Source organism: Mesorhizobium zhangyense, from assembly GCF_011045115.1.
Lineage (GTDB): Bacteria > Pseudomonadota > Alphaproteobacteria > Rhizobiales > Rhizobiaceae > Mesorhizobium_M > Mesorhizobium_M zhangyense.
On the sequence record NZ_JAAKZG010000004.1, the window covers coordinates 1 to 115,343 of the forward strand.

105 protein-coding genes (1 of these 105 running past the window's edge) are annotated in these 115,343 nt (G+C 61.4%); 18 read left to right on the forward strand and 87 right to left on the reverse strand.

The genetic code is table 11. The features are described 5' to 3' along the window. The first annotated feature begins 284 nt into the window (after positions 1-284). Together G6N74_RS30710 and G6N74_RS09980 are read left to right on the forward strand one after the other, a co-directional pair. A complete protein-coding gene (locus tag G6N74_RS30710) occupies positions 285-581 on the forward strand; it encodes a hypothetical protein (RefSeq protein ID WP_165116865.1) in 297 nt (98 codons plus the stop codon). Next, positions 508-750, forward strand: a complete 243-nt coding sequence (locus G6N74_RS09980; protein WP_246245708.1) for a PIN domain-containing protein — start codon at positions 508-510, stop codon at positions 748-750. The genes G6N74_RS30710 and G6N74_RS09980 overlap by 74 nt, the downstream gene beginning before the upstream one ends. Positions 751-812: 62 nt before the next feature. Here G6N74_RS09980 and G6N74_RS09985 read toward each other — a convergent pair whose 3' ends face one another. Together G6N74_RS09985 and G6N74_RS09990 are read right to left on the reverse strand one after the other, a co-directional pair. Continuing rightward, positions 813-2,099, reverse strand: a complete 1,287-nt coding sequence (locus G6N74_RS09985; RefSeq protein ID WP_165116869.1) for an ATP-binding protein — start codon at positions 2,097-2,099, stop codon at positions 813-815. Continuing rightward, on the reverse strand, positions 2,096-2,821 hold the full coding sequence (locus G6N74_RS09990) for a response regulator (RefSeq protein WP_165116871.1): 726 nt from the start codon (positions 2,819-2,821) through the stop codon (positions 2,096-2,098). Before G6N74_RS09990 ends, G6N74_RS09985 begins: the two co-directional genes overlap by 4 nt. A gap of 217 nt (positions 2,822-3,038) precedes the next feature. Here G6N74_RS09990 and G6N74_RS09995 point away from each other — a divergent pair, with 217 nt between their 5' ends. The 4 genes from G6N74_RS09995 (at position 3,039) to G6N74_RS10010 (ending at position 8,273) form a co-directional block, all read left to right on the forward strand. Beyond that, positions 3,039-3,710 (forward strand): hypothetical protein, encoded by a 672-nt coding sequence (locus G6N74_RS09995; protein WP_165116873.1) that lies wholly within the window; start codon positions 3,039-3,041, stop codon positions 3,708-3,710. 105 nt (positions 3,711-3,815) lie between these two features. Continuing rightward, complete coding sequence (locus G6N74_RS10000) at positions 3,816-4,031, forward strand: hypothetical protein (RefSeq protein WP_165116875.1); 216 nt, start codon at positions 3,816-3,818, stop codon at positions 4,029-4,031. After that, positions 4,009-5,166 (forward strand): efflux RND transporter periplasmic adaptor subunit, encoded by a 1,158-nt coding sequence (locus G6N74_RS10005; protein ID WP_165116877.1) that lies wholly within the window; start codon positions 4,009-4,011, stop codon positions 5,164-5,166. Before G6N74_RS10000 ends, G6N74_RS10005 begins: the two co-directional genes overlap by 23 nt. Next, a complete protein-coding gene (locus G6N74_RS10010) occupies positions 5,163-8,273 on the forward strand; it encodes an efflux RND transporter permease subunit (RefSeq protein WP_165116879.1) in 3,111 nt (1,036 codons plus the stop codon). The genes G6N74_RS10005 and G6N74_RS10010 overlap by 4 nt, the downstream gene beginning before the upstream one ends. A 43-nt stretch (positions 8,274-8,316) precedes the next feature. On the opposite strand, the gene G6N74_RS10015 is transcribed toward G6N74_RS10010, so the two are convergent. From G6N74_RS10015 to G6N74_RS10050, 8 genes are all read right to left on the reverse strand, one after another. Continuing rightward, on the reverse strand, positions 8,317-9,159 hold the full coding sequence (locus G6N74_RS10015; protein WP_376767700.1) for a sulfite exporter TauE/SafE family protein: 843 nt from the start codon (positions 9,157-9,159) through the stop codon (positions 8,317-8,319). A gap of 189 nt (positions 9,160-9,348) precedes the next feature. Continuing rightward, on the reverse strand, positions 9,349-10,092 hold the full coding sequence (pldH, locus tag G6N74_RS10020) for a pyridoxal 4-dehydrogenase, SDR-type (RefSeq protein WP_165116883.1): 744 nt from the start codon (positions 10,090-10,092) through the stop codon (positions 9,349-9,351). A gap of 39 nt (positions 10,093-10,131) precedes the next feature. Beyond that, positions 10,132-11,310 carry a pyridoxamine--pyruvate transaminase gene (gene ppaT, locus G6N74_RS10025; RefSeq protein ID WP_165116884.1) on the reverse strand — a complete coding sequence of 393 codons (1,179 nt, stop codon included), beginning with the start codon at positions 11,308-11,310 and terminating at the stop codon, positions 10,132-10,134. Positions 11,311-11,334: 24 nt separating this feature from the next. Further along, positions 11,335-12,141 (reverse strand): 4-pyridoxolactonase, encoded by an 807-nt coding sequence (gene pldA, locus G6N74_RS10030; protein WP_165116886.1) that lies wholly within the window; start codon positions 12,139-12,141, stop codon positions 11,335-11,337. Between the two features lie 55 nt (positions 12,142-12,196). Continuing rightward, positions 12,197-13,132: a putative B6 ABC transporter permease subunit 1 gene (locus tag G6N74_RS10035; RefSeq protein ID WP_165116888.1), complete on the reverse strand. Its 936-nt coding sequence runs from the start codon at positions 13,130-13,132 to the stop codon at positions 12,197-12,199. Between the two features lie 4 nt (positions 13,133-13,136). Then, entirely contained in the window at positions 13,137-14,210 is a 1,074-nt protein-coding gene (locus G6N74_RS10040) for a putative B6 ABC transporter permease subunit 2 (RefSeq protein WP_246245709.1), read from the reverse strand. Between the two features lie 17 nt (positions 14,211-14,227). Further along, positions 14,228-15,796 (reverse strand): putative B6 ABC transporter ATP-binding protein, encoded by a 1,569-nt coding sequence (locus G6N74_RS10045; RefSeq protein ID WP_165116892.1) that lies wholly within the window; start codon positions 15,794-15,796, stop codon positions 14,228-14,230. A 77-nt stretch (positions 15,797-15,873) separates the two neighbouring features. Next, on the reverse strand, positions 15,874-16,824 hold the full coding sequence (locus G6N74_RS10050; RefSeq protein ID WP_442920783.1) for a putative B6 ABC transporter substrate-binding protein: 951 nt from the start codon (positions 16,822-16,824) through the stop codon (positions 15,874-15,876). Positions 16,825-17,016: 192 nt separating this feature from the next. Between G6N74_RS10050 and G6N74_RS10055 the strand changes: the two genes are divergently transcribed. Continuing rightward, on the forward strand, positions 17,017-17,436 hold the full coding sequence (locus G6N74_RS10055) for a hypothetical protein (protein ID WP_165116896.1): 420 nt from the start codon (positions 17,017-17,019) through the stop codon (positions 17,434-17,436). A 13-nt stretch (positions 17,437-17,449) separates the two neighbouring features. On the opposite strand, the gene G6N74_RS10060 is transcribed toward G6N74_RS10055, so the two are convergent. From G6N74_RS10060 to G6N74_RS10100, 9 genes are all read right to left on the reverse strand, one after another. Then, positions 17,450-18,469, reverse strand: coding sequence for a TRAP transporter substrate-binding protein (locus G6N74_RS10060; RefSeq protein WP_165116899.1), 1,020 nt, complete (start codon positions 18,467-18,469; stop codon positions 17,450-17,452). A gap of 21 nt (positions 18,470-18,490) precedes the next feature. Next, complete coding sequence (locus G6N74_RS10065; protein WP_165116901.1) at positions 18,491-19,762, reverse strand: TRAP transporter large permease; 1,272 nt, start codon at positions 19,760-19,762, stop codon at positions 18,491-18,493. Further along, complete coding sequence (locus G6N74_RS10070; protein ID WP_165116903.1) at positions 19,759-20,313, reverse strand: TRAP transporter small permease; 555 nt, start codon at positions 20,311-20,313, stop codon at positions 19,759-19,761. Before G6N74_RS10070 ends, G6N74_RS10065 begins: the two co-directional genes overlap by 4 nt. Positions 20,314-20,316: 3 nt before the next feature. Continuing rightward, positions 20,317-21,246 carry a 5-formyl-3-hydroxy-2-methylpyridine 4-carboxylate 5-dehydrogenase gene (gene fhmpcd1 / locus G6N74_RS10075; RefSeq protein WP_165117800.1) on the reverse strand — a complete coding sequence of 310 codons (930 nt, stop codon included), beginning with the start codon at positions 21,244-21,246 and terminating at the stop codon, positions 20,317-20,319. Then, positions 21,246-21,869, reverse strand: coding sequence for a glutathione S-transferase family protein (locus tag G6N74_RS10080; RefSeq protein ID WP_165116905.1), 624 nt, complete (start codon positions 21,867-21,869; stop codon positions 21,246-21,248). The genes fhmpcd1 and G6N74_RS10080 overlap by 1 nt, the downstream gene beginning before the upstream one ends. A gap of 30 nt (positions 21,870-21,899) precedes the next feature. Next, complete coding sequence (locus tag G6N74_RS10085) at positions 21,900-22,310, reverse strand: RidA family protein (RefSeq protein WP_165116907.1); 411 nt, start codon at positions 22,308-22,310, stop codon at positions 21,900-21,902. A gap of 9 nt (positions 22,311-22,319) precedes the next feature. After that, entirely contained in the window at positions 22,320-23,447 is a 1,128-nt protein-coding gene (locus G6N74_RS10090) for an LVIVD repeat-containing protein (RefSeq protein ID WP_165116909.1), read from the reverse strand. A gap of 79 nt (positions 23,448-23,526) precedes the next feature. Next, positions 23,527-24,678 carry a cupin domain-containing protein gene (locus G6N74_RS10095; protein WP_165116911.1) on the reverse strand — a complete coding sequence of 384 codons (1,152 nt, stop codon included), beginning with the start codon at positions 24,676-24,678 and terminating at the stop codon, positions 23,527-23,529. Between the two features lie 304 nt (positions 24,679-24,982). Then, the gene (locus G6N74_RS10100; protein WP_165116913.1) at positions 24,983-26,611 is read right to left on the reverse strand and encodes a GMC family oxidoreductase; all 1,629 of its coding nucleotides are present in this window, start codon (positions 26,609-26,611) and stop codon (positions 24,983-24,985) included. Positions 26,612-26,835: 224 nt separating this feature from the next. On the opposite strand from G6N74_RS10100, the gene G6N74_RS10105 reads away from it, so the two are divergent. Both G6N74_RS10105 and G6N74_RS10110 read left to right on the forward strand, forming a co-directional pair. After that, positions 26,836-27,513 (forward strand): FadR/GntR family transcriptional regulator, encoded by a 678-nt coding sequence (locus tag G6N74_RS10105; RefSeq protein ID WP_165116915.1) that lies wholly within the window; start codon positions 26,836-26,838, stop codon positions 27,511-27,513. Positions 27,514-27,564: 51 nt separating this feature from the next. Further along, positions 27,565-29,097, forward strand: a complete 1,533-nt coding sequence (locus G6N74_RS10110; RefSeq protein ID WP_165116917.1) for a GMC family oxidoreductase N-terminal domain-containing protein — start codon at positions 27,565-27,567, stop codon at positions 29,095-29,097. A 95-nt stretch (positions 29,098-29,192) separates the two neighbouring features. On the opposite strand, the gene G6N74_RS10115 is transcribed toward G6N74_RS10110, so the two are convergent. The 9 genes from G6N74_RS10115 to G6N74_RS10155 form a co-directional block, all read right to left on the reverse strand. Further along, a complete protein-coding gene (locus tag G6N74_RS10115) occupies positions 29,193-30,794 on the reverse strand; it encodes a 5-guanidino-2-oxopentanoate decarboxylase (protein WP_165116919.1) in 1,602 nt (533 codons plus the stop codon). A gap of 23 nt (positions 30,795-30,817) precedes the next feature. Continuing rightward, on the reverse strand, positions 30,818-31,537 hold the full coding sequence (locus tag G6N74_RS10120) for an HpcH/HpaI aldolase family protein (protein WP_165116921.1): 720 nt from the start codon (positions 31,535-31,537) through the stop codon (positions 30,818-30,820). Then, positions 31,530-32,225, reverse strand: a complete 696-nt coding sequence (locus G6N74_RS10125; RefSeq protein WP_165116923.1) for an RraA family protein — start codon at positions 32,223-32,225, stop codon at positions 31,530-31,532. Before G6N74_RS10125 ends, G6N74_RS10120 begins: the two co-directional genes overlap by 8 nt. After that, positions 32,222-33,355 (reverse strand): ABC transporter ATP-binding protein, encoded by a 1,134-nt coding sequence (locus G6N74_RS10130; RefSeq protein ID WP_165116925.1) that lies wholly within the window; start codon positions 33,353-33,355, stop codon positions 32,222-32,224. Before G6N74_RS10130 ends, G6N74_RS10125 begins: the two co-directional genes overlap by 4 nt. A gap of 86 nt (positions 33,356-33,441) precedes the next feature. Continuing rightward, a complete protein-coding gene (locus G6N74_RS10135; protein WP_165116927.1) occupies positions 33,442-34,476 on the reverse strand; it encodes an ABC transporter substrate-binding protein in 1,035 nt (344 codons plus the stop codon). A gap of 30 nt (positions 34,477-34,506) precedes the next feature. Next, positions 34,507-35,304, reverse strand: a complete 798-nt coding sequence (locus tag G6N74_RS10140; protein ID WP_165116929.1) for an ABC transporter permease — start codon at positions 35,302-35,304, stop codon at positions 34,507-34,509. Next, positions 35,301-36,137 (reverse strand): ABC transporter permease, encoded by an 837-nt coding sequence (locus G6N74_RS10145; RefSeq protein WP_312857856.1) that lies wholly within the window; start codon positions 36,135-36,137, stop codon positions 35,301-35,303. The genes G6N74_RS10140 and G6N74_RS10145 overlap by 4 nt, the downstream gene beginning before the upstream one ends. Before the next feature lie 22 nt (positions 36,138-36,159). Then, a complete protein-coding gene (locus G6N74_RS10150; protein WP_165116933.1) occupies positions 36,160-36,843 on the reverse strand; it encodes a GntR family transcriptional regulator in 684 nt (227 codons plus the stop codon). Between the two features lie 354 nt (positions 36,844-37,197). Next, the gene (locus G6N74_RS10155; RefSeq protein WP_165116935.1) at positions 37,198-38,016 is read right to left on the reverse strand and encodes an alpha/beta fold hydrolase; all 819 of its coding nucleotides are present in this window, start codon (positions 38,014-38,016) and stop codon (positions 37,198-37,200) included. A 192-nt stretch (positions 38,017-38,208) separates the two neighbouring features. Between G6N74_RS10155 and G6N74_RS10160 the strand changes: the two genes are divergently transcribed. From G6N74_RS10160 to G6N74_RS10180, 5 genes are read left to right on the forward strand one after another with little or no spacing between them, the layout of a single operon-like run. Continuing rightward, positions 38,209-39,462, forward strand: a complete 1,254-nt coding sequence (locus tag G6N74_RS10160) for an ABC transporter substrate-binding protein (protein WP_165116936.1) — start codon at positions 38,209-38,211, stop codon at positions 39,460-39,462. Positions 39,463-39,465: 3 nt separating this feature from the next. Then, the gene (locus G6N74_RS10165; protein WP_165116937.1) at positions 39,466-40,203 is read left to right on the forward strand and encodes an ABC transporter ATP-binding protein; all 738 of its coding nucleotides are present in this window, start codon (positions 39,466-39,468) and stop codon (positions 40,201-40,203) included. Continuing rightward, the gene (locus G6N74_RS10170; RefSeq protein WP_165116938.1) at positions 40,200-40,913 is read left to right on the forward strand and encodes an ABC transporter ATP-binding protein; all 714 of its coding nucleotides are present in this window, start codon (positions 40,200-40,202) and stop codon (positions 40,911-40,913) included. Before G6N74_RS10165 ends, G6N74_RS10170 begins: the two co-directional genes overlap by 4 nt. Positions 40,914-40,924: 11 nt before the next feature. Next, on the forward strand, positions 40,925-41,800 hold the full coding sequence (locus tag G6N74_RS10175) for a branched-chain amino acid ABC transporter permease (protein ID WP_165116939.1): 876 nt from the start codon (positions 40,925-40,927) through the stop codon (positions 41,798-41,800). Then, the gene (locus G6N74_RS10180; RefSeq protein WP_165116940.1) at positions 41,797-42,843 is read left to right on the forward strand and encodes a branched-chain amino acid ABC transporter permease; all 1,047 of its coding nucleotides are present in this window, start codon (positions 41,797-41,799) and stop codon (positions 42,841-42,843) included. Before G6N74_RS10175 ends, G6N74_RS10180 begins: the two co-directional genes overlap by 4 nt. Before the next feature lie 47 nt (positions 42,844-42,890). On the opposite strand, the gene G6N74_RS10185 is transcribed toward G6N74_RS10180, so the two are convergent. The 27 genes from G6N74_RS10185 to G6N74_RS10315 form a co-directional block, all read right to left on the reverse strand. Then, positions 42,891-44,207 carry a M20 family metallopeptidase gene (locus G6N74_RS10185; protein ID WP_165116941.1) on the reverse strand — a complete coding sequence of 439 codons (1,317 nt, stop codon included), beginning with the start codon at positions 44,205-44,207 and terminating at the stop codon, positions 42,891-42,893. Positions 44,208-44,291: 84 nt separating this feature from the next. After that, positions 44,292-45,176, reverse strand: coding sequence for a MurR/RpiR family transcriptional regulator (locus G6N74_RS10190; protein WP_165116942.1), 885 nt, complete (start codon positions 45,174-45,176; stop codon positions 44,292-44,294). Positions 45,177-45,330: 154 nt separating this feature from the next. Then, positions 45,331-46,476: an alpha-hydroxy acid oxidase gene (locus tag G6N74_RS10195; RefSeq protein WP_205826650.1), complete on the reverse strand. Its 1,146-nt coding sequence runs from the start codon at positions 46,474-46,476 to the stop codon at positions 45,331-45,333. A gap of 155 nt (positions 46,477-46,631) precedes the next feature. Then, complete coding sequence (locus tag G6N74_RS10200) at positions 46,632-47,699, reverse strand: ABC transporter ATP-binding protein (RefSeq protein WP_165116944.1); 1,068 nt, start codon at positions 47,697-47,699, stop codon at positions 46,632-46,634. Beyond that, positions 47,699-48,487 carry an ABC transporter permease gene (locus G6N74_RS10205; protein WP_165117802.1) on the reverse strand — a complete coding sequence of 263 codons (789 nt, stop codon included), beginning with the start codon at positions 48,485-48,487 and terminating at the stop codon, positions 47,699-47,701. The genes G6N74_RS10200 and G6N74_RS10205 overlap by 1 nt, the downstream gene beginning before the upstream one ends. Then, a complete protein-coding gene (locus G6N74_RS10210; RefSeq protein WP_165116945.1) occupies positions 48,487-49,356 on the reverse strand; it encodes an ABC transporter permease in 870 nt (289 codons plus the stop codon). Before G6N74_RS10210 ends, G6N74_RS10205 begins: the two co-directional genes overlap by 1 nt. 23 nt (positions 49,357-49,379) lie before the next feature. Continuing rightward, positions 49,380-50,441: an ABC transporter substrate-binding protein gene (locus G6N74_RS10215; RefSeq protein WP_165117804.1), complete on the reverse strand. Its 1,062-nt coding sequence runs from the start codon at positions 50,439-50,441 to the stop codon at positions 49,380-49,382. A gap of 20 nt (positions 50,442-50,461) precedes the next feature. Then, positions 50,462-51,430 carry a PfkB family carbohydrate kinase gene (locus G6N74_RS10220; RefSeq protein ID WP_165116946.1) on the reverse strand — a complete coding sequence of 323 codons (969 nt, stop codon included), beginning with the start codon at positions 51,428-51,430 and terminating at the stop codon, positions 50,462-50,464. Further along, the gene (locus G6N74_RS10225; RefSeq protein ID WP_165116947.1) at positions 51,427-52,452 is read right to left on the reverse strand and encodes an ADP-ribosylglycohydrolase family protein; all 1,026 of its coding nucleotides are present in this window, start codon (positions 52,450-52,452) and stop codon (positions 51,427-51,429) included. The genes G6N74_RS10220 and G6N74_RS10225 overlap by 4 nt, the downstream gene beginning before the upstream one ends. A gap of 18 nt (positions 52,453-52,470) precedes the next feature. Continuing rightward, the gene (locus G6N74_RS10230) at positions 52,471-53,196 is read right to left on the reverse strand and encodes a GntR family transcriptional regulator (protein WP_165116948.1); all 726 of its coding nucleotides are present in this window, start codon (positions 53,194-53,196) and stop codon (positions 52,471-52,473) included. Between the two features lie 147 nt (positions 53,197-53,343). After that, positions 53,344-54,948: an FGGY-family carbohydrate kinase gene (locus G6N74_RS10235; RefSeq protein WP_165116949.1), complete on the reverse strand. Its 1,605-nt coding sequence runs from the start codon at positions 54,946-54,948 to the stop codon at positions 53,344-53,346. A gap of 79 nt (positions 54,949-55,027) precedes the next feature. Next, positions 55,028-55,756, reverse strand: coding sequence for an SDR family oxidoreductase (locus G6N74_RS10240; RefSeq protein WP_165116950.1), 729 nt, complete (start codon positions 55,754-55,756; stop codon positions 55,028-55,030). Between the two features lie 24 nt (positions 55,757-55,780). Continuing rightward, a complete protein-coding gene (locus G6N74_RS10245) occupies positions 55,781-57,040 on the reverse strand; it encodes a sugar ABC transporter permease (protein ID WP_165116952.1) in 1,260 nt (419 codons plus the stop codon). Next, positions 57,037-57,855: an ATP-binding cassette domain-containing protein gene (locus G6N74_RS10250; protein ID WP_165116954.1), complete on the reverse strand. Its 819-nt coding sequence runs from the start codon at positions 57,853-57,855 to the stop codon at positions 57,037-57,039. Before G6N74_RS10250 ends, G6N74_RS10245 begins: the two co-directional genes overlap by 4 nt. 72 nt (positions 57,856-57,927) lie before the next feature. After that, a complete protein-coding gene (locus tag G6N74_RS10255; RefSeq protein WP_165116956.1) occupies positions 57,928-58,998 on the reverse strand; it encodes an ABC transporter substrate-binding protein in 1,071 nt (356 codons plus the stop codon). Positions 58,999-59,192: 194 nt separating this feature from the next. Next, entirely contained in the window at positions 59,193-60,077 is an 885-nt protein-coding gene (locus G6N74_RS10260; RefSeq protein WP_165116958.1) for an AraC family transcriptional regulator, read from the reverse strand. A gap of 228 nt (positions 60,078-60,305) precedes the next feature. After that, positions 60,306-61,013, reverse strand: coding sequence for a ribonuclease activity regulator RraA (locus G6N74_RS10265; RefSeq protein ID WP_165116960.1), 708 nt, complete (start codon positions 61,011-61,013; stop codon positions 60,306-60,308). Then, positions 61,006-61,947 carry an aldose epimerase family protein gene (locus G6N74_RS10270; RefSeq protein ID WP_165116962.1) on the reverse strand — a complete coding sequence of 314 codons (942 nt, stop codon included), beginning with the start codon at positions 61,945-61,947 and terminating at the stop codon, positions 61,006-61,008. Before G6N74_RS10270 ends, G6N74_RS10265 begins: the two co-directional genes overlap by 8 nt. Next, the gene (locus G6N74_RS10275) at positions 61,944-62,750 is read right to left on the reverse strand and encodes an NAD-dependent epimerase/dehydratase family protein (RefSeq protein WP_165116964.1); all 807 of its coding nucleotides are present in this window, start codon (positions 62,748-62,750) and stop codon (positions 61,944-61,946) included. The genes G6N74_RS10270 and G6N74_RS10275 overlap by 4 nt, the downstream gene beginning before the upstream one ends. A gap of 1 nt (position 62,751) precedes the next feature. Continuing rightward, complete coding sequence (locus G6N74_RS10280) at positions 62,752-63,624, reverse strand: SMP-30/gluconolactonase/LRE family protein (RefSeq protein ID WP_165116965.1); 873 nt, start codon at positions 63,622-63,624, stop codon at positions 62,752-62,754. Continuing rightward, on the reverse strand, positions 63,624-64,826 hold the full coding sequence (locus tag G6N74_RS10285; protein WP_165116966.1) for a mandelate racemase/muconate lactonizing enzyme family protein: 1,203 nt from the start codon (positions 64,824-64,826) through the stop codon (positions 63,624-63,626). Before G6N74_RS10285 ends, G6N74_RS10280 begins: the two co-directional genes overlap by 1 nt. 49 nt (positions 64,827-64,875) lie before the next feature. Then, complete coding sequence (locus G6N74_RS10290; protein WP_119921244.1) at positions 64,876-65,715, reverse strand: ABC transporter permease; 840 nt, start codon at positions 65,713-65,715, stop codon at positions 64,876-64,878. Between the two features lie 5 nt (positions 65,716-65,720). Beyond that, positions 65,721-66,617, reverse strand: coding sequence for an ABC transporter permease (locus G6N74_RS10295; RefSeq protein ID WP_165116967.1), 897 nt, complete (start codon positions 66,615-66,617; stop codon positions 65,721-65,723). Between the two features lie 7 nt (positions 66,618-66,624). Then, positions 66,625-67,692, reverse strand: coding sequence for an ABC transporter ATP-binding protein (locus tag G6N74_RS10300; RefSeq protein WP_165116968.1), 1,068 nt, complete (start codon positions 67,690-67,692; stop codon positions 66,625-66,627). Between the two features lie 78 nt (positions 67,693-67,770). Beyond that, the gene (locus G6N74_RS10305; RefSeq protein WP_165116969.1) at positions 67,771-68,952 is read right to left on the reverse strand and encodes an ABC transporter substrate-binding protein; all 1,182 of its coding nucleotides are present in this window, start codon (positions 68,950-68,952) and stop codon (positions 67,771-67,773) included. 78 nt (positions 68,953-69,030) lie between these two features. Next, a complete protein-coding gene (locus G6N74_RS10310; RefSeq protein WP_165116970.1) occupies positions 69,031-69,942 on the reverse strand; it encodes a dihydrodipicolinate synthase family protein in 912 nt (303 codons plus the stop codon). Further along, a complete protein-coding gene (locus G6N74_RS10315; protein ID WP_312857857.1) occupies positions 69,939-70,628 on the reverse strand; it encodes a GntR family transcriptional regulator in 690 nt (229 codons plus the stop codon). Before G6N74_RS10315 ends, G6N74_RS10310 begins: the two co-directional genes overlap by 4 nt. Positions 70,629-70,726: 98 nt before the next feature. Here G6N74_RS10315 and araD point away from each other — a divergent pair, with 98 nt between their 5' ends. After that, positions 70,727-72,463: an L-arabinonate dehydratase gene (araD, locus tag G6N74_RS10320; RefSeq protein ID WP_165116971.1), complete on the forward strand. Its 1,737-nt coding sequence runs from the start codon at positions 70,727-70,729 to the stop codon at positions 72,461-72,463. A 179-nt stretch (positions 72,464-72,642) separates the two neighbouring features. Here the strand turns inward: araD and G6N74_RS10325 are convergent, their stop codons facing one another. Together G6N74_RS10325 and G6N74_RS10330 are read right to left on the reverse strand one after the other, a co-directional pair. Further along, positions 72,643-74,220, reverse strand: coding sequence for an ABC transporter substrate-binding protein (locus tag G6N74_RS10325; RefSeq protein WP_165116973.1), 1,578 nt, complete (start codon positions 74,218-74,220; stop codon positions 72,643-72,645). Positions 74,221-74,342: 122 nt separating this feature from the next. Further along, the gene (locus G6N74_RS10330) at positions 74,343-75,488 is read right to left on the reverse strand and encodes a serine hydrolase domain-containing protein (RefSeq protein WP_165116975.1); all 1,146 of its coding nucleotides are present in this window, start codon (positions 75,486-75,488) and stop codon (positions 74,343-74,345) included. A 225-nt stretch (positions 75,489-75,713) separates the two neighbouring features. Here G6N74_RS10330 and G6N74_RS10335 point away from each other — a divergent pair, with 225 nt between their 5' ends. Continuing rightward, positions 75,714-76,907: a serine hydrolase domain-containing protein gene (locus tag G6N74_RS10335; RefSeq protein ID WP_165116977.1), complete on the forward strand. Its 1,194-nt coding sequence runs from the start codon at positions 75,714-75,716 to the stop codon at positions 76,905-76,907. Between the two features lie 53 nt (positions 76,908-76,960). Here the strand turns inward: G6N74_RS10335 and G6N74_RS10340 are convergent, their stop codons facing one another. From G6N74_RS10340 to G6N74_RS10360, 5 genes are all read right to left on the reverse strand, one after another. Then, on the reverse strand, positions 76,961-78,340 hold the full coding sequence (locus G6N74_RS10340; protein WP_165116979.1) for an aminotransferase: 1,380 nt from the start codon (positions 78,338-78,340) through the stop codon (positions 76,961-76,963). Between the two features lie 164 nt (positions 78,341-78,504). Then, a complete protein-coding gene (locus G6N74_RS10345; RefSeq protein WP_165116981.1) occupies positions 78,505-79,404 on the reverse strand; it encodes a siderophore-interacting protein in 900 nt (299 codons plus the stop codon). Then, positions 79,401-80,192: a beta-keto acid cleavage family enzyme gene (locus G6N74_RS10350; protein ID WP_205826621.1), complete on the reverse strand. Its 792-nt coding sequence runs from the start codon at positions 80,190-80,192 to the stop codon at positions 79,401-79,403. Before G6N74_RS10350 ends, G6N74_RS10345 begins: the two co-directional genes overlap by 4 nt. 3 nt (positions 80,193-80,195) lie before the next feature. Then, entirely contained in the window at positions 80,196-81,164 is a 969-nt protein-coding gene (locus G6N74_RS10355; protein WP_165116982.1) for a 3-hydroxyacyl-CoA dehydrogenase NAD-binding domain-containing protein, read from the reverse strand. A 4-nt stretch (positions 81,165-81,168) separates the two neighbouring features. Next, the gene (locus tag G6N74_RS10360; RefSeq protein ID WP_165116984.1) at positions 81,169-82,584 is read right to left on the reverse strand and encodes an aminotransferase family protein; all 1,416 of its coding nucleotides are present in this window, start codon (positions 82,582-82,584) and stop codon (positions 81,169-81,171) included. A 244-nt stretch (positions 82,585-82,828) separates the two neighbouring features. Between G6N74_RS10360 and G6N74_RS10365 the strand changes: the two genes are divergently transcribed. After that, positions 82,829-84,190 carry a glutamine synthetase family protein gene (locus G6N74_RS10365; protein WP_246245711.1) on the forward strand — a complete coding sequence of 454 codons (1,362 nt, stop codon included), beginning with the start codon at positions 82,829-82,831 and terminating at the stop codon, positions 84,188-84,190. Positions 84,191-84,318: 128 nt separating this feature from the next. Here G6N74_RS10365 and G6N74_RS10370 read toward each other — a convergent pair whose 3' ends face one another. From G6N74_RS10370 to G6N74_RS10395, 6 genes are all read right to left on the reverse strand, one after another. After that, positions 84,319-85,023 (reverse strand): GntR family transcriptional regulator, encoded by a 705-nt coding sequence (locus tag G6N74_RS10370; protein ID WP_165116986.1) that lies wholly within the window; start codon positions 85,021-85,023, stop codon positions 84,319-84,321. Positions 85,024-85,034: 11 nt separating this feature from the next. Continuing rightward, a complete protein-coding gene (locus tag G6N74_RS10375) occupies positions 85,035-86,687 on the reverse strand; it encodes an ABC transporter ATP-binding protein (protein WP_165116988.1) in 1,653 nt (550 codons plus the stop codon). Positions 86,688-86,691: 4 nt separating this feature from the next. After that, positions 86,692-87,504, reverse strand: a complete 813-nt coding sequence (locus G6N74_RS10380; protein ID WP_376767701.1) for an ABC transporter permease — start codon at positions 87,502-87,504, stop codon at positions 86,692-86,694. Between the two features lie 17 nt (positions 87,505-87,521). Then, positions 87,522-88,463 (reverse strand): ABC transporter permease, encoded by a 942-nt coding sequence (locus G6N74_RS10385; RefSeq protein WP_165116992.1) that lies wholly within the window; start codon positions 88,461-88,463, stop codon positions 87,522-87,524. A gap of 343 nt (positions 88,464-88,806) precedes the next feature. Beyond that, entirely contained in the window at positions 88,807-89,982 is a 1,176-nt protein-coding gene (locus G6N74_RS10390; RefSeq protein WP_165116994.1) for an iron-containing alcohol dehydrogenase, read from the reverse strand. Between the two features lie 35 nt (positions 89,983-90,017). Continuing rightward, entirely contained in the window at positions 90,018-91,361 is a 1,344-nt protein-coding gene (locus G6N74_RS10395) for a glutamine synthetase family protein (RefSeq protein ID WP_165116996.1), read from the reverse strand. Positions 91,362-91,478: 117 nt separating this feature from the next. Between G6N74_RS10395 and G6N74_RS10400 the strand changes: the two genes are divergently transcribed. Continuing rightward, a complete protein-coding gene (locus tag G6N74_RS10400) occupies positions 91,479-92,270 on the forward strand; it encodes a helix-turn-helix transcriptional regulator (RefSeq protein WP_165116998.1) in 792 nt (263 codons plus the stop codon). A gap of 63 nt (positions 92,271-92,333) precedes the next feature. Here the strand turns inward: G6N74_RS10400 and G6N74_RS10405 are convergent, their stop codons facing one another. The 19 genes from G6N74_RS10405 to G6N74_RS10495 form a co-directional block, all read right to left on the reverse strand. Then, positions 92,334-93,167 (reverse strand): alpha/beta fold hydrolase, encoded by an 834-nt coding sequence (locus tag G6N74_RS10405; RefSeq protein ID WP_165117000.1) that lies wholly within the window; start codon positions 93,165-93,167, stop codon positions 92,334-92,336. Between the two features lie 73 nt (positions 93,168-93,240). Beyond that, the gene (locus G6N74_RS10410; protein ID WP_165117812.1) at positions 93,241-94,095 is read right to left on the reverse strand and encodes a PCC domain-containing protein; all 855 of its coding nucleotides are present in this window, start codon (positions 94,093-94,095) and stop codon (positions 93,241-93,243) included. Further along, the gene (locus G6N74_RS10415; protein WP_337035858.1) at positions 94,095-94,853 is read right to left on the reverse strand and encodes an SDR family NAD(P)-dependent oxidoreductase; all 759 of its coding nucleotides are present in this window, start codon (positions 94,851-94,853) and stop codon (positions 94,095-94,097) included. Before G6N74_RS10415 ends, G6N74_RS10410 begins: the two co-directional genes overlap by 1 nt. An 11-nt stretch (positions 94,854-94,864) precedes the next feature. Then, positions 94,865-96,499, reverse strand: coding sequence for an acyl-CoA synthetase (locus tag G6N74_RS10420; RefSeq protein WP_165117004.1), 1,635 nt, complete (start codon positions 96,497-96,499; stop codon positions 94,865-94,867). Continuing rightward, a complete protein-coding gene (locus G6N74_RS10425; RefSeq protein WP_165117006.1) occupies positions 96,496-97,665 on the reverse strand; it encodes an acetyl-CoA acetyltransferase in 1,170 nt (389 codons plus the stop codon). The genes G6N74_RS10420 and G6N74_RS10425 overlap by 4 nt, the downstream gene beginning before the upstream one ends. Continuing rightward, complete coding sequence (locus G6N74_RS10430; protein WP_376767702.1) at positions 97,662-98,513, reverse strand: IclR family transcriptional regulator; 852 nt, start codon at positions 98,511-98,513, stop codon at positions 97,662-97,664. Before G6N74_RS10430 ends, G6N74_RS10425 begins: the two co-directional genes overlap by 4 nt. Positions 98,514-98,521: 8 nt before the next feature. Then, positions 98,522-99,325 carry an SDR family NAD(P)-dependent oxidoreductase gene (locus tag G6N74_RS10435; RefSeq protein WP_165117010.1) on the reverse strand — a complete coding sequence of 268 codons (804 nt, stop codon included), beginning with the start codon at positions 99,323-99,325 and terminating at the stop codon, positions 98,522-98,524. A gap of 80 nt (positions 99,326-99,405) precedes the next feature. Further along, positions 99,406-100,416 carry a TRAP transporter substrate-binding protein gene (locus G6N74_RS10440; RefSeq protein ID WP_165117012.1) on the reverse strand — a complete coding sequence of 337 codons (1,011 nt, stop codon included), beginning with the start codon at positions 100,414-100,416 and terminating at the stop codon, positions 99,406-99,408. Between the two features lie 48 nt (positions 100,417-100,464). Then, on the reverse strand, positions 100,465-102,333 hold the full coding sequence (locus tag G6N74_RS10445; RefSeq protein WP_165117014.1) for a TRAP transporter large permease: 1,869 nt from the start codon (positions 102,331-102,333) through the stop codon (positions 100,465-100,467). Positions 102,334-102,885: 552 nt separating this feature from the next. Further along, positions 102,886-104,262: a M20/M25/M40 family metallo-hydrolase gene (locus G6N74_RS10450; protein WP_165117016.1), complete on the reverse strand. Its 1,377-nt coding sequence runs from the start codon at positions 104,260-104,262 to the stop codon at positions 102,886-102,888. Then, positions 104,259-106,301: a hydantoinase/oxoprolinase family protein gene (locus G6N74_RS10455; RefSeq protein ID WP_205826623.1), complete on the reverse strand. Its 2,043-nt coding sequence runs from the start codon at positions 106,299-106,301 to the stop codon at positions 104,259-104,261. Before G6N74_RS10455 ends, G6N74_RS10450 begins: the two co-directional genes overlap by 4 nt. After that, positions 106,288-108,117 (reverse strand): hydantoinase B/oxoprolinase family protein, encoded by a 1,830-nt coding sequence (locus G6N74_RS10460; RefSeq protein ID WP_165117020.1) that lies wholly within the window; start codon positions 108,115-108,117, stop codon positions 106,288-106,290. The genes G6N74_RS10455 and G6N74_RS10460 overlap by 14 nt, the downstream gene beginning before the upstream one ends. A 37-nt stretch (positions 108,118-108,154) precedes the next feature. Continuing rightward, the gene (locus tag G6N74_RS10465; RefSeq protein WP_165117022.1) at positions 108,155-109,150 is read right to left on the reverse strand and encodes an NADPH:quinone reductase; all 996 of its coding nucleotides are present in this window, start codon (positions 109,148-109,150) and stop codon (positions 108,155-108,157) included. A 35-nt stretch (positions 109,151-109,185) separates the two neighbouring features. Next, on the reverse strand, positions 109,186-110,178 hold the full coding sequence (locus G6N74_RS10470) for an ABC transporter ATP-binding protein (protein WP_165117814.1): 993 nt from the start codon (positions 110,176-110,178) through the stop codon (positions 109,186-109,188). After that, entirely contained in the window at positions 110,175-111,194 is a 1,020-nt protein-coding gene (locus G6N74_RS10475) for an ABC transporter ATP-binding protein (protein WP_165117024.1), read from the reverse strand. The genes G6N74_RS10470 and G6N74_RS10475 overlap by 4 nt, the downstream gene beginning before the upstream one ends. Next, positions 111,191-112,087 carry an ABC transporter permease gene (locus G6N74_RS10480; protein WP_119921206.1) on the reverse strand — a complete coding sequence of 299 codons (897 nt, stop codon included), beginning with the start codon at positions 112,085-112,087 and terminating at the stop codon, positions 111,191-111,193. Before G6N74_RS10480 ends, G6N74_RS10475 begins: the two co-directional genes overlap by 4 nt. Next, complete coding sequence (locus G6N74_RS10485) at positions 112,080-113,057, reverse strand: ABC transporter permease (protein ID WP_091910599.1); 978 nt, start codon at positions 113,055-113,057, stop codon at positions 112,080-112,082. Before G6N74_RS10485 ends, G6N74_RS10480 begins: the two co-directional genes overlap by 8 nt. Positions 113,058-113,171: 114 nt before the next feature. Beyond that, positions 113,172-114,827, reverse strand: a complete 1,656-nt coding sequence (locus G6N74_RS10490; protein WP_119921205.1) for an ABC transporter substrate-binding protein — start codon at positions 114,825-114,827, stop codon at positions 113,172-113,174. 48 nt (positions 114,828-114,875) lie between these two features. Beyond that, positions 114,876-115,343, reverse strand: the 3' portion of a protein-coding gene (locus G6N74_RS10495; RefSeq protein ID WP_165117026.1) for an aspartate/glutamate racemase family protein. Its footprint extends 288 nt past the window's final position; only the last 468 of its 756 coding nucleotides appear in the window; its start codon lies beyond the right edge, outside the window; its stop codon occupies positions 114,876-114,878.

A 115,343-nucleotide genomic window follows, 5' to 3' on the forward strand; every position in this document is an offset into this window, starting at 1 on the left:
GGCGAGGCTTATAGACGCACACTTCTGACGCCGGCTTTCCAGGTCAGCTTTGCGTGGCCTGGGCATCGCGACCGCAGGCGACCATTTTGCCGTTGGCGCGTGCTTTCGCTGGACGTGGATGCTGGCCCGGAAGCTAACGTCAATAATGGAACAGGCAATGCCCTCGACAACGTGTTGGAGGGGAATTCCGGGAACAACATCCTTGATGGCAAGGCCGGCAACGACACATATGTTGTGTCGACGGTGATCGAACAATCGAACTTTCCGGTGAAGGCACCGACACGGTGCGTTCCGAAGTCTACTGGATTATTGCAGCCAATGTCGAGCGGCTGGAGCTTCTTGGCCCGGCCGATCTCACCGGCAACGGCAACACGCTCAACAACACGCTTGTCGGCAATGACGGCAAGAACATCCTGCGTGGCGGGGCCTGCAACGACACGCTGAACGGCGGCAATACTCGCCTTACGCACATCATGGGAAGACCGGCTGTTGCCGGTCATGGAGGTGATGATTGGCGTCGACGCGCACGTCGAGGACGGAACGCGATCTTTCCTCGACGGTTTCGATCTGGTCCCCATTGATCGCATAGTTGCAGAGGGAGCGGTAGCAATCCGGAGGAAGCATCGCATCAAACTGCCTGATGCGATTATTTGGGCATCCGCTGAGACGAATTCGATGGTGCTGGTCACCCGAAACTCGAAGGACTTCCCGGAAGCCTCTCCGAGTGTGCGTATCCCTTACAAGTTGTAGCCCGGTGGGTTCAAGGATGAAGTGCGATTTGCGATGGATGCACAAAAGCGTGGGTGGCAAATTCAGGCGTAAGCAGATTCGCCAGACGCTACGGAGTGTTGAGATACGGCGTCGAAAACGATTCTCTGACACAATCCTCCTCCATCCCGGTTTTGCAGGGTCACGGCGCCGCCGTAGCGCTCGATGATTTCCTTGGCGATGGCAAGGCCGAGGCCGGCGCCCGGCACGGACTGCCTGCGTCCGGGATCAACCCGAAAGAATGGCTCGAATGCCTTGTCCAGCAATTCCGGCGGAATGCCTGGCCCCCGGTCGGTCAGGCCTAGCATTGCTTTCCCGTTCGAGGCGGTAAGCGCAACGCTGCAGCCGGCTCCATGGGTGGCAGCGTTGATCATAAGGTTGCGGATAGCGCGCCGCAGGCCAAGAGCGCCGGCCCGCACCGAAACCGCCTCAAGGCGTTCGACCGTGACGTGATGTCCGAGCGTTTCCATTTCAGCAACAATGTCACGGACCAGTTTCTCAAGCTGGACGGTTTCGACATCGTCCTGATCGACTTCCTCGCGCACCAGCCGGATAGCGCTGTCGGCAATACGGTCGAGTTCATCGAGATCGTTGAGCCATTTTTCGCGTTCATCTTCGTCGAGGAATTCAACGCGCAGGCGCATCCGCGTCATGGGCGTGCGCAGGTCGTGACCGGCGGCAGCGACCAGCCGCATACGGCTTTCCATAGCTGTCTTCAGTCTGGCAGAGAGCTGATTGAGTGCGCGTGCCGTTGCTCTGACCTCGCCTGAGCCATCCTCCGGCAGTGGGGCGAGAACGCCATCCGGTCCGATCTTGGCGACAGCCGCCTCCAGCATCTCCAATGGCCGGGTCAGCACGGCGGTGAAATAGAGGGATACGGCGGTCGCCCCCAATACGATCAAGGTGATCCAGCCCGCGAGCACGATCCAGCCACGTTGAGGGGGCGAGAAATCGGGAATGTTGACGAGCATCCAGCGGTCGTCGGGCAGCCTGACGGAAGCCACCATGCGACGCTTGCCGACGACACGCGTCACGACAGCCGGAAGCTCCAGGCCGTCATTATGCAGGATCTCGTTGAGCACACGGGTATGCTTTGGATCTTCAATGCCGCCGGCGGGATGATCCGAGAGATCGATCTGGACCCGCTTGAGGCCCGGCAACTCGCCAGGAACAAGTTGCACCAGAAGCCGTATCTGGCGGGCGACAGGTTCCATGATCACTTCAGGACGTGGCCCGCCCATGACACTGATGGCAGCAGCCGTCGCCAGGCCGACAACACCGACGATGGATGCGACGAGAAGCAGGATGAGCCGCCGGCGCAGCGAGGTCATAGCGGCTGCTCCGACGTTTCCACGCGGGCGGTGATTTGGTATCCACCATTGCGCACGGTCTTGAACAAGGGCGCATCTGCGGTTTCGCCAAGCTTGCGGCGCAACCTGCTCATCAGCACATCGACGGAACGATCGAGCGGATCGCGCTCGCGACCCTGGGTCAGGTCGAGCAACTGGTCCCGCGACAGCAGACGGCCCGGCCGCTCCAGAAACACCAGCAGCAGATCGAATTCTGCACCGGTAAGGTCCACGGTCGCGCCTTGCGCGTCACTCACCTTGCGGGTGTCCGGCTCCAGTGTGTGGTTGGCAAACCGGTAGATGAGCGCACTCGGCGCAACGGCTTCGTCCGATCCCGAGCGACGCAGTACCGCCCGGATGCGGGCGGTCAGTTCGCGCGGGTTGAAGGGCTTGCCGAGATAGTCATCGGCGCCGAGCTCCAACCCGATGATGCGATCCACATCCTCCTTGAGCGCGGTCAGCAGAATGACGGGGATATGTGGCTTGCGGTCACGCAGGCCACGGCAGATATCGAGCCCCGAACCGTCGGGCAGCATGACGTCGAGAACGATCAGGTCGAACTGGCCGGCGCCGAGCTTCTGTTCGCATTCGCGCCGGTCTGCCGCCGTCGAGACGCGAAAACCCTGACCATCGAGATAGCGCCCGAGAAGCGTCCGGATCTCGCGATCATCATCAACGACAAGGATGTGAGGTAGTGACTGCATGATATGCCCAGCGCCGTTTGGTGTTTCAGTGCTGATTATAGGAGAGCAGACGGCGAGAGGGACGAAAATTTGCAACTAAGTGTTTCCGGCCGGGATGCGGAAACCTTCGGAAACAAATCTCCCCTTTGCAGAAATCTTCGGCAACACGCCGACGCATAATGGAAAAAACTACTTCCTATCCTCCTGTCATCCGAAGCACGCAGGAAAGGATTACATCATGCGAAACACGCTTTTTGCACTCGGTCTCTTCTCGGTCGCGGTCATTCACCCTGCATTGGCGCAGCAGGCCGATTTTGGGCAGACACCTGACGGTGACTTGCCGGTCGTTGCGCTTCAAGGTGGCCCGGACAATTCTCCCATGCATCCGCCTGCTCCAGGGCGGCCGATGAGGCATGGGCCGGACGATGCCGACGGTTGGCGCGGCCCGGGAAATGCTCATTTCGGCCCCATGCGTATGGGACCACCGCGTGAGTTCATGCTGGCGACAAGGCTTTCGGCAATCGAGACCCGTATAGGCATCCGAGCAGAACAGCTTGATGCGTGGCGTGATTACACCAGCGCGCTGCAAGCTGTTTTGGCTCCGCCGCGCCCCGGCGATTTCGTTCGCGGCCCCCAATCGGGAGCGGACGTCCGGAAGGATCCCTTCGCCCGCGACGAAAGGCTGGCCGACGAAATCGGCAAGCGTGCCGCCGCAGCCGAAAAGCTCAAGGCAGCAATCGCGACGCTGCGCACCACATTGATGCCTGAACAGCTCGAACAGCTTGCCTCGGCGAACCGCATGGACCGGCCGCATGGTCCGCGTGGCGGTTTTCCCGAGGGAGCAGCAGGTCGACCGGATGATGGCGGGCGCTCCCCAAGCCCAGTCCCGCCCATCGACGGTCAGCCCTGACCTGCTGCACCGGCCGGCTCGCGGGGCCGTTGGCGGGCCGGCCGGTTTCAAATGAATGGAACAATTTCAGCTCCACAATCGGCCATATGAGAGAGGAAACTTCCCATGTGGGAAATGTTCTTGACGCTGCGACTGCTTATGGCGGTCGCGCCGGGCTCGCCTCGTCGTGGTACCGCCAAGACAATCCAGCCCGTGCAGGCCTTTACCGGCGCAACAAGACTGGCCTTCGGCGCGTGGCGACTTTCACTCGACATATCCGATCATCAACAGCTCCATCCGGCGGACGGCGACAAGATCCATGACCATAAGATCATCGCATAAAAGATATCTGGCGCTGGCCGCTGTCGTCCTTGCAGTCGCAATCGTCGCCCTTATCAAGGCTTACGGCCGTGGCAATGCCGATGTGACCGAGGCCGCAGCGCCTGTTACAGCGCAGGCCGCATCTCTGACCGTCGCGGTTGAAACGGTGAGCAGGGACAAGATCGCCTCGTCCATAACCGCCACCGGCACCGTACAGGCCTGGCAGGAAAGCATCGTCGGCTCACCGGCCAGCGGCCTGCAATTGGTGGAAGTTCCGGTCAGCGAAGGCGACCGGGTCACCGAGGACCAAGTCGTTGCGAAACTGGACGATGCCCTGCTCAAGGCTCAACTTGCCGAGCAAGAAGCTGCTGTTCAGCAGGCACATGCGACGCTGGAAGCGGCCGAGAACGCCGCGGCGCGTGGGCAGAAGCTGCTTGCCAGCAAAGCGATCAGCGCCGAGACCGCAGAGGAACGCGCCACCACCGTCAAGACGGCCACCGCCCAACTCGCACAGGCGCAAGCCGCAGCCAACCGTATTGCCGTCTCTCTCGCGCAAACGGAAATCCGCGCGCCTTTTGACGGCGCGGTTTCTACGAGGCCGGCGGTCGTCGGCTCCATTGTCCAGTCCGGCACGGAATTGATGAGGATCATACGCGACGGCAAGGCCGAGATCGCGGTCCAGGTTCCCGACAAGGACCTGTCCCGGATAGCGGTGAACAATGAAGCGACCATAACGGACGCCTCGGGAAATACCCTGTCGGGCAAGGTTTCGTCCATTGCCGAGAAGATCGACGCAACCACACGGTTGGGTCTCGTCTATGTCTCGCCCGAAGACAATTCCGGCCTCAAGTCCGGCATGTTCGCCCGCGTATCGATCACCACCTCTTCCACCGATAGCCTGAATGTTGCTGAAAGCGCCCTGATCTGGCGTGACGGCAAGCCGAACGTCTTCATCGTTGGTGAAGACGGCAAGGTGACCGCACTAAGCATCGAGACCGGAAACCACCGGGATGGCCGTGTGGCTGTAACCAACGGTTTGGCCGGCGGAGAAAGCGTCGTCGTCTCGGGTGCGGGTTTCCTCAACGACGGCAATCTTGTACGCGTCGCTGTCATTGACGGTGAACAGACTGCATCCAATACCGGAACAGCCCAATGAACGCCATCTCTTCCTGGTCGATCCGCAATCCGGTGCCGACCATCGTCCTGTTCCTGTCGCTGACGATCGCCGGGCTCTATGGTTTCATGCAGCTTCGCACAAACAATATGCCCGACATCGACCTGCCGACCGTCACCGTGACAGTGTCGCAGTCTGGAGCGGCGCCGAGCGAGATGGAGGTGCAGGTCGCGCGCGTCATCGAGAATACGGTGGCGAGCCTCGAAGGCGTGGACGATGTCTCGACCTCGATCAGCGAGGGCTCCTCCACGACGACCATCCAGTTCACCCTCGACACAGATCCCGAGACGGCCACCAACGACGTTCGCAACGCCGTTTCGACCGTGCAGTCCAGCCTCCCGGCGGGCGCGACGGAGCCGGTCGTGTCGAAGGTCAACGCCAGCGGCAGTTCGGTGCTGACCTTCGTGGTCGATGCCCCCGCAATGTCGCCCGACGCGCTGAGCTGGTATGTCGACAACGATGTCGCCAAGGTATTGCTCGGTGTCGACGGCGTCTCCAAGATCACGCGTTCCGGCGGCGTCGACCGTGTCATCCGCGTCGAACTCGATCCCGACCGGTTGGCCGCCCTCGGCATCAGCGCCGGCGATGTCAGCCAGACACTGGCCTCAATCAACGTCAATCAGCCGGGCGGCCGCACCAGCATCGGCAGCCAGGAGCAGTCGGTGCGCACCCTGGGCAGCGTCTCGACTGTCGAGGCACTGGCCGACACCCGCATTCCGCTCACTACGGGCGGCAACGTCCGGCTGGCCGATCTCGGCAAGGTGACCGACAGCTGGGAGAAACCACGCCAGGCAGCCTATCTCGACGGCAAGGAGGTCGTCGCCTTCAATATCTACCGGTCTGTCGGTTCGAGCGAGGTCGATGTGGTCAAGGCCGCGCGCGCTTCGATCGCCGAGATAGGCAGCACGAACCCGTCCGTGAAATTCACCGAGGTCACATCCTCCTCCGATTTCGTGCTGGAAAGCTACGATGCCGCGTTTGAGGCATTATGGCTCGGCGCGCTGCTGGCGGTGGGCGTGGTCTGGCTGTTCCTGCGCGATATCCGCGCGACGCTGGTTTCAGCCGTCGCCATGCCGCTGTCACTGATCCCGACTTTCGCCGTCATGGCGCTGTTCGACATTTCGCTCAACAACATCACGCTGCTCGCACTTTCGCTGGTGGTCGGCATTCTGGTCGACGATGCCATCGTCGAGATCGAAAACATCGTCCGCCACATGCGAGAGACCGGTCAGAGCGCCTATCAGGCAGCACTTGAGGCCGCCGACGAGATCGGTCTTGCGGTGGTGGCAACCACGGCCACCATCGTTGCCGTATTCCTGCCTGTGGCCTTCATGCCCGGCATCCCCGGCAAGATATTCTTCAGCTTCGCGGTTGCGGTTTGCGTTTCGGTGCTGTTTTCCCTGCTCGTCGCGCGCACGCTGACGCCGCTGATGGGCGCCTATCTGGTGCGCGCCGGTGGCCATAGCGAAGACGATACGCCAGCCTGGGTGCCGACCTATATCTGGCTTCTGCGTGCAGCGCTCAGCCATCGCTGGATCACACTTATCGCCGGCGTCGCCTTCTTCGTCGGGTCTATGTCGCTGGCGACGCAACTGCCGACGGAATTCATGGCGGCGACCGATCGTGGCCGTTCGATGATTTCGGTCGAATTGCAGCCGGGATCTACGATCGAGCAGACCATTGCCGTGGTGAAGGAGATCACCACGCGCCTTGAGAGCGATCCGGTAATCGAAAGCATCTTCGCCACCGTCGGCACTGCTGCCCAGTCCGGTGGTGGACCGAACCGCGGCTCGTCCTCGGCGGAGGTACGCAGCGCCAATGTGACCGTCAATCTGAAGCCGCGGGACGAACGGAGCGTTTCCCAGCAGCAATTCGAAGCGGAAGCCTCGCCTAAGCTCAACGATATTCCCGGCGCGCGGATACAGTTCAGTGCCGACGGCTCTTCGGGCGCCAAGGTGTCGATCACGCTGGTCGGTGACAATGGCGACGTGCTGCAGAAGACCAGCGATACGCTGATCGAGCAGATGAAGTCGGTCCCCGGCCTGATGAACCCGACCTCGACAGCTGCCGCGACCAAGCCCGAGCTGATCGTTCGGCCCGACGACGCCCGCGCCGCCGAACTCGGCATCACGGCGACCGAGATTGCGCAGACCGTGAAGATCGCCACGATCGGCGATACCGACACAAGCTTGCCGAAATTCAATCTCGGCGACCGGCAGGTCTCGATCGTGGTCACCTTGCCGGACGGCGCGATAGACGAACCCGCCAAACTTGCCATGTTGCCGCTGACCGGCACGAAAGGCACCGTGCCGCTAGGCTCGGTGGCCGACATCAGCTTCGACGCCGGCCCCAACGGCATCACGCGGGTGGACCGCAGCCGCAGTGCCACTATCGAAGCCGACCTCTCCGGCATCACGCTCGGCGAAGCCACATCCGCCATCCGCGCACTGCCGGTGATACAGAGCCTGCCCGATGGCGTTCACGAACTGGCGCGAGGCGACGCGGCCCGCATGCAGGAATTGTTCACCGGCTTTGCCACGGCGATCATTGCCGGCATCCTGCTGATGTATCTGACGCTGGTGCTGCTTTTCCGCAGTTTCGTGCAGCCGGTAACAATCCTTGTTGCCCTGCCGTTGTCGGTTGGCGGCGCGCTCGGCTTCCTGCTGATCGCCGGCAAGGCACTCGGCCTGTCGGCCCTCATCGGTCTGCTGATGCTGATGGGCATTGCCGCCAAGAACTCGATCCTGCTCGTCGAATACGCGCTGATCGCCGAGAAGGAACGCGGCATGAGTCGCATCGAAGCGCTGCTCGATGCGGCCAGAAAGCGCGCACGGCCGATCGTCATGACGTCGATCGCCATGGGCGCCGGAATGCTACCGATCGCGCTCGGCATCGGCGCCGATGCCGAGACGCGCGCGCCGATGGCTATCGCGGTCGTTGGCGGATTGCTGTCCTCTACCGTGCTCAGCCTCGTCTACGTTCCGGTGGTCTACACCTTAATGGACGATATTCAGCGCTTCCTAGGCCGACATCTTGGCAAGCTGCTGGTGGAGAAACCCAATGGCGAGACCGTTGAGGGACACGGTTAAAAGGACAACGGTCGGCGCGATCCCCTGCCCTGCTGGTGTACCCTCAGGAAAGCAGCATCCTTGCCGCCGTGATCGCCAGGAAGAAGGCGAAGGCAAGCTTCAGGTAGCGCGGGTTTAGCGCATGGGCGAGGCGCGCGCCCAGCGGAGCAAACAGAAAGCTGACCGGTGCGATGATGGCGACCGCCGGCAGGCTGACATAGCCGAGGCTGAGCGGCGGGCGCCCTGCAATCTCGAGACCGGCCCAGATGAAGCCCGCGACACCCGGAAGAGCAATCAGCAATCCAAGCGCCGATGACGTGCCGACGGCGCGGTGGACCGGAAAGGAAAAGCTGGAGAGTGTCGGCACGGAGAGCGTGCCGCCGCCGATGCCCATCAGCGATGAGATAAACCCGATGACGGTAGCGATCGCCCGGTTGATCCAGCCGCTCCTGGGAAGATGATCCGAGATCACCAGGGTCTTCGGGATCGCCATGTTGATGGCGACCAATATGCCGACGACGCCGAAGACGAAGCGCAGCCCGGAACCGGGAATATACTTCGACATGATGCCGCCTATCAGCGCGCCGATGAAGATGGTCGGCCCCCAGAGCTTCAGCAGCGATCTGTCGACATTGCCGCGCTTGTTGTGCGCCCGCATCGAAGAGATCGAAGTCGGAATGATGACGGCCAACGATGTGCCGACCGCAAGGTGACTGATGACGGCCGGGGAAAACCCGAAAAGCGTCAGGCCCCAAAACAGCACCGGCACAATCACAATGCCACCACCGACGCCGAGCAGTCCGGCCAATATGCCCGAAATCACGCCGGTTGCGGCAAGGCCGGCAATCAGCGCAGCAATGGTCTGGCCGTCGAGCAGCGACGGATCGAGTCCTGTTCCCAAAATGATGTTCCCTAGGCTAGCCGACCGATCTGGACCCTGAAGGCAATAAGCAGATGCCGGGAGATTGGCAACTGCAGTGATGGATTAAGCAGTTCATGCAGAACATGAACTGCGTGGGCGCGTGATCGCAAAAATCGCAATCGACTTCCCGAAACGATTCAGCGCCGCCAACGTGGGAAGACGCCCAGCCTGACGCTAGTGCCGTATCATGCCGGCATCGACGTTCAGCGTCTGGCCGGTGATCCAGCGCGCATCGTCGGAAGCCAGGAACGCCACGACATCGGCGATGTGCTCCGGCTGGCCCTTGCCCTTCATGGCCTGAAGCATCTCGACAAAGCCAAAGGCCTCGTTATGCGGGCTGGCCTTGACGCCGTCGCTCTCGATCAGGCCCGGTGTCACCGCATTGGCAGTGATGTTGTATTTGCCGAGCTCTGTTGCGAGCGCCCGGGTGAAGCCGATGACGCCACCCTTGGCAGCGACATAGGCGGCCATGTTCGGCGTGCCGGCAAAGAAGGTGTTGGACGAGATGCTGATCACCCTGCCCGCCTTCTCCACGGCGCGCATCTGGTCGGTGGCGGCCCGCGTGACGATGAAGGTGCCGGTCAGATTGACGTCGATGATCTTGCGCCAGTGATCGAGGTCGACATCGTCCCAGGCAACGAAGGGAACGATACTCGCATTGTTGACAAGGATATCGACGCCGCCGAGCTTTTCGATCTCGGCAAACAGCGCTTTCACCGACGCCGGATCCGACACGTCGGCAGCGACCGCCTTCGCCTTTCCGCCGATCGCGGCAGCTGCCGTGTTGGCGCCTTCGCCATTGATATCGCTGACGACAACTGTGGCGCCATCGGCGGCCAGCCGCGTCGCGATGGCCTTGCCGATACCTTGCGCGGCTCCGGTAACCAGAGCGATCTTTCCTGCGAGCCGTTCAGTCATCGACATGTCCCCTTTGGTCTTTTGTTTGTGGAATTCATTTCAGGCATCAGCATCGATCACGGCGAGTGCTGCCTCGACGCCTTTGCCGACCTGAAGCTTCTGGCCGGCTGCGTTCATGGCACCGCCCAAAGCAGTAAGTGCTGCAATCGCATAGATTGGCTGAGCTGTCGGCCCCATATGGCCGATGCGCGTCAGCTTGCCGAGCGTCTCGCCCCGGCCCGAAGAAAACACCACGCCGTAGCGTTCGCGCGCGGCTTGCCGCAGCGCCTTTTCATCGACGCCTTCCGGCGTGCGGATGGCGGTCGTGGTCGGCGAAGCGATCTTTTCATTCGCAGCCCAGATCGACAGGCCCATAGCCTTCGCACCCGCGCGTGTCGCTTTGGCGGTTAAAGCATGACGCGCCCACACCGCTTCCGGCCCCTCGTTGAGATAAAGATCGAGCGCGACGTCCAGGCCATTCATCTCGGCAACGGAAGGCGTAAACGGAAACGGCTTTTCCTTCGACCAGGCATGCTCCCAATCGAGAATGCTCAGAACCGAGGCCCGAGGCGCCGCCCCATTGGCTTTCATCCTTTCCCAGGCCCGGTCGCTCACGCTCATCAGCGTCAGTCCGGGAGGCGCGCCGAGGCATTTGTTGGGGCCGGTCACATAGATGTCGGCCTTGCAATCCTCAGGATGCGTTTTCATGCCGCCGAAGGACGACACCGCATCGACGATCAGATAGCCGCCATGTGCCGCGACGATCGCTCCGATCTCGTCGATCGGGTTGATCGTGCCCGATGGCGTATCGTGATGGCAGACCGAGACGATGGTGATCTCGGGATGCGCCTTCAGCATGTCCGCGACCGACTGCGGATCGATCGCCTCATTGTAAGGCACCTCGATCTCCAGCAGGTTCGGCGAATAGCGCTTGGCCCAATAGCCGAACCCCTTGCCATAGACGCCGGACGCCAGATTGAGCACCACATCGTCCTTGGAGATGAGCGATGCGGCGGCAGCCTCCAGCCCCATCACCGGCTCGCCATGCAGCACGACCGGCTTGTTCGACAGACGCATGGCCTTCTGCGCCTTGCCTATGACCTTTTCGTAGAAGAGCTGGAACGCCGGATCGTAGTCGTAAAGCACCGTGCGCCCGAGCCCCCGCAGCACGTCGGGATAGGCGTTGACGGGACCGGCGGTGAGTGTGATCACCGGTTCTGCGTGGTCGGGATATCGCATGATCTGCCTCCGAAATGCCGGCCGTCAGCCGTAGAACTGCGTGCCGGTCCTGTAGGTTTTGAAGTTTTCCATGTCGTGGGAGTACATCAGTTCGGCCTCGTTCTCCTCGGCCAGCTTCTGCACCCGGCGCATCGAGCTCACGCCCGCCACCGGGTCGATATGGAAGGCTGCCTGACACAGTGTCTCAAGGCTTTTTTGTGTGTAGGCAGCGTCGATCGTGAAAAGGATTGGCTTGCGCTTGGGGAAATTGACCATCAGGCTGTAATGGCCGATGGAATGGCCGGGCGTGGAGATCAGCCTGACGCCCTTGGCGAGTTCGATATCGCCGTCGATCCCCTCGAAGGTCGAGTTCGCACGCGTGGTGCCGTCGAGCAGTTGCGCCGTTGCGCCGCGCGCTTCAGCGGCCTCTGCCGAGAAGCTGAGATCCGAATAGCCGAGATGCTCGAAGGGTTGCGGATTGCAGGCCTGCGGCACTTCGGTTTTGTGGCAGATCTTCTTGGCGTGCGGGAAATATTTGTTGCCGCCGCAATGGTCGAAATGGAAATGCGAATTGACGACGACATCAATGTCTTTCGGCTCCAGGCCCAGAAGCGCCAGCGCGCCGGGTATCGTCTGGTTCTTGCTCTGGATCGGCTTTTCGAAAGGCAGCACCTTCATGACATGGTCGTAGTCATAGCCGGTGTCGATCAGGAAACGGCCTTCGGCATGCTCGATCAGGATCGAATAGACGGGAAAGCGCACCTCGCCGCCAGGACCACGGTTCCAGAACACATGATAGCCATCGAGAACGAGCGAGCCGCCGTCGAGCAGATAGACCTTTGTGTCCGACATCTTTACCTCCTGTTGTCGCGGCTCCCCATTTGCCGCCTTGATTATTCTTCCAGCGTCAGCGGGCGCCGCGCTCATATGGAATGCCCAATGCTGCCGGCAGGCTGGCACGACGGCCGAACAGAACGAGCATGATCATCACCGCCAGGAACGGCAGCATCTGGATGACATCGGTCGGGATGTTGATGCCGGCGACCTGCATGGCCGTGGTCAGCGACAGGCAGACGCCGAACAGGAGCGCGCCAAACAGCACCCAGACCGGCCGGCCCCGCGCTAGCATCGCCAGCACGATACCGAGGAAGCCGGCGCCATTGGTGATGAACGGGATGAAGATGCCAGCCCCGACATTGGCGAGATAGGCACCGCCGAGACCGGCCAGCGCGCCGGTCGTCAGGACTGCGATCGTGCGGGTCCGCACGACATCGATACCGGCCACGTCGAGCGCTGCGGGCTTGTCGCCGGCGGCCTGAAGATTGAGGCCAAGCTGCGTGCGGCGATAGATGTAGCCCATCACGAAAACCAGCGCGATGGCCATATAGACGATCAGGTGCTGACGAAAAAGCGCAGGCCCCAGAATGGGGATATCCGCGAGAAATGGGATCACGGTCCTGTCCGCCGCCGGCAGGCGCGGATAGCTGCGCGAAAACTGGAAATGATGAAGCAGCGCTGTCAGCCCCTCGAGCCCGAGCGTCAGGCCGATGCCGATGACGATCTGGTTGAGACCCAGCCGTACACATAGCAGTGCCATGAGAAGCGCCACCACCATGCCGCCCAGCGCGCCGGTGAGAAAGCCGAGCCACAACGACCCCGAATAGAACGCACCGACGAAACCGAGATAGGCGCCGAAGATCATCATGCCTTCGATGCCGATATTGAGCACGCCGGCCTTTTCCGACATCTGCTCGCCCAGCCCGGCAAGAAGCAGCGGGATGGCGGCGGTGACGGCGCCGAACAGGAGTGCGCCGAGGAAGACTTCGCTGAACAGGCCCGTCATGACGTCACGCCTTTCGCGACTGGTTGTAGCGGTGGTCGATATATTCGGCGAGCGCCAGCATGATCAGAACGATGGAGACAAGCACGAGCGTGAAGTGATGCGGCACGCCGAGCCGCCGCGCGGCACTCTCGCCGCCAATCGACAGAACAGACAGCATGAACACGAAGCCGATTGCCGCGATGCCGTTCATGCGGGCGAGGAAAACGACCGGAATGACCGCCATCGCATAGGCCGGATTCCAGTCGGCCCTCACATTGCCCTGAACGCCGATGATATCGACGGCACCGGCCAGACCTGCCAACCCTGCCGAGATCGCGAACACCGCAATTGTGAGCTTCGGCACGCCGAGGCCGGCATGGACGGCGGCGCGCGGATTGGCACCGACGATCTGCAATTTCAGGCCGAATGCGGTACGCGTCATGACGAAATGCACTATGAGGATGGCGGCCAGACCAAGCAGGAGCCCGCTGGTAATCGTCGTATCAAACAGGCGCGGCAGGCGATCCTCGACCGGCAAAGTCCGTGTCTGCGGCACAGTGGTTGAAGGGTCGAGGAAAACGAGCTTCACCAGGACATTGGCGAGCGACGTGCCGAGAAATGTCATCATCAGCGTGGTGATGATCTCGTTGACGCCCTGATAGGCGCGCAGCAAGGCCGGCACGAGTGACCACAGCATGGCAATTGCGGTTGCCAGCAGGAAGGCGCAGAACAGGGCCAGCCATGCCGGCAGCACCTGAACGAGCAGCGGCCCGCTGGCAGCGGCAGTGACCGCGCCAAGCAGGAACTGGCCGTCGCCGCCGAGATTCCACATGCCGGCGCGAAACGCGACGATGAGGCCGGCTGCGAGGAAGAGCAGAGGCGCCATGCGCGTCAGCGTCTGCTGGACGCCGAGCGGCGACAGCAGCCCGCGTTCGAGAACAAAACCATAATAGGTCAATGGGTTGACGCCGACGGCCAGCAGGATGCAACCGGCTATTATCAGAGCGGCCAGGATAGGACCGAGCGTCATGATAATGCGGCGCTGGATATCGCGCCGTGCAGGCGTGCCATTCGATGTATCGAGAGCGGTCGCACTCATGGCCTGTGTCTCCGCGCTCATGCCGCCAGCCCGATCATCAGACGGCCAACCCGTGTGCGGGCGTCACCCGTGTTTTCGACCGTACCGACCAACCGGCCGCTCGAAATCACGGCAATCCGGTCGCACATGCTCAGCAGTTCCTCGAGGTCTGTGGAGATGAGAAGGACAGCCAGACCCCGCGCCGCGATTTCCCGAATGCGCTGGCGTGTTGCCAAGGTGTTGGCGAGATCGAGCCCATAGGTCGGCTTGTTGAAGATAACGGCCTTGGCGCCTTCGGCCAGTTCGCGCGCCAGCAGCACCTTCTGGATGTTGCCGCCGGACAGGCGGCCCACCGGTGTCTTCAGGCTCGGCGTGCGCACATCGTATTCGCGAACCAGTTCGCCCGCGCGTTTGTCGATCTCGGCGCGCTGCTCGATGCCCGAGCGCCAGAAGGGAGCAGCGCCCACCTGTTTCAGGAAGAAATTGATCGACACGGGGAATGACCCCACGGTGCCCTCGCCCAGCCTGTCGTCGGTCAAATAGCGCAGCCCGCTCTCACGGCGTTCGCCGACGCTCAACCCGTCGAGCCGTTTTCCTTCCAAAGCAATCGTACCGCCAGAGGTCGGAAGCTGCCCGGCCAAGGCCTCGGCGAGTTGCTTCTGGCCGTTGCCGTCGATGCCGGCAATGCCGAGCAGTTCGCCCGGGCGAATGTCGAAGGATATCGCAGAGAGGCCCGGCGTATTTGCAGTTGCGGGCACTTCGATGTCGCGCACCTCCAGCAGAGGTGCCGCGCTTGCAGGCAGCACACGCGGTGCCTTTTCCTCCGCTTCGGGGTCATCCTTGCGCTTGCCGAACATCAGCTCGACGATTTCCGAGATGATCTCGTCCTCGCCGAGCGCGCGAAAACGTTCCGGCGGAATCTCGCCGACCTTGCGGCCAAGCTTCAGAACCGAAATGCGGTCGCCAAAGGCCGCCGCCTCCTTGAGCTTGTGAGTGATGAAAACAATAGCCAGGCCCTGTTCGACAAGACGGCGCATCAGCGCGCCCAGTTCGTCGATGCCTTTCGGCGTCAGCATGGAAGTCGATTCATCGAGGATCAGCAGCCGGCTGTTGCGCACCAGCGCGCGCAGGATTTCGACCTGCTGCTGCTCGCCCAGCGAAAGCTCGGATATCCTGGCATGGAGATTGATCGTGATGCCCAGCGTGCGGCTGATCTCGGTAACGCGCGCTTCCAGCTCCTCGGTCTTGGGGCGTTGCCACCACGACCCGCCAAGCAGAAGATTTTCCGCCACCGTCAGCGTCGGCACCAGCATCATGTGCTGGAAGACCGTGCCGATGCCGAGCGAAAGCGCATGGCGCGGCGACGTGATCGGCGTTGGGGTGCCATCGACCAGAATACGCCCTTCGTCCGGCTGCTGAAGGCCTGACAGCATGCCGATCAAGGTTGATTTGCCGGCGCCGTTTTCGCCCAGCAACACGTGAACTTCGCCGGGCCGGATCGCCAGGTCGACGCTGTCATTGGCGACGATACCGGGGAACCGCTTTGTTACCCGATCGAGCACGACGATGTCCGGCGTTGCCGCCGGTGATATTGAAACATTGGTCATGATACGCCCAGCGTCAGAGCATGAAATCAAACTGGAGGGGCAGCACATTGGGCCCCTCCAGCCTATGGCGCTCGTGGCTATTCGCTCACATTCGTCATCAGGGCACGCACGGCCGTCGCTTCGAACACCGGCTCGACCTTGATCTTGCCGGAGATGACATCCTCGCGCAGCGCCTGGACTTCGGTCCAGACATTGTCCGGGATCGCCGCCGTCTTGAGCAGCTTGACGGAATCATCCTTCAGGCCGATCGAGTAGCTCTTGGTGCCGAAGGTATCGGCCTTCAGGTCGTTGATCATCGCCGTGTAGACGGGCGTGATGTTCCAGACCACCGAAGAGAGCAGGAAGCCCTTGTCGATGGGCGTCTTATCGCCGATCACATCGATGAAATAGACCTTGCCGCCATCGGCAGCCTTGGTCGTTTCGACCGCCTGCAGCATGCCGAAGCTGGAGCCGTTGCCCTGACCGAAGATGATGTCGGCACCAGACGCGATCACGCTTTCGGTGACGCGCTTGCCGCCGGCAGCGTCGCTATAGGCGGCGGGTCCGATAACGGCATAGGTGACCTTCACATCCGGGTTCTCGGCCTTGACGCCCTGAGCGAACCCTGCCGACTGCGAGTTCCATGACGGCGGCTCGCCGGAAACGACGATGCCGACGGCCTTGGAGCGCGTCATCTTGGCGGCAAGACGGCCGGCAAGATAGGCGCCTTCATGGCCGCTCAGCGTGTAGTCCGCGACGAGGCCCTTCTTGAGCGCCGACGGCGTGTCGACGATCGCCACCGGAACCTTGAGCTCGTTGGCGATTTCAGGCGCCGACGTGTTGTAGCCGCTGGCATGGGCGATCAGCAGGCTTGCGCCCTCTTCCGCCAGTTCGCGAAGCGTCGGGCGAACGTCGCCATAGCCGAGACCCTGGGCGACCACGACCTCGACACCAGTCGCGGCAGCCGCTGCCTTGGCGGCATCGACGCCCTGCTGGTTCCAGCCGTAGTCGGTGCCTTCTTCAGGCGTCAGGATGGCAATTGATTTCACATCTGCGGCAATAGCTCCGCTCAACATGAAACCAGTCAATAGAATTACACTTACACTGCTCTTCAGTACGCGTAACATTTTACCCTCCGTTGGTTTATACTTTCCAATCACATCAACAATTATTCTTATTATTGTTGCGCATAAGCGATATATACTTATAACTCTCCTTGTTGATGGAGAGAGACAAGATTCATGTTGAAAGTTTTTCTGCCCCTGATGCTGACGCTGGCCACTTCGGCCCAGGCGACCGAGTTGCGGCACATCACCGTCAGAACAGGCACGGACGGGCTCTCGCCAGTTTCCTTGACTGTCGCCAATGCTGGCAAGGAACCCCTCGCCTGCAACGCCGACATCGCCCATTGGTATTCTGTCGAACTCACAGCCGTCGCACCCGGCAAAGCCGCCCAAATCGAACTCTGGTTCGACCCCAAGAGCGGGACATATGCGGCGCTCAACGACAAGCGCGAGAACCTGCCGGTCGAGCGCCTGTGGTGCGGGATCGAAGGCCGTGCATATGCGACACGCTCACAGATCGCGCTCGACCATGGCGCGGCACCCGCTGCCCTGCAGCTGACCTGCTCGGACAAAACCGGACGCCTGGTCTGCGAGTGAGCGGTGGCGCGTTTCATTTCGCCACCTTCGCATCCACCAGCGTCTTGAGGCGCTGATACTCTTCCTTCACGGCCGGATTGGCATCGACAAGCGTTCCGGCGAGCGTATGGAATTCGCCTTCCATCTTCGCCTGGTCTTCGTCGGACAGCTTGTTGATCACGCCGCCATTGTCGGCCCAGACCTGATAGGTCTTCTGGACATTGTCGACACCCCATTGAAACACCGAAGTCTCGGCGGCGCGGCCCGCATCGACGATAGCCTTCTTGACCTCGTCGGTCTGCGACTGGAACCAGTCCTCGTTGACGACGGTGACGGAGACGATCTCGGCAAAGCGCAGATCGGTGATGTTCTTGCCGACATCGTAATATTTGAACGCCGTCAGGATCGGCATGCCGACCAGCATGCCGTCGAGGCCGCCAGCTTCGAGCTGCGGGATGACTTCGGTCAATGCCAGCGGCAGCGGCGTGGCGCCGACCAGTTCCATCGGCTTGATCTGCATTGGCGACGCAAACGTCCGGATCTTCAGGCCCTTCAGCCCATCGAGAGTAGTAACCGGCTTCATCGTGAAAACGACGGTGGGGCTGTTGTAGATCGCGCCGATGACCCGAAGACCCTTGTCGAGGAACATTTCTTCGAGACGCGCGCGGTACTCGGGGTCATGAATTGCGTTGTCGACATCCTGCGGCGTCTTGAACAGGCCCGGAACATCGAAAGCCTGGAAGCGCGGATCGACATTGGTCATGAAGGAGGTCGGTGTGGTGAATGCTTCGATGGTGCCGAGCAGCACACCCTCCGCCATGCGCGGGATCGCGCCGAGCTGGCTTGCCGGATAGATTTCGGTCTTCACCGCATCGCCGACGCGGGTTTTCAGTTCCTCAGCGAAAACCTTTTGCCATTCATGCTGGACGTCGTTGATGGTCGCCGACGCCAGTTTCATCGTGCTTTGCGCGGCAGCCGGGTGAATTGCCGTTGCCAGCGGCAGCAGCACCAAAGCCGTGGAAAAAGCAGCGGCCTTGAGAAATTTCGAAAGCATCACGTTCCCCATTTTTCTTTTTTAAAGTGACTGGCCGAGCATCAAGGAAAGCGCCGGCACATAGGTGATGATCAGAAGTGCAGTGACCTGCACAGCAACGAAGGGCAGAACTCCTTTGTAGAGCGAATGAGCAGGCAACCCGGTGACGGACTGGGCGACGAAGATGTTCAGACCGAAGGGCGGCGTGAACATGCCTATCGCCAGATTGACGGTCATGATGATGCCGAAATGGATCGGGTCGATGCCCAGCGAAATCGCAATCGGTACCAGCAGCGGCGCGAACACCAGGATGGCGGAAGTCGGGTCGAGGAAGCAGCCGATGATCAGCAGCACGACATTGACCGCCAGCAAGAAAGTCATCGCGTTCATGTCGAGCGCCTGAATCCAGGCGACGATCGCCTGCGGCACACCCTGTGTCGTCAGCACCCACGTCACGACACCGGCGGTGGCAACGATGATGAGAATCTGCGCCGACAGCATCGCCGAGTTTCCGGCCGCGCGGATGATATCGGCCCAGTTCATGGTGCGATAGACGAAGCGTGCGACGACGATGGCATAGAGACAGGCAAAGCCACCGGCTTCAGTCGGCGAAAACCAGCCATTGTAGATACCGCCGAGGACGAAGACGGGCATCAGAAGCGCTGCAATCGCGTTCTTCGTCGCGAGCCAGGCTTCCCTGGGATCGAATCGCCCGACTACGGGGATTCTCAGAACGATGGCGACGACTATGACGAATATGCACATCATCAGCGCCATCAGCAGCCCGGGGATAACACCCGCCATGAACAGCCGCGGTATCGATTGCTCGGCGGCAAGGCCGTAGAGGATCATGGCGATGCTGGGTGGTATGACGATGTCGATCGCGCCACTGGATGCGAGCAGTCCGGCAGAGCGTTCCTTGCCGTAACCCGAGCTTACCAGCTTGGGATAAAGCGTCTTGCTGAGGGCTGCGACCGCCGCGACACTGGAACCGGAAATGGCGCCAATGACGGTCGAGGCGCCGACCGTCGAAACCGCAAGGCTGCCGGGCAAGCGTCCGACCAGTGCCAGTACCCAGGTGATCAGCCGCGAGGCGATGCCGCTCGTTCCCATCAATTCGCCGGCAAAGACGAAGAACGGTATCGCAAGCAGCGCGTAGTTGTCGAACCCACCGAACAGAACCTGATGCAGGGCGACCGGCGGTGTCGGCAGGATAAAGAAGAAGGTGACGGCGACGGCAGCCAGGAAGACCAGGAATACCGGTGTGCCGAGCGCCAGGAGAAGGACCGGAAGGATCGCCAGGGAAGCGGTCATGCGCCCGGTTCCTCATGCGGATCGTTGCGGGCAAATGCATTGAGATCGCGGGCGAGCATGATCGCCGCCGTGATCGTCAGCCCGGTAAAGCCGACAAGCAGCGCTGCATGCGGGATGGTCATGGGAATACCAAGCCCCATGCTCGTGGTTCCGAGCCGTCCGATCTTCGTGACGAAACCGTAGGAGGCATAGGTTGCGTAGGCGCAGGCCAGAACGCCGGCGATGTCGTGAATGATGTAAAGCAGATGCCGCCACCGCCCCTTTGCGTAGGACGGCAGGAGATTGACGCTGATGTGGTCGCGGTTCGCCAGCGACAGGATCGCGCCGGCCATCACCACCCAGATGATGGTGTAGACCATCAGCTCATCGGTGCCGGTCATCGAGAAGCCGAACAAATAACGCCCGGTCGCGTTGATGACATTGATGCCGACCACGACCAGCAATGCGACGCCGAGAATCCAGTGCAAAGCCTTGCCTGTGCGCTCCGCAATATGCGGCAGGTTCTCCCCCAATCTGCTACGGCCTTGTGTCTCCCTCACCGCCGATTGCATCGCTCACTCCCGGCCTTCGAGGATGCGCCGCACGGCGACCAGTTTTTTCGCTCTTTCGCCCTGCAGGGCGGTGATCTTCTCCGCCGTGTAGGAGAACATGCCCTCCCCGGATTTGATGCCGAGCTTGGAGGCGCCTGTCCTTTCAAGAACGATCGGCGCGACATCGTCGCGATTAGACAGATCGGCGTTCAGGAAAGACGAGACAGACTTGTAGATATCGAGGCCGGCCATATCGAGCAGCGCCATCGGCCCGATGACCGCGATTTTGTAGCCGATGCCCCAGGAAACGCAGGTGTCGAGATCTTCCGGCTCGATGACACCGCGCTCGACCAGATCGACCGCCTCGCGCAACAGCGCATAGAGCACGCGGTTTTCGACGAAGCCGGGAACGTCTTTCTTCACCACCACCGGCAGCAGGCCGATGGAGCGGATCAGGTCTCGGATGGTCGCAACCGTTTCCGGAGCGGTCTTCTCGCCGCCGATCACCTCGATCATCGGAACGATATGCGGCGGGTTCGACCAATGCATGCCGACCATACGCTCAGGATGCGAGATATGCGCCTGGAGCTTGGTGATCGGAATGCCTGATGTGTCGGACGCGACGATAACCGAAGGTCCGATCAGCGGATCGATGGCGCGATAGGTCTCGGCCTTGATATCGATGTTTTCCGGCACGTTCTCGATGACGAGATCAGCACCTTCAACGGCCTCGGCAATGCTGCGCATGAAGCGCACCGCGCTGGCACCCTCAGCGGGCGCCTGTATGTCGAGACGGTCGAGAACGCCGCCCGCAATATCGAGCATGCCGCGGGCACGCTCGATCGCTGCTTCCGAAATGTCATACGCCGCAACCTCCAGCCCGCCACGCGAAAGTCGCGCGGCGATGCCGGGGCCCATCGTTCCCAATCCGATGAGGGCGACGCGCTTGATCATCATGCGGCCTTTGTCGACTGGGCCGCACCCGTGGCGACGAGGAACGCAGGACGCTTAGCTATGGCAGCAACCCAACGCTCCAGATTGGGCAGCGAAGGACGCTCGATCTTGAAATCGACGCAGCGCTTGAGGATCGGCGCGCAGGCGATATCGGCGATGGTCAGTTTGCCGAGCGCCAGGAAGTCCTTGCCCTCGAGATGGCCATCAACGATCTTGAGCTGGGCGACGAGGTCGCGAACCTGCTCCTTGTACTCGGCCGTCTGCTCTTCGGGCGGAAGCTTCGCGCCCTTGAACGCAGCGAGATAGCCGGGATTGACCGCAGCCAGCAGGAAGTCCATCCAGCGTTCGACCTCGGTCTTTTCGGTGGGCGTTGCACCCGTCAGATGCTCGCCACCGAAGGCTGCGAGGTAGCGCAGGATCGTGTTCGATTCCCAGATCACCGCGTCGCCATCGACCAGCGTCGGCACCTTCGAAGTCGGGTTGAGCGATTTGTATTCGGCCGTCTGAGTGTTCTCGAACTGCCGGCCATAGTCCTCGCGCTTGTAGCGCGCGCCGAGCTCTTCCAGCATGAAAAGCACTTTTTGAACGTTGCCCGAAGTCTGGCGGCCTAGAAGCTTGTACATGGGTTGCGTCTCCTCGATGGTTTGTCTGGCTTACGCCTTGCCCGCCGCGAGCGGTTTGTAGACGATGGCGTCCATTTCGATCTTGGTGTTGATGACGGCTCTTGCCTCGACCGTCGTGCGGGCAAGCACGGCGTCACCGATGCCTTCGAGAAAGGCCCTGTTGTAGCGTCCGAAGTCGCGCGTATCCTCGAGATAGGTGGTGATCCGCACGACATCCGAGAGCGTTGCGCCCTCATGCGCAATCACCCGCTCGATCGTCTTCAGCGTGGCCAGCGTCTCTTCCTCGATCGTGCCCGAGATCATGTTGTTGTTCTCGTCTTTTGGCACCTGCCCGGAAACGAAGATGTAGTCGCCGGCGCGCACCGCCGGATGAAACGGCAGGTTCGGATTCTTCTTGCCAATGGCGTAATGGGTGGCGGATTTTCTTGTGCTGTCGGACACGCCAGTCTCCTAAAGAACGCTCGTTTCTATGATGTCGACGCCGCGGATGCGGTCGATGAGATAGACGATGCCGCGATCGTCGATCGTCACGTCGTTGGACGATGCACGATCTGCTCCCGCAGGTGCATCCGGCATGAAATGCCCGACTTCCTTCGGCGCGAACGGGTCGGCGATGTCGACCAGCCGCAAACCCTGCGCAAACCAGGCAAACGGAATGATGGTACCCGAGAACCGCTCCGACGGCTGGTGACAGCCCGTCATCGGCGGCTGCGGCGCGCCGTCTGGATCGAGACCCGGAACCTGGAAGGTCGAAATCGGCATCGGGTTGGTCTCGTCGGTGATGTCGTAGATCCAGCTGAAGGATGGTGGCGAAGGCCGCAGCTTCGCCACATCCTCATCCGCTACAACCATGATGTTGCGGCCCTTCAGCGGCTGCGGGATCGGCAGGCAGGTATGGGTCGGATGCGGGAAGCTCGGGCTCGAATTCACATGGCTGATAAGCGTTGGGCGGCTCATATCCGAGATGTCGAGAATGAACATGCCGTGATGCCAGTAGCTGACATAAAGCCGGTCACCCATGCGGATCGGATGGTGGCAGCGCGGCGTCACATAGTCGTGCCACGGATATTCTTCGCCGCCGCCGGTCCACTGACCCGGTATCCACCAGCGCCCGACCTCGACCGGATTCACCGGATCGATCAGATCGAGGATCATCACGATGTTGCCGACATAGCCTTCGGCGGTCGGCGAGATATAGGCATAGCGGCCGTCATAATCGTAACGATGGACGCCCTTGCCGCCGGTGATCCATTTGGAGATCAGCTTCGGCTGTTCCGGCTTGCTCGTGTCGTAGATTGCCAGGCCACCGCCGAAATCGGCAGGCCCTTCGCTGCCGAAGCGCTCGTGGTTGATGATCATCAACCCGTCCTTGGCGCGTACCTTGTGCGAATGCCAACCCGGCGGCACGTCGACGGTTGCGATCTTCTTCGGATTACGCGGATCGGAAATGTCGACCAGCGTCGTACCGCTCGGCGGCCGCATGTGACCGATGTAAAGGATGTTGCCGTCGACCCAGACCTGACCGCCGCCGGGGCAATCCACATGGCCGATATGCTTGGTGTTGAACGCGGAAACCAAATGCGTACGCCTTCTTGCTGGTGCGTCACTTCACTGCCGGCGCGCCGTGACAGGACGGCGCGCGGCTATGCTTGCAGGATCAAACGAGGCGCAGAAGATCGCCGGCCTGGTTGCGGCCCCAGCGCTTGTAGAGAAGCAGCGCCTTCTGCGTCGGAGCGTCGGTGGCACCGAAGAAGATGACCGGCTCGGTCGAGGAGCCGTTGACATGCTCCACCCACGAACCGCCGGGGATGGCGATCGTGTCGAACTGGTTCCAGTCGTAGCGCTTGCCGTCGATGATCGAATGGCCGTTGCCGCGGAACGGCGACAGAAGCAGGCTGGCGGTCTCCCGCTGCGGCAGCGTCTTTTCGCCGGGACGCAGCATCTGGACGTAGAAATTGATCGTGTGGAACACCGGCCCGCCGGTCGTCGGATCGACATAGTCGATCACGATGCCTTCATGCGGATCGCCGTCCCAATCCTTGTGGGCGTCCAGGATGGCTTCCATCTTTTCCCAGCGGTATACATACATCGGTGAAGACAGGCCGCCGCCACGCTTGTGGTCGACGAAGCGCGGCATCAAGCCGCCTTCACCATAGATGCGCTGGGAGTAGTCGCTCGGGAAGCGCGCGGTCTGTACCTTCTTCTCGACTTCCTTGCCGTCCACCATCTCGGTGTATTTGTGATCGAAATGGACGGCATGCAGCGTCTCGACCAGCGGAAGGTCCAGAATGGAAAGATTGACCGCCTGTTCGCCGCCGACCGTGCCGTGATTGTGCCAGGCATCGTTCGGGGTCAGAACCATGTCGCCAGGGCCGAATACTACGTCCTCGCCTTCGACGCCGGTGAAGTTACCCTTGCCGGTGAGGCCGAAGCGGATGGCGCTCGGCGAATGCTTGTGCGGCGGCATGATCTCGTCTGGATCGTTCAGGCGGTAGGCCGTGTACATGGTGCTAACCGAGGCGCGCTTGGGCGCAAGGCCTGGATTGACGAGGATCAAAGAGCGGCGCTCGCTGTCGTCCATGGTGACGAGTTCGGCGGCGCGCTGCAGCAGCGGTTCGATATCCGTGTAGGACCAGACGAACGGAACGGCCTTCGACGTCGCCATGAGTTGCTTGATCTCGTCATGATCGACACCTTCGCTGGTCGCCCAGAAGGGGAACATGTTCTTCGAGTAGAGGTCGTCGTAAAGGCCTTTGAGGGCGGCCTTCTTGTTGGTGATGGTATCGTTTGCTGGTTGCGCCACGGACATTTCAGACACCTCGGAACTGGAGGACAGATCGTTTAACCAACTCAACCGTATTAGGATTGGTTTTCGTCCACAATCCCTTATTTAGCAATTTTTGGATTTTTTGGTTGAGCCAGACTTTAGTCAGAAAGTCGCCCAAATTACATGCACGGCGATCAAAAATTTAGCCATTTGTACCAATACTTGGTGTTTTTTCGAGAAAATGCGTGAATCAACGCGTACGCATCGGGGCGCCCCGATGTGTCAACCAAAAACTCCTAAAATTTCAACCAAAAGCATTTTTTGGTTGAAAACCGATTGTCAACCGCTAGGCGGCGACACTCTGCTCGACCCGTTGTCGGATCAAATCCGACGCCTTTTCGGCGATCATGATGACCGCCGCATTGATGTTGCCGCAAACGAGATCCGGCATGACCGATGCATCGACCACGCGCAGCCCGCCGACGCCGCGAACGCGCAATTCCGGATCGACGACCGACTGTCGGTCGACGCCCATGCGGCAGGTGCCGGCGGGGTGATGGACGGTGATCGACGTCTTGCGAATGTGTTCGTCGATCTCGTCATCGCTCTGGCAGTTGGGCCCGGGAAAGAACTCCGCTTCGATGTACGGCTTCATGGAGGGCTGAGCCGCGAGGTCGCGCGCGACACGAAAACCGGCGCGCAACGATTCCCAATCACGCGGCGAAGACAGGAAATTCTGGTAGATCAGAGGCGCGGCCAACGGGTCAGCCGAAGCGAGCTTGACGCTGCCACGGCTTTCCGGCTGCACGGCCACGATGCGCGTCGCGAAACCATCGGCAAAAGGCGCTTTGAACGGCGGCATGTAAGGCCAGGCCGCAAGCGGTGCCGCGGTGAAAAGCAACTGCACGTCGGGCAAGGGCCGGCTGGCGTCGCTTTTCAGGAAAGCGACCACCCCGCCTGGCACATCTCCGGAAAAGCCGCGTCCCGTCAGATAGGTTTTCACGAAATCAAGGCCGATCCTGTCGGCGCGCATCATCTTGAGGAACGGACCCGGCTCCTTGCGGCGATACATCAGGATGACGGAGACATGATCCTGCAGATTCTTGCCAACTCCCGGCAGGTCGACCTTGGTTTCGATGCCGAATGAGGAAAGCTCCTCACCGCCGCCAATACCAGATAGCATAAGGAGTTGCGGCGTGTTGATGACGCCACCGGCCAGCAAAACCTCGCGTCGCGCAAAGGCCTGGAAAGGCGCGCCGTCACGGCTATAGGCAATGCCTGCCGCCCTGCCGTCCTTCAGCAGGATTTTCGTCGCCATCGCCTTGGTCAGCACGGTGACATTGCCCCGGCGCATGGCCGGGCGCAGATAGGCCGAAGCCGTCGAGCAACGGCGGCCGTTCTCGATCGTCATCTGCAGGCGGCCGAAACCCTCCTGGGTAGCGCCATTGTAATCGTCGGTCTGGGGATAGCCCGCTTCGCGGCTGGCCGTTGCGAAAGCTTCGATCAAACCGTCCTTGTAGCGGCAGAACTGGGTGCTTAGCGGACCGTCACCGCCGCGGTAGTCGTCCGCGCCGCGCTCCCAGCTTTCCTGTTTCTTGAAGTAGGGCAGAACCCGTTCATAGGACCAGTCGAGCAGGCCATTCGCAGCCCAGCGATCATAGTCGCCGCGATTGCCGCGCACATAGGCCATGGCATTTGTGGATGAAGAACCGCCAATGACCTTGCCGCGCGCGCATTCGACCTTGCGGCCGCCGACATTGGCTTCGGGTTCGCAGAAATACATCCAGTCATGCCGGCGCTCGGTAAGGATCTTGCCCCAGCCGAGCGGGATATGGATCATCGGATCGCGATCCCAGTCCCCCGCCTCCAGCAGCAAGACAGAAACCGACGGATCTTCGCTCAGGCGGTTGGCCAGCACGCAACCTGCCGACCCCGCTCCCACGATGACATAGTCATAGGTCTCGCCTGCTTGCATGCTTGTTCCCCGGGATGATTGATCGCCCTCTTAGCGGGGCTCGTCGGCCATTTCCCGACCACCTCAGTCAACCACTGCTCAACTGAGGTTGTCAACCACAAGATATCCAGCTAATTTGGTTGAATTGGTTGAACATGGGTTTCCTTCATGTGCCGCGTTATATTATAACTGAAGCACCTCTTCGCTGGCGGTCGTCCGCACAAACGGATTCAGGAGATTTTGTTTTGACTGCATTCAAGCCAACCATCGTCCCGTCCGAGGTCGACGACGTCATCTCGGCCATTCGGCAGATTCAGGAAGAAAGCGGCAAACTGCCTTCGGAGCGCGATCTCGCCGACCTCCTGAACGTCAAGCGCCACCAGCTACGCAAGGCGCTCGATGCCATGCGGCGTGCCGGCGACCTGGGACCAGTGCGCGCCAGAAGAGCGCCGACCGCAATGCCGAAATATGGCGAGGAGCTGGTCAGGGTGACCAATCCGATCGAGGTCCTGGAGTTGCGCCTGATCATGGAGCCCGGGCTGGCGCGTCTGGCATCGCTGCGCGCTTCCGCTTTCGAGATCGCGCGCATCATGGAAGCGGCCACCACGCCGGAGAATGCTTCGTCCGGCCAGATCGACCTGGCGTTCCACCTTGCGATCGTCGGGGCCGCGCGAAATCATCTGGCCAGCGAATTCTACAAGATGCTCAGGCAGGTTGGCGTCGACGCCCGCATGAAGATCGCCCGCACCGCCGAGCCCACCTGCCCCAAGCGTATCGCCCAGCGCGATGCCGAACACCGGTTGATTGCCGAGGCGATCTCCCAGCGCGACCCGGAAGCGGCGGAGGCCGCCATGCGCGCGCATCTGCTTTCCGTGCAGAAACAGATCACCGAACGTTCGAACGCCGGCGCTTTCGCCGCCTGACCTCATCTCAAACCTGAAATAGCGATCCGGCTTCGCGCGGAAGGGGAACTCGTGGCTCGACATTTCGATGTTTTGGTTATCGGCGCCGGTTCGGCTGGCTCGGTGATCGCCAGCCGGCTGAGCGAAGACGAAACCTGCAATGTCGGCCTGATCGAGGCAGGCCAGATGCCTTCCGATCCCGATATTGCCGATCCGCTGAAGTGGACGATACTACAAGGCCGTGACTATGACTGGGCCTATCGCACTGTTCCGCAGCCATATACCGCGAACCGAATTCACGAATGGCCGAGAGGACGGATCGTCGGCGGGTCGAGCTGTCTCCATGCCATGGCCTATGTGCGGGGACACCCCGCCGATTTTGACGCGTGGAAGGAGGCCGGCGGCGAGCGCTGGTCCTATCAAGGCTTGCTCCCCGGTTTCATGTGCAGCGAAGCTTTTATCACGTTCGACGCACCGACACGCGGTCGCTCGGGTCCGCTCGATGTCCAACTGCCCGACGAAGAAGTCAGCCCCGTCGTTCGTGCCTATATAGCGGCAGGCAATTCGCTTGGTATCCCCACGCTTACCGACCACAACAGCGGCGAACTGATCGGCACGACGCCCAATTCCCTCAACATCCGCAACGGTCGTCGGCTCAGCGTCGCAGACGCCTATCTGACAGCCGATGTCCTTGCCCGCAAAAATCTGACACTGCTCACCGGCTATGAGGTCGAGCATCTGGTCATAGAAAGCGACCAGGCGGCGGCGGTCATCTGCGTCATCGATGGCGTGACGGAAAGAATATCGGCGGATCGGATCGTGGTTTGTGCTGGCGCAGTCTCAACGCCGCTCATCCTGATGCGATCGGGCATCGGTGACCCCGCAGTTCTGAAACAGGCGGGCATCGAATGCATTAGCGAACGAAGGGAAATCGGAGCCAACCTGCAAGATCATCTCCTGGCGCTTGGCAATGTCTATCGCTCGAAGAAACCCGTTCCACCTTCACGCCTTCAGCATTCGGAATCGCTGATGTATCTGAACAGCGAGAACCTCTCTGGTTCAACAGGCGTGCCGGACATCGTTCTCGGCTGCGTCGTAGCACCTTCAGCGGCAGAGGGCCTGAACGCGCCCGCTTACGGCACCGCATATACAATCCTGTGTGGGGTAACCCATCCGACAAGCCGTGGCCACATTCTGCCCGGTGGACCAAACCGTACCGACCGTCCAATCATCGATCCGCATTATCTCGAGACGGAACATGACCGCCTCACCTTCCGTAAAGCACTGAAGATCGCGCGCGAGGTCGGCAGTCAGCCTGCTCTCGACGAATGGCGCGACACAGAAGTGCTCCCCGGTCTGGTCGTGCGATCGGATGCCGAACTCGACGCCTTCATCGCCAGAGCCGCCTCCACCCATCATCATCCCGCCGGCACCTGCCGAATGGGCATGGATCAGCATGCCGTCGTGAATCCTGATCTTCGGCTGAACGGCATCGACAACGTATACATTGTCGATGCCTCCGTCATACCGGCAATCCCGAGCGGGCCCATCAATGCGGCCGTGGTTGCGATTGCAGAGACGTGGGCGGCACTCGATCTAGCCTGACCCAAAGCGAGAGACCCGAAGATGCAAGACTCTGGTTGCTCGAGCAGCTGAAAAACTCTGCCGTTCCTTGCCAGAACGACAGAGCCTCCCTGCTTTCACGCAAGAAAACCGGCGGATTCCCGCACCTCGATCACAGTTGGCCGATCCGCTGCAAGGGCTGCGGTCACAGCCTGTTCCAGCGCCTCGATGGACTGCGGAGACGCTGTGCGGCAGCCATAGGCTTCGGCCAGCTTGATGAAATCGGGGTTATGCTGGTTGATGCCGATCGTCGGGATCTTGCGTGAAATCATGCCGTCCCGGATTTGTGCGAGGCTGTCATTGTTCCACAGGATGATTGCCATCGGCAGCTTCTGCTCGACCGCAGTGCCAAGCTCCTGCAGTGTGAACTGGAAACCGCCGTCACCCACGACGACCATGACCGGCCGCTCGGGGGCTGCGATCTTGCCGCCGATCCCTGCCGGCAACGCATAGCCGAGCGTGCCGTAGCCGGCCGGGAATATCCACTGGCGCGGACCAGCGCAGGGATAGAAGGCATATCCGGTGTAAGCGAGCTGCGTCATATCGGAATAGACAACGCCATCGTCCGGCATGGCGCGCCGAAGCGCGTCCAGCACTTTCACATGCTTGCGCTCCAGTGGCGTCAAGGCTTCGCGTTCCGCCGCGCGTATGCGCGCAACCTGATTGTGACTTTCCTTGCTTGGTATGCTCGCGGGCAGCGCGGCAAGAATATCGGCAAGCGCCAGAGCTGCATCCGCCTCGATAGCGACCGCCGCATCGTAATCGCGAACCAGCACCTCGGGGTCTATATCGATGCGGATCATCTTGCCGTTCATCGGCAGCGGGCCGTCGAGCCAGATGTCGGGTTCGGCAAGCTCCGTACCGATGCAAAGGACGACGTCGGCCTCGGCGATCATTGCCTGTGTGGCCGGGCGATCGAGCGTCGCCTCCAGCGCGAGCGGATGGGAGTCTGCGATGACACCTTTGCCGGCGATGGTCGGAACCACCGCCGCGCCCAGTCTCTCGGCCAATGCGACGAGCTGGGACGAAGCCCGGACACTGCCGCCGCCGGCTATGATCACGGGACGCTTTGCTTCCGCAAGAAGTTTGGTGGCATCCGCAATTCCGGCGCTGGCCGGCGCGCGGCTGCCTCGCGCGGCGCGGCGCGTGACCGGCTTGTCGTCAATCGCAGTCAACACGTCGAGCGGGATCGAGATGTGAACGGGACGCGAGCGACCGGACTCGAACAGCGCAAAAGCTCGAGCCACATATTCGCGAACCTGATCCGGGCTGGTGGCAATCGCAGAGAAAGCCGTCAGCGGCGCAGTCACCTGCGATTGGTCGGTAATTTCGTGCAGCCGACCGCGGCCCATGCCAAGATCCTTGGTGGCTGCCACGCTCGAAATCATCAGCATTGGAATGCTGTCGGAATAGGCCTGGCCGAGAGGCGTCGCGGCGTTGGTGACGCCAGGGCCGGAGATCAGCAGGCAGACGCCTGGCTTGCCCGACATGCGGGCATAACCGTCAGCCATGAAGCCCGCGCCCTGTTCGTGACGCACGCCGATATGGCGCATGCCGGCGTCGTCCATGCCACGATAGGCTTCGAGCGTATGGACGCCGGGCATGCCGAAAAGCGTGTCGACACCGTAGGCACGCAGCAACTGCATGAGCCGGCTGCCGCAGGAGATTTTGTCTGTCATTTCAGGTGCTTCCTTGCATTACTTCAGCGGGCGGCGTCCATCAAACCCGACATGATTGAACCGAATTCATCAGCGACGACGAGCAATGATGCGCCCAATTCCGCAGCATGAGTCCGCTCGGCACGCGTCCAGGCCGGCATGATCCACGGCTTACCGGCAGCTTTCGCCGCCGCAGCGATGCGCCGGATATCGGCCTTGTCCTCGTCGGTGTTACGGTATGCGCCACGACCACTGTCGAGCGACAGATCGCTCGGGCCCACGAAGACGCCGTCGACTGTCGGCAGCGCCAGAATGGCTTCGATATCGCGAAGGGCAGCTGCCGATTCCACCATCGGATAACAGCGGGTGTTTGCGTTCTCGCGCTCGTAATAGTCCGGCGAGACGACATTGTAGCGTGCCGGCCGCGTGCCCGAGAAACTGCGGTTTCCCAGCGGCGGGTACTTCGCTGACAGGGTCACGCGGCGTGCATGTTCGAGATCGCCGATATGCGGAATGATGACGCTGTCGCAGCCCATATCCAGCGCCTGCTGGATCGGGATCGCTTCCGGCCCGAGCACCTTGGCGTGCATCTTCATGCCCAGCGCCTTGCCGAGCGCGACGATGCGGTCCGTCGCCTCGAGGTCGAACAGCCCGTGTTCGATATCCATCACGATATGCCGGTAACCGATATCGTGAGCAATCTCCAGCATCGCCTGATGCGGGGTCGAAAGCCAGACCATGAAGTTTTCTATTGTATCAGCCATGGGAAATCTGGTCCTGCTTGTTACGCTCAGCGATCATTGCGGCGACATCGACGAGATCCTGAAGCCGTTCGCCAGCCTCGATGCGCTTGATCCAGCCGCCCTCGTCCTCCTGGTCCGCAAGTGCGACATCGGTCATGCCCGCCACCTGATCGGGCGGCAGCACGAGCACGCCGCAATCGTCGGCAAGCACGGCGTCACCGGGGTTGACCGCAACACCCCCGCAAGCGACCGGAATGTTGAAACCGCCGCCGAAATTCAGGAGCTTAGTGGTGATAGGCGACACACCCCGTGCCCATGTCGGCACGCCGGCGGCGCGGATGGCTGCCGGGTCGGTGATCATACCATCGACGATGACGCCGGCCAGCCCGCGCACCTTCGCGACGGCCGCCATGAAGCCGCCCCACGGGGCATGGCGCTTGTCGCCGCAGCGGTCGATGACCAGCACGTCGCCGGGCCTCACGCGATCCATCGCATAATAGAGCAGCGTCGAGTCCGGACCGGCGATGGAGACGGTTACGGCAGTGCCGGCTATCCGCACGCCATCGATCAGCGGCCGTATGTCAGTGCGCATGAAGCGGTCATGCAGATAGTGGCCGACGGTCGCGGCCTCGACCTTTGCGAAGCGCGCCAGAAGTGCGGGATCGAGCTGATCGCAAACGTCGCCGATGCGGTAGGAGGTTATGCTCATTTTTTGTCCTGATCTGATAGAAGATGGATGGCTGAAGAAGGGCAGAACAAGCTGACCTTCTCGCCGATGCGCAGCACGCTGTCGGCCCGGCTGTTGCGGACCCTCACCGTCATTGCCTCGCCCGTTTGAAGACGAATATTGTAGAGGCGGTCCGTACCGACATAGACGGCGCTTTCCACCTTGCCGGCAAAGGCTGCATCGTCGGCGCTATCGCGCATGAAGGTCAGTGCTTCCGGACGCATGGCGATCGTGCAGTCCTTGCCTGCCGGCAGCTCAGCGTTGGTTTTCAGTTTCAAGCGCGTGTCGGCGGCCAGGACTTCGACGACACCATCCTGCCGCTCCAGAACTGTCGCAGACAGCATGTTCATGTCGCCGATGAAGCCAGCAGTGAAGCGATCGGTAGGGCGCTCGTAGATGCCGACGGGGTCGTCAATCTGCCGAACCACGCCTGTGCTCATCACGGCGATGCGGTCCGACATCGTCAGCGCTTCTTCCTGATCGTGCGTGACGAAGATGAAGGTGATGCCGAGCCTGCGCTGCATCTCCTTGACCTCGATCTGCATCTCGCGCCGAAGCTTGAGATCAAGAGCGCCGAAGGGCTCATCCAGCAGGAGAACGGAGGGCTCGTTGACCAGTGCCCGCGCCAACGCGATACGCTGCTGCTGGCCGCCGGAAAGTTCCGATGGTTTCCTGCCGGCGGCGTGGCGCATGCGCACCAGATCCAGCGCTGCCGCGACCCGGTCGCCGCGTTCGCTGCGCGGCACCCGTTTCACGGCGAGCCCGAAGGCAACATTGTCTTCAACAGACAGGTGCGGAAACAGTGCGTAGCTCTGAAAGACCGTATTGGTGTTTCGCATATGCGCCGGCAGCCCCGAAACGTCGTGGCCTTCCAGCAGGATTTTCCCCGCAGTCGGGCTTTCAAATCCTGCGATCATCCGCAGCGTCGTGGTCTTGCCGCAACCCGAGGGGCCGAGAAAGGTGAAGAACTCGCCTGAAGCTATTTTCAGGCTGAGATGATCGACGGCATAGGCGGGAGGCGTGGCCGAGGTGTCGAACACCTTGCAGACGTCGACCAGTTCCACGGCTGGGCGCCCGGTTTTGTCCGGTTCGCTCTTTTTGTCGTTAGGCATTGGGAATGTTGTCCCCGATGGCGGGTCAAAGTAAATCCGTGACAGACCAGCTAGTGGCCGACCTGTCACGGAGCAAATTCAAGAGCTTACTGGGCAGTCTTCACCTTCGTCCAGCCGTCCTGGTAGAGCTTCATCGCATCGCCGACATCGAGGATGAAATCGACCTTCTTCAGCTTGTCCGCTGGCGGATAGATGGCCTGGTTTTCAGCGACTTCCTTCGGCAGCAGCGCCTTGGCGGCATCGACGACGGTGGCGGACTTACTGAGGTTCGCGGCCTTGGCGGCCACCTCGGGCTTCATGATGTAGTCGATGAATTTGTATGCGGCATCGACATTCTTGGCGTTCTTCGGAATCGCGAAGCCATCGATCCACATCGAACCGCCTTCCTCGGGAATGACGTAGTGGACCTTAGGATTCTCATCGAGAATCTGGGTGACGTTGGAATTCCATGCCTGCACGATGCAGGCCTCACCGGAGGCGACGAGTTCACCGAAGTTGCTGCTGTTGTATCCGCCGAGAATCTTCTTCTGCTCGATCAGCGACTGGGTCGCCTTCTCGATCTCCTCGGGATTGGCGGTGCCGGCATGCAGACCGTTGACCTGCAGGCCGGCGATATAGGCCGCCAGCATGTTGTCGAGCATATAGACGCGGCCCTCATATTGCGGGTCCCACATCGCCTTCCAACTGGTTATCGGCTGCTTGACGCAATCCTCGTTATAGGCAAGCCCGGTGGTGCCCCAGATATAAGGCACGCTGAACTTCTGGCCGGGATCGTATGAGACGTCCTTGAAGGCAGCACCCAGATTGGAGAGGTTCGGCAGCTTGGCATGGTCGAGTTCCGTCAGCAGACCCTGCTTGACCAGGACCTGCACCGTGTACTGGCTGGGTTCAACGAGATCGTAGCCGGAAGCGCCCGCCGACAGCTTCGCCATCATCGTCTCGTTGGAATCGTAGGTGTCCATCGTGACGTTGATGCCGGTTTCCTTGGCAAAGTCGTCGACGATCTCCTGAGGCAATTCGCTTGCCCAGGCATAGATATGAAGCTCTTCGGCCGATGCGGTAAGCGCAGTTCCGGCAAGAAGCAGGCTCGTCGTTGCAAGAAGCATTCCGTATTTCAGCATTGCAGTTCCCCTTTTCTTATTAAGGTTTCTTCATTGTCCGGTGCCCCGGACGGTCTTCAGGTAGCGTCCCATCACCAGCAGGATGGCCAGCACGTTGACGCCGATAAGCATCGTTCCGAGCGCATTGATCTTCGGCGTGAGCCCGGTCTTCAGCATTGCGTAGATCTGGATCGGCAGCGGCGTCGTGCCGACTCCAGAAACGAAGGTCGACATCACGAAGTTGTCGAAAGAGATGATCGCGGAAAGAAGCGTTGCCGACAGGATCGCCGGCAAAAGCAGGGGCAGCGTCACGCGCATGAATATCTGTCCGCCATGCGCTCCCAGATCTGCCGCGGCTTCATCGAGCCGTGGGTCGAGCGTTGCGGCTGCCGCGCGCACGATCAGGAATGTGAACGGTACGGAGACAAGTACATGGCCGGCCACCAGCGTGAGATATCCAAGCGCGAGGCCCGACCACACCGTCGCCACCAGCATCCCGACCGCCAGCACGATTTCGGGAAGCACCAGCGGTGCGATCAGAAGCGTGGAGAACAGGTTCTTGGCCGGAAACGGGCGCTTGATTACGGCAAGTGCTGCACTCGTTCCTATCGCCGTACTGATGATCGCCGAAAGTACGGCAACGATGGCGCTGACCTGAAGGCCGCGCTGCAGACCCCGGTCGTTCAGGGCTTGCACATACCAGTCCATCGAGAAGCCAGTCCAGACGACGGTCGAGCGGCCGGCATTGAAGGAATAGATGACGAGCACGACGAGCGGCGCAAACAGGAAGACGTAGCCAAGGATGGTGACGATCGGAACGTAGAGGCCGGCAATACGGGAAAGCTTCACGCGTGCGCCTCCTCGAGACGGCGCAGCATGCGCATGTAGAAGACGATGATGACGGACGACAGCACGAGCATGACGACGGAGACCGCAGCCCCCAGCGGGATGTTTCGGAAATCCAGGAAGAGCTGAACAATGAGGTTGCCGAGGATGATGCTCTTGCCACCGCCGAGCAGCACGGGGATAGCGTAGACGCCCATGGCTGGCACGAACACGAACAGCATCGCTGCCATCACGCCCGGAAGCGACAGCGGGAACGTCACGCGCCAGAAGGCCTCGACCGGCCCCGCGCCGAGATCGTCGGCGGCTTCCAGCAGGCGCCTGTTGATGCCGGAGAGCGCGGCGTAGATCGGCAGTACGGTCGTCGGCAGGAAGGCATAGAGCATGCCGACCATGACGGCGGGATAGGTGCCGATCATCCTGATCGGCTCATCGATGATCCCAGCACCGGTGAGCGCGCCGTTGATCGTGCCGTTGCGGCCCATCAGGACCATCCAGCTCGACATGCGGATCATGAAGTCGATCCAAAACGGAATGAGCAGCAGGGCAAGCAGCAATCCCGAATGCTTGCCGGCGCGGAAGGCTATGAAATAGGCGATGGGATAACCGATGAGAACGCAGACTGCCGTCGACATTGCTGCGATCTTCAAAGAGTTGACGAAGATCGGCAGATAGGCCGGCTGGAACAATTCGACGTAGCTTTCCAGCGTGAAGCCGGTCACCACTCCGCCATAGGAATCGCGCCCGGCAAAGCTGTAGGCAATTACCACCAGAAGCGGAATGGCCAGCAGAAGGATAGCCATCACCAGAGACGGAGCCAGCAGCAAAAGCGTAATCACATTCTGCCGCCGGTTCCTCATCTCACAGGCCCGCCGTTTTGGAGGAAGGCACGCCCGCCGGCCGAACCATTTGCACGACGCTTACCGTCAGATGATCACGCATCGCGATCTCGGCGCGATCGGGATCGCGCGCCGCGAGCGCATCGCGTATCGCCTCGAAATTCTCAAGTTCGTCGAAAATGAGAGTGACCGGCACACGCGCGACGTAAAGACTGCGCACTGAAAGCGCGTAGAGCCTGTTCAGGGACTGGGCCAGGTATGGATTGCCGCTCGCTCGGGCGACCAGCCGATGCATCCGCTCATCGACGCCGAGATGCCATTCGATCTCCATGCGACGCTCGGCTATGCCTGCACGCGCCTCTTCCATCAACGCATCGAATTCCGAGAGCTGAGCATCGTCGATCCGCATCGCAGCCATGCGGGCCGCCAGCGCTTCGGAATGAAGACGGAATTCATTGAGATGGAAAAAATCGGCCGCTGAGGTCGAAGAAACGAAGTAGCCACGCTGGGGCACGGCAAGCAGCAAATCTTCCTGCGCAAGCCGCTGCAACGCTTCGCGCAGCGGCGTTCGGCCCACCCCGAGCATTTCCATGCATTGACGTTCGTCAATCGCCGCACCGGGCATCAGCTCAGCCTTGATGATGGCGGCTCTGAGGCCGTCATAGGCGGTATCGCTTTGCCGTCTCTTCGGTTCGCCAAGGGGCATTTCACGCTCATATACGAGAAATATATTTTTAATATTTATCGTCCGGATGCGTGAGTCAAGCGTCAATCCATCGCAGAAACGAAAGATGTCAAATGGCTATGAGCCGGGCTGGGACGGCAATCGACCCAGCCCGGCACTGATGCATATCGGTGAAGAGTTCACATACAGCGGCTTCGTTTTGCAGCATGACGGCCGACAGCCCTGCCGAGCGGGCAAGAGTGTTCGATCGCTTGAGAAAATCGAACACTTTCGTTTGCGAGCCTTCTAAGTTCGGAAAGTTCGCGCCTGTGTTTTCAGATCGTCGCCGGCAGGTTGGACGCGGCCGTTGCCTATCAGCCGCCGCGTCGGAATTCGCTATTTCTGGTCCACGCTTTCCAGGAAACGGGCGAAGATAGGATCGAATTTTTCCTGCGCATCCCAGAACGGCGCGTGGCCGGAATTGTCGATCAGATAGGTCTCGTTTTCCCACAGATTGGCGTATTTGACCTTGGAAACGAAGTCTGTGTTCACGAACGGTTCGTCTATGCCGTTGACGACGGCCAGCGGCACGGTCGCGGTCGCAGCAATAACGCTTTGGTCCTTGCCGGTTCCGGCCGAGAACTTCTCGAACATCAGGCGCCGCGCCCTGCCGTCAGTGCGCGCAACTGTGTCGAGCATGAAGGGCTCGAACGGCTCGCCGCAGGTGCTGTGCGCATAGTTCTCGACGTCCTCGTCCGTAAAGTCCTGCTTGGCGGCGAGGCCCATATGCGGGCTCGGCTTGAACCCGTCGCCGACCTCTGCGGGCGAAACCGGCGGCGTGCCGGTGATCATCAGGCCAAGCATGCCGGGAAAACGGTCGATCATTTCCAGCCCGATATGCCCGCCGAGCGACCAGCCGAAGACGATCGCCTTCTCCACGCCGAGCAGTCCCAGCACTTCGGTCATCGCGTCGGCATAGCCTTCCATGCTGTAGCTGCGATCAGGGTCAATAGCATCGCCGGATTGGCCGTGACCGGGCAGATCGGGCGCGATCATCCGATAGCGCTCGCCAAGGGGTCCTTCCATCTGATTGCGGAAGACCGCGCTCGAGCTGGAGTTACCGTGAATGAAAAGCACAGGCGTTCCGGTGCCGGAAGTCTCGCGGACATTGATAGGGCCGTGGCTGGTTTCGATCGTCTTCGTCGTCAAAGTCATTTCATTCCCCTGATTCTCGCGCTGCGAAAAATGGCAGTTGCACAAAGGACTGTCACTTCTGCCTGTGCGCCAATGAAAATCGCTTTCCGCAGCATTTCCTGATGAAATTATCTTTTCAAAGAAGATCGCATATGCATAAATTGTCAATCAACAAACGCCGGCGAGCCGGAACAAGAAACAGGGGTTGGCAGTATGAATTCGAGTTTCGTGACGAGTAAGCGCCTCCGTGGCGCATTGATGGCGACGGCTTTGACCGCCCTTGCGATGTCGCCTGTTCCGGCATTCGCCGACGTCGTCAAGATCGGTCTTTTGGCGCCGCTCACCGGCCCCGCAGCGGCTGACGGGCAGGAATATCAGCGCGGCGCCCAGATGGCGATCGACGAGATGAATGCTGCCGGCGGCGTCGGCGGCCATACGTTCGAACTCGTCACCGGCGACGTGAAGGACATGTCGTCCGGCAACGTCACCAGCGCGGTAGAGCGCCTCATCGGCGACCCGGATGTGCATTTCATGCTGACCGGCTATGCCAGCCTGACCAATTTCGAGATCGACAACATGGCCGAGGCGGAGATGCCCTACATGCTGGCCGCGACCTCGCAGCAGACCAGGGACATCATCGCGCCCGAGCCCGACAAGTATAATTGCTGCTGGTCGTGGACGCCGTCCTTCGACGCCTACAACACCGACGTCACATCCTTTGTCGAAAAGCTGGCTGCCGACGGCAAGGTCACGCTGCCGAACAAGAAGGTCGCTATCGTCTCCTCCGACAACGCCTACTCGAAGACCATCTCTGAAGGCATGAAGAAGACGTTCACCGAAAAGGGCTGGACCATCACCGTCGACGAAATCGTGCCATTCGGCGAAGTCACCGACTGGCGCTCGATCCTCGCCAAGGTGCGCGCCGACGTTCCGGATGTGGTCATCAACACCGACTACCTGCCCGGCAATTCGGCTTCCTTCCTCAACCAGTTCCTCGAACAGCCGACGAAGAGCCTGGTCTTCCTGCAATACGCCCCGAGCGTGCCGGAATTCATCCAGCTGACGAAGGAAAAGTCGAACGGCGTCATCTACAACCTGCTTGGTGGTCCGCTGGTTTCGCCGAAAAATCCGCGCGCCGAGGAAGTCGGCAACAAGTTCAAGGAAAAATATGGCGTGGAAAGCGGCACTTACGGCGTTGCGCTCTACGAGATCATGAACGTCTATTTTGACGCGCTGAAGAAGGTCGGCGATCCGAGCGATCACGCCGCAATCATGAAAGCGCTGGGCGAGACCGACAAGCAGACGGTTGCCGGCCGCCTCAAGTTCGATCCTGCAACCCATCTCGCCATGCAGGGCGAAGACTACATTCCGATCACCTTCTTCCAGATCTGGGATGGTGAACGCACGCTGATCTCGCCGGAGAAATACGCGACCGGCGAATTCAAGCTCCAGCCCTGGATGCAGTAGGGCATGGCCCTTCTCGAAGTCGAGGACGTATCGAAGGCCTTCGGTTCGCTGAAGGCCGTCGATGGCGTTTCTTTCAAGGTCGAGGCCGGTGAGATCTTTGGCGTCGCCGGCCCCAACGGCAGCGGCAAGAGCACGCTGTTCAACGTCATCACCGGCATCCCGTTCGGGCCTGATCGCGGACGCGTAAAACTCGGCGGCGTCGAGATACAGGGCAAGTCGGGCAACGAGATCGCTCGGCTCGGCCTTGCCCGTACCTTCCAGCGTGAAACGAGCTTCGATGGGCTGACGGTCTTCGAAAACGCGCTGATGGGCGCAGGCTATGGCAAGCCCGGCCGGGCTGAAAGCGAGGTGCGTGAGCGCGCTGCCGAAGCGCTTGAATTCGTCGGCCTCACCTCGGTGGGTTTTGGCCGCCTTGCCGGCGAACTCTCCGTCTTCGACCGCAAATGCCTGATGCTGGCGACGGCGATTGCCATGGAGCCGCGCGTGCTTCTGCTCGACGAGCCGGCCTCCAGCCTGACCAAGCCCGAAATCGAAACCTCGATCGGCCTGATCCGCCGCACCGCCGAGCGCGGCATCACAATCGTGCTGATCGAGCATGTGCTGACCTTCCTGATGAGCCTGTCGCAGCATCTGATGGTTTTGAATCAGGGTCGCGTCCTGGCTGCCGGCGAGCCGAAAACGGTGATCGCCGATGAACGCGTCGTGGAAGCCTATCTCGGAACGCGGAGGCCGGCGGCGTGAGCGTCATACTGACTGTCGAGGGCCTGACCGCCGGTTATGGCCGCGTCACCGTTTTGCACGACCTGTCCATGGAGGCCGGGCGCTTCGGCAATGTCGGCCTGTTCGGGCCGAACGGGCACGGCAAGTCCACGCTGCTGCGCACCGTCTCCGGCCTGCTGAAGGCGAAGAGCGGCAGCATCACCTTCGATGGCGAGGACATCACGCGCGAAAGCCCGCGCGCCATTGTCGGGCGCGGGCTTATCCATGTTCCGCAAGGCAATCGCCTGTTCCCCGATCTCAGCATCGCCGACTGCATGTCGCTCGGCGCCTTCTCGCCCCGCGCCCGGCCGCATGAGGCCGAGAACCGCGAGAAGGTGGTGAAGATCTTTCCGAAACTCGCCGAGCGCTGGCGCCAGCGCGTGCGCACTCTTTCCGGCGGCGAGCGCCAGATGGTGTCGATCGCCACGGCTCTGATGAGCCACCCGCGCCTGCTGATCCTCGACGAGCCGACGCTCGGCCTCGCCCCCAAGATCAAGGACGAGCTCTGCGCCTCGGTGCAGGAAATTTCCAAGGGCGGCGTGCCGCTGATCGTGGTCGAGCAGGACATCGAGTTCCTGCTCGAGCTCTGCCCGCAACTCTATCTCGTCAATCACGGCACCGTCGAAACCGAGATCAAGCCCGGCCAATCGATCGAGCATAGCGAGATCATGTCGATGTATTTCGGACATTAGGATTATTTGAGATGGGCGCATTCGCGGAAATCATGTTCGGCGGCCTGTTCCAGGGCTCGCTCTACGCCATGATGGCGGTGGGGCTGGCACTGGTCTGGACGACGATCGGCGTGTTCAACTTCGCCCACGGCGTCTTCATGATGCTCGGCGCCTATGTTGCCTGGCAGTTCGTGTCGCTCGGCCTGCCGATCGCGGTTGCGCTGCCGGTGGCGGTCGTCGTCATGGCTGGCGTCGGCTGGATCCTTCAGGCCAGCGTCGTGCGGCCGCTGATCGGCCGGCCAAACATCGTTCTCGTCGTCGTCATCACGACACTCGCCGCCGGCTCGTTGATCGAAAACGGCGTGCTGACACTGTGGGGCCCGCGCTCCAAGCAGCTTCCCAGCCTGCTCGAAGGCAACACGGTAATCGGCGGCGTCGGCGTGTCTCTGCACCAGATCGCCATCATCATCATCACGCCACTCATCCTGGCAGCACTCTGGGCCTTTCTTAACCACACGCGGCTTGGGCTTGCCTTGCGCGCGGTTGCCCAGAACGAGGATGCCAGCCAGCTTGTCGGGCTCAACGTCACAGCACTTTATGGCCTGGCCTTCGCCATCGCAGCTTCGCTTGCCGGTCTCGCCGGCATCTTCATGGGCGGCTATCGGTTCATGACGCCGGTGATGGGCAGTGACCCCCTTCTGAAGGCGCTGATCGTCGTCGTCTTCGGCGGCATTTCCAGCATTTCAGGGCCAATCTTCGCTGCCTATCTGATCGGCTTTTTCGAGGCCGCCTGCAGCTATTATTTCGGCCTCTACTGGACGCCGGCGCTGCTGTTTGCCGTGCTTATCCTGATGCTGATGGTGCGTCCCGAAGGCATCTTCGCCAATCAGTCGAGGGGCCTCGCATGACCAGCTTGCCGTCTCCCGTCATCGGCGCGCCGGGCCGCCCTTCCTGGAAAAGCGAGGCGGTCGGCGTTGCGCTCGCCTTCCTGCTGATGGCGCTTCTGCCGCTGGTTTTCGGCGACACCTACACGCGCCACATACTGATCATGGTGTTCATCTACGCCATCGTCGCGTCTAACTGGGACCTCAGCCTTGGCTATGGCGGTGTCTTCAATTTCGGCCACCTCGCGCTGTTCAGCATTGGCGTTTACGCCTATGGCTTGCTGACCAAGGCGGCAGGTGTCGACCCCTGGGTATCGCTGGTCGCCAGCGGGGTCATCGCGACGGTTGCCGCCGTGCTCGTCACCATTCCGATCCTGCGGCTCAAGGGCATCTACATCATCCTCGTCACCTTCGGCTTCGCGCAACTGGTCATGCAGGTCATCCTCAGCCAGTCGGACGTCACCGGCGGCACGCAGGGCATGGTGCGCATTCCCGGCCTCTATCTGTTCGATCACAACATGATCCGCGACGGGAAGATCGGCTATTTCTACATAGCGTTGGCGCTGCTCTTCCTCAGCACCGTGTTCCTGCGCGTCATCGTTCGTTCGCGCACCGGCGCAAGCATCGTGGCGCTGCGCGACAACGAGGAATACGCCATCAGCCGCGGCATCTCGCTGGCGCGCCAGCGCATCATCACACTGGCAGCGAGCGCCTTCTTCACCGGCATAGCCGGCGCCTTCTATGCCGCCTATCAACGCAATGCCTCGATCGATGTCTTCGGCATGAGCCTTGCGACGATCATTCTGTCGATGGTTCTGCTTGGCGGCACCAGCACGATCTACGGCGCGATCGTCGCATCCTTCGTGCTGACGATCTTTTCGGAAGCCATGGCCGATTTCGGCCCATGGCGACCGATTATTACGGCAGTGCTGATCATCGTCGTGATGCTCGCCTATCCGAGCGGCCTGTCAGGGATGATCCGCTCGATCTGGAACGCATTGGCTGGCCGACTGAAGCGGCCCGATGCTGCGCTTGCCGGCAAGACGGAAGAGCGGACCGCAGCCTAGCGATCATCGCCCTGCCGGTGACCGGCAGGGCGGAATTAGGAAGCGCCTCAGCGCACGCCGCACCAGTCGATGACGGACGCCGCAATGACCTTCGTGGTCTCGACCAGCGACTCGATGTCGACATATTCATCTACACCGTGAAAACCGTCGCCCGACGGGCCGAAGATCACGCCATCAACGCCGGCGCCCGCATAATGCGCGGCGTCACAGACGGCGACGAACCCCTTGATTTCGGGAGCTTTTCCGAGGCTGGTCTTGTGCGAGACGAGCGACTTAACCAGCGGGTGGTCGACGGAAGTGTTCATCGGCGGGAAATGCAATCCGCCGAGTTCCCACTGGATCGTCGGCGGATGGTCTCGTAGCCAGGCGTCGGTCTGGGCGAAGTGATGCACGAAGGCTTCGAAGTCGCGGCGATATTGCGCTGAATTCTCGTTCGGCAGGAACTTCATGTCGAGATCGATGACGGCCACGTCGGGGATGATTGCCGGATTGCTCATCACCATCGGCAAGCCGTTCTCGCCCAGACCCGCGCCGCCATGGACGACGCCGATGTTGATCGTGTTCATGCCGACCGGCAGCAGGGGATGCGACTGTGCCCGCGTCCGGTCGAGTTCGTAAAGCCGAAGGGCGGCAATGAAACGGCTGGCGATCTCTATGGCGTTGACGCCCGGCTCCAGCCGGCCGGCTTCGTGTCGTTGCGGATAAATCTCATTGTAGCGCCAGGCCGAATGTGCGGCGCGTCCGCGAATGGTCACGCGCGCCCATTCAAGCCCGCCTTCGGCCGGCAGCACATCGCCCCAGGTCGGCTCGGCCACCAGCACTGCCTTGGCGAGCTTGCCGCGCTTGACGGCGTCCATAGCGCCAAAGCCGCCGGACTCTTCATCGACCACTGAGTGGATCGCCAGCCGCCCGACAAGATCGATGCCGGCCTTGCGAATGGCGCGTGAAGCGGCAATGCAGGCAGCGACGCCACTCTTCATGTCGATAGCGCCACGGCCATAAATCCGGCCGTTCTTGATCTCGCCGCCAAACGGATCGATCGACCAGTCCTTGCGCGCGCCGACCGGCACCACGTCGATATGACCGCACAGGATCAGGCTGCGGACTTCATCTCCGGCCTTTTCACCAACCAGATTTGGCCGTCCGGGAAGCGCGTCCCATTGCTCGGTGGCAAAGCCTTCTTGCTTCAGCACCGGCTCCAGCATCGACTGCAAATCGGCTTCGCGGTTGATCGTTGCCCCGGTCTCGAATTTGGGATTGACGGTCGGTATCTGAACCATGTTCTGCGTCAGTTCGACAACCCAGTTCCGGTCTGCCTCGATAGCGGATGTTACTGCGGCGATTGCTGCGGCATTTTCAGACATTTCCTGCTTTCTCCATTTCAAAGCCGCAGGTTCGCTGCGGCCAAACCTTCTGAAAAAATTGTGGTGGCTCGAAGCGGCCGTAGGCTATGACGAGGTCTTGCTGCCTTTCGGCTCGAGCGTGTCCAGCGTGACGGAGTTCTTCGCGCGTATTTGCTCGATCTCCTCGATACGCTTGCGCGCACCTGGGCCATGTTCGGGAAGCGCCTGTGCGACCACGGCCTCCATCTGTGCGACCGCGGTCGCCAGCGTGTCGAAAGGGGAATCGGCATCGATCGCCGCCGCCATGGAAAGTTCCGCGAACTCCGCGATCGGCGACAGCCACGTATCGGTGAAGAGCAGAACCGGCACGCCACGTTCGGAGGCTTGCCGGGCGAAACTGACGACGTCAGACTGATAACGCCGATAGTCGAAGACGATGAGAAGGTCGCGCTTGCCAAGATCGATCAGAAGGTCGAAATCCACCGGTGTCAGCGAGCCGACATCGCGAATGCCGGAGCGGAACTGCACGAGATAGCCGGCGAACATCGAGGCGATGTGCCGGCTGAAGCGGCCGCCGACCAGCGCGACCTGCCCCTTGGTTTCCCAGATCAGCTTTGCGGCGCGGCTGTAGGTCTGCGACGGCACCGACGTTCTGGTGTTCTCCATGCTGTTCGAAACGGAATGGAAATAAGCCATCGCCGCGCTGGTGTCGGAACCGCCGGGGCGTTTTGCCTCCATCATCAGCAACGGCGAGTGAAGCCGTGCCTCGACTTCGGCCAGAAGCTTGGTCTGGAAGTCGGCGAAGCCGTCATAGCCGAGCTTGATCATCAGGCGCATGACGGTGGGATCGCTGACCCCTGCCCGGCGCGCCAGCCGCGTCGCCGTGCCCAGGCCCGACATCGGATAGTCAGCCAACAATGCCTGGATGATCTTGGCCTCGGCCGAGGTCAACGCGATGTTGGTATTGGCCAGGTTCTCGCGGATCGACATCGGTTCGCTTTGCCTCCTCCTTTAATGGAAAAATACTTACAAGAATGAACTCTGATGTCAAATTTGAAAATCAGATTACAGAATCGCCTGCGTGCGTGGCATTCCGTTTACCGGACATGGCGAGGAAGCGCGGGGGCGGCCGAACGAATGAACCTCAGGAGACACGCCTGAGGAAGGATGGCGACAGCTCGGCCAGGTCACGGACACCGAGCAGAGCCATGTCACGATCGATCTCGTCAACCAGCAGATTGGCGGCGTGTATGACGCCGGCTTCCCCGAAGACTGCGGCTGCATAAAGGAAGGGCCGGCCGACAAAAACGAAACGGGCTCCGAGCGCGAGTGCCTTCAGAACGTCGGTTCCACGCCGAACGCCGCTGTCGAGCATTACAGGCATCTCGCCGGACCGTTCCACGATCTCGGCAAGCATTCTCAGCGGAGATATCGCGCCGTCGAGCTGGCGGCCGCCATGGTTCGATACGATAATACCGTCGACGCCTGCCTCGCGCGCCAGATGCGCATCTTCCGGTGACAAAATCCCTTTCAGTACGAGCCTGCCTTTCCAGCGTGCTCGTATCCTGTCGACATGCTCCCAACCGAGTTGGTCGCGCTTGCCGAGCGCCCGCACCAGATTGCGCGACAGGATCGGCGGCCCACGGCCGGCGTCCATATTCTCGAAATGTGGCATGCCGTGACGTAGCAACGTGCGAAGCGCAGTTCCAACAAGCCAGCGCGGATGGGTGAGGCCCTGCCACGCCAGTCCCAGGGAGGGCTGCAACGGAGCGTTGAAGCCGTTGCGGACGTTGTTCTCCCGATTTGCAGCAACCGGCACATCGACGGTCAGGACAAAGGTCTCGAACCCCGCTGCAGCGACCCGGTCGACCATAGCGTCGATGCGATCGGCCTCGCCCGGCAGATAGGCCTGAAACCAGCGGCTGCCCCCTTCCCTTGCAACTCGTTCAAGCTTGGTCAGTGAAGTAGCACTCAGGATGGAAGGTATCCTCATCGTGCCGGCAGTGCGCGCCAAGGCCACATCCCCGTCAAAGGCCGCGAGAGCACTCAGGCCCATCGGGGAAATGCCGAAAGGATGCGCGTAAGAGACATCGAACAATGAAGTCGCCTGCGAGCGGTTACCGACATTCCGCAGGATGCGCGGCACGAAACTATCATCGGCGAAGGCCTTGCGGTTATCCAGAAACGACGCGCCGGTTTCGCTGGCGCCGGACACATAGCCGAAGACCGGCCGAGGCAGATACCGGCGTGCGGCCGCTTCAAAATCGTCCAGGGCCAGCATCTGACGCATGGCGGCGGGAACATGCTTGGCGGCACGCTTTTCCACTGTAACGATGGCAGATGAAGCAACGGCTCGATCGGTCTGCACGGTGCTTCTCCTATCTCCACAGCGATAAGCGTCCGTGGGCATCACCACCGAAAAGTCCGCCGCGCGGCTCGAATAGTTCAGGCGGCACTTATAAGCACGGTGCTTTCCGGCGACCAGTGCAGCACCACGTCGTTGCCTTCTTCGATTTTTGTGGCGCCGCTGTTCTGGACGTGAACCTTGATGACCTCACCCATGCGATCGACGAAATAGGTGCTGCTGTTGCCGGCAAAAATGCGCTTGGACACCCGGCCTCTGAGCATGTTGCCTTCCGCCGCCAACGGCGATGCCGTGGCCGTGGCGATTTTGATCCGTTCAGGCCGCACAGCACAGCTCGCCTTGCCGCCTGTGGCATTGGCCACGCCACCGGACGCGACGATCGCGGTGCCGTCCGACAGGCGAATGCCGTCACCGGTGGCGTCGCCGCGCAGTATATTGGCGTCGCCGAGGAATGTCGCTGAGAACTCGCTTTTCGGGCTGTTGTAGATGTCTTCAGGCGGGCCCTCTTCTACCAGCCGGCCATCGCGCAGGATGCCGATCCGGTCACTCATCGTCAGTGCTTCTTCCTGATCATGGGTGACGAAAATAGTGGTGATGCCGATTTCGCGCTGGATACGCTTCAGTTCCACCTGCATATCCACCCGCAGCGCCTTGTCGAGTGCGGAAAGCGGCTCGTCGAGCAACAGCACGCGCGGCTTGGTGACGATAGCCCGGGCGAGTGCGACGCGCTGGCGCTGGCCGCCGGACAGTTGGTGCGGCCGGCGTTCACCGAGCTTGCCCAACTGCACAAGATCGAGAGCCTGCCGCACTTCCCTCGCAATGCTCGCTTTGGATTCGCCACGAACCGAAAGACCGAAGGCGACGTTGTCGGCAACGCTCATATTCGGAAACAGCGCATAGTTCTGGAAGACCATGCCAATGCGGCGTTTCTCGACGGGAACGCGCTCGACACCCTCCCTGCCAATAATGATCCGGCCGCTGTCGGGGAAATCGAACCCAGCGATCAACCGCAGCAAAGTAGTCTTTCCACTGCCCGAGGGGCCGAGCAGCGCATAGAACCCTCCGTCCGGAAAGGCGATCGAGACGTCGTCGAGTGCCTTGTGCGCGCCGAAGCTGCGGGAGACACTTTCGACCTGAACATCGGCCATTACTTTTCCCCTCCGAACCTGAAGAAGCGTGCAGTGATGAGCATCAGTCCCATCGAGACGGCTATGATGATAGTGGAGACCGCGTTGATTTCCGGGGTGAAGCCTTTGCGGATCGCGGCGTAGATCTCGACCGGAAGTGTCGCCTGGCCCGGAGTGGACAGGAAATACGATACGACGAACTGGTCGAAAGACACTGCGAAGGCAAACAGCGCACCTGCGATCACACCCGGCATGATCCACGGCAGCGTGACGCGCATTGTCACCTGCCATTGGTTGGCTCCGAGCGAACGGGCCGCTTCCTCCAGCTCAGGCGCGAAGGTCTGCAGGCGTGCGGAAACGACGACGATCACATACGGCAAAGCCAGCGCCACATGGCCAAGCAGAATGGCATGCAGCCCGCGCCCTATGCCGATGCCAAAGAAGAAGATCAGCATCGCCGTGCCCGTTATCAGCCACGGGATGGCAATTGGAGGAAACAACAGCGCCTGGAGGAATTTCTTGCCGCGAAACTCATATCGGAACAACGCAAGGGAGGCTGCCGTACCAAGCAGTGTCGAAATGACGGTCGTGATCACCGCAATCTCAAGGCTGTTCCATGTTGCCGCGAGCAATTGTGTATTGCGCGACAGATCCTCATACCATTTCGTCGTCCATTCGAACGGCAGCTGATAGAACGGCGAGGCATTGAACGACATCAGCCCCATGATGACGATCGGCAAATAGAGGAAGGCCAGCAGCAGACCGATATAGAAGCGCCCAAGCCCTTCGAGGATGCGGGTTGCCGACATCATGTAGCTCTCCTGAGAACCGGCGATGCTGCAGCCAGGATGACCAGAACGACAGCTAGCAGGATGAAGGAAAGGGCTGCTCCCAAAGGCCAGTTGAAGACGGCGACGAATTGATCTTCGATGACCGTGCCATAGAACGTTCCGGTGCGGCCACCAAGGATGCGGGGCTCCATGAACGAACCGACGACGGGAACGAATATGAGCACGGCACCGGCAATAAGACCCGGCATTGCAAGCGGGATGATCAACCGGCGCAACACCTGGAGCCGTGAGGCCCCAAGTGAACGGGCCGCCTCGATCAGCGAGTCGTCGATCGCCTGCAGCGTCAGGTAGCAGGTCAGCACCATGTAGGGCACATAGGAATGGACCAGCCCGATTATGACCGCCGGATAAGAGTACATGAGATCGACGCTGATCTTGAACGGCAGTATCGCGTTCAGCACCACGTCAAGAATACCGCCTTCCCTCAGCACCATCGCCCATGAGAAGATGCGCACCAGCCCATTGCTCCAGAACGGCAGGATGACGAGCAGGAATATTGCCTCACGGCTCCTGCCCTTCAGCACCTTGGCGAGCACGTAAGCTGCGGGAAATCCGATCAGCGCGCACCACAGCGTCACCTCCAACCCCAGCCGCAATGAGGACCAAAGCAGTGTCACATAGAGCCCGCTGGAAAAGAACGCGGCATAGTTTCGGATCGTGAACGACCAGTCCTTCCCCGACAGCGGCAGGTCGGTCATGAAGGAGAAGAAGGCCATGGCCGAAAGCGGCAGGAAGATCGCCAGCGTAAGCCAGAGATAGGCTGGCGCCAGAAGCGGCAGCGCAGGCCTTATTCCGCTTAGCGGTCCAGCCGCGATGTTTCCTGCCATGACCTTCCTCCCTGGACGGGGCGTTACTTCACGTTGACCTTAAGTTCCTGCCACAGCGCCAGATATTTCTCGCGCTGCTCATCCGTGATCGGCGCCTGGAACTGTATGCGCTTGGCGACTTCGGGATCGCCCATCACCTTGCGGTTGAAGGACTCTTCGGGAAGTGCAGCTACTGCCTTTTCATTCGCCGAAACCGGCGCGCCCACCTTGGTTACCCACTCGACGTAAAACTTCGGATCAATCATGTAGTTGATGAAGGCTTCGGCCCCCGCAACATTCTTGGAGCCTACCGGAATGGAAAAAGCGTCCAGCCACGCCACAGAACCTTCCTGCGGGATGACCAGCGAGACGGGCAGCTTGAACTGCGTCTTGGCGCGGTCGGCCGAACCGCTCCAGTAAGTGCCGACATCAATCTGGTTCGAGGCAACCATCTGGTTCCAGTCGTTCTCGGAGCTCCAGAATGTCCTGATCTGCGGCATAAGCGATGTCAGCTTCGCCTTGACCGCATCCATATCCTTGATGTCGTTTATGTTCTGTCCGGTGGCGATGGCTCCGAACTGGATCGCCTCTACGGCGTCGTCACGGATAACGACACGCCCCTTGCGGGCTTCGTCCCACATCACAGAAATGCTGGCCGGCGGGGTGTCGAACGACTTGTCGTTTATGGCGAGAGCCGTCAGTCCCCAGACCCATGGCACGCCGTAGGCCTTGCCGTCGTGATTGAGCATCGGCGAACTCGCCTTGTCAGGGCTGATGTCGGCGGCATTCGGAATCTTGGACAGGTCGATCGGCTGGATCAGCTTCTCCGACATGGCCTGGTCATTGAAGGCCGCGTTGATCATGACGACGTCGTAGAGCCCGGGATTGGTCCTGAGCTTGGTCAGCATCTCCTGTTCGGAGTTGAAGAAATCATTGACGACCTTGTTGCCCGTGGCTTTCTCGAAAGCTTCGACGGCCCAAGGCTCGTCGGCGCCGTACCCCTTCCAGTTCAGCACGTGCACTTCATCCGCCTGGGCGGCAAACACGAGTATCGAAGCAAAGACGGTCGTTGCCGTCAGGGTTGCGATCAATCTGGTCATGCGGATGTTCCTCTCTGTTGACGTTGTCAGTCGTTGATCTTTTCTGCTTCCCGCTCAGGTGCTTCTGAGGCCCTCTCAGCGAGGAAGCCTTGAATTTCGGAATGGGTCGGCGCCGATGAACCACCGTGCCGGGTGACGGATATCGCAGCAGCGGCATTGGCGTAGCGAACGGCATCGAACGGCGGCACGGCCCGCGCCAGAGCGCTGACGAACGCGCCGATATGCGTATCGCCTGCGCCATTGGTGTCGATGGCATTTACCGCGAAACCGGGAACGTCTTGGGACGTGCCGTCGCGCAGACGTAGAAACGCTCCTGCCGAGCCGGATCGGATAACAACGCCTGCTGCATCCGGGCAGAAGTCGCTCAACAGGCGCTCGGCATTCGTCGCGATCTCTGCTGACCCCGCAATCGCGGTTGCTTCAGTCGTATTGCAGCTCAGCCATGTCGTACGGGACAGGATGCGCGAGAGGATCGCGATAGGAATTTCGGAAACAACCGGCGTCGGATCGAAGACAAAGGGGATCGTTACCGGCAGCGCCGCGATCCAGTCGGCAAGGGCTTCACGACTGCCGGGATAGCTCAGCGTGTAGCCGGAACCGAACACCCAGTCATCGCCCTTGAGCGCGATGGGCTTCATCGCATTTGCATCCAGCCGTCCCTCCGCTCCCGGCCATGAGACGAAAGTGCGCTCGGCATCGTTGGTGATGATCACCACGCAGTTGCCCGTATCCAGTTCGGCCGCGCGCGGTGCCAGCGTCTCGATGCCCTCCGCCGCAAACGCCGCACGCAGGTAATCGCCGTTGGGGCCAGTGCCGTGCTGTCCGGCGAAGACGACGTTCATGCCTGTCCGGGCGGCAGCCACCATCATGTTGAAGCCGCCACCGGCGACGCGGGCATAGCTTGACGCAACCTTCTCCGCGCCGGGCAGCGGAAGCGTGTCAATGCGATAGACATAATCGACCACCGCACTCCCGGCGTGAACGAGGCGGGTCATTCGGCCACGTCCTTTCCGCGCGAAATCCGTCCGCGTGCTGCCACCAGATCAGTTGCGAGCGAGCGCACCTCATCGAGGTCGATGCCTTTCAACCCGGCAATGTGATTTGCAGGCAGCCGCGCCATGCCTGCGTGCGCCCCGGCCATGCCAGCGGCAATCGCGCCGATTGTATCGGTATCGCCACCGAGATTGGCGCTGATCACTGCGGCTTGCCACGGGTCGCCCTGAGCGACTTCCAGAACGGCAAAAGCGGCCGGCACCGATTCTTGTGAGGCAACACTGGTGCCGACAAGATCGACGATCATCCGGATCGCCTCGGCCTGGGCTTTGCCGCGAACCAGATCGCAAGCCCATTCGATCCGCGCCGCGATGTCGGCTCCGACGATCCAATGACCTTGCCGGGCGCCGAGACGCGCCGCCGTTACGGCTCTTGCGCACGCATCGCGCCAGTCCCCGCCTTCGACACCGTTGCTGACAGCCGCCGCTACGGCCGCGGCAGAGGCAATGGCAATCGAGGTGTTGTGGGTTGCCCGGCAGGTTTCGGCGACCTTGGCGACGAGTGCCTCGACCGGCTGCGTCGGCATCAGGATGCCGACGGGCGCGATGCGCATGGCCGCACCATTCGTGTCGCCGATGCGACCCGCTTCCTCCGGCGGCTCGCCATTGTTGATCGCATCGATCGCACGTTTGGTCGAGGGTCCGAGTAGGTCGTAGCTGCCGCGCGCCTTGACGTCCTTCTCCCAGTCGACCAGCGCGTTCACCCAGCGCCTGTGATCGAACTCACCTCCGGATTCGAGCAGGATGCGGCCAAGCAGAAGTGTCTGTTCCGTATCGTCGGTAATGGTGCCGGCAGGCAGGCCCTTCGACACCGGATGGTTCTCTGAAGGAGAGACAAAGCCATCGACGAAACCGTACGATGCCGCGATCTGGGACGTCGACAAAAGCTGCGTCGGCATGCCAAGCGCGTCGCCGAGTGCGCCCCCTATAAGGGCGCTCATCGCCCGGTCCAGTTCTTGCGCCATTCCCCTCCCCGGCATGGCTCAGAACTCCAGATGCAGCGCGAAGTGTGCGGGGTTGAGCAGGCTGGTTACATATTCGATCAGCCGCCCGTCGCTGGCACGCGTCAAACGGCGTGTGCGCAGGAAGGGCGTACCAGTGGGGCAATTCAGAATGGCTGCGTCCTGCGCACTCAGCATTTCGATATCGGCCCACTCCTCGCCATGGTCCGGCACCAACCCCGCACCCCGAAGCGTTTCGTGCAGCGAGCCCTCCCGCAAGCCCTTCAAGGGCACTTCCTCAAGTTCGGGAGACAGCGGTAGCCGGCTGCGTTCGATGGAGATAGCATGGCCATCACTCGCGCTGGTGCGGACACGGTCCACCGCTATGAAAGCCGGACTTTCAACTCCAAGCATTGCAGCAAGCCCGGGATCTTCCATGACCTCCAGCCGCAATGTGCGCGTGGTAACATTTGCGCCGGCATTGGCGAGCGCACGCGACCAGCCGATGGCATCATCCACCGTCTTGCCGTCGAAGGTCACGAAGGAGCCGATGCCGACCTTGGTGGTTATCAGTCCGCGATTTGAAAGCTCTTCCAGGCCCTTGCGTACGGTATTGCGGCTAACGGAAAATCGCTGAACGAGTTCGTTTTCACTTTGAAGCCGGTCGCCAAAGCCAAGCAGGCCGGAGCGGATTTCCTTCTCCAGAACCGTGGCGATCTGCTCTGGCTTGCCTGCTCCAGGCGCCAGACTACTGGCCGGCTTCATCATGTCATACCTGTTCAGTATACCTGTCTAATCCTGTTCAATAGCCGTGATGGTTACGTGAGTCAACAATGCATGCTGCACGCGGGTTGAAGCCCGGCGGAACGCGGATGCATACGCATCCTGGTGACCTACTTTGCGTGTGAGGACCGTCTAGCCTCGGATGGCCCTGCCGGCGGCCTGGAGGAGTTCGAAAGCCTCGAACCGCCTTGCATGCCAGTCAGCCAATGCCGGCTCGGGATGATACAACTCACCGAGTTCCGACATCGCCGACATTGCCGCAAGGGTGTCCTGGTAGTGGCCGGCGGCAACAGCTCCAAGGATGGCCGATCCCAGCAACACCGGCTCCTGCGACGTCGAAGCCGCGACAACCATCCCGGTCGTGTCGGCAAGCAACTGACGAACCAACGGGCTTTGCCCGGCGCCACCGCTGACGACGATGGTGTCGATCGGCACGTTCTTCTCATGCAGGGCCCGCACGATCTGGCGCGCGCCATATCCAAGCCCGCAAACACCGGCCAGATAGAGGCCGAGCAGGCTGTCGAAGTCGAGTTCCATGCCGAGCCCGGCAATCAGCCCGCGTGCATCCGGGTCCGCGAACGGCGCGCGGTTACCGAGGAATTCGGGAACGACATGCACATCGCCGATGAGCTTCGGCGCCTCCGCCGCGCCACCGAGCCTTTCGGCTTCCAGCGACAGCCAGCCGCTGAGGCTTTGCCCCTTTTCGCGGGCGGTTCCTGCTGCCTGCTCGGCGGCCGGGTGCATGCGGACCAGATGATCGATGGCAGCACCGGCAGCCGATTGTCCGCCCTCGTTGAGCCAACGGCCCGGGACCATGGCTGAAAAATACGGCCCCCACACACCTTGCACGAAGGCCGGTTTTGCCGTCGTCGACATGGTGCAGGCCGACGTGCCGAACACATAGGCCATGCGCGAATTCACACTGCCGACGCCGCCGCGCGCACCGACGGTTCCGATGCCGCCGGCATGGGCATCGATCAGGCCGGTTGCGACAGGCGTTCCCACTGTCAATCCAAGGTCCGCCGCCGCTCTTGCGGTCAGACCGCTGCCTAGCGGCGTTCCACCGGGAAAGACCTCCGTGCCGATGCGCCGGAAAGATTCATCGGCAAGCGCTCCCAGCCCGATCGTCCTGAAATAGCTCTCGTCCCAGCGGTTTTCATGCGCGAGATAGGTCCATTTGCACGCCACCGTGCAGACGGAGCGGGCGAGGCTGTCCGTGCACCGCCAGGTCAGGAAGTCGGTGAGGTCCATGAATTGCCATGCCCCGGCGAAGGTTTTGGGCATGTTCTCGGCAAGCCAGAGAAGCTTGGGCGTCTCCATCTCCGGTGAGATGGAACCGCCGACATAGCGCAGCACATTGTGACCCGTCTGGTTGATCCGGCGGGCCTGTTCCGTGGCGCGATGGTCCATCCACACGATGATGTTGCGCTCAGGGTCGCCCGAGTTGCTGACGGGCAGCGGTTGGCCATTCTCGCCGATCACCACGAGCGAACACGTGGCGTCGAAGCCGATGCCCGCGACCGAGGAAGGAACGACCCCGGATTGCGTGACCGCCTCCCGGACACTGGTGCAAACTGCCCTCCAGATGTCGTTGCTCGACTGCTCGACGATGTCGCTGGCCTCGCGCCACACGGCAATGTCGGTCTTGACGGATGCCAGCAGGACGCCCGTCTGGTCGAAGACGCCGGCGCGGGCGCTGCCGGTGCCGACATCGATGCCGAGATAGTGGTTTGGCATGGCTATTCAGTCACTCCGCAATATGTTTCCAGCACCGCTTCTGACGGCGCCGCGCATCCAGTGCCGATGGGATAGGTCCTCAGAGATCGTTGCTCTGCGGCAGGATGACGAGATCCCGGATCGTCACGTTGCGAGGCCTGGTGAGCATGAACAGCACGGCCGCCGCCACCTCCACCGGCTCGATCAGGTCGCCGGCCGCCAGCGCCTTTTCGAGCTTCTCCTTGGGCCAGTCGCTGATCAGTGCGGTCACGACGGGGCCGGGAGCGATGGCGCCGACGCGCAGCCCATGTTTGGCAACCTGGCGCCGGACGGTGTGGACGAAAGCCTGCACGGCGTGTTTCGAAGCGGTGTAGATCGGCTCCCAGACGACCGGTACGACACCCGCAACCGAACTGGTGACGATGATGTCGCCGGTCTTGCGCTCGACCATATGTGGCAGAACCGCGTGGATGGAGCGGAACACGGCGTTGATGTTGAGGTTCAGCATGCGGTCCCAGGCGTCGGGATCGCCGTCGACCACGTCGCCGCCGATGTAGGAGCCGGCATTGGCGTGGAAGATGTCCAGTTTGCCGGCCTTCTCCAGAATCTGCGGCATCATGGTGGCCACGCTGGCGGGATCGATCAGGTCGATGACCACCGGGATCGCCTTGGGGCCGAGTTCGGAGCAAAGCTTCTTCAGCGCCTCCTCGGCACGGTCGACAAGCACGACGCTGGCGCCTGCCGCGAGAAGGCTTCTGGCGCATTCGAGGCCGATGCCCGACGCGGCACCCGTGATCGCCGCGACCTTGTCGGATAGATCCTGATCCATTTTCTGCCTTTTCCTGTCGATTGATTAAGCGCGGCCGTGGGAGACACGCGAACGGCGCGCGAGCGAGTCGACGATGACTGCGATGGCCAATACGGCGCCGGTGATCATGTAGCGAAGCGACGATGACAGATCGAGCAGCGTCAGCCCGCTGGCAATCGACTGGATGACGATGATGCCCAGCAACGCCGAATAGGCGCTGCCCCGGCCGCCGAACAGGCTGGTGCCGCCGATCACTGCCGCAGCGATCGCATTGAGATTGACGTCGCCTGTGCCGGCCTGCTGGCTTGCAGATGCAAGGCGTGAGGCGGCAAGGATGCCGCCGGCGGCGGCGAGCACTGAGCACATGACGAAGGCGCTGGTGTAGGTAAGCCGCACATTGATGCCGGCGCGGCGCGCTGCCTCGCGGTTGCCGCCGACGGCGTTCATCGAGCGGCCCCATTTGGTCCTCGTCAGCAAGTAGTTCATCGTCACGACCAGCCCGACGAAGAGGCCGAACATCCAGGGAATGCCACGATCCTGATTGAGGTAGAAGACAATCAGTTCCAGCACGACGGTGATGAGGATCGCGCGAAGGAGCAGGCTGCCGAGCGATTGCGAGGACAGGCCGGCTTCCTTGCGGCGAGCCGCCGTGCGGAAGCCCGTAATAAACGTCACGATGCCGGCGATGGCTGCCAGCGCGTAGGCGATGGCATGCGGCATGACCAGCGTCTGGCCGAAATTCACAACAGGTGAGCCGTAGGGCAGGTTGATCGAGCCGGTCGAGCCGAGGATATAGAGTTGCAGGCCAAGTATGGCGAGCAGTCCCGCCAGCGTCGAGACGAAGCTCGGCATTCCAAAGCGGTTGAAAAGCATGGCATAGAGCGAGCCGATCGCCGCGCCGACGGCCAGTGCTGCGAGAATGGCGAGCCATACCGGCCAACCCTGGTTGACCCAGAGCACCCCGACCATGGCGGAAGCGAAACCGCTGACCGAGCCGACGGACAGGTCGATCTCGCCGACCATCAGGATGCAGACGATTCCGAGTGCGATGACGCCCACCGTCGAGCAGTCGAAGAGCAGGTTGACGAGGTTGTTGCTCGACAGGAAGATCGGATTGAGGCTCTGGAACACCGTCCAGATGATCACCAGCCCAACGATGACAGGCAGCGATCCAAGATCGCCCGACTGGACGCGGTCGAGAAAAGATCGGATCGCGCCCCCAAAGCCGGCCGCGTGTTTCACCCGCTCGTCGCTGCGGTCAAGCAGTGGTACGGCCGGAGCACCGTTTTCGATATCTTTGGTCATGGCTGCGTCTCCTGCCCTTGTTCGCGTTGGGCCTGGCGTCGTCCGGCGCGGCGGGAAACGGAATTGTTCGACGCGCCGGTAATGGCGCTGACCAGATCCTGGTTGGATGCGTCGGGATAGAAAATGCCGTTGTTGCGTCCCAGCCGCAGCACGACGATGCGGTCGGCCACGGCGCGCACGTCTTCCATGTTGTGGCTGATCATGACCACGCCGAGCCCGCGGTCGCGCACCCGCTCGATCAGGTCCAGCACCTCGGCGGTCTGCGCTACACCAAGTGCGGCTGTCGGTTCGTCGAGAAGGATAAGCTTAGGGTCGAGCAGCAGCGACCGCGCGATGGCCACGGTCTGGCGCTGGCCGCCGGAAAGTGAGGCCACCGGCTCGCGCACGCTGGGGATGCGGGCCGAAAGCTCGTTGAGCAGCGTCCAGGCCTTGATTTCCATGGACACCTCGTCGAGCCGTAGCGGATTGAGCTCCTTGCCGAGGAAGATGTTGGCGACCACGTCGAGGTTCTCGCACAGGGCCAGATCCTGGAAGACGGTGGCGATTCCGAGCTTCAGCGCAGCGCTCGGGTCAGGAAGTGTCACCTCCTTGCCGCGAAACGCGATCGTTCCAGAGCTGGGCTGATGCACGCCGGCGAGCACCTTGACCAAGGTGGACTTGCCGGCGCCGTTGTCGCCGACAAGCGCGACGACCTCGCCCGCGTGAACGTCAAGATCGATGTCGGTCAGGGCCGACACAGCACCGAAATTCTTGGAAATACCGCGCAGGCTGAGCACCAGTTCGCTCGTAGAGGTTCCGTCAGATGGGTCCGTCATGCGGGCAAGCCTTTTTGAGTGAACCGGGCGTCTGGCCGCCTTGGGCGGCCAGACGATGGCAGAAAGGAACGATCAGTTTCCGATGCCGAGCTTCTTACAACCCTCGGCGTAGCGGCCCGAGCAAAGCTCTTCGGCGGTCGCGATCTTCTTGTCGACGATCTCGGCCTTCAGGTTTTCAGCGGTGACCACCGCCGGAACGAAAAGCTGGGACGGGGTATCGTACAACGTCGTTTCGGCCTTGGGCGTCTCGCCGGCAAGCAGCTGCACGGCGATGTTTGCCGCCGCCGCCGCCACGATCTCACTCGGCTTGGAAATGGTGTTGTACTGGTCGCCCGCGATGATGAGCTGCAATGCCGCAAGCGTCGCATCATTGCCGGTCACCGGCGGCACCGGGTCGACGCCGGCCGCCTTGAAGGCTGCGACGGCACCGCCGCCGGTGCCGTCATTGGCGGCAACCACGCCGAGAATCTTCTTGCCGAAGCGGGTGATCTGGCCGCCGGCCCATTGCTGCGCCTTCGGCGGCGCCCATTCCGGCGTGTCGTACTCTGCCAGGATCGGATAGCCGCTATTGTCCAGCCCGGCGTGAATGCCCTTCTTGATAAGGCCGGCTGCAGCATCGGTAGGCGAGCCGTTGATCTGGAGCACGCCGCCGTCACCTGCCTCGATGTTCTTGGATTTCAGGTGAGCCACCAGCGATTCCGCGATGGCCTTGCCGATCCCTTCATTGTCGAAGGAGACGTAGAAGTCGGCAGGCGTGGATGGAATGGGCCGGTCATAGGCGATGACCTTGATGCCCTGGCTCTGGGCCGCCTTGACGAGCGAGGCTGCCGCCGTCGAGTCGACCGGGTCGAGAACGATCACCTTCGCGCCCTGCGAGATCACCGAGTTGAACTGCTGCTGCTGCCGCGAGGCATCGGCATCGGCGTTCTGGTACAGGACCTTGCAGGTGGAACACAGCTTGGTCATCTCGGCGACGAAGCCGGGATGGTCGTGCTGCTCGTAACGCGTTGATGCCTGGTCGGGCATCAGGAACGCAACCGTGGCGTCAGAAACCTTCGCGTTTTGTGCAACGGCGGCTGACCCGCTCAACAACGCCAATGCCAGCGCAGCCAAGCCAGCGGACTTCCATGAATATGTCGTCATTTGATCTCCTCCATTCGAGATATTGTTGTAATGCTGCCTCAGACTCGCGTGTCGCCTGCCGGCTATTGCAATTCCTCGGCCTTGCCGCGGATTTGCGGCGGCAGATTCAAGACAAAAGGTTCCTCTTCGCAGACCGCATAATGCGTGTCCGCGTTCCATTGTCGGCCTGCGATGTTCCTCCCCTATCCTCCGTTCTATGCGGCTTTGGCCGCGTTGATATTGTCTGCCAATAACCGTCTGAACCGGGATGGCGGCATGCCCTTCTCCGCCAGGAATTGCCGGTTGAAATTCGAGAGATTGTTGAACCCGACGCCGAAACAAATGTCGGTGATCGATGCCTGCTCGTCGCTCATCAGAAGCTGACAGGCCAGGTTGATGCGCAACCGCTTGACATATTGCACCAGCGACATGCCGGTATGACGGCGGAAGGCTCGCGAGAACGCGCTGGTCGATTGTCCGGCAATCGCCGCAAGATCTGCCTCGCCGAACGGCCGGGTGAGGTTCTCACGGATATAGGCCAGGGCCTTGTTGGTACCGGCGGACATATAGCCCGATGGATCAGGCAGATAGCTGGCGCTGGCAAGCACCTGCGCTCCCTGCGCGCGACTGAGCAAACCAGCGATCATCATGAACAGTTCGATGCGCCGCACCCCTTGGGCTTGCATCATCTCATCCATCATCGGCGACAATTGTCTGCTGGTTTCGCTGCTGAACAGCACCCCGCGCCGGGAGGATTCCAGAACTGGGCCCACGCCTGCGAGTTCAGGCAGAACCTTCATGGCATCAGCGATGAAACTCTCGCTGAACTGGATGATGCGTCCGCGCAGCGGGATGCTGGAGCCTTTGGGAATATCGCTCACCCAATTGTGCGGCAGATTGGGGCCGGTGAGAACCAGATTGCCAGGCTCGAACTCACCTATGAAATCGCCGACGAAATAGCGACCGCTGGTGGAGACGACCTGGTGGATTTCATATTCCGGATGAAAGTGCCAGCGCACCGTATGATACGGATAGCCGTGGGACCACGCCTTGAAGGATTCACCTCGTCGAATCTGGACGACTTCCAGGTCCGGTTCCATGTCGTTTCCTCCGGGCGAACGCGGCCATTGCCGCAATACGCCCCTGCTCCCGGTCGGCCGAATTCGATCCGGCTCTGCACTTGGAGGTAACGGTAGCCCTTCGCCACATCGAGCGCCACCACGTTTCAAAGAAGACTATGATACTTTTTTGACCGTGTAAGCGCCTAGATCTGCGGTATTCGAAATGCGTTCAGCGCTGCCGGAGATGGAACGTAGTGTTTTCCCCGCTTATCGGCGGGCCTTCCAGGCCTCGAACTTCGCCACGGCTTCACTGGTAGTCGGCGGATAAAGGCCGAGAATGGTATGTCCGGCCAAGACCTGCTCCTGGACGAAATCCTCAAACATCGTCATGCGAACCGCCTCGTCGGCAATCTCGTCTGCAAGATGGGCCGGAATAACCACCACGCCTTCTCCATCGCCAACGATGATATCGCCGGGATAGATCGGCACGTCGCCGCAACCGATCGGATTGTTGATATCGAGTGCGTGATGAAGCGTTAGGTTGGTCGGTGCCGAGGGCCGGTTGTGATAGGCGGGCATTTGAAGCTGCGCTATTTCAGGCGAGTCGCGAAAGCCGCCGTCCGTCACCACGCCGGCCACGCCGCGCATCATCATGCGCGAGACGAGTATGCCCCCGGCTGAGGCGGCGCGCGCGTCCTTGCGGCTGTCGATCACCATGACGGCACCGGGTGGACATTCCTCCACGGCCTTGCGTTGGGGATGCTCGCGATCTTCAAAAACCTGAATGCCATCAAGGTCTTCGCGCGCCGGGATGTAGCGAAGCGTGAAGGCCTCGCCGACCATGTTGGGCAGACCCGGATTGAGCGGTCGCACATCCTGAATGAACTGGTTGCGGAAATTGCGCTTGAACAGAGCCGTCGTCAGCGTCGCGGTGCTGACGCCCTTCAACTTCTCGCGTGTGGCTTCGCTAAGCATTCGGGTCTCCTGTGGAACTGGTTTGGGAAGATTCAAGCTGAGAGGCAGCGATCCGCATCGATCCCGAGAGGCTCTCTCCAGCTTCGAGCACGGTCAGATCGCCGAACCGGGCAAAGGCCGGTGTGTTGCAGACATTCGGAACATGGCTGACCGGCTCGATGCAGACCACCGCGCGATCGTCCGGCGCAAAGACCTGCAGATTGCCGAGGCAACCAGATGCCGACAGCGTGATCCTGACGGCCATTTCGGGCAAATCCAGCACAGCCGTTCTGGGCGACCAGTTTGCAAAATGCGCGTCCAGCCAGCCCAACGAACCAAGCGCTACCGGCACGGAGAAGTCGCATATCCCAGCTGAATCGCAGGCAGCTTCCGGCAGCCCACGCGCGCTGCGCGTAAAGCTCGTGTCGGCGTGAAAGCTCAGCCTCGCCTTCGGCGTCCGCGTGAACCACGGGTGGTAGCCGAGTCCGAACGGAAGCCTTTTCGCACTGCGATTGGTGATGACCAGCGAAAAGCCCACGCCCTCGGTATCGATCTCGACAGTCTGCGTCAGGTCGTAGTCATAGCCCGAAGCGGCATCGCGGCATTCGTCGCGCGTCGACAGGCGGGAGGCCGTTCTTTCCGTAAACGTCCACTTACGGTCTCGAGACAAGCCGTGAATTGCATTGTTTTCGGCGGGTCGGTTGAGCGGAAAGCGGATGGTGCGCCCGTCGAAAGAGAACGAACCGTCTGCGATGCGGTTCGCGAAGGGGGCCATGACGAAGCAGCCGGCCTTGAACGGAACGCCGTCTGCAACTGAAGGCACGAGCAGAGCATGGGAACGTCCGTCCGGTGCGGTCCAGTCGAGTGAAAGCAGCGAGGAGCCGAGCGCGACATCCATGGCGAGGGCATAGTCGCCGTACCGCAGCAGGACCGGATCGAGGTCGACGGAACTCATGGCGTATCCCGTGAGAAACCCTGCGCGCAAAACACGCCGCCCTGATAACGCTCGGTGATCGCATCGTCGGTTCGAATGGAGGCGATTTTTTCGGCGAAATCCTCGGCATTGTCCTGCGGTGCATAGCCGATGCGTTCGCGGTCGTCGGCTTCCCACCAAGAGCACGTGTTGGCAGACGCTCCCCAGACGATGGCATGACCCGTCACGGGAGCATCGACGGCAGAGCAGACGAAACGAAAGAGATCGTCGTGGGAAAGCCAGGTCGAGAGGTTGCGCGCCTCGACCGGCTCCGGAAGGCATGAACCGATGCGGATATGCACGCTTTCCACGCCATGCTTGTCGAAAAACATCCTGCCGAGGAGTTCGCCATAGGCCTTCGACAGGCCGTAATAGCCGTCGGGCCGATAAGGCATGTCGGTGTCCAGCATCGTTCCGCGTTCATAAAAGCCGATCGTGTGGTTGGAGCTGGCGAAGACGACGCGCGCCTTCTGCCGACGCGCGGCTTCGAACAGATTGGTGATGCCGACGATGTTGGCGGCCAGAATCTCGTCGAACGGCTTTTCCAAGCTGACACCGCCGAAATGCAGGACACAGCCGATCCCGTCCATGATACCGGCGACGGCTTGGGCATCGGACAGGTCAGCCTGCACGAAAGTAGCGCCCTGCGGCACCGGATCCGGGAACGGTACGATGTCGGAAAGGCGCAAGGCATAGCCGGCAGCGGCCAGCCGCGGGGCCAGCATGCGGCCGAGCGCACCGGAAGCGCCGGTCAGCAGGACGTTCTTCTGCGCATTGTCTGTCATTTCAGACGCCTTTCATGCGGAACACCGGCGTGCCGGCAACCGCAGAGCGGGCCGCGAACACACTGCCAGATTGGGGAAACCGGTCCAACAATTGCGGGTCGACCGCGCGATGGGAGGTGATGGCCAGCATCCTTAGGTCCGGGCCGCAGAAGCATGGCATGGTCGGGGCCGGACCGGGCACCGCATGGCGCTCGACGATGTTTCCGTCACGGTCGAAGCGGTTAAGCATGCCGGCGGAAACGCCGGCGCTCCAGTAGCAGCCCTCCGCATCGCAGGCACCGCCATCGGGCCGGCCCGTTGCCTCGTCGAGATCGGCAAAGCGCTGCCGCTTGCCGAGCGCGCCGGTGCCGGGGTCGAAATCGTAGCGGTCGATGGAAGGGCCGCGGGAGTCGGAATGATAAAGTGTGCAGCCATCGGGCGACCAGGCAAGCCCGTTGGAGACCTTGAACCCCTCCGCCATGACCGCATGGTTGCCTTCGGCATCGATCCTATAGAGGCGGCCCACCGCTTCCTTTTGCGGTCGGTCGTCCATGCTGCCGACCCAGAAACAGCCGTCCGGTCCGACCTTGCCGTCGTTGAGCCGGTTGGTTTCTGGCTCGGGGCCGGGTGCGCAAAGCACTTCCCGGTTGCCGGTTTCGGGATCGAAAAGGATCACCTCTCGCGCCAGCGCAATCACCAGCCTGCCGCTTTCGCAAAGGCCGAGCGAGGCGACTTCGGCCTCGAAATGCCATTGCCGCGACACGCCCTTTTCCAGGTCGATTTCATAGACCATGCGGTCGAGAATATCACAGCAGAACAGCATGCCGCGCCGGTCGTCCCAGACCGGGCTTTCCGTCAGCGAACCGCGGATGTCGGCGATACATTCGAATTGCATCAGGCTTGCTTCGCGTCCGTCTTGCGACGGATCACGTCCTTGTGCTTGAGCACGAATTCGCTTAGTTCCAGCCCCAGTCCGGCGCCCGCGAAGGGATAGATCAGGCCGTTTTCGATACGCGGCATGACGGTGACGAGATCGCGATACCAGGAGGTGTAGTAGGCGCGAACCGATTCCTGGAACACGGCGTTCGGCACGTTCAGCGAGAGGTGGATGGAGGCGGCGAAGACCACCGGCCCGGTGCAATCGTGCGGGGCGACCGGCCGCTGAAAGGTCTCGGCCAGCGTGGCGATCTTCTTGGCTTCGCTCAATCCGCCGCACCAGGAAATATCGAGCATGACATAGTCGACCGCCTGCTGCCGCAGCACCTCGAGGTACTGCGAGCGCGTGGCCAGCGTCTCACTGGCACAGACCGGCACGCCGGAGCGCTCGGCAAATGTCGCCAACGCTGCCGGGTCCTGCATCTTCATCGGGTCTTCCAGCCAGAAGGGGCGGAACTGCTTCAGCTCGCGGGCTATCGCCAGCGCCGACGGCAGGTCCCACATCGAGTGCATCTCGACCATCACCTCCATCCTGTCGCCGACGGCGTCGCGGATCTGGCGGAAGGCGTTGAGCCCCTTGTCGAGATCGCTGCGGTGGATGAAGTTGCCGCCGCTCGCCACCGCATAGGGATCGAGCGGCCAGATCTTCATCGAGGTAATGCCTTCCGAAAGCAGGCTTTCGGCCAGCGCTCCGGCATCCTTGTGAAAGGCGATCTGGTCTTCGTATGGCCCCTCGGTGACGTCGTTGTCGCCGACGTAGCGGCGTGCGCCCTGCTTGTTGTAGGTGTAGCCGGCGCAGGTGTTGTAGGTGCGGATCGACTGCCGCGACAGGCCGCCCAGAAGCTGGTGGATCGGCTGGTTGGTGACCTTGCCGAAGATATCCCACAGCGCGATGTCTATTGCCGACGCCGCCCGTATCTCCACGCCCGAGGAGCGGAACCCGACATAGGGTTCGGTCAGCAGCTTGGAGATGCGGTCGATCTCCAGCGGATTGGCGCCGACGAGCAGGTTGGCGACGTCGGAATGCAGATAGGCGGCAACGGCATTGGTGCCGCGAAAGGTCTCGCCGAGACCGGTGATGCCTTCGTCGGTGTGAACCAGCACCCACAATATATTGTTCAGGTGTGGAAGCTGGACGGTTTCGATCGCTGTGATTTTCATGTCGGTATGCCTGCGAAAGGAATACCCGGCGCCATGCGCCGGGCTTTGTTCAATGCGATATCTGCTTGGGCCGAGCGACGATCTGCGTCGGGTTGACGAAGCGTAGCGCCACGAGCAGCCAGACCAGCGTGGTCACCATGTAGATCACCGCCATGGCGTCGATCGACTGAACGGCGCGCACGCCGGCTGCGAAGACGGAATAGTAGAGCGCGACCACCAGCGTCTGGCTCGTCGGGCCAGCCGTCAGGAAGGTCAGCTCGAACATCGCCACGGTGCGCACCAGCACCAGAAGCAGCGAGGCGAGAATGCCGGGCAGAAGCATCGGCAACAGCACATGAATGAACAGCCGGAAAGTTCCTGCGCCGAAGACGCGCGCGGCGGCCTCCACCTTGGGGTCGATCTGCTCGATGAAGGGGATCATCACCAGGATGACGAACGGCACGGTGGGCACGAGATTGGCCAGCACAACGCCCCAGAAGGTGCCGCCGACGCCGAATTTGTAGAGCACGGTGGCAAGCGGAATGCCGAAGGTGATGGGCGGCACCAGAAGCGGCAGCAGGAAGATGAACATCACCAGCCTCTTGCCCGGAAAATTGCGCCGCGCGATGGCGTAGGCCGCCGTGACGCCCAGCAGTCCCGACAGGATCACCACCATGAAGACGATCTGGAACGTCACCAGAAGGACGTGGCTGAGCTGAAACTCTTGCCAGGCGGCCAGATACCAGCGCGTGGTGAAGGCCTCGGGCAGCCATGTGCCCAGCCAGCGCGTGCCGACCGACGACAGGATGACGGTGGCGATCATCGCCAGGACGTTGATGACGAAGAAGCCGACCACTGCCCAGACGGCAGTGATCCAAAGCTTCGCGCCAAGGGATGTATCGCGGATCATCAGCCCTACCCTTTTCCGCCGGCGGTCGAACCGCGATAGAACATGTTTCGGATCGCTAGAACGCCAAGCACCACAAGAAGCTGGACGGCGGCCATGATCATTGCGATGGAGGAGGCCATCGAGTCGTCATACTGCTCGAAGGCTGCCTGTGCGGCTGCGATTGAGATCACGCGCGTCGGGCCGGAAGGCGCACCCAGCAGCACCGCCGAGGGAAAGACGGCAAACGCCTGCACGAAAGTCAGGCAGAAGGCGACCGCCAGCCCCGGCACCAGAAGCGGCAGCATGACATGCCGGAAACGCTGCCAGCTGCTTGCACCATGGGTAGCGGCTGCCTGTTCCAGAGCCGGATCGATGCCGGTGATGTAGGACAGCGTCAGCAGGAAGGTGAACGGGAACACCGTGATGACTAGCGAGACGAAGACGCCCCAGTAATTGTTGGTGAGCTTCAGCGGGCTGTCGACCATGCCGATGAACATCAGCGTCCGGCTGAACCAGCCCTGCGGACCGAGGTAGTTGAGCAACCCTTCGGCCACCAGAACGGTGCCGAGCGTCACCGGCAACACGAGGATGGTGGTGAGCAACCTTTGCCGCTGCAAAAGCCTGACACGCAGCGCGATCGGTATGGCGAAGATCAGGCCTATTATCGACACCGGCACGGCGAGCCGCAGCGTGGCGGCGATGGTGTTGTAGAGGAACGGATCGGAGAAGAATTTTTTGTAGTTGGCGAGCGCGCCACCGCCTTCCAGCGGCTGGAACGACAGTACGAGCCCATAGAGGAAGGGATAGACAAACACCCCCAGGACGAACAGCAGGGCCGGCAGCAGCATGAGCGTGACACCGTCGATGCCATGCAAGGCAAGGCGCTGCCGGAGCGAATTTTTGTGGCGGTCGGGGTCGGTCATGGCCGTCTCACGCCGCAAAGACCAGCGCGCGGTCGGCGTTCACCGAAAGCGAAATGCGGCTGCCGATCTCGGTCAATGTCGGCGAATGGAAAATGAGTTCGAGACCGTCCGCCGTGCGCGCCGTGCCAACGAATTCGCGGCCGCGATATTCGATGGTCTCGACGGTGGCGGCCAATGTCTGCGGGCCGGCTTTCGCAGCCGCGATGTCATCGCCGCGCGCCATCAGGATCGCATCGTCGCCCGGTTTCACGTCCTCGCTCGCCATGCCGGCGATCGTCGAACCGGCGACCGAAAGCGTGACGCGGTCGCCTGTGCGGCCCGTTACCTTTCCCGGCATATGGTTGCGGAAGCCCATGAACTCAGCAACGTCGATATGGGCCGGCTTTTCATAAAGCTCGTGCGGCACGCCGACCTGACGGATGCTGCCTTCGCGCAGCACGACCACCCGGTCGGCCAGCGAAAGCGCTTCATCCTGATCGTGCGTTACATAGATGGTGGTTGCACCCAGCTGATTGTGGATGCGCCGGATTTCGGTACGCATTTCCAGCCGCAGCTTGGCGTCGAGATTGGACAGCGGCTCATCCATGAGCACCAGTGGCGGCTCGATGACGATGGCGCGCGCGATGGCGACGCGCTGCTGCTGGCCGCCCGAAAGCTGACCGGGAAGCTTGTGCCCCTGCCCCTGCAGCCGGACCAGCGCCAGAGCGTTCTCCACCTTCTGCGCGATCTCGGCCTTGGGAACGTTGCGCATCCTCAAGCCAAAGCCGACATTCTGGTTGACCGTCATATGCGGAAACAGCGCATAGTTCTGGAACACCATGCCGAAGCCGCGATCCTCGGGCTTGAGCTGGTCGATGCGCTTTTCGTCGATGTAGATGCCGCCATCAGTCGTGGCGAGCAGGCCGGCAATGCAGTTCAACGCGGTCGACTTGCCGCAGCCCGAAGGCCCAAGGAGCGCGATGAACTCGCCCTTGCGAATGGAGAGCGAGACGTCGTGCAGCGCATTGAACGCGCCAAAAGTCCGGCTCATCCTGTCCAGGCGAAGCTCTTTGAAAGGGTGTGATGCAAGCTGCATGATGGTTATCCCGTCGGACGGCCCGCGCGAGCGGACCGCCTATCGATGCTGTTTATCGGTCGGGTGGGGAAAGCGCCGTCAGCCTGCGGCAACTTCCTCGTCCCAACGACGGAAGGCGGCCACGAGTGCTGCCGGTTCGAGCGGCAGTTCGATCGGATTGTTGGCGATCCAGTCCGCATATTCGGGACGTCCGTATTCGGCAATAACGTCCTGGCTTTCCTTCGGCGCCATCTCGAGCGTCACATCCTTCACCGCCGGGCCGGGATAGAAATAGCCCTTGTCATAGGTGTAGGCCTGCTGCTCGGGCTGCAGCGCGAACTTGATCAGGTCGAGCATGACCGCGATCTTTTCGTCGGACACGCCCTTGGGAATGCTAAGGTAGTGAGCATCGCAGACCCAGTGGAAGCCTTTCAGCATGCCGACCTTGGCCTCCTTCGGCACCACGCCGAGCGCGCGGGGATTGATGTCCCATCCCGTCGTGGTGACGGTCATGTCGCGGGTGCCTTCGCCGAATTCCTTCATCAGCGCACCGGTGCCTGCCGGGTAGTATTCGATGTTCTTGTGCATTTCCTTCAGATAGGCCCAGGTCTTTTCCCAGCCATTCGTCGGGTCCGTGGGGTCCTTGTCGCCAAGCAGATAAGGCAGGCCCATCAGGAAGGTGCGTCCCGGGCCGGAATTGGCCGGGCGCGCATAGATGAATTTCTGAGGGTTCTCCTTGGTCCAGGCCAGGAGTTCTTCAGCCGTGGTCGGAGCCGTCTTCACCTTTTCCGGCATATAGGAGATCAGTGGGCCGGACGGATAGTAGGTGACGGTAACGCCCCTGCCCTTCGACAGGCCCTGCATGCGATAGGCCGGCTCCTGATAGATTTCCTTGAAATCGGGAAGGCCGGTATCGGTCATCGAGCCGATGTCGACCCAGATGTCGTCGGCAAGCCCGGCTGAAAGCGCGTCCGGGCCGATGATGACCATGTCGATGTCGACGCGGTTGGCACGCTGCTGCGCCTTGATCTTGCCCGGCAGTTCCGGCGACGGCGCCTTGTTGAAGATGATGGTCGACACCAGTTCGGGATGCTTGGCCAGGTAATTGTCGAAGATCGGCTGGGTCAGCGCCAGATTGCCGGCGGCATCGATGATGTTGAGGGTGACGGGAGACGACGGCAGCTTGAGGCCCTGCGCAAAAGCGCCTTTGCCCAATACGGACATGCCGGCAACGGTGGCGGCGCCACCGAGAAAATGACGCCGTGAGATCGGGAATTTCATGTGTTCCTCCACAGTTTCGTTGTTCAAAATCCGACGAAAGTCCTCCCTTCCGCCGGCTCTCCTCCTGGTACTTATGCTTCAGGATGCCTTCCGCTCCTCCCAGCCGGCAAGGATCGCCGTGAGATGCGATCGATCGGCAGGATCGAGAGCGACAAGCCCCGGCAGGCGTACCTGACCGACCGGGAAATTCCGGATTTGCAGCGCTTCCTTCACCACCGTGACGTTGGCGCCATTGTTGTATTTGGTCCTGAGCTTCTCGAATTCGGCGATGGTGGCCACGAGCGCCCGCGCCATCGGATAATCGCCCGCCTCGAGCGCGCGCCAGATGGCCAGTGAACGATAGGGATCGACATTGACCAGACCCGAGGTGAAGCCACGGCCGCCGAGCGCATAAAAAGGTGCTGCCCATCCTTCGGCCAATCCACAAATCCAGATCGCCTCAGTGCCCTCGGTCGCGCGCACGCACTCGGAGAACAGCTGGGTGTTTCCGGACGCGAACTTGACGCCGGCGATGTTCTCATGCGTCGCCATGCGGACGAGGTCGGCAAGCGGGATGGCGTCAGAGCGCACATAGGCGACGACCGGCAGATCGATGGCCTCGGCAATCGAGATGAAGTAATTCGCCTGCGCGTGGGGGGCTGCGAAGGGGTCGAGCGGATGGTGAACCATCACGCCATCGGCTCCCGCCTTCTTGGCCAGCGATGCGGTGGCGATGGCCTCACGAATGGAGCGGCCCGCTGCAGCAGTCACAGCTGCCTTTCCATCCACTGCCTGGATGGCAGTGGCCTGAAGCCGCACCACTTCATCGAAGGTCAGGCTGTAGAACTCGCCCGTGTTGCCGCCCGAGACGATGTTGTGAATGCCGGCAGCCGCAATGTTGGCGACGATGCGGCTCGTCAGCGCCTGATCGATCTCACCGGCTGTGTCGTAGGCCGTCACATGAACGCCGGAGATGCCCTGCAGCGCCCGACGGTATTCACTTAGGTTCATTTGCGTTTCTCCGCAGGGGTATAGCTGAAGACAGTGATCAGATGCTTCTCGCCGGCGAGCATGACGTGTTCGCGCATGAGGCGTTCGGCTTCGTCTTCATTGCGTTCGGCGATGGCCAGCATGATCGCCTCATGCTCGGCAAAGGAGCGCACCCGCTCGGTCTCGTCAGCCAGCACGGTCACGCGCGCGGCGTGATCATACATGCGCTGGCCGTTCTGCAACCGGCGCAGATATTCGCAGCTCGACGCATCGTGGATGGTGTCGTGGAAATACTCGTTCAACTCGATCAGGCGGGCGATATCGGCCTCCTGCAGGGCTGCGCGCATCTGCTCGATATGCGTCTTCATCAAGGCGATCTGTGCGTCCGTCGCGTGCCTTGCGGCCTGCTGCGCCATCACGCTTTCGAGGGCAGCGCGGGCAAGCATCATTTCCTCGGCCTGGCGTGCATTGAAGGTGACGTAGCTGCCGCGGCGGGCCTCGGTACGGACCAGCCCCTCTGTCTCGAGCTGGCGCAGCGCCTCCTTCAGCGGCGTTGTGCTGATGCCCAGCTCGGCAGCGAGCTGGCGCTCGTTGAGCTTTTCGTCGGTGCGGAAACGCCCGGATATGATCGCCTCGCGCAGCGTATCGTGAACGTGATCACGCAGGCTTTTCAGATGGATAGGCTCGAGCCGCCTTACGATGCTCACGCTTTTTGCCTCCCCGCTGGCCCCGAAAACGACTTGACTTCTATCAGTTGAAATTTGATATATCAAGCTGTGAAATATCAGATTTCAGGGAGGAAATCATGACGGGCAGGCGTGACCCAAAGACGCTGCGCAGCTATCGCTGGCTGGGCGTCGACGATCTGCGAGCCTTTGGCCACAGGTCGCGCATGCGCCAGATGGGTTTCGATGCCCAGGACTGGGACCAGAAGCCGGTCATCGCGATCATCAACACATGGTCGGAGATAAACCCGTGCCATTCGCACTTCCCCGAACGGGTGAAATGGATCCGCAAGGGCATCGAACAGGCGGGCGGCCTTCCCATCGAGTTGCCGGCGCTCAGCCTGTCGGAGCCCTTCGTCAAGCCGACCACCATGCTCTACCGCAACCTCCTCGCCATGGAGTGCGAGGAACTGATCCGCAGCCATCCCATCGACGGCGTCGTGCTGCTCGGCGGCTGCGACAAGACCACGCCGGCCCTGATCATGGGCGGCGTCTCTGCCGGCCTGCCGATGATCTATGTTCCGGCCGGGCCGATGCTGCGCGGAAACTGGCGCGGGCAGACGCTGGGTTCCGGTTCCGACACCTGGAAATACTGGGACGACCGGCGCGCCGGCGTCATCACCGATCGCGACTGGGCCGAGATCGAGAACGGCATCGCGCGTTCGCCCGGTCATTGCATGACCATGGGCACGGCGAGCACGATGACCGCGTTTGCCGAGGCGCTGGGTCTCTCGCTTCCGGGCGCAAGCTCCATTCCCGCCGCCGACGCCAACCATGCCCGTATGGCATCGCAATCGGGGCGGCGCATCGTCGAGATGGTCTGGGAAGACGTCACGCCGGACAAGATCATGACGAAGGCGGCTTTCGAGAATGCACTGATGGTGCAGATGGCGATCGGCGGCTCCACCAACGCCATCGTCCACGCGCTTGCCATGGCGCGCCGCGCCAATGTCGACATGACGCTCGACGACATCGACGCGATCTCGCGCAAGGTTCCGGTCATCGCCAATATCCGGCCGTCCGGAAAAACCTACCTGATGGAGGATTTCTACTATGCCGGCGGGATCATGGGTGTCTACAGCCGCCTGAGCGGCGTGCTGCACCCGGAGCCGGTGAATGTCGGCGGCGAAACCATGGGTGAGATCGCAGCGCGCGGCGGCGTCTATGAGGACGACGTCATCCGGCCGCTCGACAATCCCGTCTACAAGGAAGGCGCCACCGTCGTGCTGCGCGGCAACCTGGCCCCCGATGGCTGCGTCATGAAGCCGGCGGCATCGGAGCAGCGGTTCCTGAAGCATACGGGCCGTGCCCTTGTCTTCGACAGCTACCCGGAAATGAAGAAGGAGATCGAGCGCGACGACCTCGACGTGACCGTCGACGACATCATCATTCTGCGCAATGCCGGCCCGCAGGGCGGACCCGGCATGCCCGAATGGGGCATGCTGCCGATCCCGAAGAAGCTGGTGAAGCAGGGCGTGCGTGACATGCTGCGCATCTCGGATGCCCGCATGTCGGGAACCAGCTACGGCGCCTGCATCCTCCACGTCGCGCCGGAAGCCTATATCGGCGGGCCGCTGGCGCTCGTGCGAACCGGCGACACGATCAGCATCGACGTCTCCGAAAGAACCATCCACCTGAATGTGTCGGATGACGAACTGGCCTCACGCCGTGCAGAGTGGAAAGCTCCGCCGCCGCGCTATGAACGTGGCTTCGGCTGGCTTTCCGCCGGGCATATCACCCAGGCAGACAAGGGCTGCGATTTCGATTTCCTCGAAACGCAATTCGGCAAAGCCGTGCCGGAACCCGATATCTATTGAAGCAGGCGGAACAGTGCGGTGTCGAGCTTGCGCTCGGACGGTGTTCGTTCCGCTCCTGGTTGAGAACAATCTGTGCAGGGACGCCTGAGCGACCCGCACTTCCGAGCAAGATGCGACAGGCAAAGAAAAACCCGGGGCAAAATACCCCGGGTCGAGAAAATGCGTCTTGGGAGCACTATCTATTGGGTCTTGGAAACGCCCCATGCGCGGGGACGGTCGAGCGGCCAGGATTCGTAGCCTGTGGTCTTGGTGGAAACGGCCTCAATGACAGGGAAGTAATAGAGACCCAGCATCGGCACCTCTTCGGCCATCAGGTTCTGCAGATCCTTCAGCACGGCTTTGCGCGCATCGAAATCGGCTGTGTCGACCGCCTTGAGGTAGAGTTCCAGCGCCTTCGGATCGCCGAATTGATAGTTTGGTGTCTCGGCCTTGTCGCCGGTGAACATGCCGTAGATCACCATCGGATCGGGACGCGACGAGTAGCCGAAGGACTGCATCTGGAATTTGCCGGCAAAGAAGTTGTCGAGCTGAGCCGCCCAATCAAGCACTTCGAGTTCGACATTGATACCGGCGGCAGTCAGCATCGCCTGGATGACGACGGCGTTGTCATACATGCCGATGTAACGCTTGTTGGTCTGAAGCTTGATCGGCTCACCTTTGTAACCTGCCTCCTCGAGCAGTTGCCTGGTCTTTTCGAGATCATAGGCAGGCCAGCTGTCGACGAAGGACTGATCGAAATAGGCGCTCGATTGCGGCACGCCGGACGGGTTGAATTCCGACATTCCGGCAGTCTGCGCCGTGGCGATCTGCTTGAAGTCCAGCGCATGGGCGATGGCCTGACGCATCTTCACATTGGACAGCAGCGGATCGTTGGTCTGGATCAGCATTGCCGTCAGCGACAGACCCGGCGATGAAAGGATAGTGGCGCCGTTGGCCTTGAGGTCTTCCATGCGCGACGGTTGGATGGTCGAGACGACATCGACCTGACCGGCAAAAAGGGCAGTCTCAGCTGCCGTCTTGTCAGGGATGATCATGAAACGCGCCTCGTCGACGAACGCCGTGCGGTCGCCACTCTGGCCGTCCCGCTTGCCTTTGCTTGGCACATAGCCATCAAAACGGGCGAGCGAGATATATTGCTCGTTCTTCCATTCCTTGAGCTGGAACGGGCCGCTGCCGATTGCCGAACCAGCGACCCACTTGCCGTCAGCCCCGACATTTTTCGGGCTGGCGATCCAGATGTTGCAGATCGGGTCGGCGAGACGCACCAGGAACAGGGTGCTCGGCGCGTCTAGAGTCATGACCAGCGTTCCGTCGTCCGGCGCTTCGACGCTCGCGACTTTCAGGCCGCGCGAACCATCGAAGGTCGGGATGCAGAGCCAGGGTGCGTCGGTGCCTTCCTTTGAGGCCATGCGGCGTTCCCAGAGCCACTTGAAGTCGCTGGCAACGACCTTGTCGCCATTGTGATAGGTCACACCCTGCTTCAACTTGAACGTATAGGTCCTGCCGTCTGCCGACACCTCCCAGCTATCCGCAAGCGCGGGACCGGCGGTCAGGTCGTTCTTGAAGGCAACCAGCGGATCGTAGATGTGGTAAAGGACCGAGTCCGTATTGTTGTCGGTTTTGCTTGCGTCCAGGCTGCGGATGTCGGCGCCGAGCACGATGTTGAGCGTGCCGCCCTTCTGTGGGGCCTGTGCATAGGCAGCCCCACAGGCAAGCATTGCTGCGCCCAGCAGGGCTGATAACAGTCTTGATCTCATCGTTTTTTCTCCGAGTGTTCCTTCCGCATTTCTCTTTGTGATGGAGCGTGCGGAGTTCGCCCAAATTTGTTTCTCCCGGTGGTCTTTGCTTTTAGCCGCGGAGCTGAAGAGCCCGTGCCGGGTTATGTCGCCGATATTGTTTTCATCATTGCTATGACGCACTGATCGAGTTTGTCATCGATGGGGGTGGTCTCCGAGGACTGTCGAACGATGACCGTTTCCGACGTCCGGTCGATCCAGACGCACTGCCCAAAGATACCCATGCCTGCGAGTGCGCCCGTGCCGGTTTCATACCAATAGGCGTGGTAGCTCCCGCCGGGATAAAGCAGTCGCTGGTCGCCCTGCGACCAGACCTTGCGATCACCGCCCGCCCACAGTTTCTCGACAAAGGCTGCCGGCACGATGCCCTTTCCGCCCTCGCGCACGAGATCGCCAAGCCGCGCAAGGTCTCGCGCTGTGACCGAGATGCCGCCTGACGAGCGTGGATTGCCGGCGCGATCGACGGTGATGAACGCGTCCGTATGCGCGCCCATTGGCTGCCACAGCGCATTGCTCAGAAACTCGGCATAGCGCTGGCCTGAAGCAGCTTCCACGACAAGACCCGCCATGTCCGCATTGGGCGAACGGTAGGCGTGCTTCGTTCCATGTGGATGCGACGCGCGCGGCAAGGAGCACATGAGCTGGCGAAGCGTCGGCGTCGGATCGTCGGCGCGTTCCGGGTTCCACAGCATGGCGCGACGATAGCGATCGAAATCGCCGTTCTTGTCGAGATATATTTCCTCGAAATCGATAGCGACCGTCATGTTGAACAGGTCATGCACGGTCAGATCGTCATAAGCTGAACCAGCGGCATCAGGGATGTACTTCGTAACGAGATCGTCGAAGGAGAGCTTTCCTTCGGCTTCGAGTATGCCTGCCAGCAGCCCGGTGAAGGATTTGGAGATCGAAAAGACGATATGAGGCCGCAAAGGGTCTGTGTGCGGCGCGTGCCACTCGGCGATGACTTCGCCGCCACGCATGATAACCAGGGAGTCGCTGTTGCTGTCGCTCAGGAAATCGTGAAGAGCGAGCTCCGTTCCGTCGACATTTGTCACTTTCACATCGGCGAACTTGCCCAGCGGTAGCGTGGCTGCCTCTTCCAGACGTGCGCTTCTTATCTGAGCCGAAGGGACAAATTCCGCCACGCTCTGGAAAGTCCAGGTCGAATAGGGCCTTTCACGCCAGTTGGTCAGGTTGATGTCGGAACGCTTGAAGCCGCTGGCACTCATATGTGTCTCATATCCTTCATCGCCGGAACAACAATCCTCCAATGGTTATATTGCGATCGCAGATCGCGCAATATCAAAGCTGCTTATGTAGCCGATTTTTACCATAGCGCTTGTACTGGAACGATAATTCCGACAAAAATCGAAAGACAAGGCTTTCAAAACTGCCTGATTTGATATCAGATAAAGCCACTTATTTACGCAGACAATCATTCGAGGAACGAACAAATGCTCGACCAGCCGCTGAACCCGCGCGACCCGTCGAACCCTGGCGCGCCGATCATTCCGCGCGACACCTGGGATAATCCGCCTCACCATCGCTGGACCTTCCAGCACATTCGGGAAATGACCGCGACCGCACAGATATGGCGAGGCCCCGGACCGGTGCGCGCACTGCCCGCTGCGACACAGGATCTCGGCGCGATCACCTTCGACATCGGCGGCGAAAAGCGCAGCGTCGCACAGTTCCTCGACGGCTCCTTCACCGACGGCTTCCTCGTCCTGCATAGGGGGAAGATCATCGCGGAGGAGTATCGGAATGGCATGAAGCCGCATGGCCAGCACCTCGCTATGTCGGTCACCAAATCCATTACCGGCATCGTGACGGGCATTCTTGCAGGCCGCGGCGTGATCGATGTGAACGCGCCGCTCACTGAATATCTGCCCGAGCTTGCAGCCACTGGCTACAAGGGCGCGACGGTCCAGCACATCCTCGACATGACGAGCGGTGTCGTCTTCGACGAATCCTATACGACACCCGGCTCGCATATGCAGAAGATAGGTCAGGCCTGCGGCTGGGCCGTCTATGAACGGACGGACTGGCCGCGCACCATGTGGCACCTCATCCTGTCGCTTGACGAAAAGGAACGAGAGCACGGTGCGCTGTTCAAATACCGGTCCATTGAAACGGACATCCTCGGCTTCGTCCTGGAACGTGCCACGGCGACTTCGCTCGCCGAACTCATCAGCCGCGAACTCTGGTCACCGATGGGTGCGGCGGAAGACGCCTATATCACCGTCGATGACGGTGGCGCAGCACTTGCCGACGGTGGGCTTTGCGCAACGCTGCGTGACTATGGCCGTTTCGCGCAGTTGCTGCTTGACGGCGGTGCGCGCGACGGGAGGCAGATTGTGCCGGCGGCCTGGATCGAGGCGACACGCAACGGCAACGGCGATCTCTATCAGGGCATCTATCGCACGGTTCTTCCGGGCGGGGCCTATTCCAACAAATTCTGGATCGAGGACACCAAGCGTCGTGCCATGTGGGCGCGTGGCGTCTTCGGGCAGTCGATCTATATCGATCCGGATTCGGATTTCGCAGTGGTGAAGCTCTCCACCTGGCCGGAGCATTCCAGCCCGGATCGTTCGCTGGAATTGTTGGCAGCGATGCGCGCCATCCGCAGCGCGCTCGGAGCGGACTGAGACGAAAGGTGCCGGAGACATCTCCGGCACCTTTGATCTTTCAAAGCGCGATTTCAGCCTGCGCGGCGCAGATCTGCCTCGGCGCTGTCCAGCGCTTTGGCCAGGCGATCACAGGCCATGTCGACATGCTCCCGTGTCCAGATCAGCGGCGGTGCCATGATGATGGTGTCGCCGACAGAGCGCACCATGAAGCCGTTTGCTATGGACAGATCGCGAATCTTGTCGCCGGACGCGCCGCCGGCAAAGCGCTCGCGCGTACCCCTGTCCTTGACGATTTCGATCGCACCCATCAGGCCGATCGCGCGGGTCTCGCCGATCAGATCATGCGTGCCGATACGCTCGGCAAGTGCTGCGGCGAAATAGGGACCGGTGTCGTTCTTCACCCGGTCGATCAGGCCTTCACGGTCTATGATTTCGAGGTTCTTGAGTGCGACAGCGCATGCGACTGGGTGTCCGGAATAGGTGTAGCCGTGGTAAAATTCTCCACCCTTGTCGACCAGGGTCGAGGCGATGCGGTCGCCCACCAGAAGCGCTGACAAAGGTTGATAGCCCGAGGTCAGCGCCTTTGCGGTCGTGATGGTGTCGGCCTTGATCCCATAGGTTTCGGAGGCGAACCAGGCACCGGTGCGGCCATAGCCGGTGATGACCTCGTCGATCATCAGAAGCACATCGTATTTGTCGCAGATTCGCTGAATTTCTGGCCAGTAGCTTGCCGGCGGAATCTTCACACCCCCTGCCCCGAGAATTGGCTCGCCGATGAAGGCCGCGACATTCTCCGCACCCGCATCGAGGATTGCCTGCTCGACGGCACGCGCAGCCCTGAGCCCGAAATCGTGATCGCTTTCGCCCGGTAAGGCCAGTTCGAAGGAATATGGCGGCATGACATGAACGATGTCGGGCACCGCGCCATAGAGCTGGCTGTGCATGCCATCCATGCCGCCCAGCGATGCACCGGCAATGGACGAGCCGTGATAGGCCGATTTGCGCGAGATCACGATGCGCTTCGTCGGCTTTCCTTCCAGTGCCCAATAGTGCCGCACCAGCCGCAGCGCCGTGTCGTTGGCCTCCGAACCGGACGATCCGTAAAAGACCTGATTGACATTGGCGGGAGCGAGTTCGGCGAGCTTCGCCGCAAGCAGCACAGGCGTCGGCGTGGTGCAACGGAAGAACGAGTTGTAGAAGGGTAGTTCCTTCATCTGGTCGTAGGCAGCCTTGGCGAGTTCCTCGCGGCCATATCCGACATTGACGCACCACAGGCCTGCCATTCCATCGAGGATCTGCGTGCCTTCGCTGTCATAGATGAATGGCCCTTCGGCCCGCGTAATCATGCGCGCACCTGCGCCACGGAGTTCCTTGTGGTCTGTGAAGGGATGGAGGTGATGCGCGGAATCGATCGCCTGAAGCTGTGCCCGGGAGAAATTCTGATAGGTCATTTTGCTTGTCCTTGTGCGTGAAACAGATGGAGTCTCAGGCAGGCCAAACAGGCGGCGAGTAGCCGATACGGGCGCAAAGCTGCAGAAGCTCAGCGCGACGCGTGCGCGACGATGGGGTGACCGCGCATAGCACGATCCCGCAGAAATTTGCGATTGCCGGCGGCCTAAGCACGGACCTTCCCGTGCCGCCAGTAGCCCATCATGGTCAGATGCCGACGGTCGATACGCTTCTCCTTGATGAAGAGCGTTCGGATGCGGCTGACAGCGGCGGTTTCGCCGGCAATCCAGCCGTAGAAAGCATTGTCGATAGTTTCGGCACGATCCCAGAGGATATCGTGATCGACATCGACTGCTTCGAGCTCCATCGCACCTGCACCAAGCACGGATGCCGGTATCTCGGCGGCTTCCGCCGCCGCAACCATCTGCGCGCCGAAAGCGTGATCGTGCTGCCCGCGTGGTAGCCACGTCAAACGCAGCCCGTCCCATCGCGGCAGATCGATCACATCGGCTTCACTCGGCACCTCGATGAAGGCCTGTGTCGCGGGCTTGGCTTTCCAGCCGGCAATCTCTTCCAGGATTCCGGCGGCGGCCGGCAACGCGGTCTCGTCTGCAATCAGCAGAAGCTGCGAGAGCCCTGCAGGCGGCTCCCAGTCGAAGCCTCCGATCACGCCATCGAAACGCCGGTTCGGCGCGGAGATCTGGATGCGATCGCCCGGCTCGGCATACATGGCCCAGCGCGAGGCCGGGCCGTTGTCGCCATGCATGACGAAATCGACGACCAGTTCCCGTGCGTCGGCGTCGAGCGAGCGGATCGTATAGGTCCGCATCGGCGCGCGCTCGGCAGGTGGGATGGATTTGTAGATTTCGTACCAGTCAGGACGATTGGGAATTGCGGGCGGCGTCCCGTCATCCATGGGAAAGAACAGCTTAATGCGCTGGTCCGGCGCGCGCGTCGTCATGTCGGCGATGTGCTCGCCGTCGAAAGTCAGCCTCGCCATATGCGGCGTCAACATCTGTTTGGAGACAAGAAAAGCCTCGAATATCCGATAGGGACGCTCGCTCATGCCGCGACTCCCGTTCGCCCGAGATCGGCGGCGATGCGATGGATTTCCGCCACCCGTTCTTCGTTGGAGGCGGCGATTCCGCCATCTGCATTCCAGAGGCTGTTTTCAAAACCGACGCGAACCTTGCCGCCAGCCCGGAGTGCGGCTTCGAGACATGCGGTCTCGCCACGGCCGAATGCGCAGACCATCCAGTCCGGCGCTTCGGACAGGTCCGCCGCCGCCGCAAGAAATGGCGCGAGGTCATCCGGCGTGCTCTCCTGGTTCACCGAATAGCGCCCGAGCACATAGATCACCGATGGTGCGCCCACCGGAACAACGCCACGCGCGATCAGATCGCCGAGCCGCCCGACGTCGGCGTCGTCGTAGAGGATGTGCTGAACGTCGATGCCTTCGCACGCGCACCAGGCGTAGAACGCCTCTGCCGCCGCCTCGTCGGCCTGAGCTGGGCAGAGTTCGCGCAACGCAACCGAGATTGCTTTCGGTCTGAGTGTTCGCACCAATTGCATCTGCTCGGGCGCCGAATAAAGCCCGACCGCTTCCGTTGAGATCTGCACCGCCATGTCCGGCACTTTCTCGGCGAGGCGCTTGAGAAGTGCTGCGTAAAGCCCGGCGTCGAGTATATGGCCGCCATCGGCGCCACGCACATGGGCGTGGATCGCGCCGGCTCCGGCGCGGCGGCAGGCCAATGCAGTCTGCGCTATTTCGTCGATCGTCATCGGCAGGGCGGGATGATCAGCTTTGGTGCGGCGGGCGCCGTTCGGCGCGACCATGATGAGTGGAAGAGCCATGGATCACCCATCCTCCCGGCTGTCGTCGGCGAGCGCTTTCAACACGGCGATCATCAGTCGGTCGCGACGCGACTTGAGTTTGTCGATGGAACGTCCATCCGCCTCATCCGCGACACCTTCGATGAGCTTTGCGCGGGTCGCCGCATCCAGCCTTGGCGTGCCCAGCGTTGCCCAGCGCGCTTCCTGCGCCGGCCCGAGATGGTTCAGATAGGCTTCGATGCCGCCGTCCCCGCCGCCAAGATGGTAAAGCATATGCGGCCCGTCGATCGCCCAGCGCAGGCCCGGCCCGAAGCGTATCGCGCGGTCGACATCCTCGACAGAGGCGATACCTTCCGCGACGATGTGCACGGCTTCGCGCCAGAGCGCGGCACTCATGCGGTTGGCGAGATGTCCCACGGCCTCCTTCGTGACCCGAACCGGTGCCTTGCCGATCCGCTCGAAGAAGCGATAGGCCGCATCCTGAGCCGCGATGTCGGTGCACTCTCCACGCACGATCTCGACAAGTGGCACCAGATGCGGCGGGTTGAACGGGTGTGCGACGACGATGCGCTGCGGATGCGAACAGCTGGCCTGCAATTCGCTGGCCGGAAAGGATGAGGTGCTTGACCCGATCACCACATCGGAAGGAGCGACGGCGTCGATTTCGCCCAGCAGTGCCTGCTTCAGCTCGATCTTCTCGGGCGCATTCTCCTGAACATAATCCGCGCCGGCAACAGCCTCGCCAAGTGTCGGGAAATAAGCCAGCGCGCCAGCGCCGACCTTGGATCCTCCACCGAGCAGTTCGAGATCGGCAAGTGCCTCACGGACGATCTTGCGCAGCCGCGCTTCGCCATCGGGAAGCGGATCATAGGCTCTGACTGCCAGCCCCCGGCTCAGGAAATATGCCGCCCATGCGCCGCCGATCAGGCCGCAGCCGATAATAGCGACGGTCCGGATTTCTTCGCTGCGATAGGCAATCGGCGCTGTGCTCATTCGTTCAGATCAGCCCTTCACTGCGGAGTTCCTGCGTCACATCTTCGATCGCATTGCGTAAGCCCGTGGCGATGAGCGCGATCTCTTCCTCGGTGACGATGAAGGGTGGCGACAGAGCGATGATGTCGGAGTTCGGTAGGCCACGCACCAGAACGCCATGCCGCCGGGCGGCCGTCGCAACGCGACCCGCGATCTTGGCCGTAGCCGGCAGCTTGGCTTTGGTGTCTCGGTCGGCAACGAGTTCTACGCCCATCATCAGGCCGGCGCTGCGGATTTCGCCGACAATCGCACAGCCGCCGATCGCGGCATCGAAGGCAGCACGGAAATCGCCCGCGATCGCGGCAACATGCTCGACCAGGCCCTCCCGTTCGATGATTTCAAGATTGGCGAGTGCGGCAGCCGCGCAGGTCGGGTGACCCGAATAGGTGAAGCCGTGAGCAAAGACGCGCCCGTCCTTGGATGCCTCCTCGAAGACCGACCAGATTTGATCGCCGACAAACACTGCCGACAATGGCAGGTAGCCGCTGGTCAGCCCCTTGGCGGTCAGGATCAGGTCAGGTTTCATGCCGCAGGCTTCCGAGGCGAACCATGTGCCGGTGCGCCCATAGCCGGTGATCACCTCGTCGGCGACGAGCCGCACGTCGTACAGGTTGAGAACTTTCTGGATTTCCTGGAAATAACCGCGCGGCGGCGGCAGCACGCCACCCGTTCCCATGACCGGTTCGGCCACGAAACCAGCGACCGTGTCTGCGCCTTCGGCGCGGATCATCTGGTCCAGTTCGTTGGCGAGATAGGCCGAATAGGCTTCCTCGGTGTGACATTGGCGCAATGGGGCATCGCGATAGAGATCAGGCCGCGAAACATGCCGTGCGAAATCGAGAGGAATGCCGAAATTCTGATGCACCATCGGAATGCCGGATAAACTGCCCGAGGCGACGGATACGCCGTGATAGGCGTAGTCGCGCGAGATGATCTTGCGCTTTTCCGGTTTGCCCCGGCAGATGTTGTAGTACCAGAGCATCTTGACGGCCGTGTCGTTGGCATCGGACCCGGACGAGCCATAGAACACCCGCCGCATGGATTTCGGCGCCAGCGAAAGCAGCTTCTCCGACAGGCGGATGCTCGGCTCATTGCTGATGCCGTTGAAGGAATGGAAATATGGCAGCTTCTGCGACTGCGCGGCGATCGCGTCGCTGATTTCGCGGCGGCCGTAGCCGACATTCACGCACCACAGACCGGCCGCGGCATCGATGAATTCCTTGCCGCTCGCGTCAATGATGCGCGAGCCCTTCGCCTCGACCATGACCAGTGCGCCATTCGCCTGCTGATCGGCGATCGCGGTGAACGGGTGGAAGAATGAGCCGCGGTCGGAAGAGACCAGAGCTGCGTTGTCGAATTCCTGCCCGACATGTTCATTCATGCGCTCAGCGCCTCCCTGATCGTAAAACCCTGCTGCGTGATCATTTTGTCATTTCGATATTGCGATCGCAGATCGCATAATGTATTTCAGAAAAATGCCTTTTCTGCCAACAAGAAATTTGATTTCCAACGATAAATTTTTTCGGCAGGCCGAGGCAGAGGGATATAAACTGCAGTTTTGACAAGCAGTCGTAGGGTAATGCCTGCGCCACGCCTGGGCTAGCTACCACTAATGGGAGAAACAATTGGGATCGACCCAACCAATAGATGACGCACTGGCGTGGCTTGCGAAGCATCCCGAGATCGACAGCCTTCGGGTTGCCGTCTGCGATCTGAACGGCGTGCTGCGGGGCAAGCGCATCGCTTCCGATCAGGCCCGCAAAGCGCTCGAGGGCGGGATGCGCATGCCTTACTCCCTTGTCGGCCTCGATATCTGGGGCGAGGACATCGAGGGCAATGCGCTCGTCTTCAGCAATGGCGATGCTGACGCGATCTGCCACTGGACCGGCAGGGACATTCTCCCGATCGACTGGACGTCGCATCCGACCGCGCTGGTGCCGCTTTCTCTGGCACATGACGATGGTTCGCCCTTCCTCGGCGATCCACGCCAGGCGCTGGCCGCGATCCTTAAGCGCTATGCCGGGCATGGGCTGACGCCGGTCGTGGCGACGGAGCTCGAATTCTACCTCTTCGATCCAACGTCGAATAAGCCGGTCGGTCCGGTTTCTCCCGTGACGGGCAAGCGGCTGGATTCTGATGCAGCTCTCTCCATCGACGAGATCGACGCTTTCGAATCTTTCATCCACGACGTCTACGCCTCGTGCCGGGCGCAGGGTATTCCCGTCGATACCGCTATTGCCGAGAATGGCGTCGGTCAGTTCGAGATCAATCTCAACCACCTGCCGGATGCCTTGCGGGCCGCTGACGACGCGGTCCTGTTCAAGCGCACCGTCAAGGGCATCGCCCGCAAGCATGGCTTTGCCGCTAGCTTCATGGCCAAGCCTTATGGCGACCGTGCCGGCAACGGACTGCATGTCCATTTCAGCCTGCTCGACCGCGACGGCAACAACATCTTCAACGACGGAACCGACAAGGGGTCGGATGCAATGCGCCACGCGGTCGGCGGGCTGCTCTCCGGCATGGCCGAGAGCACACTGATCTTTGCGCCGCACTTCAATTCCTACCGCCGGCTGCGGCCGAACTCCTATGCGCCAACGGTGGTCGCCTGGGGCTATGAGAACCGCATGGTGGCAATCCGTATTCCGGGCGGCCCGAACAAGGCGCGCCGCATCGAGCATCGCGTCGCCGGCGCCGATGCCAATCCATACCTCGTGCTGGCCACGGTGCTGGGGGCGGCTCTGATCGGCATCGAGCGCAGGCTGGAAGCCGGCGAACCGATCGTCAGCGATGTCGGCTCTCACAGCCTGCCCAACCTGCCGCCGGACTGGGTATCCGGCATCAACGCCTTCGAGGCCGGCCCGCTGATGGCCGAACTCTTCTCGGCCGATCTGCGAGACGCTTTCGTCGCTTGCAAACGTCAGGAACTCAACACTTTTGCCAAAGAAGTGAGCGACTTCGAAATCGAAACCTATCTCGAAAGCGTGTAGCCGTGCCGCCCGTCGATCCTGAGTTATCGCTGCTTTGACGGCTCATTCATGCAGCAGGCCGGCATTTCAAAGCATCAGACGAGGCCTTCCGTGTCGTCTGCCAGGAAATGAGGACTGCGCTGGCTCAGCTACGCTGCAGCGGATGCGTCGTGAAAACGGGCCTTGCCGAGAAGATGGGCTGCCCCCTCGCGCAAATCACGCACGATTGCATCGCGGGCACGCGCGGCATCCTTGGCCTCAAGCGCTGCCAGAGCATCCTCGTGATAGTCTATCTCAAGGATGCCCAAAAGCGCCCCTTCGAACACACCGGCGTAGCTGCGGAGGAACGGCCCGACCTGCATCCACAAGGTTTCGATCAGAAAGATCATCTGATCGTTGCCACAGTGGCGGTAGATGGAGAATTTGAACTCGTAGTTGCTGCGCAGATAAAGCCCGATATCGCCTGCTCGTGCCGCATCGGTAAGGTCACTGGAGTTGCGCCTGACGGTTCGCAGATTGTTGCCGTTTATCAGGCCTGCGGCCGCCTCCGTTGCCGCACCTTCAAGCACGATACGCGCCTCCATCAACTGGCGGAAGCGCTCTGCGGTCATGAGCGGCACTTCCATGCTGCCATTGGGCAACGCACTCAGTGCGCGCAGCGACTGCAGCCGCGACAGCGCACTGCGCACCGGCATGTCGCTGGTTCCGAGTTCGGCGGCTAGCTTGCGCGACGTCAGCTTTTGACCCGGCGCGAAATGCCCCGACATCAACGCCTTGACGAGTTCGAGGTAAACTCTTTCATGCAGCGGCACAGCGTCGATGGAAGAGAGGCCAAAGCCAGGTTTATCGGTCATAACCAGTCCCGTCATGCCGCCGGCTGTGCGGCCGCGCCATCGAATTTTCTGTCCAGCAGCATCGCCGCATCAAGCAGGCGGCGCGTATAGGGATGCTGCGGACGATCGAATATGTCGTCGCGATTGCCCACCTCGACGATCTTGCCGTTTTCCATCACCGCCACGCGGTCCGACACCTGCTCGACGGCGCCAAGATCATGCGACACAAACAGGCAGGCAAAGCCATAGCGTTCCTGCAGCGTGCGGATCAGTTCGAGGATCTGCTTCTGCACCGTCATGTCGAGCGCCGAAACTGGTTCATCTGCAACCACGAAGGCCGGTCGCCGAATGATGGCGCGGGCTATGGCAACACGCTGGCGCTGGCCGCCGGAAAGCTGGTGCGGCAGCCGCCGCAGGAATTCAGGGCCGAGCCCAACCTCTGAAAACACCTCGCGCACGCGCCTGTCGCGTTCGGCCTTCGAGATCGACGGGTCGAGCTTCAGCGGTTCGCCGACGATATCTTCCACCCGCTGGCGTGGATCGAGCGAGGAATAGGGATCCTGGAAGATGATCTGGATGTCGGCGCGATGGACCTTCGCCGTTTCGCTGCGTCCGAATTCAAGCGGCTTGCCGCGGAAACTGATCGAGCCGGAAGTCGTTTGCACCAGACCGACGATTGCACGGCCGAGCGTCGTCTTGCCCGAGCCCGATGCACCGACAAGAGCCACAGTCTCGCCGCGACCGACAACCAGGTCGACCGTATCGACCGCGCGCTTTGGCTGGCTGGTCCGGAAGAGATGGCTGCGGCCGGGGTAATCGATGACGATATCGCGCATTTCGAGCAGCGGCTCCGCACGCGTCGAATTGCGCGCACCCCCCGCCTGCCGCTTCGGCAGCGCATCGACGAGGCGCTTGGTGTAGTCGTGCTTCGGAGCGGTGAGTACGTCGTTGCTGAGCCCCTGTTCCACCGCCTTTCCCTTGTGCATCACCACGACATCGCGCGCATAATGCGAGACCATGCCGAGATCATGGCTGATCAGAAGGACCGCCGTCCCATTCTCTTGCGTCAGCTCCATCATCAGGTCGAGCACATCGCGCTGAACCAGCGTGTCCAGCGCCGTCGTTGGCTCGTCGGCGATCAGCAGTTCCGGTTTCAGCAGCATGACCGAGGCCAGCATGATGCGCTGGCGCATGCCGCCGGAGAATTCATGCGGATAGGCGGAAAGGCAACGGGCCGGATCCTTGATCTGGATTCGCTCCAGCATGGCCAGCGAGCGGTCGCGTATCTCGCTCTTGCCGAGCTTCTGGTGAAGCGTCAGCCCTTCGGCCATCTGCTCGCCGATCGTCATGGACGGGTTGAGCGAGACCATCGGCTCCTGGAAAACCATGCCGATGCGCGCGCCGCGAATACCACGCATCGCTTTTGGCGGCAGGCCGACCAGCTCGGTATTGTTGAAGCGGATGCTGCTGCCCGGCGCAACGATCAGCGGCGTCGGCAGCAGGCCGAGCACGGCACGCGCCGCCATGGTCTTGCCGGAGCCGGATTCGCCGACCAGCGCCAGCATCCCGCCGGAATTGATTGTGAAGTTCAGCCCGTCGACGATCTTCGGGCCAACCGGTCCGATCGTGACGGTCAGGTCCTTGGCCGTGACGACTGGTGCTGTGCTGCTCGTGCCTTTGGTCATGTGCTCAGCCCTGCATCTTCGGGTCGAACCAGTCGCGGATCGCATCGCCCAGCATGTTGATCCCCAGTAATGTGACCGAGATGCACAGGCCCGGCAGGATGATCAGATGTGGCGCCTGGGTGATGAAAGGCCGGCCAGTCGCCAGCATGTTGCCCCAGGTCGGCGCCGGTGGGGGAACACCGAGACCGAGAAAGGAGAGCGCACTCTCTGACAGGATCACCCAACCGAACATGGTTGTCGCCAGCACCGTCATCGGGGCGATGCAGTTGGGCAGGACGTGGCGCAGCATCGTTATCAGTTCGCTGTTGCCCATCACCCGCGATGCCTCGATATATTCGCGTTCGCGGATCGACATCACGCTGGCACGCGCGACGCGCACCACGGCGGGTGTATAGGCCAGCCCAAGTGCAACCACGATAGCGTCGCGGCTGGCGCCGGCGATTGCCATGATGCCGAGCGCCAGAAGCAGGCCAGGGAAGGCCAGCAGCGCATCGTTGAAGGTCATGATGATGCGGTCGGTCCAGCCGCGCAGAAAGCCTGCGAGCACCCCGAAGAAGAGCCCGAACACCATGGCGAAGGCGACAGTGGCGAACGAGATCCAGACGCTGGTGCGTGCGCCGTGAATGAGTCTGCTCAGTATATCGCGGCCGAATTCGTCGGTGCCGAGCCAATGGGTCGCGCTCAACCCCTTCATGCGCGACAGGAGGTCGAGCGCCAATGGGTCGTATGGTGCGATCTGGGGGCCCAGCACGGCCAGCACGACTAAGCTGATGACAATAGCGCCGCCAATGGTTGCATTGGCGCTGCGTCGCGGCAGAGCAAGGGAAAGGACACTCATTGCGTGATCCTGGGGTCGAAGAGCGGATAGAGCAGGTCCACGACCAGATTGACCAGAACGTAGATGACCGCGACGAAGAGGATGCAGCCCTGTACGACCGGATAGTCGCGCGCATAGATCGCGTCGACCAGCAGCCGTCCGAGACCAGGGATCGTGAAGACAGTCTCGATGACGGCGATGCCACCGAGCAGGCTGCCGAGGATCAGGCCGATCAGCGTCCAGGTCGGCGCGAATGCGTTCTTGAAGGCGTGCCGCCACATTACCGCCGATTCCGACAAGCCCTTGGCTCGCGCATGGGTGATATATTCGAGCCTTGCTACCTCGATCGTGCTTGCCCGCGCCATGCGCACGATCGAGCCAATCTCGACCAGCACCAGCGTCAGCACCGGCATGGCGATAAATGACAATGCCTTCAGGAAATCATCATCAAAGGAGACGAAGCCGACTATCGGGAACCAGTTGAGCTTCAGGCCCAGGAACAGCAGGATCATCAGGCCGAGCCAGAAACTCGGGATCGACAGGAGCAGGGTCGACAGTGCCACGACGCTGAGGTCGGTCAGGCTGTTTTGCCGCCAGGCCGCGAACATGCCCGCCGGCACGGCAATCATCGCCGCTATTCCCACGGCCACGACCACGATTGTCGCCGAGACCGAAAATCGCTCCAGCATCAGCGGCAGCACCTGCTGTGCCGAGGTGATGGAGCTGCCGAAGTCGCCGCGAAAAATATTGCCGAGCCAGAGGAAGTATTGCGTGACGATCGGCTGGTCGAGCCCCATGCGGTGTCGCAGCGCCTCGACCTGGTCCGGGCGGGCGAGGTCGCCCAGCATGAGCTTGGCCGGATCGCCAGGAATCAGCCGCACCATGACGAAAACCGCAATGGTGACGATGATCAGTGTCGGTATCGCGGAAGCCAGTCGGCCGAGCAGGAACTTTCTCATCGCCGTCCCGCCTCACTTTGCGAACTGGCTGGTGACTCGCGATGAGCGTTTGGACAAAAGGGCTGATGTAAATGCCGTTGCCTTGCGGTCACGCGCGATGTTCCCCTTCGTCGCGATTATGATTTTCCTATTTATTATAGTGCGATCGACGATCGCGCAATTGTAAATATCGACAGGGCGTTTTTATCTCTATCAACTTGAAATCAATAAGGGTTCTTTCTCGCCATCCCACGAGAAACTCAAATCCAGATAAAGTAAGTTGCTTCCATGGTTGCTGTTTTTTTAGGCATGAAAGCCTAAGCGGCAAGCGTAACAGACCAATGCCGCCCTACGTGCGAGACGCTCACAGCCTGCCATCGATTGCAGCATCAAGAATCGTGCGGAGGTTTTTCGGGTCGAGCGGAATCGGATTGCCGCCGGCCGATGGATCGACCGCGCCCATTTCGCAGACTCGCTCACGGTCGATATTCGCCAGACCCATTTCAGGCAACGTGGCCGGTAGGCCTATCGTCTGGCGAAGCTTGCATATCCATTCGATCACGGCTTCGGCATCGTGTTTCGGCAGATCGAGGAAGCGTGCCAGAACGGTAAGCTTGTCTTCGATTGCCGGTATGTTGAAGCGGACCACATAAGGCATCAGCACCGCATTCAGAAGGCCGTGATGTGCATCGTGAAGCGCTCCCAGTGGATGAGCGAGCGCATGGATCGCGCCGAGCCCTTTCTGCAGGGCAACACAGCCCATACCGGACGCGGCGAGCATCTGGGATCTGGCCTCCAGATCGGAGCCGTCGGCAACAGCCCGGGGCAGCCACTGCTTGACGAGACGGAGTGCGTTGAGGGAAATGCCTTCCGCCATCGGATGATAGGTCGGGGCGCAATAGGCTTCGAGCGCATGCGACAGCGCATCCATGCCGGTCGCGGCTGTAATGTGCGCAGGAAGGCCCGCGGTCAAAGCCGGGTCCATGACGACCACCTCAGGCATCATGTGCGGATGGAAGACAATGACCTTGCGGGCTTCATCTTCGTTGGTGATGACGGAGGAGCGTCCGAGCTCGGAGCCGGTACCGGCGGTGGTCGGAATGGCAATGACGGGCAACAGCGCAGAGGTGTCGACGCGTGTCCAGTTATCGCCAACATCCTCGAAATCCCACATCGGGCGCGACTGCGTTGCCATCAATGCGATGGCCTTGGCTGCATCGAGGCCACTGCCGCCACCGATTGCGACCACCAGATCGTGACGGCCTGCCTTCAGCGCCTTGACGCCATCCATCACGTTTGTTCCGGTCGGGTTCGGCTTGACCCCGTGGAACAGTTCCGGCTCTATGCCCCCTGCCCGCAACGCCTCAAGCGCGCGCCGCACCGGCGGCAGATCCTTGAGGCCGCTGTCGGTAATCACGATGGGCCGGCTTGCACCCAGCTCTCGCACGATGGAAGCAAGCTCGCCAATTCGATCGACGCCGAAACGGACCGATGTCGGGAAACTCCAGTTGGCGGTGATAGTCTGCGCATTCGGCGTCATAGATGCATGTCCTTCATTCACGATATGATGGCCGTTCAGGCCACTTCCAGATAGCGCCGCAACTCCCATTCGCTGACATGCCGGCGATATTCCGCATCCTCGAAGCGGCGGCCGGCGACATGGCTATCAACGAAGATATCCCCGAAGATCGCGCGTGCAGCCGCGCTGGCGTCGAGCCGGTCAGCGGCGCGGCCGAGATCGGTCGGGAAGGTGAAAAGCGGGTCATGGCGGGCTGCGTAGAAATTCTCCGCGCTGCCTTGCGGAGGTTCAATGCCGTTTCGGATGCCGTACAGGCCGGCGCCAAGACACATCGCCAGCGAAAGGTAGGGATTGGTGTCCGCAGACGGCACCCGGAATTCCAGGCGCGTCGCTTCAGGCGTGTCATTGATGACCCGGACTGCTGCGGTGCGATTCTGGACGCCCCAGGTCGCGGCGGTCGGCGCCCAGGCTCCGGGAACCATGCGCTTGTAGGCGTTGACGGTATGGCTGCAAAGGGCGAGCAGTTCCGGCATCAGCGTGACAAGACCGCCGAGAAAATGACGCGCCGTCCGGCTAATGCCATCCGGTTCCGATGACGCCGCAAAGGCTGGAGCACCATCGCGGTCCGACAGCGAAATATGAAAATGCCCCGACTGACCCGAAAGGTCGGGCGAAAGTTTTGACATGAAGGCCGCGGTCAACCCATTGCGCAGGAAAAAAGCCCTGGCGAAGTTCTTGAACAACAGCGCGTCATCCGCAGCCTTGATGTCTTTGGCATGTGTCAGCGGCGCTTCGAAACAACCGGGTCCGAGTTCAGTGTGCAAGGCATCGATGCCGACCCCAATCGTGGCCATCGTATCTTTCAGGCCGTTGAGCAGATCGCCATGCAGGGCAGCGGTCTGAAGGGAATAGGTGCGATTTCCCTGCGCGAAGTGGGTCAGGTCGCGATAGTTCTTGGCGCGCAGCGTCTCCGGTGTTTCTGCGAAGACGAAAAACTCGAATTCGAAAGCGGAGTGAACGCTGTAGCCAAGCTGCGCTGCCTCATCCAGCAGGCGCAGGCACAGATTGCGCGCCGAGCGTTGGCCGAACTCGCCCGAGAAGTCGGCAAGGCAAAGTGCGGTGTCCGGCGAGAAGGGATAGCGGCGGAGCGTGTCCGCATGAATATCCGCCGGCCGATCGATATAGGCGCCATCCTGGAAGGTTTTCTCGGCGATATCCCAGAAATACAGGACCTCGCAGAAAGGATAGCCGTGTTTGGCCAGCTTGACCGCCTTTTCGGCTGAAACCAGCTTGTCGCGGAAGCCGCCGTCGGGATCGACCATGCCGATATGAACCGACTTCGCATCAAGCTTGCGAAGCCCTACCTCCAGCCGTGCTGCGGCTTCAGTCTTGTCTTGCATAGGTATCCAGCCTCCGGATTTTGTCAGAGGCTAGGCTTCGCGTTATAGGAAACGAATATCCCTTTCGGGATAGACGCGCGAATAAAGTGGCGCGGCACATGATCGGGGCAGTCTCATTTGCGGTATGGTTTTGAACAATGGAACCGGAGCCTGGCACGTGCAATTGCAGGCGTTCGATCGCCGGATTTCCTGTCCTCGCTCGAAGCAGCCCTGGCAACCCTTATCGAGTTCGACATATTGATGGTCTTTGCCTATTCGGGCCCGGCAAAGCCCGCGTCTCTCTACCACAACATGACACGGGAACGGGCTGCGACGGTGATCGCCGATTATTCCAAGGGACCCTATCTGCTCGACCCCTTCTACAACGCCACCGTCAATCTGAAGGACACCGGCGTAAGGCGGCTTCGTGATCTCGCACCCGATCAGTTCTACAGTTCGGAATATTTCAAGCAGCACTATGTCCGCACGCGCATCCGCGACGAGATCGGTTTCTTCGTTCGGCCGAGAGCCGACATGAGCGTGGTTGTCAGCATCACACGGTCGATCGAGGAGCCGCTGTTTTCAGCGACGGAACTGCGGACGATACGCGCGGCCGAGGCGGTCATATCCACGCTTGTCGAAAGCCACTGGAAGGACGCCGGCGACAGGGAGGCATCGGGCAATGAGCGTCACCACCCCGATCCGATAAATGCAGCGCTGGATCAGATGGCCCGCAACGTCCTGACCGCACGTGAAATCGAGATAACGTCGCTGATATTGCGCGGCCATTCCAGCGCATCCATCGCAGCACTTCTCAAGATCGTCGAGGGCACCGTCAAGATACACCGCAAGAACATCTACCAGAAGCTGTCGATATCGAGCCAGTCAGCACTCTTCTCGCTGTTCATCAGCCATTTGCAGAAATACTGATTTCGGCAAGCGCTCCGGGAGCCGGCACCGATATGTCTGTGCCGGCGATACATCGCCATCCGGTCAAGCCTGTATAAAGCGCTCAAGCACCTTGTTGAAGGTGTCCGGCGCCTCGAGGAAGGGGAAATGCGCCCCGCCCTCATGTTCCTCGAAGATGACAAGCTCTGAATTCTTCATCTGGGCGTGAATCCACTCCTGCGACCGTGGATCTACGTGGCTGACCCGGCCGCCGATGATGAGAGTGGGCTGGTCGATCCGGGCGAAGATTTCGCTCCAGTCGATCGTGCAATGATTGACGAACAGGGCCGCGACATCCTTGGGAGCGACGCGGAGATTTTCAGCCAGAAGCCATGCCTTCAGGTCTTGCGGGATGTTTTTCGTGACCATGGAGTCGAGGAATGCGCCTCGTGCCGCATGACCATTGGAGCCGATGATTTCGGCCGCTATCGACAGCATCGTAGCGCCGTCGAAAAGCGCGCCTGCGTTGATCACCTCCTGGTCCGACATGCCCGGCTGACGCATGACGGACGCCGGTTCGTCCACGAAAATCAACCTGTTCAAGCGCCCCGTGCCGAAGAGATCGATGTATGCCCACAGGACCGAAGTGCCCATCGACCACCCCAGCATATCAGCCCGCTTGATGTTTTCGCGGTCCATCAGTTCCGCGACATCGGCAGCCAGACGATAAATCCTGTAGCCTTGGCCGGCATCAGGCGAGGCTCCATGCCCGCGGAAGTCCATGGCGATGACGCGCCTGTTCTTGCTGAAATGCTCGATCTGATGACGGAACATCGCCGCTGATTGTGACCAGCCATGCAGAAGGATCAATACATTGCCCGATCCCTCATCCGTGTAAGAAAGCGTCGTCCCGTCCGTCGTCTTGAATGTCTTATTCATTGCGCTTCTCCTCCACTTGTAAAATTACAGTTTCGAGATGGTGTCCGACGAGGGAAGCACGACAACCCTCGCCTCAGTCTTCGACGATCAGCAATTCAAAGGTAACGCAGACGGTATTTGCGCCACGGGCAATCTCACCCTCGAAGATGTTTCCGTCGATGTCGACGATGGCGATATCCAGCCTGCTTACAGGCTTGCCTTCAACGTTTTGCAGCGTCCCATTGCGGATGAAGAGCTCGGAGGCGATGGAGGCCATATGCTGACCATCGACAAAATCGCAGCCGACGAGGCTGCCGATGCCGTGGAGCGTTGCTCTTTCGATACCGTGCTCGGCTGCCGTGCGCTCGATTGCGGCGTTGATCTCCTCGTTCGGCTGAACGCGGCACAGCACGGCACGCTGCCCGGCACCGGCTTGCGCTGGTGCAAGCCCGACCGGTGTGAAGAGTTTGAAATTGGTTTCAGAATCTTCAAGCTGGTCCAGAATCGCGCCCGAGATCGCCCAGACATCGGCCTCCACCGGCTCCGCGAACTGCGCGTCATGCGGCATCAGATGGCCGGCGCCACGAAAGCCGTCGGCGTGCCGCCATATGCCATGGCAATGGAGAAACCGCTCGCCGTCGCGGCGACCGAAAGTCAGCACCAGCTCTTCAATCTCGGCTCGGCCAGCGGGGGAATGCGTGTCGCTATACCAGGCGGCATGGGTGCCATCGTTGGAGAGGGCTGGCATGACATAGACGAGCGGCAGAAATGCCCCGCGCTTGATGTGCACCACCGCGCTTTCGTAGCCGCGATCGCGCAGCGCCTCCTCGACAGCCGCCAGGACACTGACGCCCGACCGCAAGATCAGGCGCATTTTCTCCGCCCGGCAGGGAAGCGAGATCACACGTGGATCGAGTGCGGCTCCCGGATGCTTGATCGTACGCATGATCAGCCTTTCAAAGCCAGGCCGGCATGCACGAAGCCACCATCGACGGCCAGCACCTGTCCGTTGATGTAGCTTGCCTCGTCGGAAACGAGGAAGGCGACAGCGGAGGCGATTTCCCGAGAGGTGCCGTAACGCTGTTGCGGTATGCGCTTGTGCCATTGGGCGCGGACGTCGTCGGTGTGAACCGCGCGCGACATTGGCGTGTCGACCGCACCCGGTGCGACGGCGTTGACGCGGATGTTGTCGGGGCCAAGTTCGGTGGACAGGATATGCGTCAGCAGATTGACCCCGCCTTTCGAGGAGCCATAGGCGCTCCTTCCCTTGTTGCCGATCATGCCGGAGACAGAGGAGATGTTGACGATCGCGCCGGGCGTTTTCGTTGCCAGCCAGTGTCGGGCAGCGGCGCGGGCGACGATGAACGTGCCCGTCAGATTGACGTCGATGATACGGCGAAATTCCTCGACGCTGGTCTCGACTGCCGGCTTGTCCATGCCGATACCCGCCGAATTGACGACGGCAGCAAGTGCACCGGCTCGCGCAGCCTTGGCAATGGCTGCCTCGACTTCGGCCTCGTCGGTGACGCTGCAGGCAATGCCGTGCGAAGTATCGATGGACAGCGTCTTGCAGGCTTCCGCCAGCGCCTCTGCGTTGCGGTCGAGAAGGAATACGGCCCAGCCGCGTTCCTGCAAAAGGCTCGCGATCTCAAAGCCTATCCCCGATGCACCGCCTGTTATGACGGCGCATTTGTTTTCGTCGGTCAAAACCATGTCTCCTATGCGCTCAGTTTCTGGCCGGTCCCGTCGATCTCGCCGCGGCGCTCGAGCTCTTCCCGGATGAGTTTCTTGGCGATCTTGCCGTAGGCCGATTTCGGCATTTCCTCCCAGAACAGGATTTTCTTGGGGAGCTTGTAGCGGGAGACCTTGCCGTCCAGCCAGGACCGCAGTTCCGCGCCGTCCAATCGTGCGTCGGGCTGCAGGACGCATATGGCGATGCCGACCTCGCCCCAGACAGGGTCCGGTACGCCGACGATCGCCACCTCGCTGACGGCGGGATGCATGAGGAGCTTTTCCTCGATCTCGCGTGGATAGACGTTGGAGCCGCCGGATATGTACATGTCGGAGGCACGGCCGGTGATGTAGAGGAAGCCCTGCTCGTCGACATGGCCGAGATCGCCGGTGCGGAACCAGCCGTCGCGGAACGACTTCGCATTGGCCTCGGCGTTCTGATAATAGCCGGCGAACACGGCGGGGCCGATCACACAGATCTCGCCGGTCTCTCCTGGTGCGATCTCGTCGCCCGCGTCATCCTGGATTTGAACCTGCATGCCGGTGCGCTCGAAACCGCAGGTGCCGATCCGCGCCTGCGGGCCATCCTCGAGGCTGTGGAGGATCGGCGGCAGAACGGTGATGGCGCCCGTCACCTCGCCCAGCCCGAAATACTGCACCATGACGGCGCCGAGCTTTTGCAAGGCCTTTATCTGGTCGGCCCGGTACATCGGCGCGCCGGCGTAAATGACGTAGCGCAGCGAGGAATGATCGTAGTCGTCGACCGACGGGTCTTCGATCAGCATTTTGACGATGGTCGGCACGGTGAAGAGGTTGGTCACCCTCCACTCTTCGACCAACGACCAGAATCTGCCGATCTCCAGCTTGTCGGACGGCATCAGTATGGTGGTCACACCATGCGCGACCTGGCAAAGCTGGTGAACGCCGGCGCCATGCGACAGCGGCGCGACGACGATCGAGCGATCTCGTTGGGTCGTGCCCGGAAAGAGGTCGCCGTGATGGTTGTTGATGACGAAAGCCATCTGGCCATGGGTCAGAACCGCAGCCTTCGGTCGGCCGGTGGTGCCGGAGGTGAAGAAGTACCAGCAGGGATCGTCGCGGTCGACGGCTTCCGGCTTGAAGACCTTGCCGAGATTGCGCGCGACGGTCGCGTCGTAGTCCTCGCCGATTTCCGATGCGCCAATCGAGATGAACTTGCGAGGTCCCGCACTCAGTGCGCTGCATTCGCGGGCGTGATCAGCGAAGGGAGCCTGGCAGATCATCAGCGTCGCGCCGCTCGCCTCGGCGAGATAGGCAACCTCGCCCGGCGTCTGGCGGAAATTCGTCGGAACCCAGACCGCGCCAACGCGGAAGGTCGCGAACATGGATTCGAACATCTCATTGCAGTTCGCCGACTGCACGAGAATACGATCGCCTTTTTTGACGCCGAACTCGTTCGCCAGCGCATACGCCATGGCGTTGACCCGGGCTTCCATCTCGCTCCAGCGCCATTGTTTCTCGCCCCAAACCAGAGCGAACTCTTCGGGATACCGCCGCGCCGCTTGCGTGAGAAAGTTCGACAGGTTCATCACCCGCGTGGAACAGGGTGCCACGCCGCCCTTGGGACTGGCGGCATTGCTCATTTCGCGCGCTCCATGATGGAGACGTAGTTGGCGACGGCAGCGCCGCCCATGTTGAAGACGCCCGCAAGATTGGCGCCTTGTATCTGCATGTCGCCGGCCTCTCCGGTGAGCTGCATGGCTGAGATGACATGCATCGACACGCCTGTCGCACCGATCGGGTGGCCCTTGGATTTCAACCCACCGGAAGGATTGACGGGAAGTTTCCCGGTTTTCGTTGCCGTGCCGTCGCGCACGACCTTGTAGCCCTCGCCGGGTTTGGCAAGCCCCATCGCCTCATATTCGATCATCTCGGCCACGGTGAAGCAGTCATGGGTTTCGACGAAGGAGAGGTCGTCCAGCGTCACGCCGGCTTCCGCAAGCGCGGCGCTCCAGGCGCGGCGCGGACCGTCGAACGCGACCATGTCGCGGCGGCTGAGGGCAAACACGTCGTTGACGTGCTGGCGCGCGCGGAAGGCGATCGCCCGCTGCAGGCTGGCTGCGGTTTCGGCATCGGCAAGCACCAGTGCGGCTGCACCATCCGACACGAGCGAGCAGTCGGTGCGGCGCAGGGGTGCTGCAACCAGCGGGTTCTTCTCCGAAACCGTGTTGCAGAAATCGAAACCGAAATCCTTGCGCATATGGGCGTAGGGATTTGCCACGCCGTTGGCATGGTTCTTGGCGGCGATCATCGCCAGTTCTTCGGAACGGTCGCCATAGCGCTGGAAATAATGCTGGGCGATGCGGCCGAAAATGCCGGCGAAGCCGCCTTCGACATCGGCCTCTTCCCTGCGGTAGCTGCCGCCGAGCAGGATGTCGCCAACCTGAGCGGTGGGAACAGCAGTCATCTTCTCGGCACCGACGACCAGCGCGATGCGGCCGCGCCCGGATTCGATGAAATCCATTGCCGTGTAGATCGCGGCCGAACCGGTCGCGCAGGCGTTTTCGAGACGCACCGAAGGCGTCTGCGCCAGGTCGCTGCTGCCCATGCTGACCAGCGCGCCCTGGAATTCCTGCTTGGAAAAGCCGCCATTCATGACACCGACGAAAATGCCATCGACGTCCTTTGCCTCCACGCCGGCATGCTCGAGTGCCGGCATGGCCACGGCTGCCATCAACTGCTCGGTGTCTTCATATTCGGTCTTGCCGAACTGCGAGTGGGCCCAGCCCACGATCTGTGCTTTTGTCATCTGGACGATCTCCTGCTGCTTGGCCCCAGAATTGCTGCTTCGCGGGCCTTACCTTTTTCGGCAAACATATCGACGAGCTTGGCCTCGACCTTGGCCGCCTCTTCGCGAAGGATTTTTGCGAGTTCGACCTGCCGGGCTTCCTGCATGCGGCTGTCGATCGCGGCGATGCTGAGCGCGCCGGCGAGCTTGCCATCCGCGAAACGTATGACGATGCCCAGGCCCCAGGAGCTGGCGTAGATCAGGCCGGGATTGACGGAGTAGCCGCGCTCACGGGTAGCAGCCACCTCTCTGCGCAATTGCTCAGGCTGAAGCAGCGGAAACTTTTCCTGCAGCACCGCAGCGTTCTGTTCCAGAACCACTTCGATCTCATCGTCCGGCAGCGCCGACAGCATGGCGAGCGAACCCGCGCCGACGCCAAGCGGATGCTCGAACCCCGCCTGAAGCGCATGGGTGCGGATGGGGAAGGTGCCTTCCTCACGGTAAAGACAAACGGAATAGGTGTCGCGGCGAACCGAGAGAAAGCTCGAATCTTCGGTCTTGCGCGAGATGCGGATCAGGCTTTCCATCGAAAGCTGCAGCAGGCCGTAGCGGCGCGAGGCGAGCGAACCGAGCACATAGGCTTCCTCGCCGATATAGTACCGGCGTTCGACGGGATCCTGCTCGACCAGTCCCGCGCGGATCAGCGCGAGCAGCAGGCGCCGGGTCGTCGGCTTGTTGAAGCCGCTCTGCTCGACGATCTCGCTGAGCGGCATTCCCCGTTCGGCCTGGCGGCCGACAAGCGACAGCAGCTTGAGTGCGCGATCGACACTCTGCGCGCCTGTCAGATCCTTGTCAGGTTCCGCCGCCACGGTCATGCTCAGCGCGGTCCCATCACTGTGCAGCTCTGGCCGCCATCGACCGGCAGGCAGACGCCGGTGACGAACTTGGCTTCGTCGGAAGCCAGAAACAGCGCGGCATAGGCGATATCCCAGGCGTCGCCCATCTTGCCGCCGGGGATGGCCGCGTTGCGCGCTGCCACCATCTCTTCGGTCGAGGCATATTGGGACGATATCTGCTTGTAGATCAAAGGCGTGTCGATCATGCCGGGCATGACGCAATTCGCGCGGATGCCCTGCCGAGCATATTGCATGGCGATCGCAACGGTCGCCTGGTTCACCGCAGCCTTGGTCGCGTAATAGGCAAAATAGGGATAGCCGGTCCAGCGGATGCCGGCGAGCGACGAGATGTTGACGATCGCGCCGCTGCCTGCCTTGAGCATATGCGGGATGACGGATTTGGAAGTGCGATAGACCGATCCGATGTTGAGATCGATGGATTGCTGGAACTGCGCCTCATCGAGCTCGACCGGCCCGCCCATATGCGTGACGCCGACATTGTTGTGCAGGACCCCGATCGGGCCGAAGGCGTCAACCGTCTTGCCGACCGCGGCATTGATCGAGTCCAGCTTGGTGACGTCCGCCGAGACGGCAATGGCCTCGCCACCTTCCTCGGTGATGATATGCGCGGTTTCTTCGGCGGCTTCCGCGCTGAGATCGATGCAGGCGACCTTGGCGCCCTCGCGTGCATAGAGGACAGCGGCAGCCTTGCCGTTTCCCCAGCCGGGGCCGGACGATCCGGCGCCGAAGACGATTGCGGTTTTGCCCTTAAGACGTTCTGGCACTTTCACCTCGGATGCATTCGGAAGGCCGCCGGTTCGCGACGGCCTTCATTCGGATTTGCGAACCTTGAAGCCGCGTGGCCTCAGGTCAGGCTGGTGCCGACGGCCTTTTCAAGAATGCCCCAGGCCTCGTCACCGAACTTGCCCTTCCATTCATTGTAGAAGCCCGCCTGCTTCAGCACTTCGCGGAAAGCTGCCTTGTCCGGATCGGTAAAGGTCATGCCATCCTTGGTCAGCTGTTCGCGGACGGTGTCGTTCAGCTTCACAGTGTCTGCCCGCTGCGCGATGGCCGATTCATTGAGGTGCTTTGCGGTAATCGCGCGAATATCCTCGGGCAGCGCCTCCCACGCGCGCTTGTTGGCAAGCGGCCAGAAGCCGTCCCACATGTGGTTGGTCATGGCGCAATGCTTCTGCACTTCGTAGAGCTTGGCGGTCGATGCGATTGCCAGCGGATTTTCCTGGCCATCGACGATGCCAGTGCTCAGGGCCGTATAGACTTCGGCAAAGTTGATCGTGGTCGGAGCCGAGCCGAAGGCGGTGAACATCGACTGCCACAGCGGGCTCGGCGGGACACGGATCTTGAAGCCCTTCAGGTCTTCCGGCGAAGCGATCGGCTTTTCCGAGCTGGTGATCTGGCGGAAGCCGTTGTCCCAGATCTTTTCCATGGGCACGAGGCCCTTCTTCTCGATTTCGCCGCGCGCATAAGCGCCAAGCTCGCCGTCCATTGCCTTCCACACCGCATCGTAATCCGGGAACGCAAAGCCGATCCCGCTGATGGCGGCGTTGGGCACCAGCGTCGACAGGATCAACGGCGACAGCGTGAAGAACTCGGTCGCGCCGCTGCGCAGCTGCGACAGCGTTTCGGTGTCGTTGCCGAGCTGGCTGCTCGGGAAGATGTTGATCTGGAGACGGCCGCCCGTCTCCTCGAGAATCCTGTCGGCGGCTTCCTTCAGGCGAATGTTCAGCGGGTGCGTGGTCTGCAAATTGTTCGCAAACTTGTAGGTGAAATCCGCAGCATGGGCTTTCGTCCGGATCGTCGCGCCGAGCGCAAGCGCTCCGGTGCCAAGCAACATTGTACGACGGCTGATATTCATTGTTCCAAGTCTCCTCCAGGTTATTTTGAACAAGCGGTTTTGGTTGGGCTAAAGAAGCGCGGTCGAGAACCACGGCACGGCGGCGATAGCCAGCAGGCCGAGGACCATGGCGCCGATATAGGGCCAGATGGCGCCCATCGCCTCGTCGGGCGACACGTTGCCGATCTTGCAGGCAATGTAGAAGCCGACGCCGATCGGCGGCGCCATCAGGCCGATATTCATCGCCGTGACGATGACCATCGAATAGTGGATGTCGTTGATGCCCATGGCGTGCGCGATGGGAAACATGATCGGCGCCAGCAGCACGATGGCCGGCAGGCCTTCGAGCACGCAGCCGAGCAGCATGAAGAGCACGATGGACACCAGCATGAAGGTGAACCACCCACCGGGCAATCCGCTCAGCATGTCGCGAAGCTGGAAGGCAAAACCCGTCTGCGTCAGCGCCCAAGCCATGGCTGCCGCCGTGCCGAGGATGAGCAGGATGGCGCCACTCATCGCCGCGGTCTCGACCAGCATGCGATAAATCCGGGGCAGGCCGATGCCGCCATAGAGCACCACGCCAATGATGAAGGCGTAAAGGACGGCGATGGTGGAAACTTCCGTTGCCGTGGCAGCACCGCTGGCAACCGCGCTGCGGATGATGAAAGGCAGGACGAGCGCTGGCGCTGCGATCAGGGCGGTCTTGCCGATCAGCTTGAGCGAAGGGCGCCGGAAGCCATCGACGTTTTCGCGCGATGCCTTGATGCGGGCGAGAATGGCCAGTGCAATGAGCAGCACCATGGCGATCGCGAAGCCGCTGGTGAAAAGCGATGCGATCGATACGCCGGCAACCGAGCCCAGCACGATCAGGACGATGCTCGGCGGAACCGTGTCCGCCATCGCGGCACCCGTTGCCAGAAGCGCGATCATCTCCTTGGGCTTGTGGCCACGGCGCTTCATTTCCGGGAACAGTGCCGGTGCAACAGTGGCCATGTCGGACACTTTGGAACCGGAGATGCCCGATACCAGAAACAGCGATCCCAGCAGCACGTAGGACATGCCCGCCTTCACGTGCCCCAGCATTGAAGCCAGAAAATCGACGATCGCCTTGCCCATGCCGGTGGCGTCGAGAATGCAGCCGAGCAACACGAAAACCGGGACGGAAAGCAGGATAAGGCTCGACATACCTTCGTCCATGCGGCTGACCACGACCACCAGCGGCATCGTGGTGGTGAAGCCGAGGAAAAGCAGCGTCGCGATGCCGAAGCAGAACGCGATCGGCACACCGAGTGCGAGGCATATCGCGGTGGCGCCGACAAGAAAGATCAGGATATTGGCATTGCCGAACGATTTCAGGACAGGCGTCAGGAACCAGAGCGCAGCCAGGACCACTAGGACGATTGCTGCCGCGACAATGAAATCGCGCAGCTTTGCCGTCTTGAACAATTGGGTGACGACAAGGCCAAGCATCAGGACCATGCCGATCGCGATGGCTGAAACGCGGTAGCCGACGGGAATGTTCAGAGCGGACGACGTGATGTCCATTTCGCCCACTGCATATTCATAGGCCGCCGGCAATACAACGAGCAGGAAAGCGCCCATCAGGATGAGGCCGAATGTTTCGGCGAATTCCCGCTTTCGCTCGCCAAGCGTATTCAGAAAAACCGTCAGGCGCAGATGTTCGCTGCGGTCAATCGCGATCGCCGTCCCGAGCATCGCCAGCCAGAGAAATGCGATTGAAGACGCCTCGTCGATCCATACGATCGGCCTGGAAAAGATGTAGCGCGACACCACGCCGGCAAGCAGCATGCCGATGATCGACAGAAGCAATATTGCCGATATGACCTCGACAGGCCGCATCCAGCTCGAACCTGGCTTCGCCTCGAGCGTCTCGGCCGGAACCACGAATTCATGGGCCTCGTCGGTGGCAAGGGTCATGCGCTATCCTCCCATTTTCGGTCGGCTCATCGTTTGACATTGGCTTTGGGTGCCAGGCTTCCAGAACCTACGGGCCCCTGCTGCCTTGGCCCGAAACAGCCGCCGATCCACAAGGATCATCCGGCCTGCCATCGCTCAAACGTGAGTTCCTCCGAAACTCCTCCAAAATCACCACGAAATATCCTGGCCCTCCAGCCGAAGCGAATTCCGCAGCGTCCTTCACCTACAGGTAACTCTCGAAATCCTGCAGGTTTCTAGCTCCATAATATGGAACTGTTTTAACAACTTCCTATTCTGTTACACAGCTATGCATCGTTATCAACAAAAAATTCGCACACAACGATCCATATCATGGACCTAACGTATTTCAAGTCCTGAACAACGTCCCTACAAAACCGATTTTCTTAGATCAGGCGAGCGCCATCGATCTCCAAACGCCTGAATGGAGTTCGTGCAGGATGTCAGGACAATTGCGGGAATCAATTTGGGCAGTGGCCACCCCAGAGCGGCCGTCTGCCCGGATTCTGTCGTCGTAGGTTTAACCCCGGAGCGCTAGGCGGTCTTCAATTTGCCAAGTTCGGCAAGCAACGCGCAGCCGGTCCTGATACCATCGATAAAGCGCTCGATCTCGAGGTTCTCATTGGGCGCGTGGTTCGCTTCGTCGGCATTGGCGTAGGGAACTACGAAGGCGGGCAATCCGAGAATCTTGGTGAAGACATAGTCAGGCAGACTGCCGCCGACCGTCGGGTAGAGAAGCGGCTCGACGCCGCGCGCGGCGACAACCGCCCTGCGGATAGGCTCGGCGAAGGGAGAGTCCATCGATGTCTTCGACGGCAGCATGCCGTTCAGCGGCACGAATTCGACATCAGGTGCATGGCGCGCGACGTGAGCGGCGACCTTTTCGAACACATAGGCAGGCGTCAGCGGCTCGACGAGGCGAATGTCGCATTTGACGAAGGCCTCACACGGCAGCACCGTTTTCATGCCCGGCCCGCCATAACCGCCGTGGAAGCCATTCACCGTAAGCGTGGGATGGAACATGAGCCGGTCGAAATAGCCACGGTCTTTGGGCGCATCGAGTTCGGCCAGGCCCAGGTCGGCCTTGATCGCATCGAGGTCGAGCGGGAGCTTCGCCACCGCATCGCGTTCGCGATTGGTGGCGGGTATGACCGGCTCGGTCAGCCCTTCGATGGTGATCTCGCCCTCCGGGTTCTTCATGGTCGCGAGGAGATGGACGAGTTTCCAGATCGCGTTGGGAACCACGCCGCCGAAATTGCCGGAATGCACGTCGCGGCTGGCCGTCCGTGACCGCAGCTCGAAACCGGCAACGCCGCGCACGCCGAAGGTAACGACCGGCAGGCCGGATTCATGCAGTGGCCCGTCCGAGGTCACGACGAGGTCGGCCTTCAGCCTATCGGCGTGTTCGCGCACGAACTCGGCGATGTGCGGACTGCCAATCTCCTCCTCGCCTTCGAGCAGGAAGATGATGTTGCAGGGCAGTTCGCCATGGACCCTGAGATGCGACTCGATCGCCAGCAGTTGCGCGAAATGCTGCCCCTTGTTGTCGCCGACGCCACGGGCATAGATGCGCCCGTTGCGAATGGTCGGCTCGAAGGGCGGGCTCTCCCACAGTTCGAGCGGGTCCGGCGGCTGCACGTCATAATGGCCGTAGAGAAGAACGGTCGGCTTGTCGGGCGAGACATCGCGTCGGCCGAGCACCATCGGATGGTTCTTCGTCGGCACGGTCTCGGCATCCATGCCGAGCCCCTTCAGCATCTCCACCAGCATGGCCGCGACTTCGCCGATACCCTGATTGTGGGCGCTGATGCTGGGATGGCGGACATAGTCCATCAGCCGGGCGATGAAGGCATCGCGGTTTTCCTCGACATGCGCGAAAATCGGGGCGAGGTCGTTTTGGCCAGCGCTCATTGGGCCACTCCTTCGTGGCGGGTGAGGATGATGGCGCCGGATTCATGCACGCTGCCGCGCCAGCCGGGCGGCACGAGCGTCGTGGTGTCGAGCTGGGTCAGGATCGCGGGACCTTCGAACACAACGCCGCTTCCGAGCCCGGCACGATCGACAAGCGGCACATCCAGTGTCTCGTCAGCGAAATGCACCGGCGTGCTGTCATAGGGTTCGAAGGCGCTGGACGCCTCGAGCCGGATGCTCGGCGGCTGTGCGGTCATGCCTGTGGCCTCGACGCGAAGCGTGACCAGTTCGATCGACGCATCGAGCGTGAAGCCGTAAAGCGCCTGATGCTCGGCGGCGAAGGCCTGCTCCACCGCTTCCCGGGTACCCGCCCAGGCAATGGCGATCTCGCCACCCTGCCCGTGATAACGCAGCAGCGCGACGCGGGCCTTGCGGCGCTTCTGCTCGGCAACGCCTTCTACGACGAGCCACGCTTCGGCTTGCGCTTCGAGTTCGGCGAAAATCGCATCGGCTGCCTCAACGTCGATAGCACCCGGTTTGGGAAGCGTGCGGCTGAACTCAGCCTTCAGGTCCGCCGCAAGCAAACCATCCGCGCACAGCACGCCCGGCGCAGGCGGGATCATGATGCTCGATATGCCAAGGAGATCGGCCAGTGCGCAGCCGTGAAGCGGGCCTGCCCCCCCGAATGGCACGAGCGTGAACTGGCGCGGATCGTGCCCACGCTCCACCGAAACGACGCGCACGGCGCCGACCATGTGATTGTCCACGATCGCCAGCACCCCGCGCGCCGCAGCCTCGAGAGAGAGCCCAAGCGGTGCTGCCACGCGATCTTTGATGACCCGGCGCGCCGCGCCGACGTCGAGACTCATGCGCCCGCCGAGAAGCTTTGACGGTAGATGGCCGAGAACGACATGCGCGTCGGTGACGGTCGCCTCGCGGCCGCCATGCCCGTAAGCGGCAGGCCCTGGACGGGCGCCCGCGCTGCGCGGCCCGACCGTCAGCGTCGCCTCTTCGACGTTGGCGATGGAACCGCCGCCCGCGCCGATGGTGACCATGTCCACCATCGGCAGCGGCAACGGCCATTCGCCGACCTTGCCATGCTGCGTCAGGCCGATCTTGCCGCCCTTGATGAGGCAGATATCGGCGCTGGTGCCGCCGATGTCGACGGTGATGAGATCGTGAATGCCGCAGGCCGCCGCGATCGCGCGAGCGCCAACGACGCCCGCGGCAGGTCCTGAAAGCGCAGTCAGCGCAGGCGCTTGCCGGATCGCCGCCGCACCGGCAACCCCGCCATTCGATTGCATCAAAAGAAGCGGGGCGGTGACTTTCTCAGCTTCGAGACGCTGTTCGAGGCGACCCACATAGGTGGTCACGCCGGGCATCACCGTGGCGTTCAGCACCGTGGTCAGCGTGCGCTCATATTCGCGCACCACCGGCAGCACGTCGGTCGAGATGGTGACCGCGATGCCGGGAAGTGCCTCGCGGAGAATTTCAGCTACGCGCCGCTCGTGGGTGGGATTGGCGAAGGCATGCAAGAGGCAGATGCCGACAGCTTCGATATCCATCTGCCGGATCGCCTCGGCTGCCCTGAAGACGCTTTCCTCGTCCAGCGGCGAAAGCACAGCCCCGCCGGCTGCCACACGCTCGTCGACCTCGACGATGCGGGATGCGGGCACCGGACGTGCCGGCTTGACCCAGGTGTAGAGATTGGCCTTGCGCGGAATGTCCTGCCGGCCGATTTCCAGCACGTGGCGAAAACCCCGCGTCGTCACCAGCGCAGCGCGCGCACCCTTGCCCTCCAGGATCATGTTGGTGGCGACGGTCGTGCCGTGCAGCACCTGTCCCAGCGCCGATGCCGGTGCGCCGGCATCGGCGAGCGCGAGCTTGATCCCGGCAAGGAACGCTTCGGAAGGATCGGAGGGCACACTCGGCGTCTTGGCGCGCCAGACCTGCCCGCTGGCACGGTCGAGCAGCGAGATGTCGGTGAAGGTCCCGCCGATATCGACGGCGATCGAGAGAGCGGAATCAAGCGAGGACATCGACATACTCCTGACGATGGAAACGGCGGACGGACGGCCGCGCGGCGCGCGCCCTGGCGGTGGCGGCTTCGTCGAGACGGTTTCCGGCGAGCACGACACCATAGAGGCGCTCGGCAGCTTCGCGGCTGACATAGCCGCCAAGTACGTCCTCAACGACGGCTTCCGGCGAACGGTCGAAGGGATGGCCATGGCCGCCACCTCCTCCGGTTTCGATCCGCAGGATATCGCCGCGCACGAGGCGGTTGCCGTCCGACAGCGGCGCCAGCAGGCGTTCGCGCTCGGTGCCGGGATTGACCACGGCGCGGCCGGTGCCGCCGGACATGCCGCCGTCGATGCCCCATGGCGGGTTCTTCACGCTGTCGATGCGCACGGCAAGGATCGCGTCCTCGGCCATGACTTCGTATTCGCGGATGATCCCGCAGCCGCCGCGGAAACGGCCGGCTCCACCGGAATCCTCGACAACGCCATAGTGCCTCAGGCGAACCGGATAACCGACTTCGAGGAACTCGACCGGATAGTTCTCCTGCGCCACGAAATAGACCGCGTCGATGCCGTCGGAATCCGGCCGCGCGCCATAGCCGACACCGATACCGTCGGCGAGCAGGAAGCGCTCGAGATCGCCAGCCTCGTTGCGGAAATTGCCGCGCATGATGCTGATGACATAGGCGGAATTGGCCGCCGGCGCGCCGCCGCCGGCAACATTGACCAGACCGTTCATGGCCGAGATGACGCGCATCGTGGTCAGGCCGCGCATGCCGAGCGGCGCGGGAAAACGCGGCGCCAGGAATGAGCCCTCGCGCAGGCGCACTTCATCGATGGCGTTGGGGCCGCCGGCATTGCAGACCTGCCCCGGGTCGCCGCCGAGATAATAAAGCCCCAACGCCATGCCGGGCACGCCCGGATTCATCAGATAGTTTACCGGTCCCGGCGCCTGGTCGTCGCTTTCCGTGGCGTCGAAAATGAAGCGATCCTCGCTATCTTCGCCCGCCTCGCGCGTCAGCGCGAAGCGCATCTTGAACGGGCCGTTGCCGTGACCGTCGCCGTCGATCGCGTCGGTGAAGCGGTGGGTGCCGTAGTCGAAGGTTTCGGCCAGCTTGGAGCGGACGAGACGGCGTGTGCGGGCTAGCAGTTGCGAGAAGGCGTCGGAGACGACTTCCGCGCTGAACCTGTCCAGGATTTCGCCGACACGCTTCACGCCGAGATCGACGCTTGCCATCAGCGCGCGCATGTCGCCATTGCTCTGCGCGGGAAAGCGCGAATTGCGATGGAAGATCGCGAGCGTCGCCTCATTGGTCTTGCCCTCGTCGACCAGCTTGGTGACGGGAATGATGATGCCTTCCTGGAAGATTTCGGTGGCGTCCGGGCTGATCGAACCCGGCCGGATGCCGCCGATGTCGGCAAAATGCGCCCAGCTCATGACGAAGGCGCAGCGCTTGCCGTCCTTGAAGACGGGCGCCAGCAGTACCTGGTCGTTGGAATGCGAAACCGCGCCGCGCGAGCCGTAGCAGTCATTGTACCAGTAGAGATCGCCAGGCTTCATCGTGTCGGCGGGAAAGCTTTCGAAGACCGGGCTCGTCATGTCGCCGAAGATCGGCACCATCGAGCCGACTGCCATCACACCGTTCTCGTCAAAGAGCGCGGTATAAAAATCCTTCTTCTCGCGGATGAACGCCGAAATGGCCGTGCGCTCCAGAAGCGCCTCCATCTCCGATTGCGCCGCAGCGATCGCGCCTCTGATGATTTCCAGCGAAACCGGATCGCAGAGCGGCTCTTCGGCGGCTCCCGAAGGAGGAGCGTTGGTGATGGATTGAAGCATGGATTCTCTCTTGAAAATACTCATTTGCGGTCTTGGGCTAGATGGTGACGACGACGTTGCCGATGCTGCCGCGCTCGACATGCTCATGCGCGCTGGCGATATCGGCGAGCGCGTAAGCTCCAGCGATGGCGACCGAAAGCCGGCCGGCTGCCGCCAATTCGGCCAACATGGTCTCGCCGGACCGGCGCGCCTCGGCCGGGATGCAGAAGCCCTGTATGAACCGCAGGTTCGCACCCTTGTTGGCGAAGGCGTAGTAGGGAAGAACCGGCTCGGGATCGCTGCTGGAAGAATAGGAGGCGATGGTGCCGTTGAGCTTCAGCATGGCGATGTCGCTCTTATGGTTGGCGCCGAAATCGACTTCGACGATGCGATCGACGCCGGTGCCACCAGTCAATTCCAGCACACGCGCAACGACATCCTCGGCCTTGCGGTCGATCGTAGCAAAAGCGCCGGCCGTACTCGCATGGGCAGCCGCCGCTGCGTTGCCGACCGTGCCGATGACACGCGCGCCGCCGGCGACGGCGAGTTGCACGGCGAAATGGCCGACAGCACCTGCCGCGCCATTGACCAGGATCGTCTGTTCCTCGACCGGACCGTCCGAGAAGATCGCCCGGTGCGCGGTCATCGCCGGCACACCCAGGCAAGCGCCCGCTTCAAAGGACAGCGCATCGTCAAGCCTGACGGCCTGTCCGGCGGGGATGGCGACCAGTTCGGCAGCCGTCCCAAAAGCGCGGCCGGCAGTGCCGTAGCCGCCTTGCGCATTGTAGAGCCATACGCGTTCACTGATGCGCGATCGGGCAACGCCTTCGCCGACCTCGACGATCTCGCCCGCACCATCGGTGTGAGGTACGACGAGCGGGTGCTCCATCATCATGCCGCGCCAGCCCGCCCGCCGCTTGACGTCGGCAGGATTGATACCGGAGGCGCGAACCCGCACCAGAACCTCACCGGCGGCGGGGTGTGGATAGGGTTGGTCACCGGTTGCGAGAACGTCTCGCGCGGGTCCGGTACGGGTATAGAAGGCGGCAAGCATTGTGTTCGTCCTTGGGCCTCAGGCTGAGCGCCCGTTCAAAAGAGATGGCAGGCGACCTTGCGCGTTCCTATCTGCCGCAATTGCGGCACCTCGCTGGCGCAGCGATCGAAGGCGCGCGGACAGCGATCGCGGAAGACGCAGCCGGACGGCGGATTGCGCGGGTCGGGCGCGCCCCGGCCGATCGGCAGCGGATCGTGGCTCTGGTCGGGATGCGGCACCGGCACGGCGGCAACGAGCGCCTTGGCGTAGGGGTGAAGCGGCTCATGCACGATGTCCTCGGTCGGGCCATCTTCCATGATGCGTCCGAGATACATGACGATGGTGCGCTCGCAGACATAGCGGACCAGCGCCAGATCGTGGCTGATATAGATAGCCGTCAGCCCGAGCCGGTCGCGCACGTCGCGGAAGACGTTGAGCACGCCGGCGCGCACCGACACATCGAGCATCGATACCGGTTCGTCGGCCACCACGAAATCCGGCTGGAGGATCAACGCGCGCGCCATGACGACGCGCTGCAACTGTCCGCCCGACAGCTGGTGCGGATAACGGTCGAGGAATTGCGCCGGCTGCGGCAGCCGCACCAGCTCCAGCGCCGCGATGATCCGCGCCTCACGTTCGCCGGCGGGAATGCCGGCATTCTCCAGCGGCTCGGCCAGCGTGGCGCGAATGGTGAAGCGCGGGTTCACCGCATCGAACGGGTTCTGGAAGATGAGCTGGGCCTTGGCCCGGTAGCACTTCAGCGCGGCTCCCCTGAGGCCCGAGATGGGCTCGCCGGCAAAAACGATCTCGCCGCCGGTCGCATCTTCCAGTTTCATCAGCAGCCGCCCTATCGAGCTCTTGCCGCAACCGGACTCGCCGAGCAGCCCGACGCTCTCGCCGCGGTGTATGTCGAAGGAAACGCCATCGACCGCCTTGACCACGGAGGAACGGCCGCGCAATGCCGACAGCGCACCGCCAACACGGTAGTGGAGCTCGGCGCTGCGCAGCGAAACCAGCGGTTCGTTCGAATATGTCACGGCGGACCTCATGCGTGTGCCAGCCATGTTTCGGTCCGGGCAGCGATTTCGCGCAGGACTGGTGCCTCACTGGCGCGATGGCAGGCGACGCGATGGTCCGGCACAATCTCCGCCAATGGCGGCGATTCTGTCGAGCATACCTCGATCGAAAACGGACAACGCGGTGCGAAACGGCAGCCGGGCGGCGGCTCGGCAAGATTTGGCGGCGCGCCGTCGATGGGGGTCAGCGTGCCCGAGGCAGCACCCGCCAGATCGGGGAAGGCGTTGCGCAGGCCCATCGTATAGGGATGGGCGGGCCGTGTGAGCACACCCGCCATCGGGCCGGCCTCGGCGACGCGCCCTGCATACATGACGACGGTGCGGTCGCAGATATAGGCGACGACGGAAATGTCGTGCGTGACCAGGATGACCGAGATGCCGAGCATCGTCTGCAATTCGCGCAGCTGGTCGAGGATCTGCCGCTGCACGATCACGTCGAGTGCTGTGACCGGCTCATCGGCAATCACCAGCTTGGGGTTGAGCGCCAGTGCCAGCGCTATCGCCACGCGCTGACGCATACCGCCGGAAAACTGATGCGGATAATCGCGCAGCCGCCCTTTTTCGATGCCGACCATTTCAAACAAGGACTCGCAGCGCATGCGCGCTTCGCGTGCACTCAGACCGCCGCGGCGGCGGAGCACTTCGTTGAGTTGGTATTCGACGGTGTAGACCGGATCGAGCGAGTTCATCGCACTTTGCGGGATGAAAGCGATATCGCGCCAGCGCAGAGCGTTCATCTGCCGCTCGGGGATGGCAGCGATATCTTTGCCGTCGAAAAGGATCTGGCCGCCGGTGATCCTCGCATTGTCGGCGATCACCCGCGTCAGGGCACGCGCCACGGTGGTCTTGCCGCAGCCGGATTCGCCCACAAGCCCGACGATGGAACCACGCGGAACGTCGAAGCTTGCGCCGTCGACGGCATCGATATGGCCGTTGCCGACCCTGTAGCTGACCTTGAGGTCGCGCACGGAAAGCAGGTTGGCAGTCATCGACCCAACTTCGGAAAAAGGAGGTTTTCATAACCCCGCGTGATGAAGAACCCGGCGGAGACGACGAGGATGATGCAGATGCCCGGCGGCACGAACCAGTAGTAGGCCTGCTTGGCGAGAGCCTGGCTGGCGAAGGCATCCTGCAGCATATAGCCCCAGCTTATCGACTGCGGATCGCCAAAGCCGAGAAAGGAGATCGACGCCTCGGTCAGGATCGCCCAGCCGATCGCGATCGATCCATAGAGGAAAGACAGCGGCAGGATGTTGGGTGCGATATGGCGCAGGATGATCTTGAGATCAGACGATCCGCACACACGCGCCGCATCAACATAGCCGCGCGAGCGCAGTGTCAGCACCTGGCTTCGGATCACGCGTCCCGTGTCGCGCCAGAGCACCAGCGCCATCGCCAGCACCACGTTCCAGATCGAGGGCTCCAGAAACGCCGCCAGCACAATGACGAACGGCAAAAAGGGAATGCCGAAGGCAATATCCGCCAGCCGCATCAGCACCGCATCGACCCAGCCGCCGAAATAACCCGAGACCAGCCCGACGACCGAGCCGATCAAAGCGACCATGAAAGCCGCCGTGATGCCGATGATGAGTGCCGAGCGCGTGCCATAGACGATCTGCGAGAAGATATCGCGGCCGAGGCTCGTCGTGCCGAGAATAAAGCCCTGCTCGCCGGGACGCAGGTCGGAGGCAAGCTCATATTCGGGCGTGTAGAGTATCTCCGTCGGGTCGTATGGTGCGATCGCGTCGGCAAAGATCGCGGTCAGGAGGAAGGTCGCGTAGACGGCCAGACCGAAGACGGCAAAGGGGTCGCTGAGCGGCAGCTTGAGACTGCGAAACATGCGGCCGACGAGGCCGGGTTTCTGAAGTGCGAGATCATGCATGGCTGATCCTCGGGTCAAGCAGGGCGTAAAGCATATCGGCGATGAGGTTCATCAAGATCACGACGACGGCGATCATCAGGAACGCACCCTGGGCGAGCGGGTAGTCTGAAGCCGAGACGGCATTGACCAGTTCACGGCCCAGCCCCGGCCAGGAAAAAATCGACTCTACAACGACATTGCCCTGCAGCTGATAGCCGACCGCAATCGCGAATGAGGTCATGACCGGCAAGAGCGCATTGCGCGCGGCATGGCGCACAACCACGGTCCAGTTGGACAGGCCCTTGATGCGTGCCATGGTGACGAAGTCCTCCTTCATCACATCGAGCATGTTGGAGCGCATCAGCAGCAGCGGAAGGCCCTGGCTGTATATCGCCAGCGTCAGCGCTGGCAGTGCAAGGTAGCTCAGGAAATCGCGCGAGGTGTAAAGCGCCCAGAGGCTGTCATAATCGGCGCCGGCCGGCCGCGTGCCGCCCGCCGGAAACCAACCGAGCCAGAAGGAAAAGACCGCGAGCAACACCATGCCCAGCCAGAATTCAGGCATGGCGCGCGTCATCAACACCAGCGGTATGGCCGCGTTTTCCACCGCGCTTCCGCGCCGCCAAGCAAGATAGGCTCCGGCAAGGATGCCAAACGCATAGGCAACGAAGAGCGACGAGAAAGTGAGAATGAGCGTGTTGGGCAGCAGCGCAAAAATGCGCTCGGCAACCGGCTCGCGGTAGCGAAAACTCTGGCCCAGCTCTCCCTGCAGGAGATTGCCGAGATAGATGAAATACTGTTCCCACAAAGGCTTATCCAGTCCGAACTGGGCCATCAGCGCCTGCTGCTGCTCGACGGTGAAAGTCGGGTCGATATAGGCCGCCATGGGGTTGCCCGGCATCAGGCGGAACATCAGGAAAAGTATCGTGACGACCGCCCACAGCACCAGGGCAAGCTGAAGCGTTCGGCTGGCCACCGCCTTCAGATGGGACATGAATTCATATTCCTTGACCTGACATGAAACGGGATGAACTGCATTCCATGTCAGGTTCTTCAAATGAGTCCGGGAAGGGCGGCGCGGCGCATATCCGGCGCGCCGCTCTGCAACCTATTTCGCCAGCGTTTCCTTGGTGTCGCCGGGATAGTGCAGCTTTCCGCCATCAAGCGTGTAGCCTGCTTCCTCGAGCATCCCGGCTGCAACATCGTGGCCGGTCTTAAGTTCGGCCAATGTCTTGGGATCGTACCAGAATTCGAGCGATGGCGAGATGACCGAGTTTGACGGCACGGCAAAGCCGCGATAGGCGGCATTGACGATCAGCCGGCGATCGACGGCAGCCGACAGGGCACGGCGGAACGCCACATCGTTGAACGGGGGACGGCGTTCGTTGAAGGCGACATAGCGGAAGCCCATCTCGACGGTCGACACGACCTCGAGGTCGCCATCCTGCTTGGCCGCATCAATCAGGACTTTAGGATCACCCGAGAACTCGCCGAGAAAGTTAAGTTCGCCAGAACGCAGCATGCCGAGGGCTGCCTCGACATTCGGCACGATGCGCAGGATCCAACGGTCGGCCTTGGGCGCATTGAAATGCTCCTTGTTGGCGCTGAGCACGATCTCCTCATTGGTCAGCCAACGTTCGAACTTGTACGGGCCGGAACCGATCGGCGTCTTTTCCTGATAGCTTTCGGCGTTCGCCTCCTTGGTCTTCAGGTCCTCGATGATCGGCTCCCAAACATGCTTGGGTATGAGGTTGACCTTGGCAAGGCTGGAGGTGACGAAGGATGCGGCCGGTTTCTTGAGCGTGAAGGTGATGACCTGCCCATCGATCGCGATGCTTTCGATGTTGCTGCCGAACGGCGCATACATCGGCGCCTCACCACTGACGATCGCCTCGAATGAGAATTTCACGTCCTCGGGCGTGACCGGCTTGCCGTCATGCCACTTCATGCCTTCGCGCAGCTTGACCGCGACGGTCTTGTCGCCCTTCCATTCGTAGCTTTCGGCTGCCCATGCCTTCGGCAGGCCATCCGGCCCGACGCGAATGAGCCGGTCATAGACCAGTTCGAACACCCAGCTGTCGACACCGCCGGAGATATAGAGCGGGTTGATGGCCTTAACATTGTCGCTCGAGTTGAGGACGATGTCCTTCTTTTCGCCCAGAGGTTCAAGCGCCATGAAGGTCCAGGTGTTGCGGATGCCGATGCCGCTCTGGTCGACGATGGACTCCGGCTTCCACACGGTCTTGTCGAAGGCAAAGGTCTGCTTGGGGTGGACCAGCATCATGTTGGGCTGGTCGCGGGCAAGCAGTTCCTGCGCCTCGAACACCATCGCCTTGCGCTTTTCCGGATCGATCTCACCGCGCTGCGCCTCGGCCACCGCATCATACTCCGGGTTCTGGTAGCCGATGAAGTTGTAGCCCTTCTCTGCCGTCGAGGAATGGAACAGGTTGTAGATGATCTCATCGGGATCAGAACGCTCCGGACGGCCAACCATCTGCCAGGCGGTCGAGTCCCAGTCCGCGCGCTGGTACCAGACGACATCCGACATCTGCTCCCACGGCATGACCCGGACGTTTACAGTGAGACCAAGCTTGCGCCATTCCTGGGCAATGAGCTGGATTGACTGGAATTCCTGCGGCTGGGATGCCTGCGGACGGCTTAATATTTCAATGGTTCGGATGGGATCACCGGCCATCGCCGGCGAAGCGGCGGCGGCAAGCGCCAGAAACGCAGTCGCCATGACCGCCCTACAGGTGGATTTCATGCTTATTCTCCTCTGGAGTGGTTTCTTGTTTTCTAGTTGGCGCCCGGCTCACGCCACGCGCATTGCCTCGAAAGACTGGCCAGCCAGCATTTTCGCAGGTGTGGGGAAAGCGGTTTTCGAATGGGAAAGCCCCATCGAAACCAGCATCTCAGCTTGTTTGAGCGCGGCCTTGCCGGCATTGACGGCAGGCGCCCCGACGGCTGCCGAAATCTCATCCGCAAGATCGAGAAAGGACATCGTCATGCAGCCGAAAAGAAAAGCGTCCGCGCGGTCCTGCTTCACGCACAGCTCAGCTACCGCGATGAGGCGTGCTTTCGTCTTCTCCGGATCCTTCATCAGCTCCAGCACGGGAATCCCGGTGGCGCGGACGGAGGCTAGCTTGTCACGGACGCCGGCCTTGTAGGCGAGCAGTTCCTGCCCGGCGATCAGACTGTCGAAAACGGTCAGGACGGAGAATTTGTGCCCAAGGCTCGCCGCGAGAAGGAGCGAGCTCTCGCACGGCCCAACGACGGGCAT

Coding starts and splice junctions, on each gene's coding strand:
- G6N74_RS10390 (WP_165116994.1), bottom strand. CDS start 89,982: ATGACGCCGAATGCGCAGACTATCACCGCCAACTGGAGTTTCCCGACA.
- G6N74_RS10475 (WP_165117024.1), bottom strand. CDS start 111,194: ATGACTGCCAACCTGCTTTCCGTGCGCGACCTCAAGGTCAGCTACAGG.
- G6N74_RS10180 (WP_165116940.1), top strand. CDS start 41,797: ATGACCAGCTTGCCGTCTCCCGTCATCGGCGCGCCGGGCCGCCCTTCC.
- G6N74_RS10045 (WP_165116892.1), bottom strand. CDS start 15,796: ATGACCAATGTTTCAATATCACCGGCGGCAACGCCGGACATCGTCGTG.
- G6N74_RS10040 (WP_246245709.1), bottom strand. CDS start 14,210: ATGAGTGCGACCGCTCTCGATACATCGAATGGCACGCCTGCACGGCGC.
- G6N74_RS10230 (WP_165116948.1), bottom strand. CDS start 53,196: ATGATGAAGCCGGCCAGTAGTCTGGCGCCTGGAGCAGGCAAGCCAGAG.
- G6N74_RS10005 (WP_165116877.1), top strand. CDS start 4,009: ATGACCATAAGATCATCGCATAAAAGATATCTGGCGCTGGCCGCTGTC.
- pldA (WP_165116886.1), bottom strand. CDS start 12,141: ATGTCGGACACAAAGGTCTATCTGCTCGACGGCGGCTCGCTCGTTCTC.
- pldH (WP_165116883.1), bottom strand. CDS start 10,092: ATGACTGAACGGCTCGCAGGAAAGATCGCTCTGGTTACCGGAGCCGCG.
- G6N74_RS10280 (WP_165116965.1), bottom strand. CDS start 63,624: ATGCAATTCGAATGTATCGCCGACATCCGCGGTTCGCTGACGGAAAGC.
- G6N74_RS10450 (WP_165117016.1), bottom strand. CDS start 104,262: ATGAGCGCTGGCCAAAACGACCTCGCCCCGATTTTCGCGCATGTCGAG.
- G6N74_RS09980 (WP_246245708.1), top strand. CDS start 508: ATGATTGGCGTCGACGCGCACGTCGAGGACGGAACGCGATCTTTCCTC.
- G6N74_RS10440 (WP_165117012.1), bottom strand. CDS start 100,416: ATGAATATCAGCCGTCGTACAATGTTGCTTGGCACCGGAGCGCTTGCG.
- G6N74_RS10190 (WP_165116942.1), bottom strand. CDS start 45,176: ATGTCGATCCGCGAGAACCTGGCCAATACCAACATCGCGTTGACCTCG.
- G6N74_RS10285 (WP_165116966.1), bottom strand. CDS start 64,826: ATGAAAATCACAGCGATCGAAACCGTCCAGCTTCCACACCTGAACAAT.
- G6N74_RS10270 (WP_165116962.1), bottom strand. CDS start 61,947: ATGAGTTCCGTCGACCTCGATCCGGTCCTGCTGCGGTACGGCGACTAT.
- G6N74_RS10335 (WP_165116977.1), top strand. CDS start 75,714: ATGCTCGACCAGCCGCTGAACCCGCGCGACCCGTCGAACCCTGGCGCG.
- G6N74_RS10455 (WP_205826623.1), bottom strand. CDS start 106,301: ATGTCCTCGCTTGATTCCGCTCTCTCGATCGCCGTCGATATCGGCGGG.
- G6N74_RS10310 (WP_165116970.1), bottom strand. CDS start 69,942: ATGAACCTAAGTGAATACCGTCGGGCGCTGCAGGGCATCTCCGGCGTT.
- G6N74_RS10405 (WP_165117000.1), bottom strand. CDS start 93,167: ATGAATAAGACATTCAAGACGACGGACGGGACGACGCTTTCTTACACG.
- G6N74_RS10345 (WP_165116981.1), bottom strand. CDS start 79,404: ATGAGCGAGCGTCCCTATCGGATATTCGAGGCTTTTCTTGTCTCCAAA.
- G6N74_RS10325 (WP_165116973.1), bottom strand. CDS start 74,220: ATGAGATCAAGACTGTTATCAGCCCTGCTGGGCGCAGCAATGCTTGCC.
- G6N74_RS10470 (WP_165117814.1), bottom strand. CDS start 110,178: ATGAGGTCCGCCGTGACATATTCGAACGAACCGCTGGTTTCGCTGCGC.
- G6N74_RS10465 (WP_165117022.1), bottom strand. CDS start 109,150: ATGCTTGCCGCCTTCTATACCCGTACCGGACCCGCGCGAGACGTTCTC.
- G6N74_RS10425 (WP_165117006.1), bottom strand. CDS start 97,665: ATGACAAAAGCACAGATCGTGGGCTGGGCCCACTCGCAGTTCGGCAAG.
- G6N74_RS10260 (WP_165116958.1), bottom strand. CDS start 60,077: ATGGAACCGGACCTGGAAGTCGTCCAGATTCGACGAGGTGAATCCTTC.
- G6N74_RS10120 (WP_165116921.1), bottom strand. CDS start 31,537: ATGGCTGATACAATAGAAAACTTCATGGTCTGGCTTTCGACCCCGCAT.
- G6N74_RS10155 (WP_165116935.1), bottom strand. CDS start 38,016: ATGACTTTGACGACGAAGACGATCGAAACCAGCCACGGCCCTATCAAT.
- G6N74_RS10350 (WP_205826621.1), bottom strand. CDS start 80,192: ATGGCTCTTCCACTCATCATGGTCGCGCCGAACGGCGCCCGCCGCACC.
- G6N74_RS09990 (WP_165116871.1), bottom strand. CDS start 2,821: ATGCAGTCACTACCTCACATCCTTGTCGTTGATGATGATCGCGAGATC.
- G6N74_RS09985 (WP_165116869.1), bottom strand. CDS start 2,099: ATGACCTCGCTGCGCCGGCGGCTCATCCTGCTTCTCGTCGCATCCATC.
- G6N74_RS10340 (WP_165116979.1), bottom strand. CDS start 78,340: ATGACCTATCAGAATTTCTCCCGGGCACAGCTTCAGGCGATCGATTCC.
- G6N74_RS10210 (WP_165116945.1), bottom strand. CDS start 49,356: ATGGCAGGAAACATCGCGGCTGGACCGCTAAGCGGAATAAGGCCTGCG.
- G6N74_RS09995 (WP_165116873.1), top strand. CDS start 3,039: ATGCGAAACACGCTTTTTGCACTCGGTCTCTTCTCGGTCGCGGTCATT.
- G6N74_RS10290 (WP_119921244.1), bottom strand. CDS start 65,715: ATGATCCGCGATACATCCCTTGGCGCGAAGCTTTGGATCACTGCCGTC.
- G6N74_RS10480 (WP_119921206.1), bottom strand. CDS start 112,087: ATGCATGATCTCGCACTTCAGAAACCCGGCCTCGTCGGCCGCATGTTT.
- G6N74_RS10100 (WP_165116913.1), bottom strand. CDS start 26,611: ATGCAAGCAGGCGAGACCTATGACTATGTCATCGTGGGAGCGGGGTCG.
- G6N74_RS10445 (WP_165117014.1), bottom strand. CDS start 102,333: ATGACCCTTGCCACCGACGAGGCCCATGAATTCGTGGTTCCGGCCGAG.
- G6N74_RS10080 (WP_165116905.1), bottom strand. CDS start 21,869: ATGTACAAGCTTCTAGGCCGCCAGACTTCGGGCAACGTTCAAAAAGTG.
- G6N74_RS10205 (WP_165117802.1), bottom strand. CDS start 48,487: ATGTCGGCAACCCGCATCCTCGAAGGGCTTGGGCGCTTCTATATCGGT.
- G6N74_RS10035 (WP_165116888.1), bottom strand. CDS start 13,132: ATGACGGGCCTGTTCAGCGAAGTCTTCCTCGGCGCACTCCTGTTCGGC.
- ppaT (WP_165116884.1), bottom strand. CDS start 11,310: ATGCGATATCCCGACCACGCAGAACCGGTGATCACACTCACCGCCGGT.
- G6N74_RS10225 (WP_165116947.1), bottom strand. CDS start 52,452: ATGGCGCAAGAACTGGACCGGGCGATGAGCGCCCTTATAGGGGGCGCA.
- G6N74_RS10370 (WP_165116986.1), bottom strand. CDS start 85,023: ATGACCGATAAACCTGGCTTTGGCCTCTCTTCCATCGACGCTGTGCCG.
- G6N74_RS10095 (WP_165116911.1), bottom strand. CDS start 24,678: ATGTCCGTGGCGCAACCAGCAAACGATACCATCACCAACAAGAAGGCC.
- G6N74_RS10275 (WP_165116964.1), bottom strand. CDS start 62,750: ATGACAGACAATGCGCAGAAGAACGTCCTGCTGACCGGCGCTTCCGGT.
- G6N74_RS10240 (WP_165116950.1), bottom strand. CDS start 55,756: ATGGATCAGGATCTATCCGACAAGGTCGCGGCGATCACGGGTGCCGCG.
- G6N74_RS10160 (WP_165116936.1), top strand. CDS start 38,209: ATGAATTCGAGTTTCGTGACGAGTAAGCGCCTCCGTGGCGCATTGATG.
- G6N74_RS10395 (WP_165116996.1), bottom strand. CDS start 91,361: ATGCAAGACAAGACTGAAGCCGCAGCACGGCTGGAGGTAGGGCTTCGC.
- G6N74_RS10485 (WP_091910599.1), bottom strand. CDS start 113,057: ATGTCCCATCTGAAGGCGGTGGCCAGCCGAACGCTTCAGCTTGCCCTG.
- G6N74_RS10355 (WP_165116982.1), bottom strand. CDS start 81,164: ATGAGCACAGCGCCGATTGCCTATCGCAGCGAAGAAATCCGGACCGTC.
- G6N74_RS10115 (WP_165116919.1), bottom strand. CDS start 30,794: ATGACAGACAAAATCTCCTGCGGCAGCCGGCTCATGCAGTTGCTGCGT.
- G6N74_RS10195 (WP_205826650.1), bottom strand. CDS start 46,476: ATGCGTCAGATGCTGGCCCTGGACGATTTTGAAGCGGCCGCACGCCGG.
- G6N74_RS10175 (WP_165116939.1), top strand. CDS start 40,925: ATGGGCGCATTCGCGGAAATCATGTTCGGCGGCCTGTTCCAGGGCTCG.
- G6N74_RS10000 (WP_165116875.1), top strand. CDS start 3,816: ATGTGGGAAATGTTCTTGACGCTGCGACTGCTTATGGCGGTCGCGCCG.
- G6N74_RS10055 (WP_165116896.1), top strand. CDS start 17,017: ATGTTGAAAGTTTTTCTGCCCCTGATGCTGACGCTGGCCACTTCGGCC.
- G6N74_RS10235 (WP_165116949.1), bottom strand. CDS start 54,948: ATGCCAAACCACTATCTCGGCATCGATGTCGGCACCGGCAGCGCCCGC.
- G6N74_RS10060 (WP_165116899.1), bottom strand. CDS start 18,469: ATGCTTTCGAAATTTCTCAAGGCCGCTGCTTTTTCCACGGCTTTGGTG.
- G6N74_RS10185 (WP_165116941.1), bottom strand. CDS start 44,207: ATGTCTGAAAATGCCGCAGCAATCGCCGCAGTAACATCCGCTATCGAG.
- G6N74_RS10385 (WP_165116992.1), bottom strand. CDS start 88,463: ATGAGAAAGTTCCTGCTCGGCCGACTGGCTTCCGCGATACCGACACTG.
- G6N74_RS10360 (WP_165116984.1), bottom strand. CDS start 82,584: ATGAATGAACATGTCGGGCAGGAATTCGACAACGCAGCTCTGGTCTCT.
- G6N74_RS10460 (WP_165117020.1), bottom strand. CDS start 108,117: ATGCTTCAATCCATCACCAACGCTCCTCCTTCGGGAGCCGCCGAAGAG.
- G6N74_RS10130 (WP_165116925.1), bottom strand. CDS start 33,355: ATGCCTAACGACAAAAAGAGCGAACCGGACAAAACCGGGCGCCCAGCC.
- G6N74_RS10250 (WP_165116954.1), bottom strand. CDS start 57,855: ATGACGGACCCATCTGACGGAACCTCTACGAGCGAACTGGTGCTCAGC.
- G6N74_RS10420 (WP_165117004.1), bottom strand. CDS start 96,499: ATGAGCAATGCCGCCAGTCCCAAGGGCGGCGTGGCACCCTGTTCCACG.
- G6N74_RS10135 (WP_165116927.1), bottom strand. CDS start 34,476: ATGCTGAAATACGGAATGCTTCTTGCAACGACGAGCCTGCTTCTTGCC.
- G6N74_RS10125 (WP_165116923.1), bottom strand. CDS start 32,225: ATGAGCATAACCTCCTACCGCATCGGCGACGTTTGCGATCAGCTCGAT.
- araD (WP_165116971.1), top strand. CDS start 70,727: ATGACGGGCAGGCGTGACCCAAAGACGCTGCGCAGCTATCGCTGGCTG.
- G6N74_RS10200 (WP_165116944.1), bottom strand. CDS start 47,699: ATGGCCGATGTTCAGGTCGAAAGTGTCTCCCGCAGCTTCGGCGCGCAC.
- G6N74_RS10245 (WP_165116952.1), bottom strand. CDS start 57,040: ATGACCAAAGATATCGAAAACGGTGCTCCGGCCGTACCACTGCTTGAC.
- G6N74_RS10255 (WP_165116956.1), bottom strand. CDS start 58,998: ATGACGACATATTCATGGAAGTCCGCTGGCTTGGCTGCGCTGGCATTG.
- G6N74_RS10150 (WP_165116933.1), bottom strand. CDS start 36,843: ATGCCCCTTGGCGAACCGAAGAGACGGCAAAGCGATACCGCCTATGAC.
- G6N74_RS10305 (WP_165116969.1), bottom strand. CDS start 68,952: ATGAAATTCCCGATCTCACGGCGTCATTTTCTCGGTGGCGCCGCCACC.
- G6N74_RS10165 (WP_165116937.1), top strand. CDS start 39,466: ATGGCCCTTCTCGAAGTCGAGGACGTATCGAAGGCCTTCGGTTCGCTG.
- G6N74_RS10295 (WP_165116967.1), bottom strand. CDS start 66,617: ATGACCGACCCCGACCGCCACAAAAATTCGCTCCGGCAGCGCCTTGCC.
- G6N74_RS10375 (WP_165116988.1), bottom strand. CDS start 86,687: ATGACCAAAGGCACGAGCAGCACAGCACCAGTCGTCACGGCCAAGGAC.
- G6N74_RS10070 (WP_165116903.1), bottom strand. CDS start 20,313: ATGCAATCGGCGGTGAGGGAGACACAAGGCCGTAGCAGATTGGGGGAG.
- G6N74_RS10330 (WP_165116975.1), bottom strand. CDS start 75,488: ATGAGTGCCAGCGGCTTCAAGCGTTCCGACATCAACCTGACCAACTGG.
- fhmpcd1 (WP_165117800.1), bottom strand. CDS start 21,246: ATGATCAAGCGCGTCGCCCTCATCGGATTGGGAACGATGGGCCCCGGC.
- G6N74_RS10220 (WP_165116946.1), bottom strand. CDS start 51,430: ATGACCCGCCTCGTTCACGCCGGGAGTGCGGTGGTCGATTATGTCTAT.
- G6N74_RS10490 (WP_119921205.1), bottom strand. CDS start 114,827: ATGAAATCCACCTGTAGGGCGGTCATGGCGACTGCGTTTCTGGCGCTT.
- G6N74_RS10010 (WP_165116879.1), top strand. CDS start 5,163: ATGAACGCCATCTCTTCCTGGTCGATCCGCAATCCGGTGCCGACCATC.
- G6N74_RS10065 (WP_165116901.1), bottom strand. CDS start 19,762: ATGACCGCTTCCCTGGCGATCCTTCCGGTCCTTCTCCTGGCGCTCGGC.
- G6N74_RS10300 (WP_165116968.1), bottom strand. CDS start 67,692: ATGCAGCTTGCATCACACCCTTTCAAAGAGCTTCGCCTGGACAGGATG.
- G6N74_RS10265 (WP_165116960.1), bottom strand. CDS start 61,013: ATGCTTAGCGAAGCCACACGCGAGAAGTTGAAGGGCGTCAGCACCGCG.